Source organism: Variovorax palleresanus (assembly GCF_051144945.1).
Lineage (GTDB): Bacteria > Pseudomonadota > Gammaproteobacteria > Burkholderiales > Burkholderiaceae_C > Variovorax > Variovorax paradoxus_S.
In genome coordinates this window covers 1,557,405-1,666,069 of record NZ_JBJNVP010000002.1, presented here as the reverse complement: position 1 = coordinate 1,666,069, position 108,665 = coordinate 1,557,405, and the positions used below count along the sequence as shown (strand labels likewise).

General features: G+C 66.2%; 110 protein-coding genes and 1 tRNA gene (1 of these 111 only partly in view). 55 read left to right on the top strand and 56 right to left on the bottom strand.

Going from position 1 to position 108,665, the window contains the following annotated elements; genetic code table 11:
- Window positions 1-722: 722 nt before the first annotated feature.
- The 3 genes from ACJ7Z0_RS11610 to ACJ7Z0_RS11600 are packed head-to-tail and all read left to right on the top strand — an operon-like array spanning window position 723 to window position 6,793.
- Window positions 723-2,024, top strand: coding sequence for an HlyD family secretion protein (locus ACJ7Z0_RS11610; RefSeq protein WP_434789969.1), 1,302 nt, complete (start codon window positions 723-725; stop codon window positions 2,022-2,024).
- A gap of 39 nt (window positions 2,025-2,063) precedes the next feature.
- Window positions 2,064-3,395: a hypothetical protein gene (locus ACJ7Z0_RS11605; RefSeq protein WP_434789968.1), complete on the top strand. Its 1,332-nt coding sequence runs from the start codon at window positions 2,064-2,066 to the stop codon at window positions 3,393-3,395.
- The gene (locus ACJ7Z0_RS11600) at window positions 3,383-6,793 is read left to right on the top strand and encodes an efflux transporter outer membrane subunit (RefSeq protein WP_434789967.1); all 3,411 of its coding nucleotides are present in this window, start codon (window positions 3,383-3,385) and stop codon (window positions 6,791-6,793) included. The genes ACJ7Z0_RS11605 and ACJ7Z0_RS11600 overlap by 13 nt, the downstream gene beginning before the upstream one ends.
- Before the next feature lie 44 nt (window positions 6,794-6,837).
- Here ACJ7Z0_RS11600 and ACJ7Z0_RS11595 read toward each other — a convergent pair whose 3' ends face one another.
- Complete coding sequence (locus ACJ7Z0_RS11595) at window positions 6,838-7,116, bottom strand: HU family DNA-binding protein (RefSeq protein WP_369654826.1); 279 nt, start codon at window positions 7,114-7,116, stop codon at window positions 6,838-6,840.
- A gap of 314 nt (window positions 7,117-7,430) precedes the next feature.
- On the opposite strand from ACJ7Z0_RS11595, the gene ACJ7Z0_RS11590 reads away from it, so the two are divergent.
- Window positions 7,431-7,577, top strand: a complete 147-nt coding sequence (locus tag ACJ7Z0_RS11590) for a hypothetical protein (protein WP_175543374.1) — start codon at window positions 7,431-7,433, stop codon at window positions 7,575-7,577.
- Between the two features lie 47 nt (window positions 7,578-7,624).
- Window positions 7,625-7,882 (top strand): hypothetical protein, encoded by a 258-nt coding sequence (locus ACJ7Z0_RS11585; RefSeq protein WP_434789966.1) that lies wholly within the window; start codon window positions 7,625-7,627, stop codon window positions 7,880-7,882.
- Window positions 7,883-7,889: 7 nt separating this feature from the next.
- Here the strand turns inward: ACJ7Z0_RS11585 and ACJ7Z0_RS11580 are convergent, their stop codons facing one another.
- The 5 genes from ACJ7Z0_RS11580 to ACJ7Z0_RS11560 all read right to left on the bottom strand — a co-directional run bounded on the left by ACJ7Z0_RS11580 (window position 7,890) and on the right by ACJ7Z0_RS11560 (window position 12,862).
- Window positions 7,890-9,899 carry an AsmA family protein gene (locus ACJ7Z0_RS11580; RefSeq protein WP_434792653.1) on the bottom strand — a complete coding sequence of 670 codons (2,010 nt, stop codon included), beginning with the start codon at window positions 9,897-9,899 and terminating at the stop codon, window positions 7,890-7,892.
- Window positions 9,900-10,028: 129 nt separating this feature from the next.
- Window positions 10,029-10,475, bottom strand: coding sequence for a universal stress protein (locus tag ACJ7Z0_RS11575; RefSeq protein ID WP_431128069.1), 447 nt, complete (start codon window positions 10,473-10,475; stop codon window positions 10,029-10,031).
- A gap of 115 nt (window positions 10,476-10,590) precedes the next feature.
- Window positions 10,591-11,283: a response regulator gene (locus ACJ7Z0_RS11570; RefSeq protein ID WP_434789965.1), complete on the bottom strand. Its 693-nt coding sequence runs from the start codon at window positions 11,281-11,283 to the stop codon at window positions 10,591-10,593.
- Window positions 11,280-12,272, bottom strand: coding sequence for an ATP-binding protein (locus ACJ7Z0_RS11565; RefSeq protein ID WP_434792652.1), 993 nt, complete (start codon window positions 12,270-12,272; stop codon window positions 11,280-11,282). The genes ACJ7Z0_RS11570 and ACJ7Z0_RS11565 overlap by 4 nt, the downstream gene beginning before the upstream one ends.
- Complete coding sequence (locus ACJ7Z0_RS11560; RefSeq protein ID WP_434789964.1) at window positions 12,272-12,862, bottom strand: hypothetical protein; 591 nt, start codon at window positions 12,860-12,862, stop codon at window positions 12,272-12,274. Before ACJ7Z0_RS11560 ends, ACJ7Z0_RS11565 begins: the two co-directional genes overlap by 1 nt.
- Before the next feature lie 290 nt (window positions 12,863-13,152).
- On the opposite strand from ACJ7Z0_RS11560, the gene ACJ7Z0_RS11555 reads away from it, so the two are divergent.
- Window positions 13,153-13,290 carry a hypothetical protein gene (locus tag ACJ7Z0_RS11555; RefSeq protein WP_434789963.1) on the top strand — a complete coding sequence of 46 codons (138 nt, stop codon included), beginning with the start codon at window positions 13,153-13,155 and terminating at the stop codon, window positions 13,288-13,290.
- A gap of 106 nt (window positions 13,291-13,396) precedes the next feature.
- Window positions 13,397-13,627 carry a hypothetical protein gene (locus ACJ7Z0_RS11550; RefSeq protein ID WP_434789962.1) on the top strand — a complete coding sequence of 77 codons (231 nt, stop codon included), beginning with the start codon at window positions 13,397-13,399 and terminating at the stop codon, window positions 13,625-13,627.
- On the opposite strand, the gene ACJ7Z0_RS11545 is transcribed toward ACJ7Z0_RS11550, so the two are convergent.
- The 3 genes from ACJ7Z0_RS11545 to ACJ7Z0_RS11535 all read right to left on the bottom strand — a co-directional run bounded on the left by ACJ7Z0_RS11545 (window position 13,588) and on the right by ACJ7Z0_RS11535 (window position 17,437).
- Complete coding sequence (locus ACJ7Z0_RS11545; protein ID WP_434789961.1) at window positions 13,588-14,268, bottom strand: response regulator; 681 nt, start codon at window positions 14,266-14,268, stop codon at window positions 13,588-13,590. The genes ACJ7Z0_RS11550 and ACJ7Z0_RS11545 overlap by 40 nt on opposite strands.
- 17 nt (window positions 14,269-14,285) lie before the next feature.
- Window positions 14,286-16,688 carry an outer membrane protein assembly factor BamA gene (bamA, locus tag ACJ7Z0_RS11540; RefSeq protein WP_434789960.1) on the bottom strand — a complete coding sequence of 801 codons (2,403 nt, stop codon included), beginning with the start codon at window positions 16,686-16,688 and terminating at the stop codon, window positions 14,286-14,288.
- Window positions 16,689-16,765: 77 nt separating this feature from the next.
- Complete coding sequence (locus ACJ7Z0_RS11535; RefSeq protein ID WP_434789959.1) at window positions 16,766-17,437, bottom strand: nuclease-related domain-containing protein; 672 nt, start codon at window positions 17,435-17,437, stop codon at window positions 16,766-16,768.
- Window positions 17,438-17,638: 201 nt separating this feature from the next.
- On the opposite strand from ACJ7Z0_RS11535, the gene ACJ7Z0_RS11530 reads away from it, so the two are divergent.
- The 3 genes from ACJ7Z0_RS11530 (at window position 17,639) to ACJ7Z0_RS11520 (ending at window position 19,804) form a co-directional block, all read left to right on the top strand.
- Window positions 17,639-18,796, top strand: coding sequence for a porin (locus tag ACJ7Z0_RS11530; protein WP_434789958.1), 1,158 nt, complete (start codon window positions 17,639-17,641; stop codon window positions 18,794-18,796).
- A 79-nt stretch (window positions 18,797-18,875) separates the two neighbouring features.
- A complete protein-coding gene (locus ACJ7Z0_RS11525) occupies window positions 18,876-19,178 on the top strand; it encodes a hypothetical protein (RefSeq protein ID WP_431128092.1) in 303 nt (100 codons plus the stop codon).
- 14 nt (window positions 19,179-19,192) lie between these two features.
- Window positions 19,193-19,804: an ATP-binding protein gene (locus tag ACJ7Z0_RS11520; protein ID WP_434789957.1), complete on the top strand. Its 612-nt coding sequence runs from the start codon at window positions 19,193-19,195 to the stop codon at window positions 19,802-19,804.
- 25 nt (window positions 19,805-19,829) lie between these two features.
- Here the strand turns inward: ACJ7Z0_RS11520 and ureG are convergent, their stop codons facing one another.
- The 3 genes from ureG to ureE form a co-directional block, all read right to left on the bottom strand.
- Window positions 19,830-20,480: an urease accessory protein UreG gene (ureG, locus tag ACJ7Z0_RS11515; RefSeq protein WP_434789956.1), complete on the bottom strand. Its 651-nt coding sequence runs from the start codon at window positions 20,478-20,480 to the stop codon at window positions 19,830-19,832.
- 18 nt (window positions 20,481-20,498) lie between these two features.
- Complete coding sequence (locus ACJ7Z0_RS11510) at window positions 20,499-21,182, bottom strand: urease accessory protein UreF (RefSeq protein ID WP_434789955.1); 684 nt, start codon at window positions 21,180-21,182, stop codon at window positions 20,499-20,501.
- A 170-nt stretch (window positions 21,183-21,352) separates the two neighbouring features.
- Window positions 21,353-21,934, bottom strand: a complete 582-nt coding sequence (gene ureE / locus ACJ7Z0_RS11505; RefSeq protein WP_434789954.1) for an urease accessory protein UreE — start codon at window positions 21,932-21,934, stop codon at window positions 21,353-21,355.
- Window positions 21,935-21,998: 64 nt separating this feature from the next.
- Between ureE and ACJ7Z0_RS11500 the strand changes: the two genes are divergently transcribed.
- Together ACJ7Z0_RS11500 and ACJ7Z0_RS11495 are read left to right on the top strand one after the other, a co-directional pair.
- Complete coding sequence (locus tag ACJ7Z0_RS11500; RefSeq protein ID WP_434789953.1) at window positions 21,999-22,223, top strand: AbrB/MazE/SpoVT family DNA-binding domain-containing protein; 225 nt, start codon at window positions 21,999-22,001, stop codon at window positions 22,221-22,223.
- Window positions 22,220-22,612, top strand: coding sequence for a type II toxin-antitoxin system death-on-curing family toxin (locus ACJ7Z0_RS11495; protein ID WP_434789952.1), 393 nt, complete (start codon window positions 22,220-22,222; stop codon window positions 22,610-22,612). The genes ACJ7Z0_RS11500 and ACJ7Z0_RS11495 overlap by 4 nt, the downstream gene beginning before the upstream one ends.
- Before the next feature lie 8 nt (window positions 22,613-22,620).
- Here ACJ7Z0_RS11495 and ureC read toward each other — a convergent pair whose 3' ends face one another.
- The 4 genes from ureC to ACJ7Z0_RS11475 are packed head-to-tail and all read right to left on the bottom strand — an operon-like array spanning window position 22,621 to window position 25,597.
- On the bottom strand, window positions 22,621-24,339 hold the full coding sequence (gene ureC, locus ACJ7Z0_RS11490; RefSeq protein ID WP_434789951.1) for an urease subunit alpha: 1,719 nt from the start codon (window positions 24,337-24,339) through the stop codon (window positions 22,621-22,623).
- A gap of 3 nt (window positions 24,340-24,342) precedes the next feature.
- Complete coding sequence (locus tag ACJ7Z0_RS11485) at window positions 24,343-24,648, bottom strand: urease subunit beta (RefSeq protein WP_434789950.1); 306 nt, start codon at window positions 24,646-24,648, stop codon at window positions 24,343-24,345.
- Window positions 24,649-24,665: 17 nt separating this feature from the next.
- Window positions 24,666-25,265: a HupE/UreJ family protein gene (locus ACJ7Z0_RS11480; protein WP_434789949.1), complete on the bottom strand. Its 600-nt coding sequence runs from the start codon at window positions 25,263-25,265 to the stop codon at window positions 24,666-24,668.
- Window positions 25,266-25,294: 29 nt separating this feature from the next.
- Window positions 25,295-25,597, bottom strand: a complete 303-nt coding sequence (locus ACJ7Z0_RS11475) for an urease subunit gamma (RefSeq protein WP_015867014.1) — start codon at window positions 25,595-25,597, stop codon at window positions 25,295-25,297.
- 105 nt (window positions 25,598-25,702) lie between these two features.
- Between ACJ7Z0_RS11475 and ACJ7Z0_RS11470 the strand changes: the two genes are divergently transcribed.
- The 3 genes from ACJ7Z0_RS11470 to ACJ7Z0_RS11460 all read left to right on the top strand — a co-directional run bounded on the left by ACJ7Z0_RS11470 (window position 25,703) and on the right by ACJ7Z0_RS11460 (window position 31,139).
- Window positions 25,703-29,332 carry an ATP-binding protein gene (locus ACJ7Z0_RS11470; RefSeq protein ID WP_434789948.1) on the top strand — a complete coding sequence of 1,210 codons (3,630 nt, stop codon included), beginning with the start codon at window positions 25,703-25,705 and terminating at the stop codon, window positions 29,330-29,332.
- A gap of 12 nt (window positions 29,333-29,344) precedes the next feature.
- Window positions 29,345-30,382, top strand: a complete 1,038-nt coding sequence (locus ACJ7Z0_RS11465) for a response regulator transcription factor (protein WP_434789947.1) — start codon at window positions 29,345-29,347, stop codon at window positions 30,380-30,382.
- 73 nt (window positions 30,383-30,455) lie between these two features.
- The gene (locus tag ACJ7Z0_RS11460) at window positions 30,456-31,139 is read left to right on the top strand and encodes a PA4824 family protein (RefSeq protein WP_434789946.1); all 684 of its coding nucleotides are present in this window, start codon (window positions 30,456-30,458) and stop codon (window positions 31,137-31,139) included.
- Between the two features lie 12 nt (window positions 31,140-31,151).
- Here the strand turns inward: ACJ7Z0_RS11460 and ACJ7Z0_RS11455 are convergent, their stop codons facing one another.
- On the bottom strand, window positions 31,152-32,072 hold the full coding sequence (locus ACJ7Z0_RS11455; protein ID WP_434789945.1) for a LysR substrate-binding domain-containing protein: 921 nt from the start codon (window positions 32,070-32,072) through the stop codon (window positions 31,152-31,154).
- Window positions 32,073-32,151: 79 nt separating this feature from the next.
- On the opposite strand from ACJ7Z0_RS11455, the gene ACJ7Z0_RS11450 reads away from it, so the two are divergent.
- Together ACJ7Z0_RS11450 and ACJ7Z0_RS11445 are read left to right on the top strand one after the other, a co-directional pair.
- Window positions 32,152-33,384 carry a pyridoxal-phosphate dependent enzyme gene (locus ACJ7Z0_RS11450; protein ID WP_434792651.1) on the top strand — a complete coding sequence of 411 codons (1,233 nt, stop codon included), beginning with the start codon at window positions 32,152-32,154 and terminating at the stop codon, window positions 33,382-33,384.
- 31 nt (window positions 33,385-33,415) lie between these two features.
- Window positions 33,416-34,399 carry a Bug family tripartite tricarboxylate transporter substrate binding protein gene (locus tag ACJ7Z0_RS11445; protein WP_434789944.1) on the top strand — a complete coding sequence of 328 codons (984 nt, stop codon included), beginning with the start codon at window positions 33,416-33,418 and terminating at the stop codon, window positions 34,397-34,399.
- 49 nt (window positions 34,400-34,448) lie between these two features.
- On the opposite strand, the gene ACJ7Z0_RS11440 is transcribed toward ACJ7Z0_RS11445, so the two are convergent.
- The gene (locus ACJ7Z0_RS11440; protein ID WP_015867007.1) at window positions 34,449-34,757 is read right to left on the bottom strand and encodes a DciA family protein; all 309 of its coding nucleotides are present in this window, start codon (window positions 34,755-34,757) and stop codon (window positions 34,449-34,451) included.
- A 189-nt stretch (window positions 34,758-34,946) separates the two neighbouring features.
- Here ACJ7Z0_RS11440 and secA point away from each other — a divergent pair, with 189 nt between their 5' ends.
- The 5 genes from secA to ACJ7Z0_RS11415 all read left to right on the top strand — a co-directional run bounded on the left by secA (window position 34,947) and on the right by ACJ7Z0_RS11415 (window position 42,340).
- Window positions 34,947-37,739: a preprotein translocase subunit SecA gene (secA, locus tag ACJ7Z0_RS11435; protein ID WP_431128131.1), complete on the top strand. Its 2,793-nt coding sequence runs from the start codon at window positions 34,947-34,949 to the stop codon at window positions 37,737-37,739.
- 30 nt (window positions 37,740-37,769) lie between these two features.
- On the top strand, window positions 37,770-38,999 hold the full coding sequence (gene argJ, locus ACJ7Z0_RS11430) for a bifunctional glutamate N-acetyltransferase/amino-acid acetyltransferase ArgJ (RefSeq protein WP_434789943.1): 1,230 nt from the start codon (window positions 37,770-37,772) through the stop codon (window positions 38,997-38,999).
- Window positions 38,996-39,871, top strand: coding sequence for an ATP-binding protein (locus ACJ7Z0_RS11425; RefSeq protein WP_434789942.1), 876 nt, complete (start codon window positions 38,996-38,998; stop codon window positions 39,869-39,871). Before argJ ends, ACJ7Z0_RS11425 begins: the two co-directional genes overlap by 4 nt.
- Entirely contained in the window at window positions 39,868-40,329 is a 462-nt protein-coding gene (locus ACJ7Z0_RS11420) for a (deoxy)nucleoside triphosphate pyrophosphohydrolase (RefSeq protein WP_369654856.1), read from the top strand. The genes ACJ7Z0_RS11425 and ACJ7Z0_RS11420 overlap by 4 nt, the downstream gene beginning before the upstream one ends.
- A gap of 61 nt (window positions 40,330-40,390) precedes the next feature.
- Window positions 40,391-42,340: an acyltransferase family protein gene (locus ACJ7Z0_RS11415; RefSeq protein WP_434789941.1), complete on the top strand. Its 1,950-nt coding sequence runs from the start codon at window positions 40,391-40,393 to the stop codon at window positions 42,338-42,340.
- A 12-nt stretch (window positions 42,341-42,352) separates the two neighbouring features.
- Here ACJ7Z0_RS11415 and ACJ7Z0_RS11410 read toward each other — a convergent pair whose 3' ends face one another.
- From ACJ7Z0_RS11410 to ACJ7Z0_RS11365, 10 genes are all read right to left on the bottom strand, one after another.
- Window positions 42,353-42,565, bottom strand: a complete 213-nt coding sequence (locus tag ACJ7Z0_RS11410; RefSeq protein ID WP_434789940.1) for a DNA gyrase inhibitor YacG — start codon at window positions 42,563-42,565, stop codon at window positions 42,353-42,355.
- Between the two features lie 64 nt (window positions 42,566-42,629).
- Window positions 42,630-43,385 carry a cell division protein ZapD gene (gene zapD / locus ACJ7Z0_RS11405; RefSeq protein WP_434789939.1) on the bottom strand — a complete coding sequence of 252 codons (756 nt, stop codon included), beginning with the start codon at window positions 43,383-43,385 and terminating at the stop codon, window positions 42,630-42,632.
- A 36-nt stretch (window positions 43,386-43,421) separates the two neighbouring features.
- The gene (locus ACJ7Z0_RS11400) at window positions 43,422-44,438 is read right to left on the bottom strand and encodes an alginate O-acetyltransferase AlgX-related protein (RefSeq protein ID WP_434789938.1); all 1,017 of its coding nucleotides are present in this window, start codon (window positions 44,436-44,438) and stop codon (window positions 43,422-43,424) included.
- Window positions 44,439-44,444: 6 nt separating this feature from the next.
- The gene (locus tag ACJ7Z0_RS11395) at window positions 44,445-45,938 is read right to left on the bottom strand and encodes an MBOAT family O-acyltransferase (RefSeq protein ID WP_434789937.1); all 1,494 of its coding nucleotides are present in this window, start codon (window positions 45,936-45,938) and stop codon (window positions 44,445-44,447) included.
- A gap of 76 nt (window positions 45,939-46,014) precedes the next feature.
- Window positions 46,015-46,620, bottom strand: coding sequence for a dephospho-CoA kinase (coaE, locus tag ACJ7Z0_RS11390; RefSeq protein ID WP_434789936.1), 606 nt, complete (start codon window positions 46,618-46,620; stop codon window positions 46,015-46,017).
- Between the two features lie 10 nt (window positions 46,621-46,630).
- Window positions 46,631-47,596: a prepilin peptidase gene (locus tag ACJ7Z0_RS11385; RefSeq protein ID WP_434789935.1), complete on the bottom strand. Its 966-nt coding sequence runs from the start codon at window positions 47,594-47,596 to the stop codon at window positions 46,631-46,633.
- Window positions 47,596-48,825: a type II secretion system F family protein gene (locus ACJ7Z0_RS11380; protein ID WP_434789934.1), complete on the bottom strand. Its 1,230-nt coding sequence runs from the start codon at window positions 48,823-48,825 to the stop codon at window positions 47,596-47,598. The genes ACJ7Z0_RS11385 and ACJ7Z0_RS11380 overlap by 1 nt, the downstream gene beginning before the upstream one ends.
- Window positions 48,826-48,855: 30 nt before the next feature.
- Window positions 48,856-50,595 (bottom strand): type IV-A pilus assembly ATPase PilB, encoded by a 1,740-nt coding sequence (pilB, locus tag ACJ7Z0_RS11375; RefSeq protein ID WP_431128168.1) that lies wholly within the window; start codon window positions 50,593-50,595, stop codon window positions 48,856-48,858.
- Window positions 50,596-50,712: 117 nt separating this feature from the next.
- Window positions 50,713-50,789, bottom strand: a tRNA-Pro gene (locus ACJ7Z0_RS11370).
- A gap of 49 nt (window positions 50,790-50,838) precedes the next feature.
- A complete protein-coding gene (locus tag ACJ7Z0_RS11365; RefSeq protein ID WP_434789933.1) occupies window positions 50,839-51,831 on the bottom strand; it encodes a polyprenyl synthetase family protein in 993 nt (330 codons plus the stop codon).
- Between the two features lie 189 nt (window positions 51,832-52,020).
- Between ACJ7Z0_RS11365 and rplU the strand changes: the two genes are divergently transcribed.
- From rplU to proB, 4 genes are all read left to right on the top strand, one after another.
- Window positions 52,021-52,332, top strand: coding sequence for a 50S ribosomal protein L21 (rplU, locus tag ACJ7Z0_RS11360; protein WP_028259151.1), 312 nt, complete (start codon window positions 52,021-52,023; stop codon window positions 52,330-52,332).
- Between the two features lie 12 nt (window positions 52,333-52,344).
- A complete protein-coding gene (gene rpmA, locus ACJ7Z0_RS11355; protein ID WP_028259150.1) occupies window positions 52,345-52,605 on the top strand; it encodes a 50S ribosomal protein L27 in 261 nt (86 codons plus the stop codon).
- 70 nt (window positions 52,606-52,675) lie between these two features.
- Entirely contained in the window at window positions 52,676-53,752 is a 1,077-nt protein-coding gene (gene cgtA / locus ACJ7Z0_RS11350) for an Obg family GTPase CgtA (protein WP_434789932.1), read from the top strand.
- Window positions 53,753-53,838: 86 nt separating this feature from the next.
- Window positions 53,839-54,978, top strand: a complete 1,140-nt coding sequence (gene proB / locus ACJ7Z0_RS11345) for a glutamate 5-kinase (RefSeq protein WP_434789931.1) — start codon at window positions 53,839-53,841, stop codon at window positions 54,976-54,978.
- Window positions 54,979-55,012: 34 nt separating this feature from the next.
- On the opposite strand, the gene ACJ7Z0_RS11340 is transcribed toward proB, so the two are convergent.
- Together ACJ7Z0_RS11340 and ACJ7Z0_RS11335 are read right to left on the bottom strand one after the other, a co-directional pair.
- Window positions 55,013-55,606 (bottom strand): CNP1-like family protein, encoded by a 594-nt coding sequence (locus ACJ7Z0_RS11340; protein ID WP_434789930.1) that lies wholly within the window; start codon window positions 55,604-55,606, stop codon window positions 55,013-55,015.
- Entirely contained in the window at window positions 55,554-56,222 is a 669-nt protein-coding gene (locus ACJ7Z0_RS11335) for an RNA pyrophosphohydrolase (protein ID WP_369656335.1), read from the bottom strand. The genes ACJ7Z0_RS11340 and ACJ7Z0_RS11335 overlap by 53 nt, the downstream gene beginning before the upstream one ends.
- 137 nt (window positions 56,223-56,359) lie before the next feature.
- Here ACJ7Z0_RS11335 and ACJ7Z0_RS11330 point away from each other — a divergent pair, with 137 nt between their 5' ends.
- Window positions 56,360-58,105: a proline--tRNA ligase gene (locus tag ACJ7Z0_RS11330; protein WP_434789929.1), complete on the top strand. Its 1,746-nt coding sequence runs from the start codon at window positions 56,360-56,362 to the stop codon at window positions 58,103-58,105.
- Window positions 58,102-58,758 (top strand): lytic transglycosylase domain-containing protein, encoded by a 657-nt coding sequence (locus tag ACJ7Z0_RS11325; RefSeq protein ID WP_434789928.1) that lies wholly within the window; start codon window positions 58,102-58,104, stop codon window positions 58,756-58,758. The genes ACJ7Z0_RS11330 and ACJ7Z0_RS11325 overlap by 4 nt, the downstream gene beginning before the upstream one ends.
- A gap of 25 nt (window positions 58,759-58,783) precedes the next feature.
- Here ACJ7Z0_RS11325 and paeA read toward each other — a convergent pair whose 3' ends face one another.
- The 6 genes from paeA to hemA form a co-directional block, all read right to left on the bottom strand.
- Entirely contained in the window at window positions 58,784-60,067 is a 1,284-nt protein-coding gene (gene paeA / locus ACJ7Z0_RS11320; RefSeq protein WP_434789927.1) for a polyamine export protein PaeA, read from the bottom strand.
- Between the two features lie 42 nt (window positions 60,068-60,109).
- Entirely contained in the window at window positions 60,110-60,613 is a 504-nt protein-coding gene (locus ACJ7Z0_RS11315; protein ID WP_431128188.1) for a cupin domain-containing protein, read from the bottom strand.
- Between the two features lie 16 nt (window positions 60,614-60,629).
- Window positions 60,630-60,959 carry a Grx4 family monothiol glutaredoxin gene (gene grxD, locus ACJ7Z0_RS11310; RefSeq protein ID WP_028259141.1) on the bottom strand — a complete coding sequence of 110 codons (330 nt, stop codon included), beginning with the start codon at window positions 60,957-60,959 and terminating at the stop codon, window positions 60,630-60,632.
- Window positions 60,960-60,988: 29 nt separating this feature from the next.
- Window positions 60,989-61,843 carry a peptide chain release factor N(5)-glutamine methyltransferase gene (gene prmC, locus ACJ7Z0_RS11305; RefSeq protein WP_434789926.1) on the bottom strand — a complete coding sequence of 285 codons (855 nt, stop codon included), beginning with the start codon at window positions 61,841-61,843 and terminating at the stop codon, window positions 60,989-60,991.
- Complete coding sequence (prfA, locus tag ACJ7Z0_RS11300) at window positions 61,840-62,928, bottom strand: peptide chain release factor 1 (protein ID WP_434789925.1); 1,089 nt, start codon at window positions 62,926-62,928, stop codon at window positions 61,840-61,842. Before prfA ends, prmC begins: the two co-directional genes overlap by 4 nt.
- A gap of 96 nt (window positions 62,929-63,024) precedes the next feature.
- On the bottom strand, window positions 63,025-64,296 hold the full coding sequence (hemA, locus tag ACJ7Z0_RS11295) for a glutamyl-tRNA reductase (RefSeq protein WP_431128197.1): 1,272 nt from the start codon (window positions 64,294-64,296) through the stop codon (window positions 63,025-63,027).
- 79 nt (window positions 64,297-64,375) lie between these two features.
- On the opposite strand from hemA, the gene ACJ7Z0_RS11290 reads away from it, so the two are divergent.
- The gene (locus ACJ7Z0_RS11290) at window positions 64,376-64,651 is read left to right on the top strand and encodes a hypothetical protein (RefSeq protein ID WP_434789924.1); all 276 of its coding nucleotides are present in this window, start codon (window positions 64,376-64,378) and stop codon (window positions 64,649-64,651) included.
- An 82-nt stretch (window positions 64,652-64,733) separates the two neighbouring features.
- On the opposite strand, the gene ACJ7Z0_RS11285 is transcribed toward ACJ7Z0_RS11290, so the two are convergent.
- The 6 genes from ACJ7Z0_RS11285 to ugpB form a co-directional block, all read right to left on the bottom strand.
- The gene (locus ACJ7Z0_RS11285) at window positions 64,734-67,124 is read right to left on the bottom strand and encodes a DUF3772 domain-containing protein (RefSeq protein ID WP_434789923.1); all 2,391 of its coding nucleotides are present in this window, start codon (window positions 67,122-67,124) and stop codon (window positions 64,734-64,736) included.
- Window positions 67,125-67,206: 82 nt separating this feature from the next.
- Window positions 67,207-67,953, bottom strand: coding sequence for a glycerophosphodiester phosphodiesterase (gene ugpQ, locus ACJ7Z0_RS11280; protein WP_434789922.1), 747 nt, complete (start codon window positions 67,951-67,953; stop codon window positions 67,207-67,209).
- Window positions 67,954-67,956: 3 nt separating this feature from the next.
- Window positions 67,957-68,964: a sn-glycerol-3-phosphate ABC transporter ATP-binding protein UgpC gene (ugpC, locus tag ACJ7Z0_RS11275; protein ID WP_431128209.1), complete on the bottom strand. Its 1,008-nt coding sequence runs from the start codon at window positions 68,962-68,964 to the stop codon at window positions 67,957-67,959.
- Window positions 68,965-69,100: 136 nt separating this feature from the next.
- Entirely contained in the window at window positions 69,101-69,949 is an 849-nt protein-coding gene (ugpE, locus tag ACJ7Z0_RS11270) for a sn-glycerol-3-phosphate ABC transporter permease UgpE (protein ID WP_434789921.1), read from the bottom strand.
- A 45-nt stretch (window positions 69,950-69,994) separates the two neighbouring features.
- The gene (gene ugpA / locus ACJ7Z0_RS11265; protein ID WP_434789920.1) at window positions 69,995-70,876 is read right to left on the bottom strand and encodes a sn-glycerol-3-phosphate ABC transporter permease UgpA; all 882 of its coding nucleotides are present in this window, start codon (window positions 70,874-70,876) and stop codon (window positions 69,995-69,997) included.
- A 94-nt stretch (window positions 70,877-70,970) separates the two neighbouring features.
- Window positions 70,971-72,284 (bottom strand): sn-glycerol-3-phosphate ABC transporter substrate-binding protein UgpB, encoded by a 1,314-nt coding sequence (ugpB, locus tag ACJ7Z0_RS11260; RefSeq protein ID WP_434789919.1) that lies wholly within the window; start codon window positions 72,282-72,284, stop codon window positions 70,971-70,973.
- 225 nt (window positions 72,285-72,509) lie between these two features.
- On the opposite strand from ugpB, the gene serA reads away from it, so the two are divergent.
- From serA to ACJ7Z0_RS11170, 18 genes are all read left to right on the top strand, one after another.
- A complete protein-coding gene (gene serA / locus ACJ7Z0_RS11255) occupies window positions 72,510-73,742 on the top strand; it encodes a phosphoglycerate dehydrogenase (protein WP_434789918.1) in 1,233 nt (410 codons plus the stop codon).
- Window positions 73,743-73,944: 202 nt separating this feature from the next.
- On the top strand, window positions 73,945-77,823 hold the full coding sequence (locus ACJ7Z0_RS11250; RefSeq protein WP_434789917.1) for a DUF3683 domain-containing protein: 3,879 nt from the start codon (window positions 73,945-73,947) through the stop codon (window positions 77,821-77,823).
- A 2-nt stretch (window positions 77,824-77,825) separates the two neighbouring features.
- Window positions 77,826-78,284, top strand: a complete 459-nt coding sequence (locus tag ACJ7Z0_RS11245; protein WP_434789916.1) for an HIT family protein — start codon at window positions 77,826-77,828, stop codon at window positions 78,282-78,284.
- Window positions 78,284-78,697, top strand: a complete 414-nt coding sequence (locus ACJ7Z0_RS11240; protein ID WP_434789915.1) for a gamma-butyrobetaine hydroxylase family protein — start codon at window positions 78,284-78,286, stop codon at window positions 78,695-78,697. Before ACJ7Z0_RS11245 ends, ACJ7Z0_RS11240 begins: the two co-directional genes overlap by 1 nt.
- Before the next feature lie 154 nt (window positions 78,698-78,851).
- Window positions 78,852-79,583, top strand: coding sequence for a bifunctional demethylmenaquinone methyltransferase/2-methoxy-6-polyprenyl-1,4-benzoquinol methylase UbiE (ubiE, locus tag ACJ7Z0_RS11235; protein ID WP_431128230.1), 732 nt, complete (start codon window positions 78,852-78,854; stop codon window positions 79,581-79,583).
- Between the two features lie 34 nt (window positions 79,584-79,617).
- Entirely contained in the window at window positions 79,618-80,643 is a 1,026-nt protein-coding gene (locus ACJ7Z0_RS11230; protein WP_434789914.1) for a Tim44 domain-containing protein, read from the top strand.
- Between the two features lie 48 nt (window positions 80,644-80,691).
- Complete coding sequence (locus tag ACJ7Z0_RS11225) at window positions 80,692-81,264, top strand: ubiquinone biosynthesis accessory factor UbiJ (RefSeq protein WP_434789913.1); 573 nt, start codon at window positions 80,692-80,694, stop codon at window positions 81,262-81,264.
- Window positions 81,261-82,826 carry a ubiquinone biosynthesis regulatory protein kinase UbiB gene (ubiB, locus tag ACJ7Z0_RS11220; protein WP_431128239.1) on the top strand — a complete coding sequence of 522 codons (1,566 nt, stop codon included), beginning with the start codon at window positions 81,261-81,263 and terminating at the stop codon, window positions 82,824-82,826. Before ACJ7Z0_RS11225 ends, ubiB begins: the two co-directional genes overlap by 4 nt.
- A gap of 12 nt (window positions 82,827-82,838) precedes the next feature.
- A complete protein-coding gene (locus ACJ7Z0_RS11215) occupies window positions 82,839-84,287 on the top strand; it encodes a high affinity choline transporter 1 (protein ID WP_434789912.1) in 1,449 nt (482 codons plus the stop codon).
- A gap of 113 nt (window positions 84,288-84,400) precedes the next feature.
- A complete protein-coding gene (locus tag ACJ7Z0_RS11210; protein ID WP_434789911.1) occupies window positions 84,401-84,751 on the top strand; it encodes an FmdB family zinc ribbon protein in 351 nt (116 codons plus the stop codon).
- 11 nt (window positions 84,752-84,762) lie between these two features.
- On the top strand, window positions 84,763-85,383 hold the full coding sequence (locus ACJ7Z0_RS11205; RefSeq protein ID WP_431128248.1) for a DUF502 domain-containing protein: 621 nt from the start codon (window positions 84,763-84,765) through the stop codon (window positions 85,381-85,383).
- Between the two features lie 34 nt (window positions 85,384-85,417).
- Window positions 85,418-87,223 carry an aspartate--tRNA ligase gene (aspS, locus tag ACJ7Z0_RS11200; RefSeq protein WP_307641101.1) on the top strand — a complete coding sequence of 602 codons (1,806 nt, stop codon included), beginning with the start codon at window positions 85,418-85,420 and terminating at the stop codon, window positions 87,221-87,223.
- A gap of 7 nt (window positions 87,224-87,230) precedes the next feature.
- Window positions 87,231-87,704 carry a dihydroneopterin triphosphate diphosphatase gene (nudB, locus tag ACJ7Z0_RS11195; RefSeq protein ID WP_434789910.1) on the top strand — a complete coding sequence of 158 codons (474 nt, stop codon included), beginning with the start codon at window positions 87,231-87,233 and terminating at the stop codon, window positions 87,702-87,704.
- Complete coding sequence (locus ACJ7Z0_RS11190; protein ID WP_434789909.1) at window positions 87,701-88,453, top strand: endonuclease/exonuclease/phosphatase family protein; 753 nt, start codon at window positions 87,701-87,703, stop codon at window positions 88,451-88,453. The genes nudB and ACJ7Z0_RS11190 overlap by 4 nt, the downstream gene beginning before the upstream one ends.
- 83 nt (window positions 88,454-88,536) lie before the next feature.
- A complete protein-coding gene (gene folE / locus ACJ7Z0_RS11185) occupies window positions 88,537-89,268 on the top strand; it encodes a GTP cyclohydrolase I (RefSeq protein WP_431128254.1) in 732 nt (243 codons plus the stop codon).
- Between the two features lie 89 nt (window positions 89,269-89,357).
- On the top strand, window positions 89,358-89,780 hold the full coding sequence (locus tag ACJ7Z0_RS11180; RefSeq protein ID WP_431128257.1) for a BLUF domain-containing protein: 423 nt from the start codon (window positions 89,358-89,360) through the stop codon (window positions 89,778-89,780).
- A gap of 149 nt (window positions 89,781-89,929) precedes the next feature.
- The gene (locus ACJ7Z0_RS11175; RefSeq protein ID WP_434789908.1) at window positions 89,930-90,763 is read left to right on the top strand and encodes a DUF429 domain-containing protein; all 834 of its coding nucleotides are present in this window, start codon (window positions 89,930-89,932) and stop codon (window positions 90,761-90,763) included.
- Window positions 90,764-90,896: 133 nt separating this feature from the next.
- Window positions 90,897-91,415, top strand: a complete 519-nt coding sequence (locus ACJ7Z0_RS11170) for a BON domain-containing protein (RefSeq protein WP_434789907.1) — start codon at window positions 90,897-90,899, stop codon at window positions 91,413-91,415.
- An 81-nt stretch (window positions 91,416-91,496) separates the two neighbouring features.
- On the opposite strand, the gene ACJ7Z0_RS11165 is transcribed toward ACJ7Z0_RS11170, so the two are convergent.
- From ACJ7Z0_RS11165 to ACJ7Z0_RS11140, 6 genes are all read right to left on the bottom strand, one after another.
- Entirely contained in the window at window positions 91,497-92,057 is a 561-nt protein-coding gene (locus tag ACJ7Z0_RS11165; protein WP_434789906.1) for a ferritin-like domain-containing protein, read from the bottom strand.
- The gene (locus ACJ7Z0_RS11160; protein WP_434789905.1) at window positions 92,054-92,542 is read right to left on the bottom strand and encodes a hypothetical protein; all 489 of its coding nucleotides are present in this window, start codon (window positions 92,540-92,542) and stop codon (window positions 92,054-92,056) included. Before ACJ7Z0_RS11160 ends, ACJ7Z0_RS11165 begins: the two co-directional genes overlap by 4 nt.
- Window positions 92,529-92,912, bottom strand: a complete 384-nt coding sequence (locus tag ACJ7Z0_RS11155) for a hypothetical protein (protein WP_431128274.1) — start codon at window positions 92,910-92,912, stop codon at window positions 92,529-92,531. The genes ACJ7Z0_RS11160 and ACJ7Z0_RS11155 overlap by 14 nt, the downstream gene beginning before the upstream one ends.
- 41 nt (window positions 92,913-92,953) lie before the next feature.
- Window positions 92,954-93,331, bottom strand: coding sequence for a hypothetical protein (locus ACJ7Z0_RS11150; protein WP_369654905.1), 378 nt, complete (start codon window positions 93,329-93,331; stop codon window positions 92,954-92,956).
- A gap of 53 nt (window positions 93,332-93,384) precedes the next feature.
- Window positions 93,385-93,549, bottom strand: coding sequence for a DUF1328 domain-containing protein (locus ACJ7Z0_RS11145; protein WP_015866884.1), 165 nt, complete (start codon window positions 93,547-93,549; stop codon window positions 93,385-93,387).
- A 213-nt stretch (window positions 93,550-93,762) separates the two neighbouring features.
- Window positions 93,763-95,082 (bottom strand): sensor histidine kinase, encoded by a 1,320-nt coding sequence (locus ACJ7Z0_RS11140; RefSeq protein WP_434789904.1) that lies wholly within the window; start codon window positions 95,080-95,082, stop codon window positions 93,763-93,765.
- Between the two features lie 131 nt (window positions 95,083-95,213).
- Between ACJ7Z0_RS11140 and ACJ7Z0_RS11135 the strand changes: the two genes are divergently transcribed.
- Window positions 95,214-95,846, top strand: a complete 633-nt coding sequence (locus ACJ7Z0_RS11135; protein WP_007837167.1) for a response regulator — start codon at window positions 95,214-95,216, stop codon at window positions 95,844-95,846.
- Window positions 95,847-95,895: 49 nt separating this feature from the next.
- Here the strand turns inward: ACJ7Z0_RS11135 and ACJ7Z0_RS11130 are convergent, their stop codons facing one another.
- Window positions 95,896-96,309 carry a response regulator gene (locus tag ACJ7Z0_RS11130; RefSeq protein ID WP_434789903.1) on the bottom strand — a complete coding sequence of 138 codons (414 nt, stop codon included), beginning with the start codon at window positions 96,307-96,309 and terminating at the stop codon, window positions 95,896-95,898.
- Between the two features lie 234 nt (window positions 96,310-96,543).
- Between ACJ7Z0_RS11130 and ACJ7Z0_RS11125 the strand changes: the two genes are divergently transcribed.
- Window positions 96,544-98,574, top strand: a complete 2,031-nt coding sequence (locus tag ACJ7Z0_RS11125) for an AsmA family protein (protein WP_434789902.1) — start codon at window positions 96,544-96,546, stop codon at window positions 98,572-98,574.
- Window positions 98,575-98,619: 45 nt separating this feature from the next.
- Here ACJ7Z0_RS11125 and ACJ7Z0_RS11120 read toward each other — a convergent pair whose 3' ends face one another.
- From ACJ7Z0_RS11120 to gpmA, 3 genes are all read right to left on the bottom strand, one after another.
- Complete coding sequence (locus ACJ7Z0_RS11120) at window positions 98,620-99,384, bottom strand: HesA/MoeB/ThiF family protein (RefSeq protein ID WP_434789901.1); 765 nt, start codon at window positions 99,382-99,384, stop codon at window positions 98,620-98,622.
- Window positions 99,385-99,422: 38 nt separating this feature from the next.
- Window positions 99,423-100,865, bottom strand: coding sequence for a S41 family peptidase (locus tag ACJ7Z0_RS11115; RefSeq protein ID WP_055803425.1), 1,443 nt, complete (start codon window positions 100,863-100,865; stop codon window positions 99,423-99,425).
- Window positions 100,866-100,969: 104 nt separating this feature from the next.
- Window positions 100,970-101,713, bottom strand: coding sequence for a 2,3-diphosphoglycerate-dependent phosphoglycerate mutase (gene gpmA / locus ACJ7Z0_RS11110; protein WP_434789900.1), 744 nt, complete (start codon window positions 101,711-101,713; stop codon window positions 100,970-100,972).
- Window positions 101,714-101,818: 105 nt separating this feature from the next.
- Here gpmA and ACJ7Z0_RS11105 point away from each other — a divergent pair, with 105 nt between their 5' ends.
- The 6 genes from ACJ7Z0_RS11105 to nadA all read left to right on the top strand — a co-directional run bounded on the left by ACJ7Z0_RS11105 (window position 101,819) and on the right by nadA (window position 106,172).
- A complete protein-coding gene (locus tag ACJ7Z0_RS11105) occupies window positions 101,819-102,202 on the top strand; it encodes a rhodanese-like domain-containing protein (protein WP_434792650.1) in 384 nt (127 codons plus the stop codon).
- Between the two features lie 20 nt (window positions 102,203-102,222).
- Window positions 102,223-102,483: a glutaredoxin 3 gene (grxC, locus tag ACJ7Z0_RS11100; protein ID WP_431128293.1), complete on the top strand. Its 261-nt coding sequence runs from the start codon at window positions 102,223-102,225 to the stop codon at window positions 102,481-102,483.
- A gap of 128 nt (window positions 102,484-102,611) precedes the next feature.
- Entirely contained in the window at window positions 102,612-103,076 is a 465-nt protein-coding gene (gene secB / locus ACJ7Z0_RS11095; RefSeq protein WP_093014894.1) for a protein-export chaperone SecB, read from the top strand.
- 24 nt (window positions 103,077-103,100) lie between these two features.
- Window positions 103,101-104,144: an NAD(P)H-dependent glycerol-3-phosphate dehydrogenase gene (locus tag ACJ7Z0_RS11090; RefSeq protein ID WP_434789899.1), complete on the top strand. Its 1,044-nt coding sequence runs from the start codon at window positions 103,101-103,103 to the stop codon at window positions 104,142-104,144.
- Window positions 104,145-104,159: 15 nt separating this feature from the next.
- Window positions 104,160-105,041, top strand: coding sequence for a carboxylating nicotinate-nucleotide diphosphorylase (gene nadC / locus ACJ7Z0_RS11085; protein WP_434789898.1), 882 nt, complete (start codon window positions 104,160-104,162; stop codon window positions 105,039-105,041).
- A gap of 6 nt (window positions 105,042-105,047) precedes the next feature.
- On the top strand, window positions 105,048-106,172 hold the full coding sequence (gene nadA, locus ACJ7Z0_RS11080) for a quinolinate synthase NadA (RefSeq protein ID WP_434789897.1): 1,125 nt from the start codon (window positions 105,048-105,050) through the stop codon (window positions 106,170-106,172).
- A gap of 128 nt (window positions 106,173-106,300) precedes the next feature.
- Here the strand turns inward: nadA and ACJ7Z0_RS11075 are convergent, their stop codons facing one another.
- The 4 genes in view from ACJ7Z0_RS11075 to panB are tightly spaced (at most 19 nt apart) and all read right to left on the bottom strand, a layout consistent with a single transcriptional unit that may run on beyond the window.
- A complete protein-coding gene (locus tag ACJ7Z0_RS11075; RefSeq protein ID WP_093014906.1) occupies window positions 106,301-106,663 on the bottom strand; it encodes a 6-carboxytetrahydropterin synthase in 363 nt (120 codons plus the stop codon).
- Window positions 106,664-106,682: 19 nt separating this feature from the next.
- Window positions 106,683-107,321, bottom strand: coding sequence for a 7-carboxy-7-deazaguanine synthase (queE, locus tag ACJ7Z0_RS11070; RefSeq protein ID WP_434789896.1), 639 nt, complete (start codon window positions 107,319-107,321; stop codon window positions 106,683-106,685).
- Window positions 107,318-108,169, bottom strand: coding sequence for a pantoate--beta-alanine ligase (gene panC / locus ACJ7Z0_RS11065; protein ID WP_434789895.1), 852 nt, complete (start codon window positions 108,167-108,169; stop codon window positions 107,318-107,320). The genes queE and panC overlap by 4 nt, the downstream gene beginning before the upstream one ends.
- A 12-nt stretch (window positions 108,170-108,181) precedes the next feature.
- A protein-coding gene (gene panB / locus ACJ7Z0_RS11060; RefSeq protein ID WP_434789894.1) for a 3-methyl-2-oxobutanoate hydroxymethyltransferase crosses the window boundary here: on the bottom strand, window positions 108,182-108,665 show its 3' portion. The gene runs 407 nt beyond the window's last position; only the last 484 of its 891 coding nucleotides appear in the window; the start codon falls outside the window, past its right edge; it ends in the stop codon at window positions 108,182-108,184.

Sequence of the window (108,665 nt, the reverse complement as noted above, 5' to 3'; positions counted from 1 at the left end):
GCATTCTTTTTCGGCGATGACACGACTTGTGCTCCGATGGGCCCTCGGTAAGGTGGCCGAAGGGCGTTGTGGGGTGGCTTTCGCAAACTCCTTGGCAAGGCGCCAGAGACCGCGGATGAGCACTATGAATGCAACTGTGCAGGTGCTTGTATTGCGCTGTGTCGTGCGTACGGCGCTTGTAAACGGCCGCCTCGTGAAGTGCCTTGTGCGGGCGGAAGCGCGACCCCTTCGAGACCGTTGCGGAATGGCACGCTGGCCGCTTTTTTCTCGGCCTCGGCGTTGCCTAAATCCGTCAGAGTCGCACGGGTTGGTTACCGGATATGTTCGGCTAACCCAGGTCGCGGCTGCCGCATCCCGATGGCTCGATTTCCGCGCTCCGGCGCTTTTTGCGGACGCGGCTTGGAGCGCTTGCTGGGCAGTCCTGAAACCGGCCGCCTTTGCCTGCCGGACGAGGCCTTTCGTTGTCAACAGCGATAAATCCGACGCCACTGTAGGAAGTTAGCTCGACCGAATGGTCGGTCAGGATGTGAAGTCCGCACATCTTGTTGCTCACCGAAGCAGTGGTAAATCGGCTTTGGCCGTACCTTCGTATTGCACTGCAGCATGCGGACGCGGCGGCCCTCGAGGCGCCGGCGGCTCCGTTCGGGCTACAGGCGAGTTCCCTTTCATTCATGGATGTTGCGCCGATTTCCGGCGCACGCCTTCGCATCAAGAGGTGGGGTATGCGTGTGTCGAAACTGCCTTCATTTGTTTTTCCCCGCGGCGATCGCCGCACTGCCAGCGCGAGGGCCCGTCGGGTTCCGCGCAGCCCTCATCGAGGCCGGCAGGCGGGCGCCTTCGTTCCCAAGCTGGCGGCCTATGCGCTGCTGGCCTTCGTGCTGTGGCTGATGGTGGCCACACTGGTCCAGCCGCTGCTGTCTTCGCAGGCCACGCGGGCGGTGCTGCAGGCGCCTGTCGGCCTGATCACGTCGCCTATCAACGGCGTGGTGTCGCAGATGGTGGTGCATGCGCGTGACGTGGTGGAGCCCGGCACCGTGGTGGCCACGGTGCGCAACCCGACCGTGAGCCAGGAGATTCTCACGACGCTGCGTTCGCAGCATCTCGCGCTGCAGAGCCAGTTGGCGCAGCTGGGCAACCAGTTCAAGGCCGACAACCAGGAGATGAGGTCCGTCGGGCAGGAGGCCTCGGTTCACCGCGAGGCTTCCGTGGCCCAGGCCTGGGAGGCCTGGCAGATTGCGCGGCGCCAGCGCGACGTGGCGCACAGCATGGTCGAAGAGCAGGAGAACAAGGTCAAGACCAACCAGGCCTTGCTGGAGCAGGGCGCCATCAGCGAGCAGGTGATGAACGCGTCGATGGCGCAACTGAACACGGCGCGCGCCAATGCGTCGGTGGCGGAGCAAGCCTTTGCCGGGCAGGCCCAGACGGTGGCCAGCGCGGGGCAGGGTGCGTTCGTGGGCACGGGTGGCAACAGCCTCTTCCAGACGCTCGCAAGCCGGCGCGAGGTGCTGCGCAACAGCGTCGGCCGTGCCCAGCAGGACGGCGCCGCCATCCTCCAGCAGCTCAAGCAGGTGATCCAGCTCGAAGACGAGGAACGGCGCCGGGTCGAGAAGCTGTCCTCTTACGAAATCAAGGCCTCGCAGGCGGGGCAGGTTCACTCGGTGCTCGCACCCGAAGGCGCGTACGTCACGGCGGGTGCCTCGCTGGTGCGCGTGACCGACTGCAGCCGGCTCGGCGTGGTGGCGGTGTTTCCGGCGCGGGTGGCCAAGCGCCTCAGCATCGGCTCGACGCTGGACGTAACCCTGACCGAAAACGGCGCCGCGGTGCCGGCGCGCGTGGAGCAGTTGCTGCCGGTGGCGTCTGAAGAACTGCAGAGCACCTACAGCGTGCCGTTCCCCTTCGCCGAGCAGGGCTCCCTCTACGCGGTGGCGCGCATCGAGGCCAAGGACGTGTCGTCGGCCGCAACCGCCGCGGGCAACAACCTGTGCGCGCCCGGCAAGGTGGTATCGGCCAGCCTCAAGTCCTGAGCACGGGCACAGACGTACCGCCCGCTTCGAAAGCAAACCATGCAGCTCTTCCCGTTCTCCCGGACTCTGGCGCATTGCGCCGTGGCATCGGCGGCCTTGGCGCTGCCGATGTCCGCGGCGTTGGCCCAGCAGCCGCGGCAGCCCGGCGGCGCGGCGCAGCAAGCGCTTGCGCGGCAGAGCTGCGAGGGGCTGCGGCGCGCCGTGGCGGAAGATCAGAAGGGCGCTGCTTCCGGGCCGCTGTTCCTCGCCAGCTACCGGCTGGCCGACGCGAAGCAGGGCACGCCGCTGGAGCCTGCGTTGGTGGGCGCGGCCTTCACCTACGACAACGCACTGGCGGGCATCGCGCTGCTGGCCTGCGGCGACGCCGCATCGGCCAAGCGCATCGGCGACGCCGTGGTGCGTGCGATGGAGCGCGATCCCAACACGGCCGATGGGCGTGTGCGCAACGCCTATCGCGCGGGTCCCATGACGGAGGACAAAGCCGCGCTGCCGGGGCGCTGGGACACGGCCAAGAACCAGTGGATCGCCGATGCCTATCAGGTGAGCACAGCCACGGGCAACGTGGCTTGGGCGGCCTTGCTGCTGCTGAACCTGAACGAGGCCGAACCATCGCCCGCGTATCTGGCAAATGCACGCAAGCTGCTCGGCTGGATCGAGCAGCGCACGCGCGCCAAAAACGCGCCCGACGGCTACAACGGCGGCTGGTATGGCTGGGACAACGCGCAGCGCGCGCAGACCTGGAAATCGACCGAGCACAACATCGACATCGCCATGACGGCCGCGTGGGCGGCGCGTGCAGCAGGCGGGCAGGCCGACGCGGAGCGGCAGCAGGCGCGCACCGCGCTCGAGTTTGTGCGCCGCATGTGGAGCCCGTCGGAGCAGCGCTTCTACATCGGCACCAAGGAAGACGGCGCCACCATCTCCACCGAGGGCTCTGGCCTGGACGCGCAGCTGTGGCCAATACTGGCCGCGCCCGAGGGCTCATGCGCCTGGACGCGCGGGCTCGATTGGGTGGAGAAGAACCATCGCTCCGGCGAGGGCTACGGCTTCTCGCGCAACCCTGACGGCATCTGGACCGAGGGCACCGCACAGGCCGCCGCAACCCTGGTGGCGCTCAAGGGCTCGGCGCCCGAAGCGTTGTGGCAACTGCTGGCGTCGCAGCGCGCCGGCAACGGCCTGTACTACGCAACGCCCAGTGCGCGCATCTCCACCGGCCTGGCCATTGGCCCGGACTCGGCGGGTGCCGACTTTTTCTACTACCGCTGGCCCCACCTCGGCGCCACCGCCTGGATCGCGCTGGCCGCGACGGGCTTCAACCCCTTTACCGGCAAGACCATTGCCGCAGGAGCTGCTTCACCATGTCCCACCTGATTGCCACACCGGAGTTCCAGCTCAACGCACTCGTTGCGGGGCTCGCACTTCTCTTGATGACATGGGGGCGGGTCCAGCACGCCTCCCATCGCATGCTGTTTGGCGGACTCACGGCGCTGCTGTTGATGCGGTATGCGGTGTGGCGCGTGGTCGCCACCATGCCGCCGTCTGACCTGGGCTTCGAAACCCTGTTTGCGTGGGTGTTCCTCGCGTTCGAGCTCACGGCCATCGTCTACACGCTGATGTCCATCCACATGCTGGTGCGGCGGCGCGACAACCATGCGCTGGCCGACCGCGGCGAAGCCGAGCTGCGGCGCCTTGGTGCCAAGGTGCCGGCGGTGGACGTCTTCATCTGCACCTACAACGAAGAGCTGGCCGTGCTGGAAAAAACCATCATCGCCGCACAGGCCATCGACTATCCGCAGGTGAAGGTCTGGGTGCTCGACGACACCCGGCGCGACTGGCTGCGCGACTATTGCGAGCGCAAGGGCGTGCACTATGCGCGGCGGCCCGACAACAGCCACGCCAAGGCGGGCAATCTCAACAACGGGCTGCGCATTTCGGCGGGCGTGACCAACGCGCCGTACATCCTGGTGCTCGATGCCGACTTTGCGCCGCAGCGGCAGATCATCTATCGCATGCTGGGCCTGTTCGCGGACCGCAAGGTGGGGCTGGTGCAGACGCCGCAGTTCTATTACAACGCCGACCCCATCCAGCACAACCTGCGCGCCACCGACAGCTGGGTCGACGAGCAGCGCGTGTTCTTCGACGTGCTGCAGCCGGCCAAGGATGCCGTGGACTCGGCCTTCTGCGTGGGCACCTCGTTCATCGTGCGGCGCGACCTGATCACCGCCGCGGGCGGCTTTCCGGTGGGCAGCGTGTGCGAAGACATCCACACCACCTACCTGCTGCTGCGCCATGGCCACGTTACGCGCTGGCTGGGCGAACGGCTGTCGAACGGCTTGTCGGCCGAGAGCATCATCGACTACATCAACCAGCGCAGCCGCTGGTGTCTGGGCACGGTGCAGCTCGCGCTCCTGCCCCAGGGGCCGCTGCGCGGCAAGGGCTACAGCCTCTCGGCGCGGATGCACTTCTTGCACGGCCTGCTGCACTGGCTCGGCAAGCCCTTCATGGCGCTGATCATGCTGGCGCCTGCGCTGTACTGGTATGCGGGCGTCTCGGTCTTCCATGCCTCGCCGCAGGCCTTTGCCGCCTACGGTTTGCCGCCGCTCGTGATGTTCTGGGCCTACAGCTACTGGATCAGCGAGCGGCGCTGCCTGCCCGTCTTCAGCGAGGTGAGCCAGCTGGTGGCGGCCATGGCTGTTACCAGCACGCTTGCAAGCGCGATGCTGCGGCCCTTCGGCCGGCCTTTCAAGGTGACGAACAAGGGGCTCGACCGCTCGAAGACGGTCGTGCACTGGAAGCTGGTCGCCATGTTCGGCGGGCTGCTGGTGGCGCTGCAGCTCGGCGGCGCATCGGTGGCCTTGAGCGGAGAGGCGCTCACGCCCGGCGACGAGCTCAACCTCGTGTGGACCGGTATCGCACTGCTGCTGTGCCTGGCCGCGCTCATGGCCTGTGTCGACTTGCCGCGGCCGGAGCAGGAAGAGCGCTTCCCCTGGCGCGCGCGCACCCGGGTGCGTACCGCGGCGGGTGAGGGCGAGGCACGCTTCGTCAACATCGCGGCGGACGGGGCCCTGGTGGAAGCCAAGGCGCCGCTGAAACGCATGCGCGTGGGGCAACCTCTGGAGGTGTATGTCGATACCGTGGGCTGGCTACCGGCGCGCCTTGCGCGCAAAAGCTCCGCGGGCGCCGAGCTGCGCTTCGACGCCACCTCGGAGGCCCAGCGCGAACAATTGGTGAGCCACGTGTTCACCGTGCCGCCAAGCCACGTCGCAGTCCAGGTGCGGCCATGGCGAGCCGCTTCGGCATTGCTCGAGAGCGCGGGGTTCGGCGCGCCTGGAGCGGGCTTCATGCGCCTCTTTCTGCGGCTGTTCCTGCTGGTGATCGCAACCTGCGTGGTGCTGGTGGTGAGCGGATGCAATCTCACGCCGCCGATGAAGCAGCCCGACCTCGCCGTGCCTACGCAATGGCCGGCCGGCACCACGGCGCCAAGCGCCGAGCCGGTGGACTGGCGCAGTTTCGTGCAGGACGAGGAACTGCGCGGGCTGATTGACACCGCCCTCAAGCAGAACCGCGACCTGCGCGTCTACGCTGCGAAGGCACGCGAGGCTCGAGCCGTGTATGCCGGAACCCGCGCCTCGCTGTTCCCGCAGATCGGGCTGTCGGGCCATGCCCAGCGCGCGCAGACCACGCCGCAGGGGTCGCTCAGCCCGATTGGCAACGTACCGACCAACGGGGGCGTGTCCAACAGCTTCGATGTGCAGGCCGGCGTGACCTCGTACGAGCTCGACTTCTTCGGCCGCCAGCAGAGCACGGCGCAGCAAGGCGGCGCCTTGGCCGAAGCAGGCGACAAGGATTACGCGGCCGCACGCATGAACCTGGTGGGCGAGGTGTCGAACGCATATCTCACGCTGCGCGCCGACCGGGCGTTGCTCGCGCTGGCGAATACCAACGAAGGCGGGCTCTCCTCCAACGCCGACATGATCGGCCGCGCCAAGGCGGCCGGCGGCGCCGCGCAGCTCGACGTCTATCGCGCGCAGTCGCTGTTGCAGAACGCGCGGGTGCGGCAAGAGGAATACCGCATGCGCGTCGCGCAGGATCTTCAGTGGTTGAACGTGCTGGTCGGCCAGCCGGTGCCGCCCGAGACGGGCAGCGCGCGGCCCTGGCCAGAGCGCTCGACGGCCCCTGTGACGGCGGGCCTGCCGTCCAGCCTGCTGCAGCGCCGCCCCGACCTGCTGGCCGCCTATGCGCGGGTCGAAGCTGCCAATTCGGGCGTGGGTGCGGCCAAGGCTGCGATGCTGCCGACCATCTCGCTCACGGCCCTGGCGGGCGGCATCAGCGGGGATTTGTCTTCGCTGCTCAGCAGCGGCAACAGGAGCTGGGCCGGCGTGCTTGGTGTGTCGCTGCCCCTGTTCGACTGGGGGCGCCGCTCGGCCAACATCACCGCCAACGAAGAGCGGCTTGCGGCCGCCATGTCGTCGTATGAATACGCGGCGCAAGTGGCTTTCCGGGAGACCGCCAATGCGCTGATTGCCGACGACCACCTGCGACCTCAGCTGGAGGCGCAGCAGACGCGCGTGCAGTCGCTTGAAAAAGTGGCCAGCATTTCCCGGACGCGCTTTCGCGGCGGCCTGGAAGACTACTTCTCGAGCCAGGATGCACAGCGCGAACTCTATGCCGAGCAGCAGCAGTTGATCGAACTGCAGCTCAAGCAGGCCGTGAACCTGGTCAACCTGTACAAGGCGCTCGGAGGCGGGTGGAGCAGCGCGCAGGGCTGAGTGCGTGCGCGCCGCCGGTCGGTGCAAATGCGAAGGGGGGAGAATCAGCCCGCGTTGACGGCGTCCTTCAGCGCCTTGCCCGCCGAGAACTTGGGACTCTTGCTTGCCTTGATGGTGATCGGCTGGCCGGTCGACGGGTTGCGGCCGGTGCGTTCGGCACGGCTTGCAACGGTGAAGGTGCCAAAGCCGATCAGTTGGACGGACTCGCCACGCACCAGGGCACGCGACAGGTGTTCGAGCGCGGAATCGAAAGCGCGGCCGGCGTCGGCCTTGCTGAGGTTCGTGTCTTCCGCGATGGCGGCAATGAGTTCGGTTTTGTTCAAAGCAGGAGTTCCTTTTCAGTAGAACGGTTGTGGAGTCTATCGGTGACAGCACGCGAGTTTGACGGAATGCGCCGCTTGATTTTCGAACGGGCCCGCGACGGATGTCGATGGTCGTTCGTTGAATTGCGGTCGCATCTTTGCAAGTGCGTGAAGTACTGGGCAGAGTTGCATCTTAGATATCCGTGCCGGCGAAAACCAAACCCGAGCGTGAAACAGTTCCTGGAAAAATGTTATGGCGCCCTCTATCTTGGCGCTTATGCGGACGGCCCCAGGCTGCTCGCGCCGTCGATTCACAATTTCAACAAGGAGCCCCCATGAAAAAAACCGCTGCCACCCTGATGTTTGCCTTTGCCGTCTCTTTGCTCATGAGCGGCTGCGTGGTTCCCGTCTACGAGGGAGGGGGCGCGCAAAAAGGTGGAAACTTCTGCCCGCCCGGACAAGCCAAGAAAGGCAATTGCTGAACGCGAACAGGCCTCCGCCATAAGCCGCCTGTCATCCCACGCGATCGATGGACAACCCCGAACCCCCCGCCTTTCGAATCCGGAACTGGCGGGGGACATTGATGGCCGCCCTGGTCGGCCTTTTGATCGCACTCGCAATGGCCATGAAATGGCTCGTCGAATTTCAGGTCGAGGCGGCAGAGGAACGCCGCTCGCTCGAGGCGATTGCACGCGCGGCGCAGATGCGCTGCTTCGAGCTCGCATCGCATCGCGCCGCCGAGGCGTGCCGGGCAGCTGTCGCGGCCAAGCGGGGATCCGCGCCCTGAGCCATAGTCATTGCTGACGCTGCTTCACCGGCCGGACGGCAGGTGCCTGCGGCTTCTTGCTTGCGGCAGCCTCCAGCGGGGCACATCCCGCGAACTCCTGCGTACCCACGTTCAACAACGGCAGCAGCGCGGCAGCCGGTGCCACCGCACCCAGCGCCACCGCGGCACCCAGCTTGAGTGCGACCGCGCCCTTGTCGACGCCGACATCCGGGTTCTTGAGGGTGCCCTTGACGTACAGCGGCGAGCGCAGCGAAAGAACGCGCAGTGCCTTGTTTCGCGGCTGGATCTCCAGCGCCAGTTGCTCGTTCGAGAGGTTGATGAGCCCGGTCACATTGATGATCGATTCATCGGTGTCCAGAACGAAGGAGCGGGTCTGCATCACGCCTTGCGTCACCTTGAAGTCGCTGGCCAGGCAGTTGAGCTGAACCTGCCTGTCGCCGAAGAGCTGGGTCGCGACCACGTTGCCGATGTTCAAGCCCATGGCTTCGAGCAGAAACTTGCTCATGGTGCCCTTGCTCACCAGCGCTTTCACCTCGCCATTGGAAGTGCCCAGCAGGGCTGCAATGGAGTTGCCGGAGGCGGACAACGCGGCGTCGCCGCCGACTTCGCCCAGGCTGGCGCGCATCGTGTCCAGGGTTGGAAAGAGCTCCTTGATTTTCAGCCGGCGTGCCGAGAGCTGAAGGTTCGCCCGGATCGGGTTCTGCCGGCCGTCCAGCCTGGCCGTCGCGGCCAGCGTGCCGCCCGCGACGCCAAAGCTGAGCGGCGTGAGCGAGAGCACGCTGTCCTCCAGATGCAGATCGGCCACCAGGCTCTCGATGGGCAGGTCCTTCGCATGCAGGATCTTGCGGCCCGCAAACTTCACGTCCGCGTCGATGCTGCCCCAGCTTGCCGTGTCGAACTTTTCCACCGGCAGCACCTTGTCCGCCGGCTGGACGGCAGGCGCACCCCGCTTGGCCTTGCTGGCGTTGGAGTCCGCGCCGATCAACGGCGCCAGGTCTTGCAGGCGCAGCTGGTTGGATTGCACCTGACCGCGCAGCAGCGGCCGCGGCTGCTGCGAGATGTATTCCAGCGTGCCCGCAATGTCGCTCGCACCCACGCTGCCCTTGAAGCCTTCGTAGAGCCAGCGGCCGCCGGCCTTGTCGAGCTTGCCGACCAGATGGCCTTCGGTGCTGAAAGGCGGCGTGTTGGGCAGGGTGATGCCGGTGATGGGGTACAGGTGCGCCATGCTGGCACCCGAGAGCTTGAGCCGCAGGTCCAGCGCCGCCAGCGCGTCGGGTTTGGTCAGCGTGCCGACGACGTCGATGCGGGTGGCGCCGATCTGCACGCCGGCTTGCAGCGGGTAGGGCTTGTTGTCCTGCTGCAGCGAAAGCACTGCGCCGGCCTGGCCGCTTCCGCGCACCTGGGTTTGCCGGAAGGTGCCACCGAGCTTCCAGCCGATGCCGTAGCCCTCGGCGCTTTCTTTCGGCAGGCTGTCGATGTCGACCTTCAGGTCGAGCTTTGCCGTGGCATCCACGAGCTTGACCGTGCCATGGCTCAGCACCAGCCGCTGCAGCTCGAGCTTCCAGACCGATGGGGCCGTGGTGGTGCCGGATGCCAGCGTCCAGTTGTTCTTGCCGTCGGCGGTGCGTTCGAGCGAAAGCACGGGGCCGTCGAGTTCCAGCGTCGGAATCCGGATCGTGCGGTTCAGCAAATGCACCGGGTTGAGGGAGAAGGTCAGCTGCTTGATCTCGGCCAGGTGCGGGCCGGTCTTGCCCCATTCGGCATTGCCCAGCGTGATGTCTTGTGCCTTCAACCGGGGCCAGGGCACCCAGCGCCGCCAGCCGGTTTCGGCCTCGGGGCTGCCCCACTGCAGAACCAGGTCGCCCTGGATCGCGAACGGGCGGCCGGTCGCTTCGCTGACGCGTTGGCTGATCCAGGGCCTGGCGCGATTCCAGTCGAAGCTCAGGGCAACCGCGACGCAGATGGCCACCAGGACCGACAAGATCAGCAGGGTCCAGCCCGCGAGGCGGGGGAACATCGATTTCATTCAGACTCCCTTGGGACGGCCTTTGCGTGATGCAGCAATGCCGTGGACTTTACCTTCCACGGTTGTGCAGAGGCCGCAGATGGAGTCAAAGGGGCGCTTTTTCCCGCCTACACCGTGCGGTTATCGCAGCACGAGCACCGGAATGTGCGAGTGCGTCAGCACATGCAGCGTCTCACTGCCCATCAGCAGCCGCGCAAAACTGCGCCGGCCATGGGAGGCCATCACGATCAGGTCGCACTGCTGGTTCTTTGCGGTCGCGATGATGGCCTCGGCCACCTGGTTCGACTTCATGACGATGGCCTGCGTGCTGCGGACTCCCTTGGCGGTTGCGGCGCTCTGGACCGCATCGACGAGGCGCTGGCCGGTCTGGTTGGCCTGCTCTTGCGAGGCTTCGATTTCGCGCTGGTTCAGCATCATCGAGCCTTCGAAATAGCCGTAGGGCTGGACGTGCACGACGTTGACGCTCACCAGTTCGGCCCGGGTCAGCACGGCAAGGTCGATGGCGGTTGCAACCGCCTGCTCGGAGAGCGAAGAGCCATCGGTGGCGACGAGGATGCGCTTGTACATGGCCAACTCCTTGGCCCCCGGCACTGCGGGTGCCTTCGCACTTCAGTCTAGGCACGGAGCGTCTCACCTTCAAGCAAAGCAGCTTGGCTGCGGCCTCTAATCGCAGCAAGACCGCTCAGCCCTGCGCTGGCGCCTCCCACGCAAACCCCACGCCGTAGACCGAGCGGATCCAGTCGTGCGACGGCGTGACGGCACCGAGCTTGCGCCGCAGGTTCTTGACGTGGCTGTCGATGGCGCGTTCCGTCACGTCCATGGTGTCGTCGTAGGCCAGCTCCAGCAGGCGCGCGCGCGAGAAGATGCGGCCGGGGTGCCGCGACAGCACCTGGAGCAATCCGAACTCGCGGCGCGTGAGGTTGAGCGGCGTTCCCTCCAGCGAGGCGCGCCAGTGCACGTCGTCGAGCACGAGGCCTGGTGTGCCTTGCCGGGCCTGGCCGCGGTCATCGGGCGGCAGGGTGCGCCGCAGCACGGCGCGCACGCGCGCCACCAGTTCGCGCGGGGAGAAGGGCTTGCACACATAGTCGTCGGCGCCAAGCTCCAGCCCGAGCAGGCGGTCGACTTCCTCGATGCGCGCGGTGAGCATGATGATCGGATGGCTGGTGTGCTCGCGCGCGCGGCGCAGCACCTCGATGCCGTCGAGCCGGGGCAGCATGATGTCGAGCAGCGTGAGGTCGGGTGGCGAGGCGATGAGGTGCTCGAGCGCGCTCTGGCCGTCGGCGAAATGCTCGGTTTCGTAGCCGGCGTGGCGCAGGTAGTCCTGCACCACCGAGGCGATGTCGAGCTCGTCCTCGACGATGACGATGCGGGTCATGGCGAAGTGCTCCTTGCAAGCGGAAGCGTGAGGGTCACGCAGAGGCCACCCAGGTCGGACGCCTGGGCATCGATGGTGCCGCCGTGGGCCTCGATGGCCGCGCGGCAGATCGAAAGGCCGAGCCCGGAGCCGCCAAGCTCGCGGCTGCGCGACGATTCCCCGCGAAACAACCGGTCGAACAGGCGCGGCATTTCCGCCTCGGGAACGCCCGGCGCGCTGTCGTCGAAATGCAGCGTAAGGCGGTTGCCCGACCAGGCGCCATCGACCGTGACGCCGATGCGCATCCGGCCGCCGGCGTCGGTGTAGGCCAGCGTGTTTTCCAGCAGGTTCATGAACACCTGGTGCAGCCGGTGCGCGTCGCCGTCGATCATCGGCTGCGCCCACGCCGAGACCAGGTCGATCGCGCTGCGGTCCACCGCAATGCCGCGTGCGGCGAAGCGGTCGCGCGTGTGGTCGAGTGCTTCCTTCAGCAGCGAAAGTGGAAACACCGCCGTCGTGAGCAAGTCGCTTTGCGGCTCGCGCATGCTGCTGCGCAGGTCGTCCACCAGCTGGCCGAGCCGGATCACCTGCCGATGGAGCCGCAGCGCGGTGCGCTCGTCGAAGGTGCGCACGCCGTCCTGCAGGGCCTCGATTTCGGCGCGCATGGCAGCCAGCGGGGTGCGCAGCTCGTGCGCCGCGTCGGCCAGCCAGGCGCGGCGCGACGCTTCGACCGTGTCCAGGCGCTGCGCCATGTCGTTGAAGGTCTTGCCGAGCAGCGCGAGTTCGTCCGAACCCTGCACGGCCACGCGCGTGGACAGCCGCCCGCGCGCAACATCCTGCGCCGCCTGCGTGAGGTCGTCGATGGGCCGGAACCAGCGGCGTGCCAGCAGCCACGACAGCAACAAGGCAAACACCAGCCCGCACAGCCCGGTGAGGCCGATCACGCCCGACTGGCGCGCGAGAAAGGCGCGGTCGGCCTCGCTCTCCAGGCCCTGCACCGGCGCGAGCATCAGATAGCCGACGACCGACCTGCCGTGCCGCAGCGGCAGGCGCGCGGCATTCTCCTGGTCGACCTTCGCCCCGACCACGTGCGCACCCTGCGCGTCGACCACGGCCAGGCGCTGGTAGATCGAATCGGCGGCTTCGCGCGGATCGGGAAAAGACCATGGCGGCGGCAGCGGCACGAACCGCTTGGGCAGCAGGTCGAGTTGGGGCGATGGCGGAGGAGGGGGCGGGCGGGAGCCGTTCTCTGGGCTGCCCTCGGGGCCGTTGCCGCCCGGCCCGCGGTTTTCGTACCAGGGGGAAGCTTTCGTTCGTCGGGGCTGCTGGCACCATCGAGCACGGCCGCGAGCCGGCCCATCTGCAGGCGGTGCCAGGCATCGTCGTTGTCGCGCAGCTTCTTCCAGTCGCCGTTGGCGGCGTAGTGCTTCAGCAGCAGTTGGGAGAGCCAGTCCATGCGGCGGATCTCGATCTCTGCCACGTAGGAGCCGAGGCCTCGCTGCAGTGCAACGATGGAAAGGCCCGCGAAGCTGAGCAGCAGAACGATCAGCAGGGCGGCCAGCGCCAGGAAGATTTTCCTGGAAAGCGTCAGACGCGGCATGGGCTCGGGAGATGCATGGCCGCATTCTGCGGCATGCGTTCGGGGCTGAAGGGCGTCATGGGGAAACCGCCGATCTTGATTTTGAATTGCGGAGAAATATGGGAGAACGCTTCTCCCATATTTCTCCCGAATCGAATCGCACGATGCACGCCATGAATCCGCGCATGCATCGACGCCCGAACAAGACTTTCCAAGCCCTTGTGGCCTCCGTGCTCGCATGGGCCGGGCCGGCCCATTGCGCGCCATCGGCTTCCGCGTGGTCCTGGTCGGAAGTCTGGTCCGACCCGGGCATGGACACACTGCTGTTTGCGCTGACCGCCCTTTTCTGGCTGGTGACCCACGTGTGGGCGCTGGTGGTCGTCTGGGCCGAAGCGCGTGCCACCCGCTCGGCCGCGGCCGGCACCGCGGCAAAGAAGGAGACGCCATGACGCAGGTGAGAAAGCCGCGGTTCATCGGAGAGGGGGCCAATGTGCCCCGCCGCGCGTGAGCGCCGTGTGGCTCTCTCGCACCGAGGCGCTGCAGGACAACGGGCCCATGTTCATTCAGCGTGCCGCAGGCTTTCTGCTTTCGTGCGGCCTGATGGCCGGTGCTGTGCTGGCCGCGCGCGACGGCTGCCCGGAGGACGACAAAGGCAACGCGGGGAACTCTGCGCTGTCGACCCTTGCACCGATCATGGCCACCGGTGGCCGGGATTCCCGGCCGCCGAAGCCCGCATGCAAAGGGCCTCAGGCCGACCGTTCCTCGAAGACGAAGCCGACGCCGTAGATCGAGCGGATCCAGTCGTGCGAAGGTGACGCGGCGGCGAGCTTCTTGCGCAGGTTCTTGATGTGCCCGTCGACCGCGCGTTCGTTGACGTCGAGTGCGTCGGAGAATGCGGCTTCGAGCAGCGCCGAGCGCGGGAACACCCGGCCCGGCTCCCGGGAAAGCGTCTGCAACAGGCGCAGCTCGCGGCCTGTGAGCACAGCCGGCCGGCCCTCGATCTGTACGCGGCCCGGCGCGTCCCCGAACGCCACCGAAGGCGACGGCGTGGCCAGTCGCCGCCGCTGCGCATGTCGGCGCAGGACGGTGTTCACGCGCGCCACCACCTCCCGGGGCGAAAAAGGCTTGCACACGTAGTCGTCGGCACCGAGGTCGAGCCCGCGCAGCATGTCCGCTTCGCGGGTGCGCGCGGTCAGCACGATGATCGGATGGTCGCTGTGCGAGCGCACTTCCTCGAGCACCCGCAAGCCGTCGATGCGCGGCAGCGCCGTGTCGAGCAGCGTGAGCGCGGGCGGCGACGTGAGGATGCGGTCGAGTGCGGCAACACCGTCGTCGATGTGCTCGACATGATGGCCGGCGCGCTGCAGGCCTTCGAGCAGCAATGAGGCCATGTCGCGGCCTTTTTCAACCAGCAGGATGCGGCTCATGGATGGGTGCTCCCGCTTCAAAACGAGGTGCCGATCTGGAACTGGAAGCGCTGGGTCCGGTCCGCGGCAATGCCGTTGGCCTCGTCGAGCTTCTGGTAGACGATGGGCACCGCATAGGCCAGGCGCAACGGACCGAGCGGGGAGATCCAGCTGATGCCCACGCCAGCCGATGCGCGAAGGCGGTTCTGGGCTTTCCACTGTGCGTCGGTCATGCTCGCCGTGCGTTCCGCGAACACGTTGCCGGCATCCAGGAAGGTGTAGAGCCGCAGCGTCTTGTCGTTGCCCGCGCCCGGAAAAGGTGTGCTGAATTCCATGTTGAAGATCGCCTTGCGCGTGCCGCCGAGCGCACCGCCCGTCACCGCGTCCGTCGGCCCCAGCGAGTTCTGCTCGAAGCCGCGGATGGAGCCCAGCCCGCCCGCATAGAAGTTCTTGAAGATGGGGTAGGCGGTGCCGCCGAGCGCCCTTGCGTAGCCGAGCTGGCCGTTGATGGCCAGCGTGTATTGCTTGGAAAGCGGGAAGTACTGCTGGTACTGGTAGTTGGTCTTCAGGTAGCGCAGCTCGCTGCCCACGCCCACCTCGAGGTTGGCGGTTTGCAGGCGGCCGCTGGTGGGCACCAGCGCGCTGTCGCGGTCGTCGCGGCCCCAGCCGATGGTCGCGGGAATGCCCACCATGTTCTTCGATGCGCACACCACGCTTGGCGCGGTGCCCGTGCACTGGAAATAGTCGAGATAGGCCTGCGGCGTGCCGGTGTAGACGTAAGAGCCGTCGACCAGCGTGTAGGCGCCATTGGTGCCGGGCGTGAAGCTGTAGCGCTCCACGCCGATGCCCAGATACACCGTGTCCAGCTCGCCCAGCGGCAGCCCGAAGCGCACTGAACCGCCGTCGCTCGCGAGCTTGTAGTTGCCGTCCGCTTCGTAGTAGGGGCGGGTGGTGGTGTGGAACACGTTGAACGTGCGCGAGATGCCGCCCGGCGTGAAGTACGGGTCGGTGGCGGTGAGGGAAATGGTGCGGTTGTAGGAGCTCGTGTTGACCTGCAGCCCCAGGTAGTTGCCCGAGCCGAACACGTTCTCCTGCGTGATGCCGAAGCTCAGCGACACCTTGTCGGTCGATGAATAGCCCGCGCCCAGCTGCAGCGAGCCGGTCGGCTTTTCGGCCACGGTGACCGCGAGGTCGACCAGGTCGGGCGAGCCCGGCACCTCGGTGGTTTCGACGTTCACATCGGTAAAGAAGCCCAGCCGGTCCACGCGGTCGCGCGAGAGCTTGATCTTGTTGCCGTCGTACCAGGCGCCCTCGTACTGGCGGAACTCGCGGCGTATGACCTCGTCGCGCGTCCTCGCATTGCCGCCGATGTTCAGGCGCCGCACGTAGGCGCGCCGCGAGGGTTCGGCCCGCAGCACCATCACGACGCGGCGGTTGGTGCGGTCGATCTCCGGTTCCGCCTTCACGCGCGCGAACGCGTAGCCGAAGGTCCCGAAGTAATCGGTGAAGGCCTTGGTGGTGGCGCTCACGTCTTCGCCGTTGTAGGGCTGGCCCGGGCGAATCGTCACGAGCGACTTGAACTCGTCTTCCCGGCCCAGGTAGTTGCCGTCCAGCTTGACGCCGGCCACCGCGAACTTCTCGCCTTCGGTGATGTTGACCGTGAGCGTGATCGTCTCGCGGTCGGGCGATATGGCAACCTGCGTTGAGTCGATGCGGAACTCGAGATAGCCGCGCGTGATGTAGAAGGAGCGCAGCGTTTCCAGGTCGCCATTGAGCTTGCTGCGCGAATACTGGTTCGACTTGGTGTACCAGCTCAGCCAGCCGCCCTTGTCCTGGTCGAACAGGTCGAGCAGGGTGCCTTCGCTGAAGGCCTTGGCACCGACCACGCGCACGTCCGTGATGCGCGCCGACTCGCCCTCGGTCACGGTGAAGGTCAGGTTCACGCGGTTGCGCTCGAGCGGCGTCACGGTGGTGATGACCTGCGCGTTGTAGAGGCTGTGGCTGATGTACTGGCGCTTGAGCTCCTGCTCGGCACGATCGGCCAGCGCCTTGTCGTAGGGCCGGCCATCGGCTAGGCCGACTTCGCGCAGCGCTTTTTGCAGCACGGCCTTGTCGAACTCCTTGCTGCCGACAAAATCGACGTCCGCGATGGTGGGCCGCTCCTCGACCACCACCACCAGCACGTTGCCGTTGATGTCGATGTGCACGTCCTTGAAGAGGCCGAGCTCGAACAGCGATCGGATGGCCGCGCTGCCGCGTTCGTCGCTGTAGGTGTCTCCGGCCTTGATGCCGAGGGTCGAGAAGATCGTTCCCGGCTCGACGCGTTGCAGGCCTTCGAGCCGGATGTCCCTGACGGTGAACGGATCGGCGGCCCAGGCCGGGCCGCATGTAAGCGCGGTGAGCAATGCAGCGACGGCCGCTGCGGACTTGGATGGATTCATATCGCCGCATGGTTCCCGCCAAAGTCGGAGAAATCTGGGACTCCCTCCGACACGCAGGGGCGTGCCCGCGGCGCGTGCTATTGCAGTCCGATGCCACTCATGGCGTTGTTTGCGCCCGCGATGTTCCAGCGCACCGAGATCTGCTCGCTTCTCTCGCGGCAGTTCTGCACGTGGTCTTCGACCGAGAGGCCGCCCTGGATGTCGAGCAGCCGCTGCGCCGTGCGGTCGATGGCCTCGGCATCGAGCAGCGGATAGGTGCGCGCGGTGCGCCCGTTGTTGCGCACCAGGCGCGCGATGTAGGGCAGGTCCTGCTGCGTGATCACCGCGGCCGGCATCACGCCTTCGAGCTCGACGCCCTCGCAGGGCAGCAGCACGAAGTACTGCAGACGCAGGTCGTCGCTCAAGAGGCTTCGCAGCTGCGTGGTCTTGCGCCCGCCCTGCCATGCGGGGTCTTTGACTTCGCGGGCGCGGGTGCAGCCTTGCAGCCGCAGGAACCAGCGCGGCGGCGCCTGGTCCGATTTCTTGCGGTAGACGAAGGCGTTGCGCCAGGCCTTGATCTCGAACAGGTAGATGCCGGTTTCGCACACCAGCACCGCATCGATCTGTGCGGTGCGAACCGGGCTCCCCTCGGGCATGGGAATGATCAGGTTGCGAAGTATGCGCAGGTGGGAAAAGGCCGGGCTGAATGCGCTGGTGAGCTGCTGCACACCCAGCGAGGCTGCGATGGTGTTCTGCAATGCAATGGTCATGTCGGGCTCCTTCGGTTGCCGAGCATTGCGCGGCTTTTGGGAGATTTCTGGTATGAAGCCTTGTGCATTTGAAGGGCTTGGGCGTGCGCACAAACAACAGTCGGTGCAAAGCGCGCGGCATCGACCAGATTCCTCCAAATTTGAACAGGACCATCCGTCCAGCTGCTCGATGAAGAGCTGCTGAAAACCGGAGAAACCTGAATGAAGAAATCCCTCACGGCACTCGCCGCGCTGGCCGTTACCGGCCTGGCCTCTGCCCAATCGTCCGTTACGTTGTTCGGCGTCGTCGATGCCGGCGTGACCTACCAGTCGGCCACCTCGCGCGACGCGACCACGGGCTTGAGCTCAAAGCAGAGCAAGTGGAGCCTCGCCAACTCGGGCTACAACTCCAGCCGCCTCGGCTTCCGCGGCACCGAAGACCTCGGTGGCGGGCTCGCAGCGAGCTTCTGGCTCGAAGCACCGATCACCAACGACGACGGCGCCACCGGCGTTTCGACCTTCAACCGCCGTTCCACCGTGAGCCTCTCGGGCGGCTTCGGTGAAGTGCGGCTGGGCCGCGACTACACCGCCACGTTCTGGAACGACTCCGTCTTCGATCCGTTCGGCACCAACGGCTCAGGTACCAACGTGATCAGCACAGTGAGCGGCAGCACCGGCCTGAACAATGCCAATTACACGCGCGCCAGCAACATGGTCGGCTACTTCCTGCCACCGAACCTCGGCGGCTTCTACGGACAGGTGCAATACAGCTTCCACGAAAACACGGACACCGACTCCGGCACCACCACGACGTCGACCAACACCAACGCCGGTCGCTATGTGGGCGGACGTTTCGGCTATGCGAATGGTCCGTTGGACGTGGCCCTTGCGGTGGGCCAGAACATCGCCACCGACACCACGGCGCTGACCCGCAAGGTGCAGACCATCAACCTGGGTGCGTCGTACGACTTCGGTCCCGTCAAGCTGTTCGGCGAACTCTCGAATGTGAAGAACAAGTTCGAGCTCGCCGTCGGCGACAGCCACGACAGCTACAACGGCTACCTGATCGGCGCGAGCATGCCGGTGGGTGCGGGCCTCATCCGTGCGTCGTATTCCACGGTTCGCTACAACGAAGGCGCCGTCGGCATCACCGGCGAAGATCCGCGCGTTCAGAAGCTGGCGCTCGGCTATGTGCACAACCTCTCGAAGCGCACGGCCCTGTACGCCACGATTGCGCGCGTGAACAACCGCAACGACGCGGCCTACACCGGCAGCCTGAGTGCTGCCAGCACCACGGGCTACGGCAGCGCCGGCGTCAGCTACACGGGCTTGCCGCGTTCGTCCACCGGCTACGACTTCGGCATCCGTCACGCCTTCTGACGTCAAAGGCAGTGTGCGGCAGGGCAGCGCAGTGCGCAGCCCTGCCGCATGCGCTCGTGAACTTGTTCGTGAGTTTCAAATGATCAGATTCCATCACTTGTCGGGCGTGCTCGCCGCGGCCGTCCTTTCGGGCTGCATCATGCTTCCGCCGCCTCCGCCCTTCGGCCCGCCGCCGGGCAGGGGGCCGTACCCGGGCTTTCACGGCGCTGCGCCGATGCCGCCCGGCGGCTATGCGCCGCCACTCGCGTCCTGGAATGTTTGCGAGGGCCAGCCTGAAGGCGGGCGCCCCGTGCTGCCCGGCCGGCGCGCGGATGCGTTGTCGGGCAGCTGCGAGCGCGGCGCTGGCGGCGAACTGGAGTTCCGGCCTGGCCCGGGACATTGAAGACGGAGGATTCCATGTATTCCACCAACCTGGGCCTGGGCATCGCCCTGGCCGTCGGACTGGGGCTCGCCGCAGTGCTGGCCTTCATCGTGTCGCTGTTCATCTCCAACGTGAAGGCCGGCAGGCTGGCGCGTGAAATGGCAGAGGAAGCGAAGTGCGAAGCGCGCCAGAAGATGAGCCAGAGCAGCGTGCAGGATCTTCGGCCGCTCATTGCCTCGCTGCGCGAGCGCGCCTCCGATCGCCCCATCCGTTTCGACATCCGGGTTCCACACGAGGTGGTGCCCGTGTTCGGCATCGAGGCCGAGCTGGAGGAACTGCTCTCCAAGGTAGCCAGGTATGCGGCGAACGTGATGTCGCCCGGGGCTACGCTGCAGGTTTCGGCGCGCGTGGAAAGCGGCCAGGCCGTGGTCCATTGGCGAGACCTCGACGCAGCCGACGCGAGCCCGCCGCTCGCGAGGTTCCTCGAGGCAACGCAGGCGGCCGCGCATGCCGCGAGTGCGCGCGTGTGCGAGCGCATTGCGGGCCGCCATGGCGGGCGCATCTACGCGGCGCCGCATGCGGGCGGTGCACTGGGGCTGACGTTGCGCCTGCCGCTCCTGGGGCAGACCGCGGCGTCGACGCGCTGACCGGACCGCGCTCTGACGAAGCGGCTCAGGCCGCGGTGAGCATGCCGCGCTTTTCGATGAACGCCACCACCTCGGCCACGCCGGTGTGGGTCTTGAGGTTGGTCATTACGTAGGGGCGCTGGCGGCGCATGCGCTGCGTGTCCTGCTCCATCACGTCGAGGTTCGCGCCGACGTACGGGGCGAGGTCGGTCTTGTTGATGATGAACAGGTCGCTCTTGGTGATGCCGGGCCCGCCCTTGCGCGGAATCTTCTCGCCGGCGGCCACGTCGATCACGTAGATGGTCAGGTCCGACAGCTCGGGGCTGAAGGTGGCCGCGAGGTTGTCGCCGCCCGATTCGACGAACACCACGTCGGCATCGGGAAAGTCTTCGAGCATGCGGTCGATGGCCTCGAGGTTGATCGAGGCGTCTTCACGGATGGCGGTGTGCGGGCAGCCGCCGGTCTCCACGCCCATGATGCGTTCGGCGGGCAGGGCGCCGGCCACGGTGAGCAGGCGCTGGTCTTCCTTGGTGTAGATGTCGTTGGTGATGGCGATCAGGTCGTACTTGTCGCGCATCGCCTTGCAGAGCATCTCGAGCAGCGTGGTCTTGCCCGAGCCGACCGGTCCGCCGATGCCCACGCGCAGCGGCGGCAGTTTCTTGGTGCGATGGGGAATGTGGTGCAGGGCGGAGGTCATGGGCGTTGTCCGGTTCAGTCAGCTTCGAAAGAGGCGCGAGTATTGTGTTTCATGGCGGGCCGACAACACCGCCAGCAGGGGCGCAAAGGCCTGGCGCTCGTCGTCGCCGAGGCGCATCGCGTGGGCGACGGCGGCAGGGATTTCGTGCGCCAGCCGCGCCAGGATGCGCTGGCCCGCGCTCTGGCCCAGCGGTACGGCCTTGACCGCCGCGGCCACCATGTTCTCGGCCCAGCCGAAGGCGAAGGCCAGGCAGCCGTCGTGTGTCGTGGCGCCGGTGCGGCTCAGCGCGAAGGCGAAGGCAATGGGGTAGCTTGCGGGCAGGTCCACGAAGACCTCGGCCGTGTCCGCGTGGTGCAGCTTGAGCCACTCGACGAAGGAGCGGCCCATCTGCTCGGTCTGCAGGAAGAACTCGGCCGATTCGCGCGTGGCCAGGACCCATTCGTTGAGCGCGCGGATCCGTTCGGCGTCGCCCGCGCGCCAGGCCGGGATGGCTTGCGCGACCAGTGCGAGGTCGCCGCGTGCGAAGCTCAGGTACAGCTGGTCTGAGAGCCATTCGATGGCCTTGGCCTCCGAATCGATGCCGGCCCATTCCACTGCGGCTTCGACGCCTTCCGAATAGGAAAATCCGCCGACAGGCAGGGCCGGGGAGGCGAGCCAGATGAGCTGCAGGAGGCTGTGGGCGTTGTTGGACGCGTCGGACATGTCAGCTTTTGAAGTGCTCTTGTCCAGGGCGCGTGCACAGGCCACCGGGTACTCCCCTCCGCGAATGTCCCCCGCCTTCGGCTCCTCCTTTATTTCGCTGCGGGGAGCACCCGGCGCCCTGCGCACACCGGGCGCTGCGGTTGTTCCGCTCGATCAACCACCGCTCTGAATCACGCATGGTCATGATCGTCGTCCAGCAGCTCCGGTGCGAGTACCAGCGGCTTGGGGCCTTTTGCATGGGAGTGACCGTGGTCATGCGCATGGTCATGGCCATGGCCTCCGCTGTGCGAATGCTCCTGCGATCCATAAGCGCCGCCCTCGGGTTCGAAGGCTTCCTCGACCGCGACGACGATCAGGTGCATCGATCGCAGCATATCGGCCAGCACATGGTCGGGTTCGATCTTCAGGTGGTCGGGTTTGAGCTCGATGGGCACATGCCGGTTGCCCAGGTGATAGGCCGCGCGTGTCAGGTCGAACGGCGTGCCGTGGGCCGTGCAATGCGTGATGCGCAGCACCGGCTGCGGCGCCGCGATGACGCGAACCAGCGAGCCGTCTTCGGCCACCAGCACGTCGCCGCCGCGCACCGCAGTGCCGCGCGGCAGGAACACGCCGATCTGCCGACCCTGCGAATCGGTCGCGTCGAAACGGCTTTTCTGGCGCACGTCCCAGTCGAGTTCGATGGTGGCGGCGCGCTTCAGCAGCACGGGCGCAAGGCCGCGGCCTTGGGGCATGAGTTTGTTGGCGGTGAGCATGGCGAGCTTGATTTCGGCGGTAAGTTGCCGATAATATAACAATCGTTATAACTCTGGGATTCCAATGTCGGCACTCAAACTGACCCAGATCGGCAACTCTGTGGGAGTGATCCTGCCCAAGGAAGTCTTGGCACGTTTGAAGCTGGAAAAGGGCGACACCGTGTTCATGACGGAGGCGGCCAACGGTGTCACCCTGACGCCGTACGACCCTGCGGTGGATGAGCAGCTCAAGCTGGGCCGCGAGTTCATGCGCGAGTACCGCGACACCTTCCACCAGCTTGCCAAATGAGCGCTTGGCGTTGGATCGACCAGCGCACGCTCGTTCTGCTGCATGACGAGAGCCTGGCCGAACACGGCGGTGCATCGGGCTTGCGTGATGAAGGCTTGCTTCAGTCGGCATTGGCGCGGCCGCTCAAGCTCGTGGCCTATGGCGAGCCTGACCTCGCCGACCTCGCAGCGGCCTACGGCATAGGGCTTGCCCAGAATCATCCCTTCGTCGATGGCAACAAGCGCGTAGCCTTTCTCGCCGTGGGTTTGTTTCTTGCCTTGAACGGCCAGCGATTGGTCGTCACGCAAACTGAAGCAACCCTTGTGATGTTCGACGTCGCCGCCAGCGCCATCGATGAGAGCAGCTTTGCGGCCTGGATTCGCGAACACCTGCAGGCTCGTTCTGGCTGAACGCGCACCTAGAACAGGAAATACCGCTGCGTCAACGGCAGCTGCACCGCCGGATCGCAAGTCAGCAGATGCCCGTCGGCGCGCACCGCATAGGTCTGCGCATCGATCTCCATCTTCGGCGTGTAGCCGTTGTGGATCAGGTCCTTCTTGCGCACGTTGCGGATGTTCTTCACAGCGCTCAGGTGCTTCGCCAGGCCGTAGCGTTCCTTGATGCCCGCGGCCAGACCGGCCTGCGAGACGAAGGTGAGCGAACTCCTGGCCAGCGAGCCGCCGTAGCTGCCGAACATCGGCCGGTAGTGCACCGGCTGCGGCGTGGGAATCGACGCGTTGGGGTCGCCCATGGCGGCCATGGCGATGGTGCCGCCCTTGATGAGGGTGAAGGGCTTCACGCCGAAGAAGGCGGGTTTCCAGATCACGATGTCGGCCCACTTGCCGACCTCCAGCGAGCCGACCTCGTGCGCGATGCCGTGCGCAATGGCGGGGTTGATCGTGTATTTGGCGACGTAGCGCTTGGCGCGAAAGTTGTCGTTGCGCTCGGTGTCCTCGGGCAGCTTGCCGCGCTGCAGCTTCATCTTGTGCGCGGTCTGCCAGCAGCGCAGGACCACTTCGCCCACGCGGCCCATGGCCTGGCTGTCGGAGCTGAACATGCTGATCGCGCCAAGGTCATGCAGCACGTCTTCGGCGGCGATGGTTTCCTTGCGGATGCGCGACTCGGCAAAGGCCAGGTCCTCGGCAATGCCGGCGTCCAGGTGGTGGCACACCATGAGCATGTCGACGTGTTCGTCGAGCGTGTTCACGGTGTAGGGCATGGTCGGGTTGGTGGAAGAGGGGAGGAAGTTCTCCTCGCCCACCACGCGCAGGATGTCGGGCGCATGCCCGCCGCCCGCGCCTTCGGTGTGAAAGGCACAGATCGAGCGGCCGCCCACGGCCGCGATGGTGTTCTCGACAAAGCCCGATTCGTTGAGCGTGTCGCTGTGGATCGCGACCTGCGTGTCGGTGGCGTCGGCCACGTCCAGGCAGTTGCTGATGGCCGAAGGCGTGGTGCCCCAGTCTTCATGCAGCTTCAGGCCCATGACGCCGGCTTCGATCTGCTCGTGCAGGGCATCGGGCAGGCTGGCGTTGCCCTTGCCCAGGAAGCCCAGGTTCATGGGGAACGCGTCGGCGGCCTGCAGCATGCGTTCGATGTGCCACGGGCCGGGCGTGGCGGTGGTCGCGAAGGTGCCTGTGGCCGGGCCGGTGCCGCCGCCGAGCATGGTGGTCACGCCCGAAGCGAGCGCTTCCTCGATCTGCTGCGGGCAGATGAAGTGGATGTGGCTGTCGATGCCGCCAGCGGTGACGATGTTGCCTTCGCAGCTGATGATCTCGGTGCCCGGGCCGATGACGATGTCCACGCCCGGCTGCACGTCGGGGTTGCCGGCCTTGCCGATGGCGGCAATGCGGCCGTCCTTCAGGCCGATGTCGGCCTTCACGATGCCCCAGTGGTCGAGGATCAGCGCGTTGGTCAGCACGGTGTCGACGGCGCCTTGGGCTCTGGTGCGCTGCGACTGCGCCATGCCGTCGCGAATCGTCTTGCCGCCGCCGAACTTCACCTCTTCGCCGTAGCCGCCGGCGCGCAGCGTGTAGTCGGCCTCGACCTCGATCAGCAGGTCGGTGTCGGCAAGGCGGACCCGGTCGCCCACCGTGGGGCCGAAGATTTCTGCATAGGCGCGTCGCCCGATGGTGGCCATTTTTTAGAGCTTCCCTTGGATCAGGCCGCGAAAGCCATAGACGATGCGATCGCCCGAAAAGTCGACCAGTTCGACGGTGCGCTGCTGGCCCGGTTCGAAGCGCACGGCGGCGCCCGAAGCGATGTTGAGCCGCATGCCGCGCGCGGCTTCGCGGTCGAAGCCGAGCGCGCCGTTGGTTTCGGCAAAGTGATAGTGCGAGCCGACCTGGATCGGCCGGTCGGCGGTGTTCTGCACCACCAGCGTGAGGGTGCGGCGGCCAGGGTTGAGCATGTGCTCGCCCTCATCGGTGAAAAGTTCGCCGGGTGTCATGGTGGCGGTGCCTTTGTTCAGACGGCCTGCGAGAGCAGCGTGGCGCCCAGCGCCACCACGGCGGCGCCCGCCATGCGCGGCAGCCAGGCATTGGCGTGGCGCAGCGCCCAGCCGAACGCGATGCCCGCGAGGTGCAGCAGCACGGTGGCGCCGACCATGCCGGCCAGCGTCAACGCCGCGCCTTGCTCGCCCGCGAGTTCGTGGCCGTGCGCCACGCCATGAAAGATGGCGAACACGCCAACCACCGCCGCGGCCACCGCGGCCGGCAGGCGGATGCGCGTGGCGACCAGCAGGCCCAGCACGAGCAGCGAGGCCGCGATCATCGGTTCGACGGCTGGCAGCTGCACGCCCGCCAGTCCCATCAGCGCGCCCACGAGCAGCATGCCCGCGAAAGCCAGTGGCGCCCACAGCAGATCGGGCCAGGCGCGGCGCGCGGCCAGCGCACTCCAGAGCCCGACCGCGACCATGGCCGCGAGGTGATCGGCACCCGTGAGCGGGTGCAAAAAGCCGGTGACGAAGCCGTGGTGCACGCCGCCGTCGACGCCGGTGTGGGCGCTGGCCGCAAACGGCAGCAGCAGGGCGACGAGGGCAAGGGTCTTGGAAGCGTTGTGGCGCATGGCAGGTCTTTCTTGTTCTGGAGCGGGAGTCAGACGATGGGCTGGTGAACGGTGACCAGCTTGGTTCCGTCCGGGAAGGTGGCTTCCACCTGGATGTCCGGGATCATCTCGGCGATGCCGTCCATCACGTCGGCGCGGGTGAGCACCGTGCGGCCTTCGCTCATGAGCGCCGCAACGCTCTTGCCGTCGCGGGCACCTTCCATCACGGCGGCGGAGATCAGGGCGACGGCTTCGGGGTAGTTGAGCTTCAGCCCCCGTGCCTTGCGGCGTTCGGCCAGCAATGCTGCGGTGAAGATCAGCAGCTTGTCTTTTTCGCGCGGGGTCAGTTCCATGGGAGCGGCATCGGAGGGCGTGGAGGTCGGGCCATTATTGGGCAGGCTTCAGCTTTGCAACAGTCGTGCCGGTGTTCGCCAAACGACGTATGGATGGCACGAAAGATGCACCGAAACGGTGTGAACCCCGCCGAGACTTCCACCAGCCCCGATGACGCGCCCCAGCGCATCGTCAAGGTGCGGCGCGACTACAACAGCTGGGTGGCGAGCGAAACGCTCGAGGACTACGCGCTGCGCTACACCCCGCAGCGCTTTCGCAAGTGGTCCGAATGGCGCGTGGCCAACACGGCCTTCGGGGCGGCGTCGTTCCTGGTGCTGGAGGCTGTGGGCGCAACGCTGCTGGTGCAATACGGCTTCGCCAATGCGTTCTGGGCCATCGTGGTCACGGGGCTCATCATCTTCCTGGCGGGCGTGCCGATCAGCGTGTATGCCGCGCGCTACGGCGTCGACATGGACCTGCTCACGCGCGGCGCGGGCTTCGGCTACATCGGCTCCACGCTCACCTCGCTCATCTACGCGTCGTTCACTTTCATCTTCTTTGCGCTCGAGGCCGCGGTGATGGCGTATGCGCTTGAGCTGGCGCTCGGCGTGCCGCCGGTCTGGGGCTACCTGGTGTGCGCGCTGGTGGTGATTCCGCTGGTCACCCACGGGGTGTCGGCCATCAGCCGGCTGCAGCTGTGGACGCAGCCGCTCTGGCTGGTGATGCTGGTGGTGCCTTTTGTCTTCGTGCTGGTGCGCGATCCTGGTGCGTTCGCTGGCATCGTGCACTACAACGGGTCGAAAGCGAGCACCAAGGGCTTCGATCTGCACCTGTTTGGCGCCGCGCTGACGGTCGGTATCGCATTGATCACCCAGATGGGGGAACAGGCGGACTACCTGCGCTTCATGCCCGCGCGCACGGCGGGGAGCGCCCGGCGCTGGTGGGCTGGCGTGCTGGCCGGCGGGCCGGGCTGGGTGGTGCTGGGCGTGGTCAAGATGCTGGGCGGCGCGCTGCTGGCCTACCTGGCCATCACGCACATGGTGCCGGTCGAGCGCGCGGTCGATCCGAACCAGATGTACCTCGCGGCCTATGAGTACGTGTTCCCGAACTACGGCTGGGCCGTGGCCGCGACCGCGCTGTTCGTGGTGATCTCGCAGCTCAAGATCAACGTGACCAACGCCTATGCGGGCTCGCTGGCCTGGAGCAATTTTTTCTCGCGCGTGGCGCACAGCCATCCGGGGCGCGTGGTGTGGGTGGTGTTCAACGCGCTCATCGCCTTCATGCTGATGGAGATGAACGTGTTCGAGGCGCTGGGCGACGTGCTCGGCCTTTTTGCCAACATTGCCATCGCCTGGATGATGGCGGTGGTGGCCGACCTCGTCATCAACAAGCCGCTGGGCCTGTCGCCACCCGGCATCGAGTTCAAGCGGGCGCATCTGTGGGACATCAATCCGGTGGGCGTCGGTGCGATGGCGCTGGCCTCGCTGCTGTCCATCACCGCCCACCTCGGCGTCTTCGGCCCGCTGGCGCAGGCGTTCTCGGCGCTCATCGCGCTCGGCACGGCACTGGTGGTGTCGCCTCTCCTGGCCTGGGCCACCGGCGGCAAGTACTACCTGGCGCGCGGCTCGGTCGCGCATGGCGCGGTCGCCTTTGCGCCGGCCACGGGCCCGCGTGCGGTTCGCTGGGCGCGGGTCGAGCACGACCTGCACGAGGACGGAGCGGAAGGCAGCTACCAGCGCCTCAAGGTGCAGCACTGCGTGATCTGCGAGCGCGAGTACGAAGGGCCCGACATGGCCCATTGCCCGGCCTACCAGGGCGCGATCTGCTCGCTGTGCTGCACGCTCGATGCGCGCTGCGGCGACCTGTGCAAGCCGCATGCGAGCCTCTCCGCGCAATGGTCTTCGGCGCTGCGCTGGCTGCTGCCGCGCTTCAGTTGGCGCTATCTCGACACCGGGCTCGGGCACTTCCTGTTGCTGATGCTGATCATCGTGCCGGTGCTGGCGGTGGTGTTTGGCGTGCTCTATCAGCAGGAGCTGCGCGCATTGGGCGAGAGCGCGCTGCAGATCGCATCGCAATCGGAACTGGCCGAGGCGCTGGCCAGCGTGCAGCAGTCGTCGTTGCGCTCCGGTTTTCTCAAGGCCTACATGGCGTTGCTGGTGATTGCGGGCGTCGTGGCCTGGTGGCTGGTGCTGGCGCACCAGAGCCGGAGGGTCGCGCAGGAGGAATCGAACCGGCAGACCCACTTGCTGATGCGCGAGATCGAGTTGCACCGCGCGACCGACCGTGCGCTTCAGTCCGCCAAGCAGACCGCGGATGAAGCGCGCGAGGTCGCAGAGCAGGCCAAGCTCGCAGCCGACGAGGCCCGGCGCGCCGCCGACCAGGCCAACCAGGCCAAGAGCCGGTACATCAGCGCCATCAGCCACGAGCTGCGCACGCCGCTCAACAGCATCCTGGGCTATGCGCAGTTGATGGGCGAAGACCAGTCCGTGCCGCCGCACCGCCAGCAAGCCGTGGCGGTGATCAAGCGCGGCGGCGAGCACCTGCTGTCGCTCATCGAGGGCACGTTGGCCATTGCCCACATCGAGGCTGGCAAGCTCACGCTGCATGCGAGGCCGATGCGCTTTGCCGACACCCTGCGGGAGCTGGCCGACATGTTCGAGCTGCAGGCGGCCGAGAAGGGGCTGCGCTTTCGCTTCGAGACCACGGGCACCCTGCCCGAGTTGGTGCGTGCCGACGAGAAGCGGGTGTGCCAGATCCTCATCAACCTGCTGGGCAACGCCATCAAGTTCACGGCCGCGGGCGAGGTGACGCTGCGGCTTTCGTATGCGCGGGAATTCGCTTCGGTGGAGATCGAGGACACCGGGCCCGGCATGACGGCCGAAGACATCGAACGCATCTTCGAGCCCTTTGCGCGCGGCGATGCGGCTGCGGCCTCCACGCCCGGCGCGGGGCTCGGCCTCACCATCGCCAAGATGCTGACCGACCTGATGGGCGGCGAGATGAAGGTGCGCAGCACGCCCGGGGAAGGCTCGCTGTTCTGCGTGCGGCTTTTTTTGCCGCGCGTGCACGACACGGCGAGCGCCTCGGGCCGGCCGGCTCCGGTGCAGCGCGCGCGGCGCGGCTACGAAGGACCTCGCCGGCGGCTGCTGGTGGTCGACAACGAGGAGGCCGACCGCGACCTGCTCGGCCATGTGCTGGCGCCGCTCGGCTTCGAGTTGCGCACCGCCGCCAGCGGCCACGACGCGCTCGACCTCATCGCGGCCGGCTACCGGCCCGATGCGATGTTCGTCGACCTTGCCATGCCGGGCATCGACGGCTGGGAGACGATTCGCCGTGCGCGCAAGCTCGGCCTGGCCGAGGCCTCCGTGGCCATCGTCTCGGCCAATGCCTTCGACAAGGGCCTGGACAACGACGCAGGCATTGCGCCGGAAGATTTTTTCGTCAAGCCGGTGCGCCATACGGAACTGCTCGACTGGCTCGAACGCCGCCTCGGCCTGCGATGGACCGACACGGCCGCCAAGCCGACCCCCGCCACCGCGCCGCGCGCGATGCAGGCGCCTTCGATGGCGAGGCTGCGCGCCCTCGACGAAGCGGTGAGCCTGGGCTATTTTCGCGGCATCATGAACCAGCTCGACGAAATCGACGCCGAACAGCCCGAATGCCTGGCCTGGACCGAGGCGCAGCGCGTGCTCGCGCGCCAGTTCCAGTTCGAGGCCATGGGCCGGGCGCTTGCCGCCGCGGTGAGCGCGGCCTGAAGATCAAGTCTCATGGAAACCACACCGCTTGCGAAAACGCTGCGCGAACAGGGCGCCAACAGCGACCTGGTGCTGATCGTCGACGACGTGCCCGACAACCTCGCGGTGCTGCATGACGCGCTCGACGAATCGGGCTATACCGTGCTCATTGCCACCAACGGCGAGCAGGCGCTGCAGCGTGCCGCGCAGGCGCGCCCCGACATCGTGCTGCTCGACGCCATGATGCCGGGCATCGACGGCTTCGAGGTGGCGCGCCGGCTCAAGGCCAATGCCGCGACGGCGCACATTCCCATCGTGTTCATGACCGGGCTCACCGAAACCGAGCACCTCGTGGCCGCGCTCGAGGCCGGCGGTGTCGACTACGTCACCAAGCCGATCAAGCCCAAGGAAGTGCTGGCCCGCATGAACGTGCACCTGCAGGGCGCCCGCCGCGCCCGGCAGGATGCGCGGCAGGCCGGCCAGGCGCGCAATGCGCTCGACGCCTTTGGCTACGCCAGCATTACCGTGCGCCTGCCCGAGGGCAAGCTGATCTGGCAGACGGCGCTCGCGCGCGACCTGCTGCAGCGCTATTGCGACACCCGCGCGCCCGAAACGCCGCCCGTGGTGCTCGAGTGGCTTCGGCGCCACGCGCCCGATGCCAGGCAGCAGGGCATCGAGCCGCCGGCACTTTCCATCGTGCAGGGCGCCGCCGGGACGAGCGTGGGTGGCACGCCGAGCGCGAGCAGCCTCAGCCTGCGCCTGCATCGGCAGACCGGCCAGGACGACGACGGCGACGAGTGGATGATCGTCATGCGCGAGGTTTCGGATACCGCGGTGATCGAGGCCATGAGCCTGAGCCTGAAGCTCACGGCGCGCGAGGCCGAGGTGCTCTACTGGGTGGTGAAGGGCAAGACCAACAAGGACATCGGCGAAATTCTCGGCAGCAGCCCCGCCACGGCCAAGAAGCACCTGGAGCGGGTGTACGTGAAGCTCGGCGTCGAGACCCGCACGGCCGCCGCCGGGGTGGCCATCAAGCGCATTCGCGAGCTGCAGCCGCAGTTCGAGATCTGAAGGGGTGTCTTCATCCCTAGAATCTCCCGGTCCTCGGGGGATGCAGGCGATGAAAGACAACAAACGCACAAAAATGATTCGACGGCCGCGAGCCGCCTGGCTGCTCGCGGCTGCCTGCAGCCTTTCGAGCACGGGGGCGCAGGCCGCGGGGCATTTCGATGTCGACGATGCCGGCACGCTCGATCCGGGCCAATGCCAGTACGAAGCCTGGTGGGGCCGCACCGGTCCGGAGCCGGTAAACGGGCTGCACATCGGCCCGTCCTGCCGCGTGGGGCCTGTCGAACTGGGGCTGAACCTCGACCGGTTTTCAGCCGCGGGCATGCACTCGGTCGTCGCAGGCCCGCAGGTCAAATGGAATTTCTTCGGCGCGGCGGCCGACGCGCCGTTGAGCGCGGCACTTTCTCTCGGTGCCGCGTTCGACCTGACGCGCGGTGGCCGTGCGGGTGGGCAGTTCGTGCTGCCGCTCACGTGGCGCCCGACGAGCAGCCTGCAGATTCACGCCAACCTCGGCGCCGATTGGGCCACCGGCACCGGGGCTCGCACGCCGCGCGGCGGGCTGGCCGCGGAGTGGGCGCTCGACGACAAGGTCTCGCTCATTGCGGAGCGCAGCCGCGCTGCGGGCGTCTGGACCTCGCGCATCGGCGGGCGCTTCAGCCTCACGCCGCTGATCAGCGTGGATATCAGCGCTTCGAGGACCGGACCGCAGGGCGTGCGCGGCTTTGTCGTGGGGCTGAACCACGAGTTCGCCTGGAAGTAGGCCCGTGCGGAATCAGCGCAGGTAACGCTGGATGCGCTTCTCGTCTTCCGCCAGTTGCTGGCGCATGAGCGAAAGAAAGTCGCGGGCGGTGGTGGACAGCACCTTGCCCGCGGGCAGGGCCAGCACGCAGCTAAAAAACACGTCGACCGAGAGCCGGCGCACCACGAGGCCACGTTCCGCGTAGTCGAGCGCGGTGATCGGGTTGACCAGTCCCACGCCCAGGCCGCGCACGGCCATCTCGCACACGCTGGCCGCGTAGGGCGTCTGCACCATCACCCGAAGCGCCGCGCCGCGTTCGGCCAGTGCGGTTTCGAGCCCGCGGTGCGAAGGGTCCTCGGGGTTCAGGGCCAGGAAAGGCGCTTCTGCGAGCTGCTCCGGCTCGATGCACTTGAAGCGCGCCAGCGCATGGCCTTGCGGCATCACGACCACGCCGGGAAACCGCGCGAAGGTCGAGTGCTCGATGCCTTCGAGCGGCAGTTCGTCGGCCATCAGGCCGAAGTCGGAGACGCCCTTTGCCACGCGGTCGCGCACGTCCTTGGAGCTGAGCACCTGCAGCGACACCTGCGGCCAGGGACTATCGCCCCGGTGTGCCTTCAGGCGTTCCAGCGCACGTGGCATGAAGCCGAGGCCGAAGGCCGGATAGCAACTGAGTTCGAGCTGGTTGGTGCCGAAGTCGCGCAGGCTGCGCATGCGGTGCTCGATGGCCTCCATGCCGATGAAGACGCGCTCCACCTCGGTCCACAGCGCGCGCGCCTCGGGCGTGGGCACCAGCCGCCCACCGGTGCGCTGGAACAGGAGCATGCCGGCTTGCGCCTCGAGCCGCTTGAGCGACTGGCTGATGGCGGGTTGCGTCACATGCAGCAGTGCCGCGGCCTTGCGGGTGGAGCCGGCGCGCATCAGGGCCCGGAACGTCTCTATTTCGGTGAAGCGCATCGATAAGTTTTTTTATCGCTTGAGTATTTCAGGCTAGATGATTTTATTTCCAGATGCCTAAGATTTGGGCACGACTTCCCTGCCAAGACCCCCTGTGAACACACCTCCGTCCGTTCTGGACTTCAAGTCCGCCGCACTTCCCGACCCATCGGCAAACCCATCGGGCGGCGCGCTGGCCCGAACGCTGCCGCCGGTGAGAAACCCTCGCCTGCAAGGCTTTCAGTGCCTGCGATGCGATGCCCCCTATCCGCTCACATTGGCGAACGATGGCTGCCCGGCCTGCCGGAACACCGGCATTCATGCCGGATTGCGCGCCAGCTACCTGCCCGACAGCGGCAGCCCCGTGTCCATGCCCTACATGCCGGGCTTCACGCTGGGCGAGGGCGGGACGCCGCTCGCGGACATGCCGGAGCTGGCGCGGCAGTTCGACGTGGCACGCCTCGCGATCAAGGACGAATCGCGCAACCCCACGGGCTCTCACAAGGACCGCATGACCGCCGTGGGCGTGGCGCAGGCGCTGGACTTCGGTGCCCACACGCTGGTGCTGGCCTCTTCGGGCAATGCCGCGATCTCGGCGGCGCACTACGCGTGGGCCGCAGGCCTGGTCTGCGAAGTGGCAACCTACGAAGGCTTGCCCGCCGCCTATGCACGGCAGCTCGACGCCCTGGGTGCCCGGCGCCACAGCTTTGCGGACAACGCCGGCCGCTGGGATTTCGTGCGTGAGCGCTCACAACAACCGGGCTATTTCGCACTGACCAACTACCGCCTGCCGGCATTGGGAAGCGCGCCGCTGGCGATCGAGGGCTACAAGCCCATTGCCCTGGAATGCCTGACCGACGGCGGCCTGCCCGATCATGTCGTGATCCCCACGGCGCGCGGCGATCTGGCCTGGGGCATCTACGCGGGCTTTCGCGACCTGCTGGCCGCCGGACGCATTTCGCGCCTGCCGCGGCTCTGGCTGGTGGAGCCTTTTGCGCGCCTCTCGCGCGTGCTTGCCGGCGGCGCCATCAACGGCATGTATCCCGGCGACACGGCGCAGTTTTCCACCGCCGGGGCCACCGTGACTTTCCTGCAGTGGCAGGCCGCCGTCGCCTCCGGCGGTGGCGCGGTGGTGGTGAGCGACGACCAGGCCCGCGCGGCCCGGCGAAAGCTCACGGCGGCCGGCGTGAGCGCCGAACTGTGCGCGGCGGCCGGATTGGACGCCCTGCGCCAGCTGCGCGAAAGCCATGCCATTGCCGACGACGCCCACGTGGTGCTGATGCTCACCGCCAACGCCTCGCGCGACCCGACCTGGCCCGACCAGGCCGCCTGAACGTCCGAGCCACACAAAAGGAATCGAAACCATGCAAGCAATGCAACGCCGCGCCTTCCTGGCTGCCGGTTCGGCCGCCCTGTTCACCGCCGCGGCGCCGCGCGCCTGGGCGGCTTTTCCCGACAAGCCCATCAAGCTGATCGTGCCGTGGGCGGCTGGCGGGAGCACCGACGCCATTGCGCGCGCCATGGCGCAGCGCATGAGCCAGACGATCGGCAGCTCGGTGATCGTCGACAACCGCCCCGGCGCCGCCGGCCAGATCGGCACCGAGGCGGCGGCCAAGGCCGCGCCCGACGGCTACACGCTTTCCATCGTCGAGTTGCCGCACGCCATTGCGCCCGCGGTGACGACGCGGTTGCCCTACGACCTGCTGCGCGACTTCACGCCGGTGACGATGATCGGCACGTCGCCGCTCGTTTTCTTTGCGGGCATGGACGACGACAGCCGGGATTTCAAGACCTTCATCAAGACGGCGGCCGCCCGGCCGATGCCGCCGGCCATCGCGCACAGCGGCGCCGGCACGGTGAGCCATCTGGCGGCCGAACTGCTGGCGAGCCGCACGAAGATCAAGTTCAACATGGTTCCCTATCGCGGCTCGGCGCCGGCGCTCACCGACGTGGCGGCGGGCACGGTGGCCGGGCACTTCGCGACGCTGGCCAGCGGTTCCAGCCTCCTGGGCGGCAACAGGATCCGCCCGCTGCTGGTGACGAGCGCGCAGCGCGTGAGCATTCCGGGCCTCAAGGACGTGCCCGGCTTGGCGGAGAGCGGGCTCAAGGGCCTCGAGATCGACCAGTGGTGGGCCATGGTGGCGCCCGCCACCACGCCGCTGGAGGTGATCGAGCGGCTGCGGCGCGAGGCGATCGCGGCACTGGACCATCCGTCGGTGAAGGAGCGCATGGCGGTGCTGGGCGTGCAGCTGAAGGGTTCCACCACGGGCGAGCTGCGGGCTTTCATGCGCGCGGAAGCCGAGCGCTGGCAGAAGGTGGCGCACGACATCGGGCTTCAGCCGCAATAAGCCAGGTCCCGATGGGCCGGGCGGTTTGCGCGGCCGGCCGTTTTTTTGTTCAGCGCCCGGACTGCACCTTGATCCGGATCGTGTTCACGTCCCAGCCCTTGCTGCGCAGCCGGGTGACCAGCATCGGCGACAGCTGGCGCAGCTTGGCGGCCGCGGCGCTGCCATTGACCAGCAGGCACCACACGTCGCCTTCCGCCGGGCCGGCCTGCACGGCGGGCCGCATGGCCGGCGGTATCAATCCTTCGACCGCCCGCAGCCGCTCGCTGGCGTCGCGCGCGCGCGCAATCAGGCTCGCCAGGGTGGGCGAGCCTTCAGCGGCCTGCTGCAGCGTGAAGGGAGGGACGGAGCGGCGATTCATGGGTAATCCGGAGGATGGAACAAGACAGCTAAAATGCCCGGTTTGCCGACGCTTGCGCCGGCAGATCGGTCTGGAGCCGCTTGCTTTCGAGGCTTGCATTCGAAGAAGGCGCGCCCAACTGCTTTCACCATATCTTAGGGAATCCGGTCGCAGTGCCTGTGTGTCAGGTGCCCGTCCATCTCCACGCCAATGGCAACCAACTTCCTGACCCAGATTTTCGGCAGTCGCAACGACCGGCTCCTCAAGCAGTATCGCAAGACGGTGGAGCGCATCAATGCGCTCGAACCCGAGTTCGAGAAGCTCAGCGACGACGGACTGCGCGCCAAGACGCAGGAGTTCAAGGACCGCATCGCCAAGGGCGAAACCCTCGATGCCCTGCTGCCGGAAGCATTCGCCACCGTGCGCGAAGGCTCCAAGCGCATCATGAAGATGCGCCATTTCGACGTGCAGCTGCTCGGCGGCATGGCGCTCCACAACGGAAAGATCGCCGAAATGCGCACCGGCGAAGGCAAGACGCTGACCGCCACGCTGCCGGTGTATTTGAACGCGCTGACCGGCAACGGCGTGCACGTGGTCACCGTGAACGACTACCTCGCCAATCGCGACGCCCAGTGGATGGGCCGCCTGTACAACTTCCTGGGCCTGTCGGTGGGCATCAACCTGCCGCAGATGCCGCGCGAGGAAAAGCAGCAGGCCTACGGCAGCGATATCACGTATGGCACCAACAACGAATACGGCTTCGACTACCTGCGCGACAACATGGTGTACGAGCCCGGCGACCGGGTTCAGCGCGGCCTGAACTACGCCATCGTCGACGAGGTGGACTCCATCCTGATCGACGAGGCCCGCACGCCGCTGATCATCAGCGGCCAGGCCGAAGACCATACCGACTTGTACCTGGCCATCAATAAAGTGGTGCCCCTGCTGACCAAGCAAGAGGGCGAGGCCGATCCGCGCACGGGCGAGGGCGTCACGGTGCCGGGCGACTTCACGGTCGACGAAAAGACGCACCAGGTGTTCCTGACCGAAGACGGCCACGAGAAGGCCGAGCAGCTGCTGAGCGAATTCAAGCTGCTGCCCGAAGGCGCCTCGCTCTACGACCCGGCCAACATCACGCTGATGCACCACCTGAACGCGGCGCTGCGTGCACGGCACCTGTACCACCGCGACCAGCATTACGTGGTGCAGCAGGGCGAGGTCGTCATCGTCGACGAATTCACCGGCCGCCTGATGACGGGCCGCCGTTGGAGCGATGGCCTGCACCAGGCCGTGGAAGCCAAGGAAGGCGTGCAGATCCAGGCCGAGAACCAGACCCTCGCCTCCATCACCTTCCAGAACTATTTCCGCCTGTACAACAAGCTGGCCGGCATGACCGGCACGGCCGACACCGAAGCCTACGAGTTCCAGGAAATCTACGGCCTCGAGACCGTCATCATTCCGCCGAACCGCATCAGCAAGCGCGACGACCAGCTCGACCGCGTCTACAAGACCACGCGCGAAAAGTACGAGGCTGCGATCCAGGACATCCGCGAGTGCTACGAGCGCGGGCAACCGGTGCTGGTGGGCACCTCGTCGATCGAGAACTCCGAGATCATTGACGGCCTGCTCACCAAGGCGGATCTGCCGCACCAGGTGCTCAACGCCAAGCAGCATGCGCGCGAAGCCGACATCGTGGCGCAGGCCGGCCGCGCGAAGATGATCACCATCGCGACCAACATGGCCGGCCGCGGTACCGACATCGTGCTGGGCGGCAACATCGAGAAGATGATCGAGGCGATCGAGAACGACGAAGGCCGCGACGAAGCCGCCAAAGAGGCCGACGTCGCACACATTCGCGCCGAGTGGACCAAGGACCACGAATTCGTGAAGTCGCTGGGCGGCCTGCGCATCATTGCGACCGAGCGCCACGAATCGCGCCGCATCGACAACCAGCTGCGCGGCCGTTCGGGCCGCCAGGGCGACCCGGGCTCTTCGCGCTTCTACCTGAGCCTGGACGATCCGCTGATGCGCATTTTCGCGGGCGACCGCGTGAAGGCGATCATGGACCGCCTCAAGATGCCCGACGGCGAAGCCATCGAGGCCGGCATCGTCACGCGCAGCATCGAGAGCGCGCAGCGCAAGGTCGAGGCACGCAACTTCGACATCCGCAAGCAGCTGCTCGAATACGACGACGTGTCGAACGACCAGCGCAAGGTGATCTACCAGCAGCGCAACGACATCCTCGACGCGGCCGACCTGACGGCGCAGATCGCGGCGCTGCGCGAAGGCTGTTTCACCGACCTCGTGCGGCAGTACGTGCCGGCCGAATCGGTCGAGGAACAATGGGACCTCGACGCCCTCGAGAAGGCGCTGTCCAACGAGTGGGGCATCGACATGCCCCTCAAGAAGGAAATCGAGGCGGCCGAGGCCGTGTCCGACGAGGACATCGTCGAGAAGGTGGTGAATGCCGCCAACGACAGCTTCGGTGCCAAGGTCGCACTCATCGGCCAGGAAAACTTCACCCAGTTCGAGCGCATGGTGCTGCTGCAGGGCATCGACACGCACTGGCGCGAGCACCTGGCCTCGCTGGACTACCTGCGCCAGGGCATTCATTTGCGCGGCTATGCGCAAAAGCAGCCCAAGCAGGAATACAAGCGCGAAGCCTTCGAACTCTTCGGCCAGCTGCTCGACTCGGTCAAGAACGAAGTCACGCGCCAGCTCATGACGGTGCGCGTGCAGTCGGGCGAGCAGCTCGAAGAGGCGGCGGAAGCGATGGAGAGCCGCGGCGAGAACGTCTCGAACATCACCTACAGCGCGCCGACCGAAACCGGCGAGGTCGAGGTGCGCCAGGATGAAGAAAACCAGCGCCGCATCGCGGCCGCGGGCCTGGGGCTCGGCAGCCTGGGCGCCGAAGCCGCGGCGTTTGCACGCGTCGGCCGCAACGACCCATGCCCGTGCGGCAGCGGCAAGAAATTCAAGCACTGCCACGGCAAACTCAGCTGACCCAGAAACTCCCGAAGAGAAATAACCGCCATGCCCGTGAACCTGTCCGCTCCTGATCCTGCCGCCTTGTTCGCGGTGCCCGGCGTCCGCATCGGCGTGGCCGAAGCGGGTGTGCGCAAGGCCAATCGCAAGGACCTGACCGTCGTGCTGATCGATGAAGGCGCGGCGGTCGGCGGCGTGTTCACCCAGAACCGTTTCTGCGCCGCGCCGGTGCAGGTCTGCCGCGACCACCTGGCAGCCCACTACGGCATTCGCGCGATGGTCATCAACACCGGCAACGCCAATGCCGGCACGGGCGAAGACGGCCTGATGCGCACGCGCTCCACCTGCATCGCGCTGGCGCGTCATCTGGAGATCGCGCCGGAGCAGATTCTGCCGTTCTCGACCGGCGTGATCATGGAGCCGCTGCCCGTGGACCGCATCGAAGCCGGCCTGCCCGCCGCGCTGGCCGACGCTTCGGAGAACCACTGGGCACGTGCCGCCGAAGGCATCATGACCACCGACACGATTCCCAAGGCTTTCAGCCAGCAGGTTCAAATCGGCGGCGCCACCGTCACCGTCACCGGCATCAGCAAGGGCGCCGGCATGATCCGCCCGAACATGGCGACCATGCTGGGCTTCATGGCGACTGACGCCAAGATCGATCCTTCGCTGATCCAGCCGCTGGCCAGGTTGTTGGCCGATGCTTCATTCAACCGCGTGACGATCGACGGCGACACTTCGACCAACGACTCCTTCGTGGTCATCGCCACGCAAAAGGCTGCGCACGCCACCATCACCTCGCTGGAGTCGGCCGACGGCCAGGCACTGGTGGCCGCCATGCAGAACGTGGCTCGCCAGCTGGCGCAAGCCATCGTGCGCGACGGCGAAGGCGCCACCAAGTTCATCACCATCCAGGTCGAAGGCGGCCGTGATGCAGGCGAATGCAAGCAGGTGGCTTATGCCGTCGCGCATTCGCCGCTGGTAAAGACCGCGTTCTTCGCCAGCGACCCGAACCTCGGCCGCATCCTGGCGGCCGTGGGCTATGCGGGCATTGCCGATCTCGACCAGACCGGCATCGACCTGTTCCTGGACGACGTGCACGTGGCCGTCAAGGGCGGGCGCAACCCGTCGTACCGCGAGGAAGACGGCCAGCGCGTGATGAAGCAGAGCGAGATCACGGTGCGCATCCGGTTGGGCCGCGGCAACGCGAGCGAAACGGTGTGGACCTGCGACCTGAGCCACGACTACGTCACGATCAATGCTGATTACAGGTCATGAATGAGCAATTCCAGAAGCTGCTGGAGCGCGCCGAACAGCTGATCGGCCGCATCGAGTCGATCCTGCCGCAGCCGCTGGCGGCACCGGCCGACTGGAACGCGTCGATCGCGTGGCGCTATCGTCGCCGGAGCTCGGGCCATGGCGTGCTCGAGCCGGTGAAACACGTGGCCTCGATGGCGCTCGATTCGCTGAAGGAAATCGACGTCCAGAAAGAAAAGATCGAGCGCAACACGCGCCAGTTCGTCGAGGGCAAGCCGGCCAACAACGTGCTGCTGACGGGGGCGCGCGGCACGGGCAAGTCGTCGCTCATCCGCGCCTGCCTGCAGGCCTATGCGCCGCAGGGGCTGCGGCTGATCGAAGTCGACAAGGCCGAACTGACCGACCTGCCCGACATCGTCGAGGTGGTGTCGCAGCGGCCCGAAAAATTCATCGTGTTCAGCGACGACCTGAGCTTCGACGAGGGCGAGCCGGGCTACAAGGCGCTGAAGTCGATCCTGGACGGTTCGATTGCGGCGGCCACGCCCAACGTGCTGATCTACGCGACCAGCAACCGGCGCCACCTGCTGCCGGAATACATGAAGGACAACCTCAGCTACACCCACACCGAGGACGGCGAAGTGCATCCCGGCGAAGTGATCGAGGAGAAGATCTCGCTGTCGGAGCGCTTCGGCCTGTGGGTGAGCTTCTATCCCTTCAGCCAGAACGAATACCTGGCGATCGTCGCGCAGTGGCTGTCGTCGTTCGGCGTCGACAAGGCCGCCATCGAGGCCGCGCGTCCCGAGGCGCTGGTATGGGCGCTGGAGCGCGGTTCGCGCAGCGGCCGCGTGGCCTATCAGTTCGCGCGCGACTATGCCGGGCGGGCTTCCGCATGAGCGCACAGCCGCAGTCCCAAGGCCGCAAGCACACCGAGGTGGCTGTCGGCGTGCTGATCCGCCCGGCCGACGACGCGCTGCTGCTGTCGACCCGGCCCGAGGGCAAGGCCTACGCCGGCTTCTGGGAGTTTCCGGGCGGCAAGATCGAGGCCGGCGAAACCGTGGAGCAGGCACTGCGCCGCGAGCTGCACGAAGAACTGGGCATCACCATCGCGGGCGCCGAGGTCTGGAAAGTGACCGAACACGACTACCCGCATGCGCTGGTGCGATTGCACTGGTGCAAGGTCACGGCCTGGAGCGGCGAGTTCGAAATGCGCGAAGGGCAGGCCATGCGCTGGCAGCAGCTGCCGCTCGACGTGGCCCCGGTGCTGCCGGGCGCCTTGCCGGTGCTCGAATGGCTGACCCAGGAACGCGGGCTGCCCGCGTCGGCGGCGCTGGCGGTTTCGACCCTGGCCTGATGGACTGGGCCGCGAGGTCGGGCAAGCGCGGCCTGCGGGCGCCGCGGGCCTGAGACAAGACATGCTGCATCCCAAGTACCGCGCCGACATCGATGGCCTGCGTGCCGTGGCGGTGGCGTCGGTGCTGGCCTTCCATGCGTTTCCCGACGCATTGCCGGGCGGCTTCATCGGGGTCGACATCTTCTTCGTGATCTCGGGCTTCCTGATCACGACGATCATCATGCAGAGCCATGCGGCGGGCGATTTCAGCTACCGCGATTTCTATGCACGGCGCATCCGGCGGATCTTTCCGGCACTGACGCTGGTGCTGCTGGCCACACTCGCCTTCGGCTGGTATGCGCTGCTGCCCAGGGAGTTCACCGAACTCGGCAAGCAGGCGGCGGGCGGCGCGGCCTTCATTGCCAACTTCATCTTCTGGGGCGAGGCCGGCTATTTCGATACGGCCGCGGAGACCAAGCCGCTGCTGCACCTGTGGTCGCTGGGCATCGAGGAGCAGTTCTACATTTTCTGGCCCATGCTGCTGGCGCTGGCCTGGCGCCGGCGCTGGCCGATTCTCCGGTTGCTCTGGGTGCTGGCGGTGGTTTCGTTTCTGGTCAACGTGCTGACGATCCATCCTTTTCGCACGGCGGCCTTCTACTCACCCGCTTCGCGCTTCTGGGAACTGATGGTGGGCGGCATCCTGGCCTGTATGCGCCTGCAGCCCGCCAAGGAGCCGGTGCCGGCCTGGCGCAGCCACGTGCAGTCGTGCATGGGCGTGGGGCTGATCGTGCTGGGGCTCGTGATGACCCGCAGCGACAAGGCGTTTCCGGGGTGGTGGGCATTGCTGCCCACGCTGGGCGCGGCGAGCTGTATCGCGGCCGGGCCTGCGGGGGTGCTGAACAGGTATGTGCTCGCCAGCCGTCCGATGGTGTGGATCGGTCTCATCAGCTATCCGCTCTATCTGTGGCATTGGCCCTTGCTGGTCTACGCACGCATCGTGAACGAAGGCGAGCCGGCGCCCATCGTGCGTGCGGCGATGGTGCTGGCGAGCGTGGCGCTGGCCTGGCTTACCTATCGCTTCGTCGAGCGCTTCACCAGGGCACGGGTGCACGTCGGCATGCTGCGCACGCTCGTGGGCGGCAGCATGGCGATCGCGGTCACCGGGCTGCTGGCGCTGGGCGGCATGCCGCCACGCAACGGCAGCGACCTGCTGCGCAAGGTGACCGACGCCACCGTGGACGACAACTACTACGCCGGCTTCGAGCAGCAGAAGATCGGCGCCTTTCCGGTCAAGCGCGTGGGCGACGGGTCTCGGAAGGTCTTGCTGATCGGCGACAGCCACATCCTGCAATACGCGCCCCGTGCAATGGAGCTCGCACGCCGCGCCCCCGAGCGCATGGCGACGACCTTCTTCTCGACCTACGGCGCCTGCCCGCCGGTGCCCGGCATGGTTGCTGCGGAGGGCAATCCGGGCTGCGAGCAGGCGCGCCGCGAAATGCTCGCGCTGGCCGTCGATCCGCGGTTCGACACCGTGGTGGTCGGCGCTTGCTGGAACTGCTATTTCACGGGCAACTTTCCGTTGCCGTTCTACTTTCACGAGGGTGCGTCGGCCTACCTCGTGAACAATGGCGGCGCCGGCCTCGGGCGCTCGCTGGCGTCGCTCGAAAAGCTCCTGGTGCAGCTGGTGCAGCACAAGAAAAAAGTCTACCTGTTGCTGGACAACGCCAGCGGCCCCGAGTTCGAGCCGCGGCGCCTCATCGAAGGCAGCCGCATGGGCAAGATGGTGGCGCTGACCAGCACGCCTGCCGCACCCCTGCCGCCGGAACAGGCGAGGCTCAATGAGCAGTTGCGCGCGCTCGCGCTCTCCAGCGGCGCAGAGCCGATCGACGTGATGGCAAGGCTCTGTGCAGAGGGGCAGTGCCTCCGGGCGACACCCGACGATGCACCGGCCTACAAGGACCGGGAGCACCTGCGTCCGGCGTACGTCCGCGAGCACGCGGACTATCTGGACCGCGTCTTTCTCGCGCCGTAGCGCAAGGTGCGCTTATTGGACTTTCTTCGGGTCGCCGAAGGGCTCGTCGTCGGCCGGCGCTTCTGTCGGCATCCGGAACTCCTCGCTGGCCCAGCCCCCGAAATCGATGCCCTTGCAGCGCGCACTGCAGAACGGGCGATAGGGGTTGCGCTCGGCGTAGACACTGTCGCCGCCACACGAGGGGCAGCGGACGATCCGCTCGCCGATCTTGTTCACGTCGCTCATTGATAAGTAACCTCCGTGCTCCGCACTGCGGTGCGAGCCCCCTTCGGAACGGCCAGGCCGGAGCTCATGCGCAAAGGGTGAGTTCGAATGCCGTGTCGTCCGTGCTTGAATGCAGCCGGTCGTCGGCTTCGTGCCGCATCAGCCGCACTGAAACCATGAGCCGGTTGCCGCTGATCTCGGGAATGAGTCCGAGCGCGGGATCGATGCGTAGCCGCAGCAGCTGGAAGCTGCGGCCTTGCGGCAGGTTTTGCTGGAACTGGCCGCCCGTGGCAATGACCTTGTACGGTACATCGGCATCGCGCAGCAGCTTGAGCAGCAGGTAGATGGATTCGGCCAGCGGGGACAGCGTGGCGGACCAGCGTTCGAGATCGGCCCGGCGGCTTGCCGCGCTGCGGTGCTGCCAGGCGTAGTAGGCGGGCAGATCGAATTCGCAGGTGCCGCCCGGAATGCCCGCGCGGCTGCGAATGCTCATGAGCCACTCGTTTTCGGTCAGGGCCTGGCCAGCCTTGCCGGCAACGCCGTTGAGCGTTGCGAAGTTGCGCTCGAGCTGGCCCACCACCTGGTCGAGCACGGCTTCGGCGATGGCCGGATTGCCGCGGTAGCCGTTGAAGACGTTCTTGTGCTTGTCGAGATCGCGCATCACGTCGGCCTTGAGGTCGGCGCGCGCGGCAACGTCCATGATCTCGAAGATCGTGACCAGCGCGTAGTGATGCGAGAGCGCGGATTCCGAGGGCACCAGTTCCCCGAGCCGGCGGAAGAGGTGCTCCAGCCGCAGGTAGGTGCGGATGCGCTCGTTGAAAGGGTACTCGTAGAGGATCACGCGTTTTTGTCGGTTTCCTGTCGCGCCATCATAGCTTCAGGGCGATTTCGATGGGGGCGTGGGCAGCACTTCGCGCACGGCGGTGAGCATGCGTTCTCCCAGCGCGAGCTGGCCGTGCATGGACATGTGGGTGTCGTTCGAGAAATAGAAGTCGCGAATCTGCGTGTGCTTCTCGCGCGTGAACGCGTAGAGATCGGGCCCGAGGCCGGACGCGCGGAACCCGGCTTCGAAATCCTTGGAGTAATCGGGCTTCAGGTACACGGTGGTCTTGTTGGGAATCACCATCCACATGATAGGAAGCTTGCCGTGCGCCTTTGTGAAATTCTTCATCCACTCGAGGTGCGCGGGAGTCAGCGGGCCATTGTCGTCATCTTCGGCGAAAAAAGGCATCTTGTCGCAGGAGCGATGGGAGAAGAGCTTGCAACCATCGGGCACCGGCCGCACCCAGGTGTTCCAGTCGAAGTGAATGTCTGTTGCAGACTTTTTCGCTTTCCAGGTGTTGTAGTAGGTCGTGATCCCCGTCATGAACTGCACGTTCCAGTTGGGTGCGGGGCTCGGCACGGTTTCGTCCGGCGTGATCAGCGGGTGGTCCATGGCGTCGAAGGGCCGGATCATCTTCTGGCACTTCATGCTGTCCTTGGTGCGGTCGCCCAGCAGGCGTTCCACGCTCTCGATGATGATCAGCTTGCCCTTGAAGCCGGTGCGTGCGATCCACTGGTCGAAGTCGCCGCAGAGCGCATTTTCATACTGGCCCCAGTAGGTGGTCGAGACGCGGTAGCCGGCCTTGGCAAGCACGGACTGCCAGCGGAAGGTCATCGAGAAGCTGTCGCCGATGACCAGGACGTCGGCCTGGTCGACGGGCGTGCCCTTCAGCAAGGCAGGGTCGACCTGGGGTGGCGGAGCGGTCCAGCCGAACTCGCGTTCTGACAGGCGGCCGATCCGCGTGAGGTCGCCGTAAGGCACGGGGCTGGTGAGCGAAACGATCCACAGCACCATCAGGGCGATGTAGCCGATGAGGAAGAATCGCAGCCAGACTTTGGCGGGCGTCGTCATGTCGAATCAGAATTGGAAATAGAGGAACGGGCTGTAGTTGCCCAGCTTCGAGACGCACCAGGCGAAGAGCGCGAAAGTGCCGATCGCGAGCACGGCCGAGGAGAACCACGCCATGACGGGCTGGCCCGCAACCGCCTTCGGATGGGGAATCCAGCGCTCGAGCGAGATCGTCGGAGGCAACGCAAGGCAAATGATGATGCCGACCAGCATGGTCTGGAAGAACTCGGGTTTGCGGAACGGCACGGGGCCGAGTTCGCTGAACGCCGAGGCCGGGGCGCCATGCAACCCGAGCATGCCCTTGTAGATGGCCATGGCCGTATGCACGCCGTCGGCGCGGAAGACGATCCAGGCCAGCACCACGCAGAGGAAGGTCAGCAGCCAGCCCAGCACGTGGGCCACGCGGCCCGGCTTGGCGTTGCGCCGCACTTTGGCATTCCACAGGTGGTTGATCATCAGGAACACGCCGTGCAGCGCACCCCAGATCACGAAGGTCCATGCGGCGCCGTGCCAGAGCCCGCCGAGCAGCATCGTGAGGAACAGGTTCAGGTAGCGCCGCGCCGGGCCCTTGCGGTTGCCGCCCAGCGGCACATAGAGATAGTCGCGCAGGAAGTTCGACAGCGAGATGTGCCAGCGCCGCCAGAATTCGATGATGTTGGTCGACTTGTAGGGCGAGCGGAAATTGAGCGGCAGCTGCACGCCCATGCATAGCGAGAGGCCGACGGCCATGTCCGAATAGCCCGAGAAGTCGAAATAGATCTGCAGCGTATAGGCCAGCGCGCCGAACCATGAGGTGTAGAGCGTGGGCTCGATGCCCTTGTGCACGCCGTTGAACATCATGTCGGCGTATTGGCCCATCGGGTCGGCAATGAGCAGCTTCTTCGCGAGGCCGAAGGTGAAGATCGCCACGCCGAGCGCCACCTTGTTCGGGTCGAGCCGGTAGGTGGCCGGATTCGCGAACTGCGGCATCATCTGCGCGTGATGCAGTACCGGACCTGCGATCAGGTGCGGAAAGTAGGTGACGAACAGCACGTAGTGAATGAAGCTGCGCTCATGCACCTTGCCTTGCCAGCAGTCGACCAGGAAGGCGATCTGGGTGAAGGTGTAGAACGAGATGCCGATCGGCAGCACGATGTGCAGCATCGGAATCTGCGACAGGCCGGCCGCGGCGAGTCCGTCGTTCACGTTCGATACGAAGAAGTTGGCGTACTTGAAGACCGCAAGCACACCCAGGTTGACCACCAGTGCGATCACCAGCAGCGACTTTCGCTTGCGGTCGTTCCGGTCCGGCGCGGGCGAGAGGCGCAGCCCGAACCAGTAGTTGATGCAGATGGACGCCACCAGGAGCGGAAGCGCCTTGACGCTCCACCAGCCATAGAAGAACAGCGAGGCCAGGGCGAGAAAGCCCGCCGCGGACCGGGCGTTGCGCTTGCCGATCAGGAAGAAGCCGATCAGGACCAGCGGAAAAAAGACAAAAATAAAGGGATACGAATTGAAAAGCATCGCGGGAGGGAGGGCACTCCGGCGAGCGCCTTTTTGTCTTGATCGTTATGCGGCCGCTGCGGCGGCAAGTCTCGGATTATCGCGTGCCGGGCGGAGCCCACCGCTTCCAGAGACTCCGCACCTCGCCGCCGAGTTCCTCCAGCGAGAGCGTCTCGTTGAAAATGACCGCATCGGCAGCAGCCCGGCGCAACTTGCGCGCAGCTTGCTGGGCGATCACCGCGCGCACGGCTTCGTCTGTCCAGCCGGAGCGCGCCACGACGCGCCGCAACTGCGTTTCCTCGCTGGCATCGACCACCAGCACCCGATCCACGAGAGCCCGCCAGCGACCCGATTCGACCAGCAGCGGGACGTCGAAGACCACCACGGCATCCGGACCCGCTGCGGACGCAAGGCGCTCCGTTTCGGCACCGATCAGCGGGTGCAGGATCGATTCAAGGCGCTTTCTCGCGCTGTGGTCGGTGAACACGAGTTGCCGCATGCCTGCGCGATCCAGGCCGCCGTCCGGCGCAATGGCCGCCCGGCCGAAGGCAGCCTCGATGGCAGGCATTGCAAGGCCTCCGGGCTGTGCGATGCGGCGCGCGATCGCGTCGGTGTCGACCAGTACAGCACCCTCCGCAACCAACAGTGCGGCAACGGTGCTCTTGCCGCTCCCGATGCCCCCCGTCAAGCCGATGCGCCGCATCACTGGCTCTTCAGCGGGCGAATGCGCCGAGCGGGAAAGCGAAGGGAATCCATTGCCGGACGAGTTCGGGGCCCGCCACGAGGCAGACGAGGCCTGCACCGGCAAGGAAGGGGCCGAAGGCCATGGGAATGTCCTTGTGCGCCAGCTTGCCGACGAATCGCAGCGTGAGGCCGATCACGGCGCCCACCAGCGATGAGACGAGGATGATGGCAATGAGGTAGTCGGCCCCGAGCCATGCGCCGAGCGCAGCCAGCAGTTTGAAGTCGCCATACCCCATGCCTTCCTTGCCCGTGACCAGGCGATAGCCATGGTACACAAGCCAGAGGCTCAGGTAGCCGAACACGGCGCCCCAGACCGCCGAGCTCAGCGCAACGCCGGTCCAGCCCATGGCCGCGCCGATGAGCCCCAGCCAGAGCAGCGGATAGTTGAGCGCGTCGGGCAGGAACTGGGTGTCGAAATCGATCAGGAACTGGCAGATCAATAGCGCCGCGAAGGCGGCCCAGAGCGCGCCGGTGGGCGTGAGGCCGAAGCGGTAGGCGCAAAGGGCGAAGAGCGCCCCGGTGATCAGTTCGACCAGCGGATAGCGCGGGCTGATGTGGGTCTTGCAGGCGGCGCAACGGCCCCGCAGCACCAGGTAGCTCAGCACCGGAATGTTCTCGTACCAGCGGATCTTGTGCCCGCAGGCTCCGCAGCGCGAGGCCGGACGGGCCAGGTCGAAGGGCGGCAGGCCCTCGATCGCCAGCGCAGCCTTGTCGGCCGCGGCTTCGAGGCCCGGCGGGGGCGCGGTCTTCGGCCCGAAGACCAGCGACCAGAGCGATGGAACATCCTTCGACGACATCAGGTTGGCCACGGCATCGGCCAGCCAGCCGCGGTACATCATCACCGGCGTGCGGTAGATCACCACGTTGAGGAAACTGCCGACCAGCAACCCGAGGACGCCGGCAAAAGCGGCGTCGAACTCCTGCGAAACCAGCATCAGACGACTTGGCCCAGCTTGAAGATGGGCAGGTACATCGACACCACGATGCCGCCGATGATCGTGCCAAGGAACACGATGATGATGGGCTCCATCAGGCTGGAGAGGCCCGCGACCATGTCGTCCACTTCGGATTCGTAGAAGTCCGCGGCCTTGCCGAGCATGTGGTCGATGGAACCGGATTCCTCTCCGATGGCCGTCATCTGGATCACCATCGACGGGAACAGGTTGACGTTGGTCATGGCCGTGGTGAGGCTGGTGCCGGTCGAGACCTCTTGCTGGATCTTGGCCGTGGCATCGCCATACACCGTGTTGCCCGACGCACCGCCCACCGAGTCGAGCGCTTCGACCAGCGGAACGCCGGCGGCGAACATGGTGGCGAGGGTGCGGGTCCATCGGGCCACGCACGACTTTTCGATCAGCGTGCCGAAGATCGGCACGCGCAGCAACGCGCGGTCCATGACCCGCTGAACGCGTTCGTTGCGTTTCCAGGCCTGCAGGAAGAAGTAGATGCCCCCCCCGATCCCGCCGAAGATCAGCCACCAGTAGGAGACGAAGAACTCGCTTATCCCGATCACGATCAGGGTTGGGGCGGGCAAATCTGCGCCGAAAGAGGAGAACACCTCCTTGAAGGCCGGGATCACGAAGATCATGATGATGGCAATCACCACGAACGCGACCACGACCACGGAAATCGGATACATCAGCGCCGACTTGATCTTGGACTTGATCGCCTCGGTCTTCTCCATGTAGGTGGCCAGGCGGTCCAGCAGGTCTTCCAGGATACCGGCCGCTTCGCCGGCTTCCACCAGGTTGCAGTAGAGGTTGTCGAAATACTTCGGAAACTTGCGGAAGGCGGCCGAAAGCGAGGTCCCGGTCTCCACGTCGCTGCGGATGTCGTTCAGCAGCTTGGCAACGCTTGCGTTGGCATTGCCTCGGCCGACGATGTCGAACGACTGCAAAAGCGGCACGCCGGCCTTCATCATCGTTGCCAGCTGGCGCGTGAAGATCGCGATGTCCTTGGGCTTGATCGCCTTGCCCGAGCGCATGCGGCGCTTCTTGATCTTGGATGCGAGAACCCCTTGGCGCCGCAAAGCGGCCTGAACCTGGTTCTCGCCGGCGGCCCGAAGCTCGCCGCGCACCAGCTTGCCGTTGCGGTCCTTGCCCTCCCACTCGTAGACGGATTCCTTGAGCGTGCTTGAGGTGCGGGTGGATGCCACTGTTGCCATTCGATCTCCGATTTGCAGTGTGTTCGTTCGTTATTCGTTGGTGACCGCCACCACTTCTTCGAGTGAGGTGAGCCCTTGCATGACTTTTCTGAGGCCGGACTGCCGCAACGAGCGAACGCCCTCGGCCTCGGACTGGCGCGCAATGTCCAGCGCGCTGCCGTCGCGCAGGATGATGGCCTGGATCGTTTCGGAGATCGGCATCACCTGGTAGATACCGACCCGGCCCTTGTAGCCGCCATTGCACACGGAGCAGCCGACCGGACGATAGGGCTTCCAGGAGCCATCGAGTTCAGCTTCCTTGAAGCCCGCGTCGAGCAGGGCCTGGCGCGGCACGTCGGCCGGCGCGCGGCACAAATGGCACAGGCGGCGGGCCAGCCGCTGCGCAGTGATCAGGATGACGCTGGAGGCGATGTTGAACGGCGCAATGCCCATGTTCCGCATGCGCGTGAGCGTGGTCGGCGCGTCATTGGTGTGCAGCGTCGAAAGCACCAGGTGGCCCGTTTGCGCGGCCTTGATCGAGATGTCGGCGGTTTCTAAGTCCCGGATTTCGCCGACCATGATGATGTCGGGATCCTGCCGGAGGAAAGCGCGCAGCGCGGCGGCGAACGTGAGTCCGGCGCGCTCGTTCACGTTGACCTGGTTCACGCCGGGCAGGTTGATTTCGGACGGGTCTTCGGCCGTGGCGATATTGACGCCGGGCTGGTTCAGCAGGTTCAGGCAGGTGTAAAGCGACACCGTCTTGCCGGAACCCGTGGGGCCCGTCACCAGCACCATGCCGTAGGGACGGCCGATCGCGTTCAGCAACCGTTCCTTTTCATCGGCGTCATAGCCGAGCGCATCGATGCCCAGGCGGGCGCTGCTCGGGTCGAGAATACGGATCACGATCTTTTCGCCGAACAGCGTGGGCAGCGTGCTCACGCGAAAGTCGATCACGCGGTCCGGGCCGATCTTGAGCTTCATGCGGCCGTCCTGCGGCACGCGCTTCTCGGAGATGTCGAGCCGCGAAATGACCTTGATCCGCGAAGCCAGCTTGTCCTTGATCAGCGTGGGCGGGCTCGCGATCTCGCGCAGTTCGCCGTCGATGCGAAAGCGCACGCGGTAGTTGTGCTCGTAGGGCTCGAAGTGAATGTCCGAGGCACGCATGCTGACGCCGTCGAGCAGCATCTTGTGCAGGAACCGGACGACCGGGGCATCCTCGACTTCGGCGACGGCCGCCTGTTCGTTGGCATCGCCCGATGTATCGGCCGTGACATCGTCGAACTCGAAATCCCCTCCGCCGACGATGTTGTTGAGGGTTTCCGACGCGCTGACAGCGGCGGCCTCGATCATGCGCGACAGCTTGTCGTATTCCGCGATGACCCAGTCCACGCCCATCTGGGACGCAAACTTGATCTTTTCCACCGCCTGCTGATCCGAGGGGTCCGCTGTTGCAACAATGAGACGGTTGTTGCGCTTGCTCAGCACCACGATGCGGTAGGCGAGGCACAGCTTCGGGTCGAGCAGGTCCTTGGGCAGGCGCTGGTGGTCGATGGCGTCCAGGTCGAGCAGCGGTGCGCCGAAAGCTGAAGATAGCGTGTGGGCGAGGTCGGCGGCCGATACGGCGCCGCTGCCGGTCAGCTCGGCAATGAAGCTGGTGCGACTGCTCAGCGACTTCTGGTAGATGTCTTCCGCAGTCTTCGCAGGAAGCTTCCCGGCTGAAACCAGGGCGCGCGCAAGGCCCGGGAGGGCGATTTGCGTGTTTTCTTTAACAGGAAGTTCGGCGGCAGCCATTCAGCGAAATTGCAAAAGATGTGAAAAAGTGCTTCACGATCATCGCTGAACGCCCTCGCCATGTAAATCGCTACGCAGCAACAGGCATGGGCATTTATTGGTGCCAGCCGAAAAGACTGGTCGGGGTGAGAGGATTCGAACCTCCGGCCTCTACGTCCCGAACGTAGCGCTCTACCAGGCTAAGCTACACCCCGATTGGTTGCAGAAAAAGAGAAGTCGTCCTTGCCAACTCTTGTGAGGTGTTCAGGCACGTCGCTCAAGCAACTGAGCCGCCAATTGTAGCAAACCGTCGGCGTGCAAATTGGACGGAAAGTCCCGCAACGCATGAATCGCGCGTTTTGCCTCGTCGGCCGCGGCGGCGCGCGAGGCTTCCAGCGCGCCCGTGCTGTGGACGATTTCGACGATCTTGCCAAGCTGGGCCGTGTCGCCGGCCTCGATGGCCGCGCGCACCAGCGCGCCCTGGGCGGGGCTGCCGCGCCGCATGGCGAAGATCAGCGGCAGCGTGGTCTTGCCTTCGCGCAGGTCGTCGCCCACGTTCTTTCCAGTTTCGTGGGCGTCTCCGGCGTAGTCGAGCACGTCGTCGATGACCTGGAACGCCGTGCCAAGGGCTTGGCCATAGGTGGCGCAAGCTTCCTCGACCTCGGGCGCGGCGCCCGCCAGCACGGCGGCGAGCCGTGTGCTGGCTTCGAAAAGCTTGGCAGTCTTGGAGCGGATCACGCGCAGGTACGCCGCTTCGTCCAGCGACGCGTCGTGCATGTTCATCAGCTGGAGCACCTCGCCTTCTGCGATCACGTTGGTCGCCTCGGCCAGAATTTGCATGATGCGCATGTTGTTTGCATCCAACATCATCTGGAAGGCGCGTGAATACAGGAAGTCGCCGACCAGCACGCTGGCGGGGTTGCCGAACGATTCGTTGGCCGTCGGGCGTCCGCGGCGCAGGGTCGACTCGTCGACCACGTCGTCATGCAGCAGGGTGGCCGTGTGGATGAACTCCACCACCGCTGCCAGGTTGAAGCGCTGCTCGCCCGTGTATCCGAGGGCGCCCGACATGAGGAGCAGCAGCGCCGGCCGCAGGCGTTTGCCGCCGGCGGAGATGATGTACTTGGAAACCTGGCTGACCAGGGGCACGCCCGTATCGAGGCGCCGCGAGATCACACGGTCGACTTCGACCATGTCGCCGGCGATCAAATCCAGCACGGTGGCGGTGGGGGAGGTATCGGCGGCGTGAACTGGCAAAGCGTTTGCGCGCGGCGCGTCTGAGTACGAAGGTGGCAGCGGCACAAGACCGGAAGGCGCAGATTATAGGGAGGAGCGCGTGCTGTTCCGGCGCGCTTCGCGCTTAAACCATGTTAGCGCGCGCAAACCGTGCTAGAATCTTGGGCTCTGCGGAATTCGCCGCGGAGCTCATATTCCCAAGAGGTTCACATGTACGCGGTCATAAAAACCGGCGGCAAGCAGTATCGCGTTGCTTCCGGCGAAAAAATTAAAGTAGAACAGATTGCTGCGGATGTAGGCCAGGAAATCGTGATCGATCAGGTTCTCGCAGTCGGCAACGGCAGCGAAATCAAGGTCGGTACGCCCCTGGTGTCCGGCGCAACGGTGACAGTCACGGTACTGTCGCACGGCAAGCACGACAAGGTTCGCATCTTCAAGATGCGCCGTCGCAAGCACTATCAAAAACGTCAAGGCCATCGCCAGCAGTTCACCGAACTGCAAATCGGCGCGATCGCCGGCTAAGGAGCAGATTCCATGGCACAGAAAAAAGGCGGCGGCTCAACGCGAAACGGGCGCGATTCCAAGCCCAAGATGCTCGGCGTGAAGGCGTTCGGCGGCGAACTGATCAGCGCAGGCTCGATCATCGTGCGCCAGCGCGGCACCCAGTTCCACCCCGGCGTGAATGTCGGCGTGGGCAAGGACCACACGCTGTTTGCGCTGGTCGACGGCCACGTGTCGTTCGGCGTCAAGGGCGCACTGAACAAGCACATGGTCAACGTGACCCCCGCGGCATAAGCCCAGGTCCCTTCGATCAGCTCGAAGCCCCGCTTTGCCGGGGCTTCTTCATTTGTACACTGGATACCCCATGAAGTTCGTCGACGAAGCCTTCATCGACATCGCCGCAGGCGATGGCGGCAACGGCTGCGTGTCGTTCCGTCATGAAAAATACAAGGAATTCGGCGGCCCCAACGGCGGCGACGGTGGCCGCGGCGGCCACGTCTACGCGGTGGCCGATTCCAATCTCAACACCCTGGTCGACTTCCGCTACTCGCGCCGACACGAGGCCAAGCGCGGCGAGCACGGCATGGGCTCCGACATGTTCGGCGCCGCGGGCGACGACATCGTGTTGAAGATGCCGGTCGGCACCATCATTTCCGACGCCGAGACGGGCGAGGTGCTGTACGAGCTGTTGACGGAAGGCGAGGTCGTCACCATCGCCAAGGGCGGCGACGGCGGCTTCGGCAACATGCGCTTCAAGAGCGCCATCAACCGTGCCCCGCGTCAGAAAACACCGGGCTGGCCCGGTGAGAAGAAGAGTCTCAAGCTCGAACTGAAGGTGCTCGCCGACGTCGGCCTGCTCGGCATGCCGAATGCGGGCAAGTCGACCCTGATCAGCGCCATTTCGAATGCGCGCCCGCGCATCGCCGACTATCCCTTCACCACGCTGCATCCGAATCTCGGCGTCGTGCGCGTCGGCCCCGAGCAGAGCTTCGTGGTGGCGGACCTTCCCGGCCTGATCGAAGGCGCGTCGGAAGGCGCGGGCCTCGGCCACCTGTTTCTGCGCCACCTCCAGCGCACCCGCCTGCTGTTGCACGTGATCGACATGGCCCCCTTCGACGACGCGGTCGATCCGGTGGCACAGGCAAAGGCCATCGTCGGCGAGCTGAAAAAGTACGACACCGCGCTCTATGAGAAGCCGCGCTGGCTCGTGCTCAACAAGCTCGACATGGTGCCCGGCGACGAACGCGCGGCGCGCGTGAAAGACTTCGTCAAGCGCATGCGCTTCAAGGGGCCTGTGTTCGAGATCTCCGCGCTCACGCGGGAAGGCTGCGAGCACCTTGTGCAGGCGGTCTACCAGCACATCAAGGCGCAGCAGGTGGCGGAGCAGGTGCCGGTCGAGGTCGATCCGCGCTTTGCCGAGCTGCCGCCCGATCCGGCCTGAGCGCCGCTGAGCATCGGCAGCCGATGCTGCTTCATAGATAGACAGCCGAACACGCAGTATTCACGACACGACCGCCAAAGCCTCCAATGACCTCGAACTCCGGATCCACTGCCTTGCGGGATGCCCGCCGAATCGTCGTCAAGGTGGGCTCCAGCCTCGTGACCAACGAAGGGCGCGGCCTCGACGAGGGCGCCATCGGCGAGTGGTGCCGGCAGCTTGCGGTGCTGGTGCAGGGCGGGCGCGAGGTCGTGATGGTGTCGAGCGGTGCCATTGCCGAAGGCATGAAGCGGCTCGGCTGGCGCACCCGGCCGCACGAGGTCCACGAGCTCCAGGCGGCCGCAGCCGTCGGGCAGATGGGCCTGGCCCAGATGTACGAGACCAAGCTGCGTGAGAACGAAATCGGCAGCGCCCAGGTGCTGCTGACCCATGCCGACCTGGCCGACCGCGAGCGCTATCTCAATGCGCGCTCGACGCTCGTCACGCTGCTCGGGCTGCGCGTGGTGCCGGTCATCAACGAGAACGACACCGTCGTCAACGACGAGATCAAGTTCGGCGACAACGACACGCTGGGCGCGCTCGTGGCCAATCTGGTCGAAGCCGATGCGCTGATCATCCTCACGGACCAGAAGGGCCTCTACACGGCCGACCCGCGCAAGGACCCTGACGCAAAGTTCGTCCATGAGGCGGCCGCCGGCGACCCCGCCCTCGAAGCCATGGCGGGCGGCGCGGGCTCCAGCCTCGGCCGCGGCGGCATGATCACCAAGATCCTCGCGGCCAAGCGCGCGGCCGGGTCGGGTGCTTCCACGGTCATTGCCTGGGGGCGCGAACCCGATGCCCTGCTGCGCCTGACGCGTGGCGAATCCATCGGCACCTTGCTGGTGGCGCAGACGGCCAAGCACCAGGCGCGCAAGCGCTGGATGGCTGACCACCTGCAGTTGCGCGGCGCGGTCACGGTCGATGCCGGGGCCGCAGCCAAGGTGCGCGCCGAGGGCAAGAGCCTGTTGCCGATCGGCATGACCAGCGTGTCGGGCGAGTTCTCGCGCGGCGACGTGATCGCGGTACGCGATGTCGACGGTGTCGAACTGGCCCGCGGCCTGGCCAACTACTCGAGCGTCGAAGCGCGGCTGCTGTGCCGCAAGCCTTCGAGCGAGTTCGAGCGATTGCTGGGTTACGTGGCGGAGCCGGAAATGGTCCACCGCGACAACATGGTGCTGATGCCCGGCTGACGTAAAAAACGGGGCGCGAGGCCCCGTTACGGGTTCACTGCACTTCGCGAACCGGATTGCGCAGGTTCTGGACCATGTCCCCGACCGAGTTGCGCGGCGCGTTGCCGCGGCACAGCGCCTGGGTCGACAGCGCCTTGGCGTAGCGCGAGTTCAGGTCGTTGATGCGCTTCCACTCCGGCGTCTTCGTTTCCTGCCAGGCGCCGTTGTTGTAGCGGGCGTAGCTCTTCATTTCCCCGGTCGAGCAGCGCACGCCTTCATAGAACGCATTGACGCCGCCGCCATTGCGGTTCTGCGCCACCACCACGTAGCGCACGATGCCGTCGCGCGTGATGGCGATCGTGTTCGGGTCGATGCCGAACTTCAGGCTCATGTACGGAGGCATTTCGATTGGCAGCAGCCGGCTTTCGCTGAAGGCCGGCGGCGGCGGTGCCGCGGTTTCTACCCATTCGGCGTCCGCCTCGGAGCGCTTGGGCGGCGGCGGCATGCCCGACTGCGCCCAGTCGGGGTTGTCGGTGTCGTATTTGCCCGATGCGCAGCCGGCAAGGATGCCGAAGCAGGCGAGAAGCAGAATGCGCTCAACGTTGCGACGGAAGGAAGGGCGTTTTGTTCGGGGGAGGAGAAGGTTCATCGCTCGCGGAATGGATGTCGGGATGCGGGTCGAAACTGCCGCCGGGCGGCAGATCCAGGCCCGCGGGTGCGCCGCCGTCTGGCATGTGGCGCTCGAATTCACGGGCGCGTACGTTGCTGCGAAGGAAGCGGTTGCGGAAATCCTGCCGTGGCAGGTAGCGAGCAAGCTCGGTCAGCGCCATCTCGTAGACGCCGCGCTTGAACTCGACGACCACGTCGAGCGGCACCCAGTAGTCGTGCCAGCGCCATGCGTCGAATTCAGGATGGTCGGTGGCACGCAGGTTCAGATCCCAGTCGTGGCCGATGAGTTGCAGCAAATACCAGATTTGTTTCTGGCCCTTGTAGTGGCCCCGTGCGTCACGGCGGATGAACCGATCCGGCACCTCGTAGCGCAACCAGTCGCGGGTACGGGCCACGATGCGCACGTGCTCCGGATGGAGCCCCACTTCCTCGTGCAGTTCCCGGAACATGGCTTGCTCCGGACTTTCGCCGCGGTCTATGCCGCCTTGCGGAAACTGCCAGGAATGCGTGCGTATGCGTTTGCCCCAGAAAACCTGGTTTCTCTGGTTGAGCAGGATGATGCCGACGTTGGGCCTGAAGCCGTCCCGGTCGAGCATAATCAAACCCCAATTTTTGAACTGAGTCGATTATGCATGCCGGGTTGCCCTCGGCAAGCGACCGATGCCAGGCTCTCAGGGTCTCCCCGGAGAGTTGTCCCCCACATCCCATACCGATTCCATCACGCGCGATCCCGATGAAAGCTTCCCGATTTTTTGTCTCCACCCTCAAGGAAGCGCCCGCTGACGCCGAGGTCGCGAGCCATCGGCTCATGATGCGGGCCGGCATGATCAAGAAGCTCGGCACGGGCATCTACACCTACATGCCCATGGGGCTGCGCGTGATCCGCAAGGTCGAGGCGATCGTGCGCGAAGAGATGAACCGCGCCGGCGCCGTCGAACTCACGATGCCCGTGGTGCAGCCGGCCGAGTTCTGGCAGGAGACCGGCCGCTTCGACAAGATGGGCCCCGAGCTGCTGCGCATCAAGGACCGGCATGACCGCGACTTCGTGATCCAGCCCACCAGCGAAGAGGTGGTGACCGACATCGCGCGCCAGGAAATCCGCAGCTACAAGCAGCTGCCGAAAAACTTCTACCAGATCCAGACCAAGTTCCGCGACGAGCGCCGTCCGCGCTTCGGCCTGATGCGCGGGCGCGAGTTCATCATGAAGGACGCCTACAGCTTCGACCGCGACCTGGGCGCCGCCAAGGCCAGCTACCAGGTCATGGCCGATGCCTACCGCCGCATCTTCGACCGCTTCGGGCTGCGCTACCGCGCGGTGGCGGCCGACAGCGGCGCCATCGGCGGCGACCTGAGCGAAGAGTTCCAGGTGATCGCCGCCACCGGCGAAGACGCCATCGTCTATTGCCCGGGCAGCGACTACGCGGCCAACATGGAAAAGGCCGAGGCACTGGCCCCGGCCGGCCCGCGCCCCGCGGCAGCCAAGGAGCTCCACAAGACGCCGACCCCCGGCAAGAGCACCTGCGCCGACGTGGCCGAGCTGCTCGGCGTGCCGCTCTCGACCACCGTCAAGTCGCTGGTGCTCGCGACCGACATCCTCGATGCGGCCGGCAACCTCAAGGGTTCGCAGGTCTGGCTGCTGCTCCTGCGCGGCGACCACGACATGAACGAGATCAAGGTCGGCAAGGTGCCCGGCCTGGACAAGGGCTTCCGCTTCGCGACCCTGGCCGAGATCGAAGACCACTTCGGCTGTAAGCCAGGCTACCTCGGCCCGCTCAACCTCAAGAAGCCGGTCAAGCTCGTGGTCGACCGCGAGGCCGCCGTTCTGGGCGACTGGATCACCGGCGCCAACGAGATCGACTTCCACATGACCGGCGTCAACTGGGGCCGCGATCTGCCCGAGCCTGACCTGGTGGCCGATCTCCGCAACGTGGTGGACGGCGACGCCTCGCCCGACGGCAAGGGCGTGCTCGCGATCGAGCGCGGCATCGAGGTGGGCCACGTGTTCGTGCTCGGCACCAAGTACAGCAAGGACATGAACGCCACCTTCCTCGACGAAGCGGGCAAGCCGCAGTTCCTCGAGATGGGCTGCTACGGCATCGGCATCACGCGCCTGCCCGCCGCCGCCATCGAGCAGAACCACGACGAGCGCGGCATCATCTGGCCCGACGCGCTGGCACCCTTTACCGTGGTGGTCTGCCCCATCGGCATGGACCGCAGCCCAGAGGTCAAGGTGGCCGCCGAGGCGCTCTACGAGCAACTGCTCGCGGCCGGCGTCGACGTGCTGCTCGATGACCGCGGCGAGCGACCCGGCGCGATGTTCGCCGATTGGGAATTGATCGGCGTACCGCACCGCGTGGTCATCTCCGACCGCGGCCTGAAGGAAGGCCAGCTCGAATACCAGCATCGCCGCGACACTGCCGCCACCAAGGTGCCGGCGGTGGGCGTCGCCGAATTCATCATCGGCAAGCTCGCGAAATGAGCTTGGAGGGCAGTCTCTCGCGACGCCGGTGCCTGGGCGGCGCCGTGACCGCGGGCGCTCTGACCGTGCTGTCGCTGCCGCAGGCCGCCCGCGCTGGCGCGCAGATCGAAGAGCCGCTGATCGATTCGGTGCGCACTGCACTGAGTTCGGCCGTGCACAACAAGGCGCCGCCGGTGCCCGAGTTCTCGGACACCGAGGCCCGCCTGACCTACCTGCGCTGGCTGGGCGAGATGAGCGAGCGCCTCAAGAAAAAAATCGCGGACTGGCCGACGCGCAAGGAATTCCTGCAGACCGTCTGGTACGAAAGCAAGCGCTCGGGGCTCGACGTGAGCCTGGTGCTCGGGCTGGTCCAGGTCGAGAGCAATTTCCGCAAGTTCGCTGTCTCCAGCGCCGGCGCGCGCGGCTACATGCAGGTCATGCCGTTCTGGACCCGCGTGATCGGCGACAGCGATCCCGCCAAGCTGTTCCACATGCAGACCAACCTGCGCTTCGGCTGCGTCATCCTGCGCCACTACCTCGACCGCGAGAACGGCGACCTCTACATGACCCTCGGCCGCTACAACGGCAGCCGCGGAAAGGCGCCGTACCCCAGCGCGGTGTTCGCGAACCAGCGCCTCTGGACCTTCGTGGACAGGGACCGTTCGGCAGCCTGACCTCTGCGCGCAGACTGGGGGCCAGCTAAGTTTTTGTCACCATGACCTGGTCGATCCGGTAGCTGTCGACGTCCATCACCTCGAAGGTATAGCCGCCCCAGCTCACGCTGTCGGTGCGCTTGGGCACCCGGCGCAGCATCACCATCAAAAAGCCCGCCAGCGTTTCGTAGTCGTCCGGATGCGGGAGCTCGTCGATGTGCAGCGCACGCTGGACGTCCTGGATCGGCGTCACGCCATCGATCAGCCATGAGTTCTCGTCGCGCTTCACGATCTGTTCCTCGTCGGGCAGCGACACCAGGTCGCCCATCACCGTGCTCATCACGTCGTTGAGCGTGATCACGCCCACTACAAGGCTGTATTCGTTGACGATGATCGCGAAGTCTTCATGCGCCTGCTGGAACTGCTCGAGCACTTCCGTGAGCGAGAGCCGGTCGGGGACGACCAGCGCCTTGTTCAGCGTCAGGCCCTGGTCGAAGGCCAGCGGCTGGCCGCTCAGCACGCGCTGGAACATCTCCTTCGCGTCGACATAGCCGAGCACGTGGTCGATGTCGCCGTCGCACACCGGGTAGGCTGAAAAAGGCTCGGCCACGATGCGCGCCCGCAGCACCGACTCCGGGTCGTCGTGCAGGAACCAGGCGATGTTGTCGCGCACCGTCATCACGCTGCTGACCAGCCGCGTGTCGAGCTCGAACACATTGGCGATCACCTGCTGCTCGCGCACGGCCAGCACGCCCGCGCGCGCGCCGGCTTCGGTCATGGCCAGGATGTCGGCCGAGGTGATCTTGTCGTCGCGCACCAGCGGCATGCCGAGCAGCTTGAAGAGCATGTCGGTCGAGCGCGTGAAGAACCACACCAGCGGCTTGAAGGTGGTGATCAGCACCAGCATCGGGCCGACCATGCGCACGGCAATGCGCTCCGGATCGCTCATGCCGAGCCGCTTGGGGAACAGGTCGGCAAACACCAGGAAAACCGCAATCACGATGACGAACGAGCACAGGAACGCCACGTTCGCCGAGGCCTCGACGCTCATCCAGTTCTCGAAGAAACGCGCGAAGTACGGGCTGAGCGAGCCCTCACCCACCACGCCGCCGAGAATCGCCACCGCGTTGAGGCCGATCTGCACCACGGTGAAGTAGTGCCCGGGCTGCTCCTGCACGCGCAGCACCTTTTCCGCCCGTGCATCGCCATCGTCGGCCATCTGGCGCAGGCGCAGGCGCCGCGAGGCGGCAAGGGTGATCTCGGCAAGGGAGAAGAACGCGCTCATCGCGATCAGCAAGACGATGATGAGCAGGCTTTGGGTAAGAGTCATGGCGGCACGGCGAAGAGTGCCATGGTGCCATGACTGGCGAGGCTAGACCCCGCCGTGCGGATGCGTCGGGTCGACCCAGAGTACCGATTCAGGTTTTTCGACGGGCTCGATGTCGAGATTGACGGCCACGGCCTCGCCGTCGCTTCTGCACAGCACGCATTCGAGCGACTCGGTCGCGCTGGCGTTGATTTCCTGGTGCGGCACGAAGGGCGGCACGTAGATGAAATCGCCAGGACCGGCTTCGGCCGTGAACTCGAGCTGCTCGCCCCATCGCATGCGAGCCCGGCCACGCACCACGTAGATCACCGATTCGAGGTGCCCATGGTGATGGGCGCCGGTCTTGGCATCGGCATGGATGGTGACGGTGCCGGCCCAGAGCTTCTGTGCACCCACGCGGGCGAAGTTGATCGCCGCCGCCCGGTTCATGCCGGGCGTCTGCGCGGTGTTGGCGTCGAGCTGGTTGGCCGGGATCACGCGCACGCCGTCGTGCTTCCAGGCCGGCGCGGACTCTCCGCCGTGCGCGTGGCCGTCGTGGTCGTGGCTCATGGCGGGAGCGGAAAAATCAGGCGGGGTTGCTGCCGCCCAGGACCTGCTGCAGCTCGCCCGACTCGTACATCTCCATCATGATGTCCGAGCCGCCGATGAATTCGCCCTTCACGTAGAGCTGGGGAATCGTGGGCCAGTTACTGTATTCCTTGATGCCCTGGCGGATGCCGTCGTCTTCGAGCACGTTGACGGTCTTGAGCGCCTTGGTGTCGACGCCGACCGCCTTGAGGATCTGGATCGCGCGGCCGGAAAACCCGCACATCGGAAAACTCGCATTCCCTTTCATGAAGAGCACGAGGTCGTTGGATTTGACGAGATCGTCGATGCGTTGCTGGGCGTCGGACATGGGGACTCCTGAAAAATGGGCTGAGGGGATTATTTCACCGTGCGCCAGACTCCGCCGGAGCAGCGCTGGATGCCGGCAAGGTCTTCGCGGCTTTGGACTTCGGCAAAACCGTGCGTTTGGAGCAGTTGGCGCACGGCCGCGGCCTGGTCGTGGCCGTGTTCGAGCAGCAGCCAGCCGCCTTCCGCGAGGTGCAGCGGAGCGTCCCGCACGATCTGGCGGATGTCGTCGAGCCCATCGGGCCCGGCAACCAGCGCGGCCGCGGGTTCGTGCCGCAGCGCGGGCAGGTGCGGGTCGTCGGCGGCGATGTACGGCGGGTTGCTGGCTATGACCGTGTAGCCGCTGGCCGCGCCATCGAGCCAGTGCGCCTGGCTGAAGCGCACCGGCAGGGCCAGGCGCTGGGCATTTGCCTTTGCAACGGCCAAGGCATCGGCGCTGGCATCGACCGCATCGACCTGCGCATCAGGCCGCGCATGCTGCAGTGCCAGCGCGATGGCGCCACTGCCGGTGCCCAGGTCGAGCACCCGCGGCGCCGTGCGGCCTTCGAGGCACTGCAGGGCCCAGTCGACCAGCGTTTCGGTGTCCGGACGCGGCACCAGCACCCGCGGGTCCACGCGCAGGTCGAGGCCGTGAAACTCCTTTTCGCCGAGCAGGTAGGCAACCGGTTCGCCGGCCAGGCGGCGCGACAGCTGCGCTGAAAGCGCCGCCCATGCCGCGCCGGAAATGGCATCGGTGTCGTGCGCCAGCAGCCACGCGCGGTCATGCGGGGCGCGGCCCAGCGCATGCAGCAGCAGCAACTGCGCATCGAGCCGGTCGATGCCCAGCGCCACGGACGCGGCCAGCGCCTGCGCCACGGTGGCGGGTGTGGAGGCCGTCGTCATCGTCATGCCGGCAGGCTCGACTCCAGCTCGGCCAGCTGCTCGGCCTCGCGCGCGGCGCGCAGCGCGTCCAGCACGTCGCCCAGGTCGCCTTCCATGATGGCCAGCAGCTTGTAGAGCGTGAGGTTGATGCGGTGGTCGGTGAGCCGGCCCTGTGGAAAGTTGTAGGTGCGGATACGGTCCGAACGGTCGCCGCTGCCGATCAGCCCCTTGCGCATGGCGGCGTCCTTGGCGGCGCGCTCGCTGCGCTCCTTTTCCTGGATGCGCGCCGAGAGCACCTGCAGCGCCTTGGCCTTGTTGCGGTGCTGGCTGCGGTCGTCCTGGCATTCGGCCACGATGCCGGTGGGAATGTGCGTGATGCGCACGGCCGAATCGGTCTTGTTGATGTGCTGGCCACCCGCGCCGCTGGCGCGGTAGGTGTCGATGCGCAGGTCGGCCGGGTTGATCTGCACCGCCACGGTCTCGTCGGGCTCGGCCAGCACGGCCACCGTGCAGGCGCTGGTGTGGATGCGGCCCTGGGTTTCGGTGGTCGGCACGCGCTGCACGCGGTGGCCGCCCGACTCGAAGCGCAGGTGACCGAACACGTCGGTGCCGACGATGCGGATCACCACTTCCTTGTAGCCGCCGAGCTCGCTCTCGCTTTCGCTCACCACTTCGCAGCGCCAGCCGGCTCGCTCGCAGTAGCGCGTGTACATGCGCAGCAGGTCGCCCGCGAACAGCGCGGACTCGTCGCCGCCGGTGCCGGCGCGGATTTCAAGGAACGCATTGCGCGCGTCATCCGGATCCTTTGGCAACAGCAGGCGCTGCAGCTCTTCTTCGAGCTGCACCAGCTCGGCTTCGGCACCGGCGATTTCTTCCTGAGCCATCTCGGCCATGTCGGGATCGTCGAGCATCTCTTTCGCGCCGGCGATGTCGGCCTCGCGCTGCCGGTAGCGTTCGTAGCGGCCGGCGATCTGCGTCACCTCGGCATGCTCGCGCGAGATGGTGCGGTACTGCGCCATGTCGCTCATGATGTCTTCGCGCGAAAGCAGGAAGTCGAGTTCGCCGAGGCGCTGCACGTAGCGCTCGAGTTGGTGGCGCAGAAAAGTTTTCACGTCGAAAGGGGCCGAAAAGAAGAGGGGGCGCGGCTCGCGGCGGCAAGGCGCGGGGAGGCCGCGGCAACCAGGCCGGGCCGGCGGCGGCAAGCGTCGCTAACGCTCTTTGCGCAGAAAGAGGCGCGAAATGGCGTGCGCCGTCTGCTCGCGCGAAGCCGCATCGCCCGCATGCAGTTCGGCCAGCGCGCCATGCAGCATTTTTTGCGTGAGCCCGCGCGACATGGCTTCGAGCACTGCATCGACCGATTCGCCCTTGGCCAGCAGCTTGCGCGCACGTGCGATCTCGGCCGCGCGCCATTCGTCGGTCTGGGCGTTGAGCTGCTGGATCAGCGGCACCGTGCCGCGCTGGCCCAGCCAGTGCATGAAGCTCTGCACACCGGCGTCGATGATGACCTCAGCCTGCGCGACCGCGGCCTGTCGGTTGGCCTGGCCCTGCTGCACCACTTGCGCCAGGTCGTCGACGGTGTACAGATAGATGTCCTCGAGCGCCTTCACTTCGGGCTCGATGTCGCGCGGCACGGCCAGGTCGACCATGAACATCGGGCGGTGCTTGCGCGCCTTGAGTGCGCGTTCGACGGCGCCCAGGCCGATGATCGGCAGCGTGCTGGCGGTACAGCTCACCACGATGTCGAACTCGGCCAGCCGGTTCGGCAGGTCGGCCAGCCGCATCGCCTCGCCACCGAAGCGCGATGCCAGCTTTTCGCCGCGTTCGAGCGTGCGGTTGGCAATGGCGATCGACTTCGGGTCCCTGGCCGCGAAATGCGTGGCGGCCAGATCGATCATTTCGCCCGCGCCGACGAACAGCACGCGCGTCTCGTGCAAGTCTTCGAAGAGCTGGCCGGCCAGCCGGACGGCCGCAGCCGCCATGCTGATGGAATGGGCGCCGATCTCGGTCGCGGTGCGGACTTCTTTCGCGACCGCGAACGAGCGCTGGAACAGCTGGTTGAGCGTGCTGCCGAGCGCGCCGGCGGTTTCGGCCGCGCGCACGGCGTCTTTCATCTGGCCGAGGATCTGGGCCTCGCCGAGCACCATCGAATCGAGCCCGCTGGCCACGCGGAAGACGTGGCGCGCAGCCTGGTCATCTTGCAGGGTGTAGGCATGCGAGCGCAGCAGGGCGGGCGCCACGCCGCCGCTCTCGGCCAGCCAGCCCACCGTGTGGTCGAGCGCCGCATGCTCGGCGGCGCAATAAATTTCGGTGCGGTTGCAGGTCGAGATGATCGCGGCTTCGACCTGGGGGTGGCGGCCGGCGGCAAACGAGCTGCGCAGGCTGTGCAGCGTGGGAGCCAGCTGGTCTAGCGCGAACGCGAAGCGGCCGCGCAGGTCGAGCGGCGCGGTCGTGTGGTTCAACCCGAGGGCCCAGACTGACATATCCGCTGATTATAAAATCAGCAGGAGCTATGCGGCTGCCGAGGGGTTTGGCCGCCTCTCGCCTCTCTTATCCCCCTCCATGTCCCTGCTGGATCTCCTCAATCATCTGCTCAACTTCCTGGCACCCGCCCTGGCGGTCGGATTCGTGTGCGCGCTGGCGGGCGGGGTTTTGGGGCGAAAGTCCGGCGCGCCCGCCTGGTGGGTTCAAGCCGCGGTCAATTGCGGCGCCGGCGCGGCGGCGCTCCTGGGCGGGCTGATCTTTTCGGGACGCGATGGCACGATGGGCGCCTACGCCGCGCTCGTGCTTGCGTGCGGGACCAGCCAATGGCTGGTGTCGCGCGGCTGGCAAAGGTAGGGGCTGGAAAGCGCCCGATCCCGAGGGGCGTTTCTGGATGTTGCTTCAGTCAACGAAAGATTCGGGGTGATCGGCCCAGCACCTAGGCGGCCACCGGTCCTGTCTCGCCACCAGCCACTGGCGGCGGCACCGCCGCATACGGCACCAGCTCGATCCGCTCCACCCGCATGCGCTCAAGAATGGTGAACAGCAGGTCGCTGCGCACCCCGCCCGCCAGCCGCGGGCTCGGTACATACGCAATGGCCTGGAAAATGAGCAGGCCGCCCTCGACGCCCTCGAGCGTGAGCGAAGGCGCGGGCGTCTCGAGCACCCCTTCGTGCGCGCGGCATGCTTCCAGGATGAGCTCGCGCACCCGCTGCGCGTCGGTGGTCATCGGCATCGGCAGGCGGATGAGCACCCGGCCTTCGGCGTTGGCCAGCGTCATGTTGCGCACGGTCTTGGTAATGAACTCGGAGTTGGGCACGATCAACGTTGAGCGGTCGCCGAGCTGGATTTCGGTGGCACGCACGTTGATGCGCCGCACGTCGCCCTCGGTGGTGCCCAGCACCACCCAGTCGCCCACCTTCACCGGCTGCTCGGCCAAGAGGATGAGGCCCGAGATGAAGTTCTGCACGATGGCCTGCAGGCCGAAGCCGATACCCACCGACAGCGCGCTGGCCACCCACGCGATGCGCTCGATGCCGATGCCCAGCGCCGACAGCGCGAACGCGACCACCAGGATGCCGCCCACGTAGCCGAGCAGCGTGGTGATCGAGCTTTGCATGCCGGGTTCGAACTGCGTGCTGGGCAGGTAGCTGCGCGCGAGCCAGCGCTTGAAGACCCTGAGCACGATGAAGCCGATCACCGCTACGGCGATGGCGCTCAGGATGGCGCCCGGCACCAGTTGGAATTCGCCCACCTTCACGCCGGTGCCGAACTTGCCGCTGCGCTGGAACACTTCGCTGGGCCCGGTGCCAAGGGGCGCCGCGAGCGCGATCAGCATGTAGAAGAAAAGCCCCACGCGGCTCAGGCCCGAGAGCACGGTGGCCGCCTGGTCGAGCGTCTGCGGCGCGAGTCCGAAGCTTTTCTGCAGGCGCTGGCCGAAGGTGCTGCGCGACGACACGCCGGCCATGAAGACGTCGTCGGCAAACTTGAACAGCACGTAGAAGGCGGCCGCGACGATGCCGCTCCAGGTGAGCTGCGAGGCCAGGAAGCTCGCGAGCGCCACGTAGCCCAGGGCCACCAGCACCCAGATCGACAGCATCAGGACGCCGATGCAGGCCACCAGCAGGCCCACCCACATCGGCCGCTCCGGCAGGTCGGCGTCGGGCGTATCGGCGCGCAGCGGCCGCAGCCGCCGGAGCACCGCGCCGACCAGCGCGGTGAGCATCAGCGCGGTGAGCACGTGCGTGGCAACCACGGTCGCAAAGCTGGCTTCGACCAACGCATTGATCTCGACCGGCGCCCATGCCAGTGCAGCCACCATCGCCACCAGCCACGGCAGCGGCGCGAGGCGTGTCGCCATGGCGTCGGGAATCGGCGGCAGCCGCCACGAGGGCCGGCGGGTGGCCAGCAGGCCGCGGCCCAAACCGATGACGAAGGCCATGAACACCAGCGCCTGGGCCATCGAACGCATCGCCTTGCGCGCCTGCGACTCCCAGGTGGCGTATTCCTCGAGCACGCGCACGAACCCGTGGGCGGCCGCAGCGACCAGCAGCACATGGCTCGCCACGATGGCAATCACCAGCAGCGAACGCCGAAGCCGGCCCGCCGGCAGCACCCGGGCGGCGATGCGCGTCAGCAGATGCTCGGCCACCCAGTTGCCGAGCACCGCGAGCAAGAGCGCCAGGATCAGCGCGCCAACCAGGGCGATCCGCGTCTCCTCCTGCATCGCTTGCGCGAGCCCGTCGCGCAGGCCAGCCACCATCGCCTTCAGGCGCGTCAGGTCGTTCGGCCACGCCGCCTCCAGGTCGCGCCAGAACTCGCCGGTCAGCGGCGAAGCGGCGCGCTCGGTGATCTGCGCCTCGAAGAGCTCGCGGCGCTGGGTCACCAGTTCGGCGGCGCGCTGCCGCACGTCGATGGAGAGCAGGCGCGCCAGCCGGATGTCGGCATCCAGCGCGTTGCGTTCTTTTGTCAGCCGGCTGCGCTGGCGCGTGATGTCCGGGTCTTCGGTGGCGCCGGCGGCCGGCGGATTTCCGAGCTCCCCGAGGCGGGCGTTCAGGTCGGCCAGTTCGCTGGCGCGCGCGGCGACGAACTTGTCGGCCTGCGTGCCGATGTCGCTGATCTGCGCCAGGAGCTTGCGCATGTCCTCGTTGGAATCGGCGGAGGCGGTGATCTTGGTGAGCTGCTCGCGCAGTTCGGCCACCGTGGGTTCGGGCACGGGAGCCGTGGCGGTGCTGCTGCTGCCGATGTTGCTGTCGGGCTGCGCCATCGCAGTGCCGCACGACAGCAAGGCGGCCAGGCAAAGGGCCATCAGGCGGGGGATCAAACTCATGGCTGCCATCATAGAAGGCGCCATTTCCGGCCCGCGGCGCGGCTCGTTGCAACGTGTGACGAGCCGCTGCGGCCGGCAGCGGTCAAGCGGCGGGACTGAAGAGGTCGACGCGGTCGGTGATGATGCCGTCGGTACCGAGTTCGATCAGCCGCTCGGCGGCCCATTCATCGTTGACGGTGTAGCTCAGCGCGCGCAGGCCTGCGTCGTGCACTTGCGCCACCGTGGCGGCGTCCCAGAGTGCGTGGTTGCAGACGATGGCGGCGCAGTCGAGGTCGGTTGCAAGGGCAAGCCAGCCCTCCCGGAGCGTGTCGAGCAGGAGCCCGCGCGGCAGCTCGGGCTGGACCGCCTTCGCTCCCGCCAGCGATTCGGCCTGGAAGGAAGTGAGCAGCGGAGGAATGGCTGCGCCCTGCCAAAGCTGGGCCGCGAGCCGTGCCACCGCTTCGCCCGTTTCGCGCTCGGTACCCGGCGTGGGCTTGATCTCGATGTTGAGCAGATGGCCGTTGGCAAGGCAGAAGCGCGCCAGGTTCTCGAGCGTGGCGAGCGGCTCGCCCGCGAAGGCGCGCGAATGCCATCCACCGGCGTCGAGCTGCGCGAGCGCGCTCCAGGGTTGCGCGCCGCCCGTGCCATGGCCGTTGGTGGTGCGGTCGAGCGTGGCATCGTGCATGAGAAAAGGCACGCCGTCGGCGCTGAGCTTGGCATCGCACTCGAACATGCGGTAGCCGTGCGAGGCACCGAGCCGGAAAGCGGCCAGCGTGTTCTCGGGCGCCAGCTTGCCGGCGCCGCGGTGCGCGATCCAGCGAGGGTAGGGCCAGGGCTGCAGCGCTGGCATCGTTCAGTCTGCCCGTTTGCCGGAACCGGCGTCGAACCAGTGCAGCTTGTCCTGGCGCGCCGCAATTTTTACCGTGTCCCCCGCGACTGGCGGGTGGTCGCTTTCGTCGGTGCGCATGATGATCTGCTCTTCGCCGATGCGCCCATACACCAGCCGCTCGGCGCCCAGCAGCTCGACCGACTCGACCTGCACGGACCAGCCGCTTTCGTCGAGCTTCATGTGCTCGGGGCGAATGCCGAGGATCTGGCCGGGCCGCACGCCAGGCGCATGGCGCAGCAGGTTCATCGGCGGCGAGCCGATGAAGCTGGCTACGAAGGTGGTGGCGGGCCGGTTGTAGACCTCTTCGGGCGTTGCGAACTGGTCCATCACGCCGCCGTTCATGACGATGATGCGCTGCGCCAGCGTCATGGCCTCGACCTGGTCGTGCGTGACGAACAGCGAGGTGATGCCGAGCTCGCGGTGCAGCTTCTGGATCTCCAGGCGGGTCTGCGCTCGCAGCTTGGCGTCCAGGTTGGACAGCGGTTCGTCGAACAGGAACACCTGCGGCTGCCGAACGATGGCGCGGCCCATGGCCACGCGCTGGCGCTGGCCGCCCGAAAGCTCGCGCGGCTTGCGCTCGAGCAGGTGGCCCAGTTCGAGGATCTTGGCCGCCTTGTCGACGCGAGTCTTGATCTCGTCGGTGGGCAGTTTGGCGATCTTCAGGCCATAGGCCATGTTCTTGAACACGCTCATGTGCGGATAGAGCGCGTAGTTCTGGAACACCATGGCGATGTCGCGCTCGGAAGGTTCGAGCAGGTTCACCACGCGCCCGCCAATGGCGATGTCACCGGCCGAAATGTCTTCCAGGCCGGCCACCATGCGCAGCAGCGTGGACTTGCCGCAGCCCGAGGGCCCGACGATGACGACGAATTCGCCCTTGTTCACCTCGGCCGAGACGCCGTGGATGACCTGGTTGGCCTTGGCACCCTTGCCGTAGCGCTTGATGACGTTGCGAAAGGAAATGGCTGACATGTTGTCGGTTTTAAATATCAGGTTGTGGCTGGCGCCCCAAGCCGGGAAACACCGCGGAACCGGCTCTGCCGGGCCGCCGGTGTTGCCCCCTCGAGGGGGAGGCGGCTACACGAAGTGAGCCGCTTCGGGGGTGGGCTCATTTCTCCGTGTCGACCAGGCCCTTGACGAACCAGCGCTGCATCAGCACCACAACGATGGCCGGCGGTATCAGCGCCAGCATGGCGGTGGCCATCACGAGGTTCCAGTCGACCGCGGCGTCGCCCGAGGCGATCATGCGCTTGATGCCGATGACCACCGGGTACATGTCCTCGCTGGTGGTGGCCAGGAGCGGCCAGAGGTACTGGTTCCAGCCGTAGATGAACTGGATCACGAAGAGCGCAGCGATCGAAGTCTGCGACAGCGGTATCAGGATGTCCTTGAAGAAGCGCATCGGCCCCGCGCCGTCTATTCGCGCGGCCTCGACCAGCTCGTCGGGCACCGAGAGAAAGAACTGCCGGAACAGGAAGGTCGCCGTGGCCGACGCGATCAGCGGGATGGTCAGGCCCGCGTAGGTGTTGAGCATGTTCAGGTCGGCCAGCACCTTGTAGGTGGGCAGGATGCGCACCTCCACCGGCAGCATCAGCGTCACGAAGATCATCCAGAACACGATCTTCTTGAACGGAAAGCGGAAATACACGATGGCAAAGGCCGAGAGCAGCGAGATCGCGATCTTGCCGATGCTGATGACCAGCGCGGTGACCAGGCTGATCCACATCATGCGGCCCACCACCACGCGCGCGCCCTGCGTCTCGGTGCCAAGGAGGGCCGCGGTGTAGTTCTCGACCATGTGCGCACCGGGCACAAGCGGCATGGGCACACGCAGGATCTCGTCGCGTGTGTGGGTCGAGGCGACGAAGGCCAGGTAGATGGGAAAGGCCACGATGGCGATGCCCAGGAGCAGCACCACGTGCGACAGGACGGTGAGGCCGGGCCGGCGTTCAATCATGGCGGTTGCTCCGGAGAAAGAATGCAGAAGGGAAAGGATGCGCCATCAGTACTGGACCTTCTTTTCGACGTAGCGGAACTGGATCACCGTGAGTACGACGACGATCACCATCAGCACCACCGACTGCGCGGCCGAGCCGCCCAGGTCGAGAGCCCGGAAGCCGTCGTGCCAGACCTTGTAGACCAGGATCGCGGTGTCTCGGCCCGGCCCGCCTTCGGTCGTGGCATGCACGATCGCGAAGGTGTCGAAGAAGGCGTACACCACGTTGATCACCAGCAGGAAAAAGGTGGTGGGCGACAGCAGCGGGAACTGGATGGTCAGAAAGCGACGCAGCGGACCGGCGCCGTCGATGGCGGCGGCCTCGATCAGTGCCTTGGGAATGGACTGCAGCCCGGCCAGGAAGAACAGGAAGTTGTAGGAGATCTGCTTCCAGATCGCGGCCACGACGATCAGCGACAGCGCCTGATTGGAATTGAGCAGGTGGTTCCAGTCCATGCCCATCTGGCGCAAGCCGTAGCTCACCACGCCGATGCTGGGCGAGAACATGAACACCCACAGCACGCCTGCGATTGCCGGCGCCACCGCGTACGGAATGATCAGGAAGGTCTTGTAGAACAACGAACCGCGCAGGATGCGGTCGGCGAAGATCGCCAGGAGGAGCGATATCGAGATGCCGATGCCGGCCACCAGCACGGAGAACAGTGCGGTGACCTGGAACGACTCGATGTAGGCCGGGTCATCGAACAGGTTCTTGAAGTTCTCCAGGCCCACGAAGACGGTGGAGGTGCCGAAGGCGTCCTCGGTCTGCATCGACTGCCAGATCGCCTGGCTGGCGGGCCAGAAGAAGAACACCAGGATCACCGCCATCTGCGGCGCGATCAGCAGCCATGGCAGCCATGCCGATCGGAATAGAACGCGTTTTTCCATAGCCCCTCGAATCCCTCAAAAAACGAAACGCCCGCCCACGGCTTTTGCAGTGGCGGGCGGGCGAGTCTACTTCGGCGCAGAGCCGACCGGAGCTTCAGCCTTTGTTTGCTTTCTCGAAGCGCTCCAGCTGCTCGTTACCGCGCTTGACGGCGGCATCGAGGGCTTCCTTGGCGGTGCGCTTGCCGTTCCAGATCTGCTCGGTTTCCTCGTCGATGATGGTTCGGATCTGCACGAAGCTGCCCAGGCGCACGCCGCGCGACTTGTCGGTGGTCTTGCGGATCATCTGCGTCACGGCCACGTCGGTGCCTGGGTTGTCCTTGTAGAAGCCCGAAGCATCGGTCAGCTTGTAGGCCGCCGTGGTGATGGGCAGGTAGCCCGTGCGCTTGTGGCTGTCGGACTGCACCTTGGTGTCGGACAAGAAGGTGAAGAAGCTGGCCACGCCCTTGTAGTGGTCGGCCGGCTTGCCGGACATGACCCAGAGGCTGGCGCCGCCGATCACGGTGTTCTGCGGGGCGCCCTTCACGTCGGGGTAGTAGGGCAGGGTGGAGATGCCGTACTTGAACTTGGCGTCCTTGGCCACGCGCGCGTACAGGCCCGAGGAGCCGGTCATCATCGCGCATTCGCCCGAGGGGAAGGCGGCGTCGGCCGTGTTGTTGCGGCCCTTGTAGACGAAGGTGCCGTCCTTCGACATCTTGGCCAGGTTCTCGAAGTGCTTCACCTGCAGCGGCGAGTTGAAGGCCAAGCGCGCCGAGGTGCCGCCAAAGCCGTTGTTCTGCGTCGCATAGAGCGTGTTGTGCCAGGCCGAGAAGCTCTCGAGCTGGGTCCAGCTCATCCAGCTGGTGGTGAAGGGGCATTTGTGGCCGCTGGCCTTGAGCTTGTCGGCCGCGGCGATCACTTCGGGCCAGGTGGTGGGCGCCTTCTCGGGGTCCAGGCCGGCCGCCTTGAAGGCGTCCTTGTTGTAATAGAAGATGGTCGTCGAGCTGTTGAACGGGAAGCTCAGCATCTGGCCATTGGGCGCGGTGTAGTAGCCCGACACGGCGGGCACGTACACGCTGGGGTCGAACTTGGCGCCGCCCGAATTCATCACCTCGCCCACAGGCTTGATCGCGCCCTTGGAGGCCATCATGGTGGCGGTGCCGACCTCGAACACCTGCAGGATGTCCGGGGCATTGCCGGCACGGTAGGCCGCGATGGCGGCGGTCATCGATTCGTCGTACTGGCCCTTGTAGGTCGCCACGACCTTGAAGTCCTTCTGGCTGGCGTTGTACTGCTTGGCGAGGTCGTTGACCCATTCGCCGAGCGGGCCGCTCATGGAATGCCACCACTGGATTTCGGTCTGGGCGTGGGCCACATTGAACAGCGTGGTGGCGGCCAGCGCCGATGCCAGCGCGAGCGTCTTGAATCGCATGAAGACTCCTGATGGGAAATGAAAGCGCGGATGCTAGGCCATGTGGATGACACATCCGCGTCACATTGGCGCACGGACCTCTGTCATCTTCCAATCGGGAAAACCCCTTTGGCGCAAGGCTTCCGGCAGGGCGCGGGTCTTCATGTTGCGCCGCAGCATGCTAGCATCGCATTCGCCTTTTTCGGCCTAGCCTGTTGCCGCGGCCGGGGCTTCCGCGAGTACGTCATGAGCAGCAAAACCTCCCTCGAAAAAAGCCGGATCAAGTTCCTTTTGCTGGAGGGCATCCACCCTTCGGCCGTGGAGGTGCTGCGCGCCGCGGGCTACACCAACATCGAGTCGCTGCCGGGTGCGCTGCCCGATGCGGAGCTCAAGGCCAAGATCGCCGACGTCCACTTCCTGGGCATCCGTTCGCGCACGCAATTGACGGCCGAGGTCTTTGCGGCCGCCCAGAAGCTGGTGGCGGCAGGGTGCTTCTGCATCGGCACCAACCAGGTCGATTTGGAGGCCGCGCGCGAGCACGGGGTGGCGGTGTTCAACGCGCCTTATTCCAACACCCGCTCGGTGGCCGAGCTGGTGCTGGCCGAAGCCATCCTGCTGCTGCGCGGCGTGCCTGAAAAGAGCGCGGTGGCGCACCGCGGCGGCTGGCTCAAGTCGGCCGAGAACGCATTCGAGATCCGCGGCAAGACGCTGGGCATCGTGGGCTACGGCTCCATCGGCGCCCAGTTGTCGGTGCTGGCCGAGGCCCTGGGCATGAACGTGGCCTTCTATGACGTGGTGACCAAGCTGCCACTGGGCAATGCGCGCCAGGTGCGCGAACTGCACCAGCTGCTGGCCCAGAGCGACATCGTGACCCTGCACGTGCCCGAGACGCAGGCCACGCAATGGATGATCGGCGCGGCGGAAATCGCCGCCATGAAGCCGGGTTCGATCCTGATCAACGCCTCGCGCGGCACGGTCGTCGAGATCGAGCCACTGGCCCAGGCGCTGAAGCAGAACAAGCTGCTGGGCGCCGCGATCGACGTCTTCCCGGTCGAGCCGCGAACCAACAAGGACGAGTTCCAGTCGCCGTTGCGCGGGCTCGACAATGTCATCCTCACGCCTCACATCGGTGGCTCGACGATGGAGGCGCAGGCCAACATCGGCCTCGAGGTGGCGGAAAAGCTGGTGAAGTACAGCGACAACGGCACCTCGACCTCCTCGGTCAACTTTCCCGAGGTGGCGCTGCCGGCCCACCCTGGCAAGCACCGGCTGCTGCACATCCACCGCAACGTGCCGGGCGTGTTGTCGGAGATCAACAGGATCTTCTCGGACAACAACATCAACATCTCCTCGCAGTTCCTGCAGACCAACGAGAAGATCGGCTACGTGGTGACGGACATCGACGCGGCCTATTCCGACCTGGCCCTGGAGAAACTGGCCAAGGTGAACGGAACCATCCGCAGCCGCGTGCTGTTCTGAGGCCTAGTTCCGGTCTTGCTCCCTCTCCCTCTGGGAGAGGGTTGGGGTGAGGGCAGACGGCCTCAACCCCCGCGCCATACCGCGTGCCCGACGCCTCCCAACAGGGGTACAGCGGCAGCCCAAGGCAAGACCCCGGTCCCTGCCCTAAAATCCCACCCCCGGCTAGATGGGCGCGCAGCGCCTGGCCGAGGTGCCACCCCCGATGAATGCTCCGACCGCGTTGACCACGCTGTTGTCGCAGGCCGCAGAGCCTGTACGACTGCGCGAGATCCCCTATAACTACACCAGCTTTTCCGATCGCGAGATCGTGATCCGCCTGTTGGGCGAGCGCGGCTGGGAACTGCTCCAGACCCTGCGCGCCGAGCGCCGCACCGGCCGGTCGGCCCGCATGCTCTACGAGGTGCTCGGCGACATCTGGGTGGTCCAGCGCAACCCTTACCTCGTCGACGACCTGCTCGACAACCCACGCCGCCGCGGGCAGTTGGTCGACGCCCTGAAGCACCGGCTGGGCGAAGTGCAGAAGCGCCGCACCCCCGACAGCGACCTGCCGCGCGACCAGCTCGTGGGCGAACTCACGGGGCTCGTCGGCCAGGCCGTTGCCGCCTTCGATACTGCTTTTCGCGACGTGGCGGCTCTACGCCGCAAGGCCACGCGCGTGCTGGGTCGCCTCACGGCCAAGGACAACATCAAGTTCGACGGCCTCTCGCGCGTGTCCCACGTGACCGACGCCACCGACTGGCGCGTGGAATATCCCTTCGTGGTGCTGTGCCCCGACACCGAGGCCGAGATGGCCCTGCTGGTCAAGGGCTGCATCGAACTGGGGCTCACCATCATTCCGCGCGGCGGCGGCACCGGCTACACCGGCGGCGCCATTCCGCTCACGTGGAAGAGCGTGGTCATCAACACCGAGAAGCTCGAGGCCATGACCGAGGTCGAGATGGTCTCGCTTCCAGGCCTTGATGCACCCGTGGCCACCGTCTGGACCGAGGCGGGCGTAGTCACGCAGCGCGTGGCCGACGCCGCCGAGCGCGCGGGCTATGTGTTCGCGGTCGACCCGACCTCCGCCGAGGCCTCATGCGTCGGCGGCAACGTGGCGATGAACGCGGGCGGCAAGAAGGCCGTGCTCTGGGGCACGGCGCTCGACAACCTGGCTTCGTGGCGCATGGTGACGCCGCAGGCCGAATGGCTCGAAGTCACGCGCATCGGCCACAACCTCGGCAAGATCCACGACGCCGAAAGCGCCGTGTTCGATCTGCAGTATTACGCCGCCGACGGCAAGACCAAACTGCGCACAGAGCGCCTCGAGATCCCCGGCCGCACCTTCCGCAAGGAAGGCCTCGGCAAGGACGTGACCGACAAGTTCCTCTCCGGCCTGCCGGGCATCCAGAAAGAGGGCTGCGACGGCCTCATCACCAGCTGCCGCTGGGTGGTGCACCGCATGCCGGCGCACACGCGCACCGTCTGCCTGGAGTTCTTCGGCAACGCCAAGGATGCGGTGCCGAGCATCGTCGAGATCAAGGACTTCATGTTCGCCGAGCAGAAGCGCTCCGGCGTGCTGCTGGCGGGCCTGGAGCATCTGGACGACCGCTACCTCAAGGCCGTGGGCTACGCCACCAAGTCGAAGAAGCACGGCGGCCTGCCGAAGATGGTGCTGTTCGGCGACATCGCGGGCGACGATGCCGATGCCGTGGCGCGCGTCACGTCGGAAGTGGTGCGCATCGCCAATTCGCGCAGCGGCGAAGGCTTCATTGCCATCAGCCCCGAGGCGCGCAAGAAATTCTGGCTCGACCGCAAGCGCACGGCGGCCATCAGCAAGCACACCAACGCCTTCAAGATCAACGAAGACGTGGTCATTCCGCTGCCGCGCATGGCTGAGTACAGCGACGGCATCGAGCGCATCAACATCGAGCTCTCGCTGCAAAACAAGCTGGAACTCACCGACGCCCTCGAGGCCTTTCTGCTGCGCGGCAACCTGCCGCTCGGCAAGACCGACGATGCGCACGAAATTCCCGCGGCCGAGCTGCTCGAAGACCGCGTGGCGCAGGCCGTGGCGCTGGTGCAGAGCGTGCGTGCGCTCTGGGCCGAATGGCTGCGCGACGTCGACACGCTGTTTCCGCAGCTGCAGGACCACACCTTGCGCGCCAGCTGGAAGACCCAGCTGCGCCAGCCGCTGCAGGAGATCTTCAGCGGGGCCGAGTTCGCGCCGATCCTGGCCGAGTGCACCGCCATTCACAAGCAGGTGCTCAAGGGCCGCGTGTGGGTGGCGCTGCACATGCATGCCGGCGACGGCAACGTGCACACCAACATTCCCGTCAACAGCGACAACTACGACATGCTGCAGACCGCGCATGCCGCGGTGGTGCGCATCATGGCGCTGGCGCGCAGCCTTGACGGCGTGATTTCGGGCGAGCACGGCATCGGCATTACCAAGCTCGAGTTCCTGAGCGACGAAGAGCTGAAGCCCTTCATGGACTACAAGCAGCGCGTCGACCCCGAAGGCCGCTTCAACAAGGGCAAGCTGGTGCGCCCGCCCGCCGGCGAAAACGTCGAGCTGCATGCCGACCTGACCAACGCCTACACGCCGAGCTTCGGCCTCATGGGGCACGAGTCGCTGATCATGCAGCAGAGCGACATCGGCGCCATTGCCGACAGCGTGAAGGACTGCCTGCGCTGCGGCAAGTGCAAGCCAGTGTGCGCCACCCACGTGCCGCGCGCCAACCTGCTGTACAGCCCGCGCAACAAGATCCTGGCAACCTCGCTGCTGGTCGAGGCCTTCCTGTATGAAGAGCAGACCCGGCGCGGCATCAGCATCAAGCACTGGGAAGAGTTCGAGGACGTGGCCGACCACTGCACCGTGTGCCACAAGTGCCTCACGCCGTGCCCGGTGAAGATCGACTTCGGCGACGTGTCGATGAACATGCGCAACCTGCTGCGCAAGATGGGGCAGAAGAGCTTCCGCCCCGGCAATGCGGCCGCCATGTTCTTTCTCAACGCGACCAACCCGCAGACCATCAAGGCAGTGCGCGCGGGCATGGTGGGCATCGGCTTCAAGGCACAGCGCCTGGCCAACGACCTGCTGCGCGGCCTGGCCAAGAAGCAGACCGCTGCGCCGCCGGCCACGCTCGGCCCGGCCCCGATCAAGGAGCAGGTGATCCACTTCATCAACAAGAAGATGCCGGGCAACCTGCCGAAGCAGACGGCGCGCGCGCTGCTCGACATCGAGGATGCCGACTACGTGCCGATCATCCGCGACCCGAAGGCCACCACGTCGGAGACCGAAGCGGTGTTCTACTTTCCGGGCTGCGGCTCGGAGCGGCTGTTCTCGCAGGTGGGCCTCGCCACGCAGGCCATGCTCTGGCATGCCGGCGTGCAGACGGTGCTGCCGCCCGGATACCTGTGCTGCGGCTACCCGCAGCGCGGCAGCGGCCAGTTCGACAAGGCCGAGAAGATGATCACCGACAACCGCGTGCTCTTCCACCGCGTGGCCAACACGCTGAACTACCTGGACATCAAAACGGTGGTGGTGAGCTGCGGCACCTGCTACGACCAGCTGCAGGGCTACCAGTTCGACAAGATCTTTCCCGGCTGCCGCATCATCGACATCCACGAGTACCTGCTCGAAAAGGGCATCACGCTGGCCGATGCGGGCGGTGGCGGCTACCTGTACCACGACCCCTGCCACAGTCCGATGAAGCTGCAGGATCCGATGAAGACCGTGAAGGCGCTGGTCGGCGACAACGTGCTCAAGAACGACCGCTGCTGCGGCGAGTCGGGCACGCTGGGCGTGTCGCGGCCCGACATCTCGACGCAGATCCGGTTCCGCAAGGAAGAAGAGCTCAAGAAGGGCGAGGCCGCGTTGCGCGCGAACGGCCAGGTCGGCGAAAAGGACAACGTGAAGATCCTGACCAGCTGCCCGAGCTGCCTGCAAGGCCTCTCGCGCTACGGCAATGACCTGAACAACGGCCTGCTCGAAGCCGACTACATCGTGGTCGAGATGGCCAACAAGATTCTCGGCAAGGACTGGATGCCCGAATACGTGGCCGCTGCCAACCAGGGCGGGATCGAGCGGGTGCTGGTATGACCATGGCCTCCACGATCGGCGGCGGCCCGGTTCCCGGCTGTCCGTTCTGCGAAGGCCCCGGGGGTCGCATCGTGTTCGAAGGCGCGAAGCTTCGCGTCATCCATGCCGAAGAGGCGGGCTTTCCGGCCTTCTACCGCGTGATCTGGCGCGAGCATGCGGCGGAGTTTTCGGATCTCGATGCCGCCGACCGCGCGCTGTGCATGGAGGCCGTGACGGTGGTCGAGCAGTGCCTGCGCGAGCATCTGTCGCCGGCCAAGATCAACCTCGCGGCGCTCGGCAACATGGTGCCGCACCTGCATTGGCACGTGATTGCGCGTTTTGCCGACGACACCCATTTTCCCGGTTCGGTCTGGGCTCCGGTGCAGCGCGAGGCGAATGCTTCCCAACTGGCTGCCGTGGCCGCGCGCCTGCCCGAATTGGAGCGTGCGATGATGGCCCGACTGGGCACAAGGAGCTTCTGATGGCAGGTTTGCAAGCCGGCGCACCGACGCCGCAATCGATTACCGTGCACGGCCAGTCGCGCGTGCTCGAGGTCGGGTTTTCCGACGGTGCCACCTTCCGCATTCCGTTCGAGCTCATGCGCATCTACTCGCCGTCCGCGGAAGTGCAGGGGCATGGTCCGGGGCAGGAAATCTTGCAGACCGGCAAGCGCGACGTCGAACTGGTCGACCTGAAGCCGGTGGGCAACTATGCCGTGCAGCCCGTCTTCAGCGATGGTCACGACACCGGCATCTTCTCGTGGGACCTGCTGTATGAACTCGGCGCCAAAGAGGCCGAGCTCTGGGCCGAGTACGAACGCCGGCTCGCCGCGGCGGGCGTCGACCGCGATGCGCCGATGCTCGACAAGGGCGGTGCCGCCTGCGGCAGCCACTGACCCGGCGCGAACGCGTCCGCTCCTGAAGCATTGCCTCGCAACAGACGCGGCGCGTCCTTCGGCGCCCCGCTATTTGAAGAAAAAGCAACAAAAGCCCGCCGTCTTCGGAGGGTCGCGTTCTTGAGGTGTGAGCTTCCGCCCTAATATCAGTCCCATGAGCACCACCCACTTCGGCTTCGAAAAGGTCGACGAAAGCGAGAAAGCGCAGCGCGTCCGCGGCGTCTTCGATTCCGTGGCGACGCGTTACGACCTCATGAACGACCTGATGTCGATGGGGCTGCACCGCGCCTGGAAGGCCTACACCGTGATGGTGGCCAACGTGGGCGAAGGTTCGCGCGTGCTCGACATTGCGGGAGGCACCGGCGACCTCGCGCTGGCCTTCTCCAAGAAGGTCGGCGCCAGCGGCCAGGTGGTGCACACCGACATCAACGAAGCCATGCTGCGCACCGGCCGCGACCGCCTGCTCGACGCCGGCGTGGCGCTGCCCACGCTGGTGTGCGACGCAGAAAAGCTGCCGTTCCCGAGCGACCATTTCGACGTGGTGACCGTGGCGTTCGGCCTTCGCAACATGACGCACAAGGACCTTGCCTTGAAGGAAATGAACCGCGTGCTCAAGCCGCGCGGCAAGCTCCTGGTGCTCGAGTTCTCGAAGGTTGCCAAGCCGCTTGCCAAGGCCTACGACTGGTATTCGTTCAGCGTTCTTCCGCGCCTGGGCAAGCTGGTGGCGGGCGACGATGCGAGCTATCGCTACCTGGCCGAATCCATCCGGATGCACCCCGCGCAGGATGAACTCAAGACCCTCATGAAAGAGGGCGGTTTCGGGCATGTGGACTATCACAACATGACGGGTGGCGTGGTCGCCCTTCATGTTGGAATCAAGTGTTGATGACGCGAATTCTTCGCTCAAAAGAGGAGACGACATGAAAAGTTTGAGTTCTTTGTTCCTGGCCTGCGTGCTGGCCCTGGTCAGCGTGCAAGCCGATGCAGCACGCATCGGCGGCGGCAAGTCGGTCGGCCGCCAGTCGTCCAACGTGACGCAGCGCGAATCCGCATCGCCCACCGCGCCAGCGCAGCAAAGCGCGACCAACGCCGCGCCGAAGCCCGCCACGCCGGCGCCCGCCGCCGCGGCGCCGAAGCGTCCATGGGGCGCCATGCTCGGTGGCCTCGCCGCCGGCCTGGGCCTGGCCTGGCTCGCGAATTCGCTGGGCCTTGGCGCCGGCTTTGCCAACATCCTGTTGATCGGGCTGCTCGTGATGGCTGCGCTGTTCGTCTGGCGCATGTTCAAGGCGCGTTCGGCAGCCTCGTCGGGTGCCAACCGCCCGGGCGGCTTCGCCTTCGAAGGCGCGGGCAACCCGGCGAATGCCGGCTCCCCGGCGCAGTACAGCCCGAACAATGTCGGCAATGACGCGTCGGCCCGGCCCTGGGAGCGCAACACGAGCGCCTTCGACGCCACGCCCGCACACACCGACGAGCGGCATGGCAGCAGCCTTTCCGCGGCAGGCGCGGCGGCCGGCGGCAGCATGATCGGCTCGGCGCTGTCGGGTTCGCAGGCGTGGGGCATTCCGGTCGGCTTCGACGTGGACGGCTTTCTTGCAGCCGCCAAGCGCAACTTCGTGACCCTGCAGGACGCATGGGACCGCGCCGACGTCACGACCCTGCGCTCGATGATGACCGACGGCATGGTCGACGAGATCCGCACCCAGCTGGCCGATCGCGCCAGCCACACCGGCGGCGCCTCGAACAAGACCGAAGTCGTGATGCTCGACGCCAAGCTGCTTGGCATCGAGGAACTGGCTGACGTCTACATGGCCAGCGTGGAGTTCTCCGGCATGATCCGCGAAGATGCTTCCGCCGGCCCGGGCCCGTTCCGCGAAGTCTGGAACATGACCAAGCCCACCAGCGGCACCAGCGGCTGGCTGGTGGCGGGCGTGCAAGCGTTGCAGTAAGCGCATTCCGGCGGCCGGGAGGCCGTCCGCAGAACCGATAATGGGGACATGGCTACACCATCGTCCCCATTTTCTTTTCTCGACGATCTGTTCAATCGCATCGGCGAGCGTCTGCAGCCGCCCGCCTGGGCGGTGCACGAGATCCAGCATCGCGCGGTGCTGTTTCTGAACCATGTGCTGCAGCAGGAGCCCGAGGCCCAGCAGCGGCTGCTCCGCCAGCAGGGGCGGGTGGTGCGCTTCCAGTGGCGCTTCGTGACAATGGAGCTGGTGGCCACGCCCGCCGGCCTTCTCGACCTGGCGCCCGCCGGATCGGTGCCCGAGCTCACGCTCACCGTCACCGACGAATCCCCCTTCGAGCTGGCCCGTGCCACGCTGCGCGGCGGCAAGCCTTCTGTGCAGATCATCGGCGACGTGCAGCTCGCGGCCGAGGTCAACTGGCTGGTCGACCACGTGCGCTGGGATGTCGAGGACGACCTCGCCCGCCTGGTCGGCGACGTGCCGGCACACACCATTGCCAATGGCGCGCGCCGTGTCGTGGGCGCACTGCGCCAGTTCGTCGGCGATCGCAAGCCCCAGCGGGCCGGCGGTTCGTCGGCCGGCTCGGCGAGCACGCCCGAATGAGGCGCTTCTACCGCGGGCTTTTCATCGTCTGGGTCGCGCTGCGCTACGGCCTGGACGAGCTCGTGCTCACGAGCTTCCAGAAACCCTGGCTGCGCGTGGTGGCGCGCGTCGTCTCCATCGGCCGCAATCTCGATGCGCCCCGCGGCCAGCGGCTGCGCGAGGCGCTCGAACGGCTGGGCCCGATCTTCGTCAAGTTCGGCCAGGTGCTGTCGACCCGGCGCGACCTGCTGCCGCCCGACATCGCCGACGAGCTCGCCTTCCTGCAGGACCGCGTGCCGCCGTTCCCCTCGTCGGTGGCCATTGCGACCATCGAGCGCGCCTTCCGCCGTCCCGTGGGCGACGTGTTCGTGCAGTTCGACGAGACGCCGATCGCCAGCGCGTCGATCGCGCAGGTCCACTTCGCGACCATCCGCACCAACGAGGGCGAGGTGCGCGAGGTCGCGGTCAAGGTGCTGCGCCCCAACATGCGCGGCGTGATCGAGAAAGACCTGGCGCTCATGGCCATGATGGCCGGCTGGGTCGAGAAGCTCTCGCCCGACGGCAAGCGCCTGAAGCCGCGCGAGGTGGTTGGCGAGTTCGACAAATACCTGCACGACGAGCTCGACCTGGTGCGCGAAGCGGCCAATGCCGCCCAGCTGCGCCGCAACATGGCCTCGCTCGACCTGGTGCTGATTCCCGAGATGTTCTGGGACTTCTGCCACCCCGAGGTGATCGTGATGGAGCGCATGAACGGCGTGCCCATTGCCCAGCTCGACCGCCTGCGCGCGGCCGGCGTCGACATTCCCAAGCTGGCGCGCGACGGCGTCACCATCTTCTTCACGCAGGTGTTTCGCGACGGCTTCTTTCACGCCGACATGCACCCGGGCAACATCCAGGTGAGCCTCGTGCCCGAGACCTTCGGGCGCTACATTTCGCTCGACTTCGGGATCATCGGCACGCTGACCGAGTCGGACAAGGAATACCTGGCGCAGAACTTCGTGGCCTTTTTCCGGCGCGACTACAAGCGCGTGGCCGAGCTTCACCTCGAAAGCGGCTGGGTGCCCGAAGGCACCCGCATCGACGAACTGGAGGCGGCGATCCGCACCGTCTGCGAGCCGTATTTCGACCGGCCGCTGCGGGAAATCTCGCTCGGCATGGTGCTCATGCGCCTGTTCCAGACCTCGCGCCGCTTCCACGTCGAGATCCAGCCGCAGCTGGTGCTGCTGCAGAAAACCCTGCTCAACATCGAGGGTTTGGGCCGCCAGCTCGACCCCGAGCTCGACCTCTGGCATACCGCCAAGCCATTCCTCGAGAAGTGGATGGTCGACCAGATCGGGCCCCGGAAGCTGTTCGAGCAGCTCAAGGCCGAGGCGCCGCGCTATGCAAAATTGCTGCCGCAATTGCCGCGCCTGCTGCACGATTTCCTTGAAAATCGGCCCGCCGACCACCGCCGCGAGCTGCTGGAACTGCTGGCCGCGCAGAAGCGCACCAACCGGCTGCTGCAGGCCATTCTCTATGGTGGCATGGGATTTGTATTGGGGTTGCTCGCCATGCAGGTGCTGGTACGCGTGAAGTTGTTCTAGAGGAGAGTCCCCGTGCTGTTGACGCTGGTTGTCGTTTATCTGCTGGTCACCATCGCGATCGGCCTTTACGCCGCCAGGCGCGTGAAGAACACCACCGACTTCGCCATTGCGGGGCGGCATCTGCCGCTCTACATGATCGTGACGACCACCTTCGCGACCTGGTTCGGGTCCGAAACGGTGCTCGGCATCCCGGCCAAGTTCATCGAGGGCGGCCTGAACGGAGTGGTCGAAGACCCCTTCGGTGCGGGCACCTGCCTGATCCTGGTCGGGCTGTTCTTTGCGGGCAAGCTCTACCGCATGACGCTTCTCACCATCAGCGACTACTACCGCGAGCGCTATGGCCGCGGCGTCGAGGTGGCCTGCTCGCTCATCATCATGCTGAGCTACCTGGGCTGGGTGTCGGCGCAGGTCACGGCGCTGGGGCTGGTGTTCAACGTGCTCTCGGCCGGCGCCATCAGCATTCCGGCGGGCATGGTGATCGGGGTGGTCTCGATCCTGGCTTACACGCTGTTCGGCGGCATGTGGTCGGTGGCGGTGACCGACTTCATCCAGATGATCATCCTCGTCGCGGGGCTTGCCGTCATTGCCGTGTTCGCCGGCAACATGGCCGGCGGTGCCGACAAGGTGGTGGCCTTCGCGGTCAGCAAGGACCTCTTCAAGTTCTGGCCCGAGCCCAACTGGCACGACATGGTGTTCTTCTTTGCCGCGGCCATCACGATGATGCTGGGCTCCATTCCGCAGCAGGACGTGTTCCAGCGCGTGATGTCGGCCAACAGCACCAAGGCCGCCAAGCGCGGCCCTGTCATCGGCGGCGTGGCGTACATCCTGTTCGCGTTCGTGCCCATGTTCCTGGTGGCGAGCGCGCTCCTGATCATGCCGGAGCAGACCGCCGAGCTGCTGAAGGAAGATCCGCAGAAGGTGCTGCCCACGCTGGTGCTCGAGAAGATGCCCTTCGTGATGCAGGTGCTGTTCTTCGGCGCGCTGCTGTCGGCCATCAAGTCGACCGCTTCGGCCACCCTGCTGGCGCCGAGCGTCACGTTCACCGAGAACATCTGGCGCCAGTTCCGGCCCGCGGGAACCGACCGCCAGAACCTCATGACCATGCGCATCACGGTGCTGGTCTTCAGCGCGGCCGTGCTGGCCTACGCCATCCGCATGCAGGGCACGCCCATCTACGAGTTGGTGTCGGGCGCCTACCAGGTGCCGCTGGTCGGCGCCTTCGTGCCGCTGGTGTTCGGGTTGTACTGGCGCCGCGCCACCACGCAGGGCGCCGTCGCCTCGATTCTGTTCGGCATCGGTGTCTGGCTGCTGTTCCTGGCGCTGCCCTGGGGCACGGCATTTCCGGCCCAGCTGGCCGGGGTGCTTGCCTCGTTCACCGGCATGGTGGCCGGATCGCTGGCGCCGCAGTGGGTGGCCAATACCCGCACGCCGCACCGGCTGCTGGCCACGGAACCGGCCTGAAGACGCGCCTGTTGGCGGGGCGGCCCTTATAATCGAGGGCTTTGCGAGCGGGCTTTGCCAGGCCTAAGTCAGGCCTTTGCGCCGAGTTCGCGCCGCTTTTCCACTCAATTCCAATGCCCATCTACGCCTACAAGTGCAGCGCCTGCGGCTTTGCCAAGGACGCCCTGCAAAAAATGTCCGATGCGCCGCTCACGGTGTGCCCGACGTGCGGCGCGAGTGCGTTCGAGAAGCAAGTCACCGCCGCCGGGTTCCAGCTCAAGGGTTCCGGCTGGTATGTAACCGATTTCCGCGATGGCGGCGGCAAGAAGGCCGAGCCCGCAACGGCCCCGGCAGCGGCCAATGGCGATTCCGCCGCCGCGCCGGCCGCGGCCGCCAAGACCGCGGAAGCTTCGAGCCCTGCGCCCGCCCCCGCGCCTATTCCTGCTCCGGCGCCAGCCCCTGCAGCCGCCGCCAAGGGCGCCTGAGAACACACACCATGCTCGCCCTGCGCAAATGGCTGTTTTCCGGCTTGCTGGTGATCGTTCCGCTGTTCATCACCCTGGCGGTGCTGAAGTGGATCATCGACACGCTGGACCAGACGCTCTGGGTGCTGCCGTCGGTCTGGCAGAAATGGCTGTACGACAACAACGTACGCGGGCTCGGCGTGCTGCTTACGCTGGCCATCCTGCTGGGCGTGGGCGCCATTGCGAGCAATTTCGTGGGCAAGCGCCTGCTCGGCTGGGGCGACGCCGTGGTGCGGCGCATCCCGGTCGTCCGCTCCATCTATTCGAGCGTCAAGCAGGTCTCCGACACGCTGTTTTCCGAGAATGGCAATGCCTTCCGGACCGCCGTGCTGGTGCAGTGGCCGCGCGAAGGAGTCTGGACCATCGCCTTCGTGACCGGCACGCCGGGTAGCGACGTGGTCGAGCACCTGGGCGGCGGCGACTACCTCAGCGTCTACGTACCGACCACGCCCAATCCCACGGGCGGCTATTTCGTGATGCTCAAGCGCAGCGACTGCATCGAACTCAAGATGAGCGTGGACGAAGCGCTCAAGTACATCGTCTCGATGGGGGTGGTCGTTCCCGGCGGCCCCTCGTCCATCGCGATCAAGTAGAAAACGCGCCTTCGCGGCGCTGGAATTTCAAGATATGGCCATGCGTACTCACTATTGCGGTCTTGTGACCGAAGCCCTGATGGGCCAAACCGTCACCCTGTGCGGCTGGGTCAACCGCCGCCGAGACCATGGCGGCGTGATCTTCGTCGACGTGCGCGACCGCGAAGGCTACGTGCAGGTGGTGTGCGACCCCGACCGCGCCAGCACCTTCGCCGTCGCCGAAAACCTGCGCAACGAGTTCTGCGTGCAGATCACCGGCCTGGTGCGCTCGCGCCCCGAAGGCACCACCAACGACCAGCTCAAGAGCGGCAAGATCGAAGTGCTGTGCCACGAGCTCAAGGTGCTGAACCCGTCGGTCACGCCGCCGTTCCTGCTGGACGACGACAACCTGTCGGAAACCACCCGTCTCACGCACCGCGTGCTCGACCTGCGCCGCCCGGCCATGCAGCGCAACATGATGCTGCGCTACAAGGTGACGATGGAAACGCGCAAGTTCCTCGACGCCAACGGCTTCATCGACATCGAGACCCCGATGCTCGGCAAGTCCACGCCCGAAGGCGCGCGCGACTACCTCGTGCCCAGCCGCGTGCACGACGGCAGCTTCTTCGCGCTGCCGCAGTCGCCCCAGCTCTTCAAGCAGCTCCTGATGGTGGCCGGCTACGACCGCTACTACCAGATCGTGAAGTGCTTCCGCGACGAGGACCTGCGCGCCGACCGCCAGCCTGAGTTCACGCAGATCGACATCGAGACCTCGTTCCTCGCCGAAGAAGAAATCCGCGAGATGTTCGAGGGCATGATCCGCACCGTGTTCCGCAATGCCGCAGGCATCGACCTGCCGGTGTTCCCGACCATGAGCTATGCCGACGCGATGTTCAAGTACGGCTCCGACAAGCCCGACCTGCGCGTGAAGCTCGAATTCACCGAACTCACCGAACTCATGAAGCGCGTCGAGTTCAAGGTGTTCTCGAATGCCGCCACCATGAAGGGCGGCCGTGTGGTCGCGCTGCGCGTGCCGGGCGGCGGTGCCGAAGGCGGCCTCTCGCGCGGCGAGATCGACGCCTACCAGGAGTTCGTCAAGATCTACGGCGCCAAGGGCCTGGCCTACATCAAGGTCAACGACGCGCAGGCCGGCCGCGAAGGCCTGCAGAGCCCCATCGTCAAGAACCTCGACGACGCGGCGCTGGCCGAAATCATTGCCCGCACGGGTGCCCGCAACGGCGACATCCTGTTCTTTGGCGCCGACAAGGAAAAGGTCGTCAACGACGCCATCGGCGCGCTGCGCGTGAAGATCGGCCACAGCGCCTTCGGCAAGAAGAGCGGCCTGTTCGACGACCGCTGGGCGCCGCTGTGGGTGGTCGACTTCCCGATGTTCGAGTTCGACGAGGAAGGCCAGCGCTGGTCGGCCGTGCACCACCCGTTCACCGCACCGAAGGACGGCCATGAAGACCTCATGGACACCGCGCCCGAGAAGTGCATTGCCAAGGCCTACGACATGGTGCTCAACGGCATCGAGATGGGCGGCGGCTCGGTGCGTATCCACCGCGAGGAAGTGCAGAGCAAGGTGTTCCGCGCGCTCAAGATCAATGCCGAGGACGCGCAGCTCAAGTTCGGCTTCCTGCTCGACGCGCTGCAGTACGGTGCGCCGCCGCACGGCGGCATCGCCATCGGCCTGGATCGCCTGGTCATGCTCATGACCGGCGCCGAGTCGATCCGCGACGTGATTGCCTTCCCCAAGACCCAGCGCGCGCAAGACCTGCTCACGCAGGCGCCGAGCCCGGTCGACGAGAAGCAGCTGCGCGAGCTCCACATCCGGCTGCGCAACGTCCAGCAGCCCGCCTGATGCGACCATGACGACCATCGCCCGGCCCTGGAAGATTCCGGAGTCGGTGCTGGTCGTCATTCATACGCCTGCGCTCGATGTGCTGCTGATCCAGCGCGCCGACGCCCATGAGTTCTGGCAGTCGGTCACCGGCAGCAAGGACGTGCTCGACGAGCCGCTCGCGCTCACCGCGGCGCGCGAGGTGGCCGAAGAAACCGGTATCCAGTGCGGGGAGGGCAGCCCGCTGGCGGCGCAACTGGTCGACTGGCAGCTGCGCAACGTCTACGAAATCTACCCGGGCTGGCGTGCGCGCTACGAACCCGGCATCACGCACAACACCGAGCATCTCTTCGGGCTCTGCGTGCCCGAGCGCGTGGTGCCCACGCTCCACCCCCGCGAGCACACGGCCTGGAAATGGCTGCCTTATCGCGAGGCCGCCGATGCGTGCTTTTCCCCATCGAATGCCGAAGCCATTCTGTTGCTGCCAGAATTTGCACGATGAACCTGCCGGCACATGCACTTCGGGTCGCGACCTACAACATCCACAAGGGTGTGCAGGGCATCGGACCTGCCCGGCGCCTCGAGATCCATAACCTGGGGCACGCCATCGAGCAGCTCGACGCCGACATCGTCTGCCTGCAAGAGGTGCGCAAGATGAACCGGCAGGCGCAGGCGCGTTTTGCGCGCTGGCCCGAGATGCCGCAAGCCGATTTTCTGGCGCCCGAGGGCTACACCGCCGTCTACGAAACCAATGCCGTCACGCGCCACGGGGAGCACGGCAATGCGTTGCTCACGCGCTGGCCAGTGATCCGTACCGGCCACCAGGACATTTCGGACCATCGCTTCGAGCAGCGCGGGCTGCTGCACGTCGTCATCGAGGTGGAGGCCCGTCCGGTGCATGCCATCGTGGTGCACCTGGGGCTCATCAAGGGCAGCCGTGTGCGGCAGGTGGCCCGGCTGCGCGAGTTCATCGAACGCGAAGTGCCGGCTGGCGAGGCGGTGGTGGTCGCGGGCGACTTCAACGACTGGGGCGCGCGCATGCGCCACGCCATGAACGCCATGGGCCTGCGCGACACCAGCGACCTGCGCGGTCCGCCGACGCTTACCTATCCTTCGCGCCTGCCCGTGGCGCAGCTTGATTTCATCTACGCGCGGCAACTCGAGCCGGCCGCCTGCTCGGTGCCGCGGGGGCCAATTTGGGCGCGCATGTCCGACCACCTGCCGCTGGTGGCCGATTTCACGCTGCCTTGAGGCCCGAGCCGGCGCGCTTCGCACCCTGCGCGCTGCTTCTCCCGCCCCGGCAGCCAAAATGCGTTCGCTGATACCATGCGCGGATGCTGAGGAAAACCGACGTGGAACCGCGCCCTGGTGGCAACAATGACGACGAGGGCACACCCGTCTCGGTGAAGATCCGCGAGCGCCTGACGGCCGCGCGCAAGCGCTTCAACGCCAACGACAACATCGCCGAGTTCATCGCGCCGGGCGAGCTCGAGTCTTTGCTCGACGAGGTCGAGGTCAAGATGAAGGGCGTGCTCGAAAGCCTGGTGATCGATCTCGAGAACGACCACAACACCGGCAACACCGCGCGCCGGGTGGCCAAGATGTACCTCAACGAAGTGTTCAAGGGCCGCTACGTGGCGCCGCCTTCGCTCACGGAGTTTCCGAATGCCGAGCACCTGAACGAGTTGATGATCGTCGGCCCGATCACCGTGCGCAGCGCCTGCTCGCACCACTTCTGCCCGATCATCGGCAAGCTGTGGATCGGCATCATGCCGAACGAGCACACCAACGTGATCGGCCTGTCCAAGTACGCCCGCCTTGCCGAATGGGTCATGGGCCGTCCGCAGATCCAGGAAGAAGCCGTGGTGCAGCTGGCCGACCTGATCCAGGAAAAGACCCAGCCCGACGGCTTGGCGCTGGTGATGGAAGCCGAGCATTTCTGCATGGCCTGGCGCGGCGTGAAGGAAATGGACAGCAAGATGATCAACTCCGTGATGCGCGGCGTGTTCCTGAAAGACCCGAGCCTGCGCCGCGAATTCCTTTCCCTCCTGCCGAGAAGGAGCTAAATGAACCCCCACGCTCATCACTTCGTGTATTCGCTGCCCCCCGAGGGGGCGCAGGCCTCCCTTGGGGTGGCCCGGCGGGAGGCCTGATCATGCTCGTGAGACTTCTCTACGCCAGCCGCGCCGTCGACACCAGCCCCGAGGCCATCGAGGCCATCCTCGCGCAATCGCGCTCGCACAACACGGCCTGCGGCATCACCGGCATTCTTTGCTACGGCGCCGGCACCTTCCTGCAGGCCATCGAAGGCGGGCGCACCGCCATCAGCGAGCTGTACGGCCACATCCAGCGCGATGCGCGCCACAAGGACGTGGTCCTGCTGCACTACGAAGAAATTTCCGAGCGCCGCTTCGGCGGCTGGACCATGGGGCAGGTCAACCTCTCCAAGCTCAATGCCTCGACGCTGCTCAAGTATTCGGAAAAGCCCGAGCTCAATCCGTACGCGGTGTCGGGCAAGGTGTCGCTGGCGCTGCTCGAAGAACTGATGGCCACCGCCGCCATCGTCGGCCGCCACTAGGTCACGTGGCCCCCACGCACGGCGCTTCGCGTCCTCGCTGCCCCCGAGGGTGTCGCTTGCTCGCGCGAAGCGCGTAGTTCGGGGGTGTCGCTCTCCGCATTCATCGCCGCCGGCATGGTGGCGCTTGCGCTGGGGTGAGAGCTGGCGCGATGCTGCTCACCGGTTGCGATTTCTCATGCGCACCCACGCCGCGCAAACCGATCGTCGTGGCCATGGGCGGCATGGGCAGCACGGGCGATGCGGGCACCCTGGCGCTGACAGGCCTGCAGCGCTTCACGACTCTCGATGCCTGGGCCCGGTGGCTTTGCACCGAGCCGGAATGGATCGGCGGCTTCGATTTTCCGTTCGGCCTTCCGCGTGAGCTGGTCGAGCATCTGCGCTGGCCGCAGGAGTGGGATGCGCTCATCGCCCACTACGTCAGCCTGAGTCGCGCCGACATCCGAGCCACCTTTGCCGCCTTCTGCGCGGGCCGGCCGGTCGGCGGCAAGTTCGCGCACCGGGCGACCGATGCGCCCGCCGGTTCGAGCACGTCGATGAAATGGGTCAACCCGCCGGTCGCCTTCATGCTCCATGCAGGTGTGCCGCCGCTGCTGGCCGCGGGCGCGAGCCTGCCTGGCCTGCACGCCGGCAGCCACGGCGGCCGCGTGGCGCTGGAGGCCTATCCGGGGCTGCTCGCCCGCGAGCTGATCGGGCGCCGCAGCTACAAGAGCGACGAGCTGGCCAGGCAGACGCCCGAGCGGCTGGCGGCGCGAGGCGACCTGCTCGCCGCGCTCGAGGCAGGCGCCTCGCGGCTCGGCCTGCGGCTGGAGCTCAACCGCGTGCAGCGCAGCGAGTTGCTGGACGACGCCCGCGGCGACCACATCGATGCGGTGCTTTGCCTGGTACAGGCGGCCTGGAGCGCACAGCGCGCTTCCACACCCGGGCCGGGCTATGGCCTGCCGGAGCGGTTCGATCCGCTCGAAGGCTGGATCGTCACGGCTTGACCTTTCCTGTCCTACAGGATTTCGGGCCGCCGGCCACCCCCTGGCCGGCCTGCATGAAAGCTAGAGTGGGGACGGCCACTGCCGTGGCCGTGCCTTTTTTCCCCGCTCCCTGCGAGCGACTGGAGGATTTCAAATGAACAAGACTCGACAAACCACCGCCACGCCCCACTCGCGCACATGGCTCTACGTACTGCTGGTCGGCGCCGCGCTGACGCTCGCCGCATGCGACAAGTCGGACAACCGCACGGCCGGCGAGAAGCTCGACAGTGCCATCTCGAAGACCGAGAAGGCTGCCGACACCGCTGCTGCCAAGACCCGAGAGGCCGTCAAGGATGCCAAGGCCAAGATCGACGCCTCCAACACCACCGCCGAGGTGAAGGAAGGGATGGCCAACCTGAAGGACGCCGCCAAGAGCGCTGGCGCCGCCATGTCCGCGTCGGTGGACGATGCCGCGATCACCTCGTCGGTTTCCGCCGGCCTCGCGAAGGATCCGGACTTGAGCGCACTCAAGATCGACGTCGACACCAAGGGAGGCGTCGTGAGCCTCAAGGGCCCCGCCCCCAATGCCGCTGCCAAGGCGCGTGCCGAGGAGATCGCCAAGGGCGTGCAGGGCGTGACCTCGGTGAACAACCAGCTCGAGGTGAAGGGCTGAGCGTTTCCTTCGCTCCCTTGCCAAGCAAAAAGCCCGGTTCGCCCGGGCTTTTCTCAAGGTGACGGGACTGCTTGGACTGCGTCAGTGGCCGAGCCAGTCTTTCAGTTCGTCGGCATGCTCTTCCTCGTCGGAAAGAATGTCTTCCAGCATGCGCCGGGTCGTCGGGTCCTTGTCGCCGATGAGATTGATCATCTGGCGGTAGGTTTCTACCGCAATGCGCTCGGCCACGAGGTTGGCGCGCACCATGGCTTGCAGGTCGGTGGATTCGTCGTAGCTGGCGTGGCTGCGATCGAGCAGGTGCGTGGGCGCAAAGTCGGGCTCCCCGCCCAATTGCACGATGCGCTCCGCGATGCGGTCGGCGTGGCCCGACTCCGCGTTGGCGTGCACCAGGAATTCTTCGGCGATCTTCGGCGACGACACGCCGTTGGCGGTGAAGTAGTGGCGCTTGTAGCGCAGCACGCAGACCAGTTCGGTGGCGAGCGCGTCGTTCAGCAGCTTCACGACGTCGTCCCGCCAGGGGCCGTAGCTCGGCGTGACGGCGCCTTCGTCGAGGCTCTTGGCTGCCTCGCCGATGGCTATCTCGTCGAGCACCAGGCGCTTGTGTCCTGCCGGGTTCGTGGCCGTGGAAACATGGGCATTCATGAAGGGTCCTTTCGTGGGCTTGTGTTTTTCTGCATCAACGTGTTGACGACGTCAGCCACGTCGGATGTCTTGAGCACAGCCGCCAGCACCGCCGTGAAGGAGAGCAGGCGCCACGGCTTGAGCAGCACCATCGCCGCGCCGGTGGCCGCAGCGATCGCCATGAGCTTGGCCGGTTCCTTGCGGGCATAGTGCTCGAGCACGGGCCGCGCAAGCTGGCCCATTGCATGGGCCGGATGGCGGCGCCACCAGCGTTCGGTCATGCTGCGCGCCATCGAGATCCATCTTCGGTGGCCGCGGAACGGATGGCCGGGGTCCCCGGCGTCGTCGACGCTGGGCATTCCCGCCGGCTCTTGCGGCGCCGCACCGCGCCTGCCGCGGGGACGGTCGTCCGGCTCGTCGTCGCCGTTCAACTCTCTGACGAGGGCCCGGCGCGAAATGGCAAGCCGCTGTTTCGGCGTGAGAGAAGTGCGCTCAGCGTCGTTCATGGCGGGCTCCTGCTTCGTGCAATGCCGTCAGGTCCGCATGAACCTGCTCGCGCAGGTCGTCGAATCCGTAGGCCGGAAACGGACGCGCGGCCAGCCAGGCACAGATGCCGGCAATCACCAGCGCGACGCCGGGAACGGCCACCAGCACCCAGTGGAAGCTGCCATGCAGCACGCCCATCAGCACCGCAACGCCGATGAGCCCGAGCGCCAGCATGGCACTGGCCGCCGCCAGCACGCCAGCCACGATGCGCGCGACGATGCCGCGCCCGGCCTCGGAGGCCTCCTGCCTCACCAGGGCCGCGTAGTTCGCCGCGTGTTCGGCAATGAGTTCCGGATGCCCGAGCACCGTGGAAAAGATCGGATGAAGCATGGTGCGCGGGATCGGTGGAACGTCGTATCAGCAGCAGCGGATCAGTAGTCGTCCCGACGGTTGCGGCTGGCCAGCACGATGAGCGCGGTGATTGCGGCGCCGGCTGCGGCGGCAATCAGCACCGAGCGCACGGGCTGGTCGGAGATATAGCGGCCGGTGACGTCGGCTGCCTGTTCGAGCCGGCGCTGGGCACGGGCACTCGTGGTCGAGGCCGCATCGAGGCCGCGCTGCACTGCCTGCTGCACGCGCGCTGCCAGTTGCTCGACCGCGGGTTCCGCATCGCGGCGCAGTTCGCGCACCTTCTCGCCGGCCGCATTCACTGCGTTCTGTGCATAGGCGCGGGTCGTGTCGACGGCGTCGCTGGCAGTCTGGCGCGCCTCGTCGGCAATTTGCGAGGGAGTCTTGGTCGTCGTGTTCATGAGAATTTCCTTTCCGGGAGATGAATTGCGGGAGCCTGCTGATCGTAACGACGCTACTTGCGCCTGAGCAAGCCGGCCAGAAAACTAGCGATGGCAAGCACGGCGAAGATCACGAAAAGGATCTTTGCGATCCCTACCGCGCTGGCTGCAATGCCGCCAAAACCGAACACGGCGGCAATCAGGGCGATGACCAGAAACACCACTGCGTAGTACAACATGTGGACTCCTTCGAGGCTTCGCTCGTAGTTTTTAGGAAGGCCCGTTCAAAAAGAAGAAGAGGATGAACGGCTCGGAAGCAACCTTAAGTGGCCCCCCCGCGGGGGCCTGTCAGCAACCGGGCGCGGGGTGCGTAGGAGATGGCCGAGTTCCTCGGAAACCGCCGGCGCGGCGAGTCGCGCAAGTGAGCCGGCGGCGCAGCCCGCGGTGCTGCGTCAGAGCACCTTGACGGTGGGCAGCATGGCGCTCAGGCGGGTGCCGCGCCCCGGCGTCGACGAGATCGTGAGCCTGCCCCGGGCGGCCTCGACCCGGTGGCGCATGCCCGCGAGGCCGTGGGTCGACGGGTGGACGCGCAGGGGATCGAAGCCCTTGCCGTTGTCGGCGACTTCCACGATCACGTGGTTCTCGTAGTTCTTCAGGACGATCGTGGCCTCGCTGGCTTCCGCGTACTTGCCGATGTTGGTGAGGCTCTCCTGCACCATGCGGTAGATCGTGAGCTGGCGCGATTCGTCCATGGTCACGGGTTCGAGCGCCATCTGCACCTGGATGCCGGAGCGCTCCGCGAATTCGCGCCCGAGGATCTCGAGCGACGCGACCAGTCCGAGGTTCGAAAGCGACGAAGGCCGCAGGTCTTCGATGATGCGGCGCTTGAGCGCGATGCCGCTGTTGAGCAGCTCGGTCAGATGCTGCAGCCGCTGGGTGGCGTCGGGCGCTTCGAGCAACCTCGACTTGAGACGGGCAACGTCCAGCTTGGCGGCGGTGAGCAGCGAGCCGAGCTCGTCGTGCAGCTCGCGCGCGAGATAGCCGCGCTCCGTTTCGCGCACGTCCTGCAGGTGGGTGGCCAACTCGGCCAGCGACGCGGTGCGTTCGCGCACCTCGTCTTCGAGCGCGTTGCGTTCCCGCTGCAGCGTTTCCTGCTGGCGTTCCCCGATGGAGCGCAGCGCGTGCGTCTGCCGCAGGTACAGGAAAAACGCAAAAAAGGCCGCGAGCGCCACGATGGCGGTGCCGATGCGCGCCAGCTGCAGCGATTTCTTCACCTGCGCCTGGCTTTCGTTCAGGGTCCTGTTGCTGTTTGCGACCAGGTCGAGGGCGCTCTTGCGGATGGCGTCCATTTCCTCGCGCCCGACGTCGGTCGTGATGACGAACTTCCAGGCGTCGTCTTTGCCGTCCTGCCGCAGCCGCACGCTCATGTCCATTTCGGCGATCTTTCGCAGCACGTGCTTGGAAAGCTCCGCCAACTGCGTACGCTCGGCCGGCCGTTCGGCGTAAAGTTGGCGTAGCGTGGCCAGATGCCCGTCGACCTGTTTGACCGCCGCGTCGTAGGGCTGGCGGTAGCTGGTTTCGCCGGTCAGGAGATAGCCTCGCTGGCCGGTCTCGGCATCGAGCATGTTCTGCAGGATAAGGTTGAGCGTGGCGCGCACCTTTTGCGCCTCGCCGATGTCCGCCAGGGCACGGCTCGACTGGCGGTAACCGGCCTCGTTGATGCCAACGAGTGCCAGCGCAGCCAGCGCCGCGAGCAGGAGGCTCACGGCCATTTTTGGAGGGGCTAACCAGTGCATGAAACTTTCGAAGGTGCTTTCAACACAAGTTCGTGAATAATCGATAACTAGCAGGGGACCGGCATGTTGCAGCTTCCACAGATGCGACACAACGAAGAAAGTAACAGATGATCAAAATTGGAATTGTGGACGACCACGCCATCGTGAGATCTGGCCTGAGGCAGTTCTTCTCCGAGCACGTCGACTTGCGCGTGGCCGGCGAAGCCGCCAGCGGCCGCGAAGCGATCGAACTCGTGCGCACCACCGAACTCGACGTGCTGGTGATGGACCTTTCCATGCCCGGGCAGAGCGGCATCGACGCCCTTGCCATGATCCGCGCCAAGGCGCCGGACGTGGGCATCCTGATCCTGAGCGGCTACCCCGAAGAGCACTACGCGATGAATCTCATCCGGCAGGGCGCGAGTGGGTACCTCAACAAGGAGTGCGACCCGATCGAGATCGTCAATGCGATTCGCACCATCTCGCTCGGCCGCCGCTACATCACGCCGGCGGTGGCGGAGTTGCTCGCACGCCAGCTCGACCGCAAGGACGATGCTGCGCCGCACGAACAACTTTCGGAGCGGGAGTTCCAAGTGTTCCTGAAGCTTGCCAAGGGCGAGACCGCGGGCGACATTGCCAAGACGCTCTCGCTGTCGGTCAAGACCGTCAGCACCTACCGGACGCGCCTGATGGAGAAGATGAACCTGTCTTCCAACAGCGACCTCACGTACTACGCGCTGAAGAACAAGCTGATCGATTGAGGGCGAAAGCCCCGCGTCGAAGAAGAAGCGGCCCATTGCGGCCGCTTTTTTATTTTCCTCGGTCAGTGTCCGCGGCGGGGCGGTGAGCCGCTGCCTCGAGGATGCAGAAGTCGACCAGCGCGTCGATCTCGTTCGACTTGTCGAATACCGCATCGACACCGAATTCGGCGCAGCGCCGCCGGATGTCGGGCGTTGCATAGTTGCTGAGCACCACCACCTTCTGGTTGGCCCGTCGCGTGGTGCAGGCCTGGAGCACGCCCAGTCCGCTGCCCTGCTTGAGAAAAAGATCGACCACCGCCAAATCCCACTCTTCGCTATGGTCGTGCAGCCACTGCCTCGCATGTGCTTCGGTTTCGGCAAAGCCGACAACCGTCGTGCAGGTAAGTTCTTCCAGAGTGCCAATGAGGTTTTCACGGATCGTGGGGTTGTCTTCGACGATATAGGTCTGCAATCTGGTATCCATGCCGAACCGCGCTTCCTCTGACGTTGGCAGGTGTCTCCGAACTCCTGCCGGCGAGTGTGTCTGCGCATTGAGATTGATGCCCCGCCGGCAAGCATCATGCAGGGTTCGGGGGGAGCGTGTTGTAGGCGGGTTCTGACGAAGCCGCTTTATCTCGTCATTCCGTAGGCAATGCCTCACGGTTTTTGCGGTCCACTGCCGACCCGTGAAACGCCAAGGCAGGTTTATTCAGACGGCATGGCAACGAATGTCGTCCTTCGCAACCAGCTTCGCAACGGACCGCTCTGGCTCAAGGTGCTGGGGGCTTTCCTGCTGCTGCTCGCCCTGCTGGCGGTGGTGCTGGCGTTCTTTCCGTGGGACACGCTGCGCGAACCCCTGAACCGCTATGTCAGCGAAAAGACCGGGCGCAAGTTCGAGATCACGCGCCGGCTCGACGTCGGGCTCGGGCTGCGCGGAGCCACCATCAAGGCCGACGGCATCGAGTTCGCCAATCCCCCTTGGGCGCGCGACCCCTACCTGGTCAAGGCCGAGCGCGGCGAATTCGACATCCGGCTCTGGCCCCTCATCAGGCAGAAGGTCGTGATTCCCCGGCTGGCGCTCGTCTCGCCCACCCTCGGTCTTCAGATGGAAGCCGACGGGCGGCGTACCTGGGCGCTCGGCAAGGACACCTCCGATCCCGGCACCGTTCCCGTCATCGGCCTGATGCAGGTCGACAGCGGTGCGGTCGATTTCCTGGCCAAGCACCTGGGAGTCGACCTGCACGCCGACGTGAATTACGACACCAGCCTTGGCACGCTTCCGCTCAGCTACCGCATCAAGGGCCGCTACAAGGGCCAGCCGCTGACCGCCGAAGGGCGCACGGGCAACGTGCTGCAGCTCAAGGCGGCCGGCGGGCAGCCGTTTCCGCTGGAGGTCGATGCCGCTGCCGGCCAGACGCGGCTCAAGGCCTCGGGCACGGTGACCGACTTTGCCGACCTCGACGGCATTGACGCGAAGTTCGACCTCAAGGGCCAGACCCTTGGCGCCTTGTTCCCCCTGCTGGGCATTGCGCTGCCTGAAACGTCTCCCTATGCGCTGAGCGGCGATCTGCGCAAGCGCGGCAAGCAATGGGAGGTGGCTGGACTCAAGGGCAGGCTCGGCCTGTCCGACATTGCCGGCGACATGCGCTTCGACCAATCGGGCAAGGTGCCGCACCTCGCGGGCGAACTGCGCTCCCGGGTGATGGACATGGATGACCTGGGCCCGCTGATCGGCCTGCCGCCCACCGAACGGTCGGCCAAGGCGGTCGAAGGCGTGGCACCGCCCCCCACCATCAAGCAGGTCAAGCGCGGCCGGGACGCCAAGGTGCTGCCGAGCGCCACCCTCGACTTCGACCGGCTGCGCGCGATGAACGCCGACGTCAAGTACGTGGCCGACCGGATCAAGAACGTGCGCGACATGCCGCTGGACCGCGGCAGCGTGCAGATCAAGCTGAACAACAGCGTGCTTGTGCTGGAGCCGCTCGACTTGGGCGTGGGCGGCGGCAAGCTGGCTGGCGCCATCCGCATCGACGCCACCCAGAACCCGGCGGACATCCGCGCCTCGCTCGACCTGCGCAATGTGCAGCTCAACCGCCTGATCCCCAAGATCGAGACCATGCGAAGCAGCTTCAGCAGGCTGGATGGCCGGATCAATCTGTCGGGCCGGGGAACCTCGGTGGCAAGCTGGCTCGGCGGCGCCTCGGGCGACGTCGCGGCACTGACCGGCCGAGGGCGGTTCAGCAACCTGTTGCTCGAGTTCATGGGGCTGGACGGCGCCGAGATCATCAAGTTTCTGCTGCGCGGCGACCAGAACGTCGAACTGCGCTGCGCCGCCATGGCCTTCGACGTCAACAAGGGCGTCATGACCAGCCGCAGCATGGTGCTGGACACCGAAGACACCGTTTTCTATGGCAGCGGCCAGGCCAACCTGGCGACCGAAAAGCTCGACTTCGTGGTGCGCCCAGAGCCCAAGGACAAGAGCTTCCTGTCGCTGCGCTCGCCGCTGGTCATCGGCGGCACCTTCGGGGCGCCGACCGGCGGGGTGCAGGCGGCGTCTCTGGCGGAGCGCGGCATCGCCGCCCTGGTGCTGGGCGCGCTCAATCCGCTGCTGGCCCTGGCCGCCACCGTCGAGACCGGGCCGGGCGAGGATGCCGATTGCAAGGGTGTGCTGGCGCAAGCCAACAAACCTTCAACCGGTGCGGCTGCCGCCGGTGCAGCCAAGGCGAAGGGCGCGAAGCAGCAGCGCTGAGGCCTTCTGCGCCTGCTGCGCCGCCTTTTGGCGCCGCGCTACCCGTCAGGTTCCTGTTGCTGGGCGTTGCGCGCACACGCTGCAATGCGGATCGCGCGCAATCTTCAGCATGTCGAACGCCGTGCGGCGCCCGTCGAACATCAGGAGCTTGCCCGCCAGCGACGGACCGATCCCCGCCAGCAGCTTGAGCGCTTCGCTGGCCTGCAGCGTGCCGATGGTGCCGACCACCGGGCCGAACACGCCAAGCACCGCGCAAAGCGTCTCCTCGAAGGCCGCGTCGGGCGGAAAGATGCACGCATAACAGGGGGAGGCGGGGTCGCGCGTGTCGTACACGCTCAGCTGGCCGTCGAAGCGGATGGCCGCACCGGCCACCAGCGGCTTGCCGTGCGCCACGCAGGCGCGGTTGACGGCGTGCCGGGTGGCAAAGTTGTCGCAGCAGTCGACCACCACGTCAGCCGCCGCGACCAGCCGCAAGAGCAGCGCCTCGTCCGCGCGCAGGGCGTGCGTCTCGATGGCGATGTCGGGATTGATGCCGCGCATGGCCTCTGCGGCCGATTCGACCTTGAGGCGGCCCACGCGTGCGTTTGTGTGGGCGACCTGGCGCTGCAGGTTGGTGAGGTCGACTTCGTCGTCGTCCACCAGCACGATGTGCCCGACGCCGGCGGCCGCGAGGTACAGCGCCACGGGCGAACCCAGCCCGCCCGCGCCGATGACCAGCGCGCGCCCGGCACTGACGCGCTCCTGGCCGTCGATGCCGAACTCCTCGAGCAGGATGTGCCGCGAATAGCGCAGCAGGTCGTGATCGTCCATGCGCGCCTCGGCCCGCCCTGCCTTGGCAGGTGCGTGCTTCAGTTTTCCTTCTTCTCTTCCTTGTTGTCGACGATGACCTGCGTCTTGCTCACGAGCACCGGCTGGCCCTTGAGGCGGTTGAGCGCCTGCACCAGCGGAAAGTCCTTGTCGGTGCCGAACTCGGGCACCTTGCGGTCCTGCGGCGGCTTCTTGGCTTCTTCCTCGAGGCGCTTGCGGGCTTCGTCGCGGGCCTTTTCGCGTTCCGGGTCCTTGGTCTCGGGGCCCTGGCCGCTGGCCAAGTGCTTCTCGAGGTCGGCCTCGCGCATGCGAAGGGCTGCGAAGGGGCTGCCCTCGGCGCTTTCGTCGACCAGCACGTTGGGCACGATGCCCTTGGCCTGGATCGAGGTGCCGCTCGGCGTGTAGTAGCGCGCCGTGGTGATCTTGAGGCCGGTATCCGGTCCGAGCGGGCGCACCGTCTGCACCGAGCCCTTGCCGAAGGTCTGGCTGCCCATGACGGTGGCGCGCTTGTGGTCCTGCAGCGCACCGGCGACGATTTCGCTCGCGGACGCCGAGCCTTCGTTCACCAGCACCACCAGCGGCACGGTCTTGAGGGCGGCGGGCAGGTTGCGCAGCGGGTCGCTGCCGGAGCGGCGCTGGTAGAACTCGGGCGCCGCCTTGTAGACCGACTTGCTCTCGGCCAACTGGCCGTCGGTGGACACCACCGTGACGTTTTCGGGCAGGAAGGCCGCCGAGATCGCCACCGCCGCGTCGAGCAGGCCGCCCGGGTCGTTGCGCAGGTCGAGCACCATGCCCTTGAGGTTGGGCTCTTCCTTGTAGATGTCTTCGACCTTCTTCACGAAGTCATCGACCGTGCGCTCCTGGAACTGCGACAGGCGGATCCAGCCGTAGCCCGGCTCCATGACCTTGCCGCGCACCGATTGGGTCCGGATTTCTTCCCGCGTGATCGTGACCGGGAAGGTGCGGCTCTCGTCCTTGCGGAAGATGGTCAGCAGCACCTTGGTGTTGGCCTCGCCGCGCATGCGCTTGACGGCTTCGTTGAGCGACAGGCCGCGCACGGCGGTGTCGTCGATCTTGGTGATCAGGTCGTTCGGCTTCAGGCCGGCGCGGAAGGCCGGTGAGCCCTCGATAGGCGACACCACCTTGATGAGGCCGTCTTCCTGCGAGATCTCGATGCCCACGCCGACGAATCGGCCGGTCGTGCCTTCCCTGAATTCCTTGAAGGACTTCTTGTCGAAGTACTGGGAATGCGGGTCGAGCCCCGCCACCATGCCGGAAATGGCGTCGGAAATGAGCTTTTTCTCATCGACCGGCTCGACATAGTCGCTCTTGACCATGCCGAAAACGGCAGCGAGCTGCTGCAATTCCTCGAGCGGGAGCGGCGCAAGCGAGCCGCGCGCGACCGTCTGCAACGAGACGGTGGTAAGGACGCCGGCAACGGCGCCAGCGGCGACCCAGCCGGTAATCTTCAATTTCTGGCCCATCATGAGTGATTGTCCTTGTCGGCTGTCGAGCCAATATACACAGCTTGGAAGCAAATTGCCTGCCGGGGTTCCACGGGGGACCGCCGACAAGGGTTTTCTTTTCTTCAGCCTTTGCCCTGTGACGCCACCGCCGCGGCGGCCTTTTCGGCGGCCGCGGCATCGCCCAGGTAGTAGTGCCGCAGCGGCTTGAGCTCGTCGTCGAGCTCGTAGACCAGCGGAATGCCGTTCGGAATGTTCAGTCCGACGATGGCGTCGTCCGAAATGCCGTCCAGGTACTTGACCAGCGCCCGGATCGAATTGCCGTGCGCCGCCACCACCAGGCGGCGCCCGGCGCGGATGGCCGGCGCCATCGATTCGTTCCAGAACGGCAGCACACGCGCCACCGTGTCCTTCAGGCACTCGGTCAGCGGAATCTGCTCGGGCGACAGCTTGGCGTAGCGGATGTCGCTGCGTTCGCTGCGCGGGTCGTCGGCTTCCAGCGGCGGAGGAGGGGTGTTGTAGCTGCGGCGCCAGACCAGCACCTGCTCGTCGCCGTATCTCTTGGCCGTTTCGGCCTTGTTCAGCCCCTGCAGGCCGCCGTAGTGGCGCTCGTTCAGGCGCCAGGAATGGACCACCGGCAGCCAGGTGCGGTCGAGCTCGTCCAGCGTATGCCAGAGCGTGCGGGTGGCGCGCTTGAGCACGCTGGTGTAGGCCACGTCGAAGTCGTAGCCCTCGGCCCTGAGCAGCCGGCCGGCCTGCTTGGCCTGCTCGATGCCGGTTTCGGTCAGGTCGACATCCGTCCATCCGGTGAAGCGGTTTTCGAGATTCCAGGTCGATTCGCCATGGCGGATCAGTACCAGTTTGTGCATGTGGGAAGCCTTTGGCAGCGCTTGGGAAAACCAGCATTCTAAAATCCCGGGTTTGCCATCCAAGGAACCCCCGTGAAATTGATCGAATTCGTCACCGCCAACTGGATGCTGATCCTGATCGCGCTCAGCTCGGGTGGCATGCTGGCCTGGCCGCTGGTTCGCGGCGCCAGCGGCGGCACGCTCACGGCCCAGGGAGCGGTGCATCTCATCAACCGCGAACGCGCGGTGCTGGTCGACGTGCGCGAACCCGAAGAGTTCGCCACCGGCCACATGATCGGCGCCAAGAACGTGCCCCTGAACCAGCTCGAGGAAAAGCTGACCGGCGCGGTCAAGAACAAGAATGTGCCGCTGCTTCTGGTGTGCGCCACCGGGGCCCGCGCCCATCGCGCCGTGGCCATGGCCAAGAAACTCGGCTACGAGCAGGCCCAGGCGGTCGCTGGCGGCCTCAAGGCCTGGAAAGAGGCCAACCTGCCGGTTGAAAAAGCCTAAGTCTTCCCCAGCTAGAGCGTATGCAAGCCGTCAAGATGTACACCACCGCCGTCTGCCCCTACTGCATTCGTGCCAAGCAGATCCTCAAGTCCAAGGGTGTCGAGCAGATCGAAGAAATCCGCATCGACAGCGATCCGGTTGCCCGCAACACCATGATGGAGGTCACCCGCCGCCGTACGGTGCCGCAGATCTTCATCGGCGACACCCACGTGGGTGGCTGCGACGACCTGATGGCGCTCGACAGCCGCGGCGGCCTGGTTCCGCTCCTGCAGGGCGCCTGATACACAAAGCAGCCGGACGTCGCGGAAGCGGTCCGGGCGTCGGGCGATAATCTTCAGTCCATTCATCTGCAGCCCGCTGCGGGAACCTCTCCCCGGCGGGCATTGTTTTGATCCTCGAAAGTTCAGCCATGGCCGACCAGCAAGCCCAAGATCCCGTTTTCCAGATCCAGCGCGTCTACCTCAAGGACCTGTCGCTCGAACAGCCGAATTCGCCCGCCATCCTGCTCGAGCAGGAGCAGCCCACCGTCGACATCCAGCTTGGCGTGGACGCCCAGCCGGTGGCTGAAGGCATCTTCGAAATCACCGTGTCGGCCACCGTGCAGACCAAGATCCAGGACAAGACCGTGTTCCTGGTCGAAGCCAAGCAAGCCGGCATCTTCGAGATCCGCAACCTGCCCGAAGACCAGATGGGTCCGATCCTCGGCATCGCCTGCCCGCAGATCGTCTATCCGTACCTGCGCGGCAACGTGGCCGACGTGATCCAGCGCGGCGGCTTCCCGCCCGTGCACCTGGCGGAAATCAACTTCCAGGCGATGTACGAGCAGCAGCAGGCTCAGGCCGCCGGCCAGCCCTCGCCGACCCTCGCGCAGTAAACCTGGCACGACGCCGCAACGCCGATGAAGATCTGCGTTCATGGCGCCGGTGCCTGGGGCACGGCGCTGGCTGTCAACGCGGCGGGCCGCCACGAGGTCACGCTCTGGGCGCGCGATGCGGCCCAGGCCGCCGCGATCTCGGCCGCGCACGAAAACATCCGCTACCTGCCTGGCCTGGCTTTGCCGCCCTCGCTCACGGTGCGGGCCGGCGATCTCCGCCAAGCCCGGGTGGGCGCCGAACTCGTCATAGTCGCCACGCCCATGGCCGCCCTGCGCCAGCAGCTCAAGGATTTGCGCGGCACGACCGTGCCGGTGGCGTGGCTGTGCAAGGGCGTCGAGCCTGCGCTTGACCAATCTCCCGCCTCCTTTGGCTTGCTGGCCCACGAGATATGGGCGCAGGTTGCTCCTGAATTGCTAGCGGGCGTGCTCAGCGGGCCGAGCTTTGCACAAGAAGTCGCTGAAGGCCGGCCCACCGCGCTGGTGGCCGCGAGCCCGCATGCGGCGGTGCGCGACGCGCTGGTCGATGCCTTCCATGGGCCGGCCTTGCGCGTCTATGCCAACGACGACATCGTGGGTGTCGAAGTCGGCGGCGCGGTCAAGAACGTGCTGGCCATTGCCACCGGCCTTTGCGACGGACTGGCGCTGGGGCTCAATGCGCGCGCCGCGCTCATCACGCGCGGCCTGGCGGAAATGACGCGCTTCGGGGTGGCGCTCGGTGCGCGCGCCGAGACTTTCATGGGCCTTTCCGGCCTGGGCGACCTGGTGCTGACCTCGACCGGCGACCTGTCGCGCAATCGCAAGGTCGGCCTGCTGCTGGCGCAGGGGCGCACCCTGGCAGAGGCCGTGGCTTCGCTGGGGCACGTGGCCGAAGGCGTCTATTGCGCACGCACCGTGGTGCAGCGCGCGCGGGGCCTGGGCGTCGAAATGCCCATCGCCGAAGGCGTGGTCGCGCTGCTCGACGGCAAGCTGAGCCCGAAGGAGGCCGTTGCCTCGCTGACCGGCCGCGATCCGGTGCCCGAGTCGGTGCTCGCGCCCGCGGACCCGCGCGGTTCACCCCAACAAGACTGAAGAGACAAGAGAGCCATGAGCCTTCGCTTTGATTTTTCGGCGCCGGCCGTGGCCGAGCTGGCCCACGCCGACGCCGCCCGCGCACTGCAGGAAGACGTGGCCGACGGCGACCTGACCGCTTCGCTGGTCGATCCCGGCCGCCGCGCCGTTGCCCGCGTGCTGGCGCGCGAGGCAGCCGTGGTCTGCGGTGCGCCCTGGGTCGAAGCCACCGTGCGGCAGCTCGATCCAGAGGCCCGCATCCGCTGGCTGTACGGCGAGGGCGAGCGCTGCGCGGCCGATCAGGTCGTGCTCGAAATCGAGGGCAGCGCCCGCGCGCTGCTGACGGCTGAGCGCACCGCGCTCAATTTTCTTCAGCTGCTGAGCGCGGTGTCCACCAAGACCGCCCTGTACGCCGATGCGGTTCGCGGCACGCGCGCCCGCATCGTCGACACCCGCAAGACCCTGCCGGGCCTGCGCCTGGCGCAGAAATACGCGGTGCGCACCGGCGGCGGCCTGAACCATCGCATCGGCCTTTACGACGCGGTGCTCATCAAGGAAAACCACATCGCTGCTGCCGGCGGCGTGGCCGCGGCGCTGCGTGCCGTGGCACCCGCGGCAGAGCGCGCAGCCTTCGTCGAGGTCGAGGTCGAAACGCTGGGGCAGCTGCGCGAAGCGCTGGAAGCCGGCGCGCGCATGGTGCTGCTCGACAACATGGACCTGCCGACCCTGCGCGAGGCGGTTCGCATCAACGACGAGGCCGGCGCCGACCGCAAGGCCGTGCTCGAAATATCCGGCGGCGTGACGCTGGAGGGCCTGCGCGCCCTGGCCGAAACCGGTGTCGACCGCATCTCGGTCGGTGCGTTGACCAAGGACGTCAAGGCCATCGATTATTCGATGCGCTTCCAACCCGAGCACTGAACCGCCATGGCGACCGCTTCCGTCATCGACGTCGACTACGAACAGCCCGCGGCGCAGGGCGCCGGCGCCGCCTGCGACACCCGCCACGCCTGGGCGCGCGTGCCGCCCGAGCCCTCGCCCGGCGAGCGCATCGCACTCAAGGAGCGCATTCGCCGCCTGCTGCGCGAACGCAATGCGGTGATGGTGTCGCACTTCTACGTGCACGCCGACCTGCAGGACCTGGCCGAGGAAACCGGCGGCATCGTGAGCGATTCGCTCGAGATGGCGCGCTTCGGCCGCGACCATGCCGCCACCACGCTGGTGGTGTCGGGCGTGCGCTTCATGGGCGAGACCGCCAAGATCCTCTCGCCCGAGAAGCGCGTGCTGATGCCCGACCTGGACGCCCATTGCTCGCTCGACCTGGGCTGCCCGGTCGACGAATTCAGCGCCTTCTGCGACCAGCACCCCGACCGTACCGTGGTCGTCTATGCCAACACCAGCGCGGCCGTGAAGGCGCGCGCCGACTGGCTCGTCACGTCGAGCTGCGCGCTCGACGTGGTGAGCGCGCTGCACGCACAGGGCCGCAAGATCCTCTGGGGCCCCGACCGCCACCTGGGCGACTACATCCAGCGGCAGACCGGCGCCGACATGGTGAGCTGGAACGGCGCCTGCATCGTGCACGACGAGTTCAAGGCGCTCGAGCTCGAGCTGCTCATGAAAGACCATCCGGCCGCCAAGGTGCTGGTGCATCCGGAGTCGCCGGCCGACGTGATTGCGCTGGCCGATGCGGTCGGCTCGACCTCCGCGATCCTGAATGCGGCACGGCGCCTGGACGCGAAGGAATTCATCGTCGCCACAGATACCGGCATGCTGCACAAGCTGCGCACGCTGAACCCCGGAAAGACTTTCATCGAAGCGCCGACGGCCGGCAATGGGGGCACATGCAAGAGCTGCGCGCATTGCCCCTGGATGGCGATGAACGGGCTGGTGGAACTCGCGAACGCGCTGGAAACCGGTGCGGGCGAGATTCACGTCGATCCGGCGCTGGGGCTGCGGGCGCGGGTGCCGATTGACCGGATGCTGGCGTTTACGGCCGGGCTGAAGAATGGTCAGCCGGCTGGCAGCCTGATCGCAGGCATCGGCGCCGCCTGAATTCGCGTTGTCCCTCTCCCTCTGGGAGAGGGCTAGGGTGAGGGCAGCGGGCCTCGCAACATCGCGCTAACTTTGCTGCCGCAGCCCTCACCCCAACCCTCTCCCCAAGGGGAGAGGGAGTAAAACCCTTAGAACTCCAGCGTGCAGCTGTCGCCCAGTGCCTCTCGCCACACCCGTACCCGCGCGAGCGACGCGTGGAATTCCGGCAGCGCATCGGCAATGAAAAGGCAGAGGTTCTCCAGCGTCGGCGGATGCAGCCCCGCCACGTCGTCCAGCAGGTGGTGGTCCAGCAGTTCGCGCACCTCGTCCAGACGGCGGCGCAGCAGCCCCAGGTCGATCACCATGCCCGTCACGGGATCGCGCTGGCCCGAAAGCCAGACTTCGGCGTGGTAGGTGTGGCCGTGGATACGGCGGCTGCCTTCGACCTCGATGTCGCGCTTCAGCGTGTGCGCGGCGTCGAAGAAAAAGCGTTGGCTGATAGTGAATCGCATCTGAAAAGTCTCTCCGCGCTTAGCGGATGCCAGTGATCTTGTGGGTCTGGACGCTCAGGCGCCAAACCGGCTGCTTCATGCATTCGGCAATGCAAAGTTCGGTGTTCGCGACCCGGTCGGGCCCGTCCATCGGCTGCAGGAAGCGGTGGGTGAACTCGCCTGTGCGCGCCATCGTGTCGAGGTCGAATTCGGTCTGCGGCCACACCAGTTTCAGTTCCTGACCGCGCTGCTGCACCCAGGGCGCGCCGGCCTTGGGGCTGATGCAGAGCCAGTCGATGCCTTCGGGCGCCACGACGGTGCCGTTGCTTTCGACCGCGATGCGAAAGCGCCGCGCATGCAGCGCGTCGACCAGCGCCGCATCCACCTGCAGCAACGGCTCGCCGCCGGTCAGCACCACCAGCCGGTGCTCGGCATCGTTCGCCGGCCACTGCGCGGCGATGGTGTCGGCGAGCTGGCCGGCATCCCTGAACTTGCCGCCGAGCGTGCCGTCGGTGCCGACGAAGTCGGTGTCGCAGAAACGGCAGACGGCCGCAGCGCGGTCTTCCTCGCGGCCGGTCCAGAGGTTGCAGCCGGCAAAGCGGCAGAACACGGCCGGCATGCCCGCCTGGCCGCCTTCGCCCTGCAGGGTGTAGAAGATTTCCTTGACGCTGTAGGTCATGAGCTGGAGATGTCGATTTCGAGGTTGTCGATCAGCCGCGTGCCGCCCAGCCGAGCCGCGGCCAGCGCCACGAGCGGCTCGCCGGCCAGATCGGCGGAGGTGGGCGCCTGCAGATCGGAACGGCGCCGCAGCACAAGATAGTCCGGCTGCCAGCCGCGCTGTGCCAGCGCCTGCATTGCCCGTGCTTCGATCGCGGCCAAATCGCGTTCGCCGGCTTGCACGGCTTCGGCCATGGCCTTCAGCGCCTTCGAGAGCTGCACGGCCTCCGCGCGCTCCTCCTTGCTCAGGTAGCCGTTGCGCGACGACAGCGCCAGCCCATCGTCGGCGCGGAAAGTCTCGCTGCCCACGATCTCGATGGGCAGCGCGAACTGCCGCACCATGTGGCGGATCGTCATCAGCTGCTGGTAGTCCTTCTTGCCGAACACGGCCACGCGCGGCTGCACGCAGCTGAAGAGCTTCATCACCACCGTGCACACGCCGATGAAGAAGCCGGGGCGGAAGTGGCCTTCGAGAATGTCGGCCAGCGCAGGGTCCGGATGCACCTTGCAGGTCTGTGGCTCGGGGTAGAGCGCCTTTTCATCGGGCGCGAACAGCACGTCGCAGCCGGCCGTGCGCAGCTTCTCGCAGTCGCTGTCCCAGGTGCGCGGGTAGGTGTCGAAATCCTCGTGCGGTAGAAACTGCAGGCGATTGACGAAGATGCTCGCCACCGTCACGTCGCCCAGCGGCTTGGCCTGCCTGATCAGCGCGAGGTGACCGTCGTGCAGGTTGCCCATGGTGGGAACGAAGGCGGGACGCTTGAACGCGGCCAGATGGTCGCGAAGCTCGGCCACGGTGTGTGCGATGTACATGGTCTCGGTTCCTTACCAGGCGTGGCGTTGGTCGTCGGGGAAGCTGCCGTCCTTGACGGCCTGCACATAGGCCTTGAGGGCGGGCAGCACGCCCGACGCGTCGGCCATGAAGTTGCGCACGAACTTCGGCATCTTGCCGAGGTTGATGCCCAGCATGTCGTGCAATACCAGCACCTGGCCGGCGGTGGCCTTGCCCGCGCCGATACCGATGGTGGCGCAGTGCTTCAGCTCGGCGGTGAGTTCGGCGGCCAGCGCGGCCGGCACCATCTCGAGCACCAGCATCGCGGCGCCCGCGTCCTGCAGCGCGTGGGCCTGCTGCTTCAGGAGCACGCCAGCATCGCCCTTGCCCTGCACGCGGTAGCCGCCGAGCGCATGCACGGTCTGCGGCGTCAGGCCCAGATGCGCGCACACCGGAATGCCGCGCTCGACCAGGAAGCGCACTGTCTCGGTGGTCCAGCCGCCGCCTTCGAGCTTGACCATGTGCGCGCCGGCCTGC

Bases quoted from the DNA above. Each gene is read 5' to 3' on its own strand.
- ugpQ (WP_434789922.1), bottom strand. From the start codon at position 67,953: ATGCCAGCGCTGCAGCCCTGGCCCTACCCTCGCTGGATCGCGCACCGC.
- ACJ7Z0_RS11335 (WP_369656335.1), bottom strand. From the start codon at position 56,222: ATGCTCGACCGGGACGGCTTCAGGCCCAACGTCGGCATCATCCTGCTC.
- ACJ7Z0_RS11610 (WP_434789969.1), top strand. From the start codon at position 723: ATGCGTGTGTCGAAACTGCCTTCATTTGTTTTTCCCCGCGGCGATCGC.
- panC (WP_434789895.1), bottom strand. From the start codon at position 108,169: ATGTACATCGCACACACCGTGGCCGAGCTTCGCGACCATCTGGCCGCG.
- ACJ7Z0_RS11550 (WP_434789962.1), top strand. From the start codon at position 13,397: ATGTTCATTCAGCGTGCCGCAGGCTTTCTGCTTTCGTGCGGCCTGATG.
- bamA (WP_434789960.1), bottom strand. From the start codon at position 16,688: ATGAATCCATCCAAGTCCGCAGCGGCCGTCGCTGCATTGCTCACCGCG.
- ACJ7Z0_RS11245 (WP_434789916.1), top strand. From the start codon at position 77,826: ATGGCCTCCACGATCGGCGGCGGCCCGGTTCCCGGCTGTCCGTTCTGC.
- ACJ7Z0_RS11180 (WP_431128257.1), top strand. From the start codon at position 89,358: ATGCTCGTGAGACTTCTCTACGCCAGCCGCGCCGTCGACACCAGCCCC.
- ubiB (WP_431128239.1), top strand. From the start codon at position 81,261: ATGAGGCGCTTCTACCGCGGGCTTTTCATCGTCTGGGTCGCGCTGCGC.
- ACJ7Z0_RS11510 (WP_434789955.1), bottom strand. From the start codon at position 21,182: ATGTCCGACGCGTCCAACAACGCCCACAGCCTCCTGCAGCTCATCTGG.
- ACJ7Z0_RS11385 (WP_434789935.1), bottom strand. From the start codon at position 47,596: ATGCTGGTTTCGCAGGAGTTCGACGCCGCTTTTGCCGGCGTCCTCGGG.
- grxC (WP_431128293.1), top strand. From the start codon at position 102,223: ATGCAAGCCGTCAAGATGTACACCACCGCCGTCTGCCCCTACTGCATT.
- ACJ7Z0_RS11090 (WP_434789899.1), top strand. From the start codon at position 103,101: ATGAAGATCTGCGTTCATGGCGCCGGTGCCTGGGGCACGGCGCTGGCT.
- ACJ7Z0_RS11120 (WP_434789901.1), bottom strand. From the start codon at position 99,384: ATGGACGATCACGACCTGCTGCGCTATTCGCGGCACATCCTGCTCGAG.
- ACJ7Z0_RS11165 (WP_434789906.1), bottom strand. From the start codon at position 92,057: ATGAATGCCCATGTTTCCACGGCCACGAACCCGGCAGGACACAAGCGC.
- ACJ7Z0_RS11160 (WP_434789905.1), bottom strand. From the start codon at position 92,542: ATGAACGACGCTGAGCGCACTTCTCTCACGCCGAAACAGCGGCTTGCC.
- gpmA (WP_434789900.1), bottom strand. From the start codon at position 101,713: ATGCACAAACTGGTACTGATCCGCCATGGCGAATCGACCTGGAATCTC.
- ACJ7Z0_RS11115 (WP_055803425.1), bottom strand. From the start codon at position 100,865: ATGGGCCAGAAATTGAAGATTACCGGCTGGGTCGCCGCTGGCGCCGTT.
- ACJ7Z0_RS11175 (WP_434789908.1), top strand. From the start codon at position 89,930: ATGCTGCTCACCGGTTGCGATTTCTCATGCGCACCCACGCCGCGCAAA.
- serA (WP_434789918.1), top strand. From the start codon at position 72,510: ATGAGCAGCAAAACCTCCCTCGAAAAAAGCCGGATCAAGTTCCTTTTG.
- ACJ7Z0_RS11380 (WP_434789934.1), bottom strand. From the start codon at position 48,825: ATGGCAACAGTGGCATCCACCCGCACCTCAAGCACGCTCAAGGAATCC.
- ACJ7Z0_RS11205 (WP_431128248.1), top strand. From the start codon at position 84,763: ATGCTCGCCCTGCGCAAATGGCTGTTTTCCGGCTTGCTGGTGATCGTT.
- ugpE (WP_434789921.1), bottom strand. From the start codon at position 69,949: ATGATTGAACGCCGGCCCGGCCTCACCGTCCTGTCGCACGTGGTGCTG.
- ACJ7Z0_RS11555 (WP_434789963.1), top strand. From the start codon at position 13,153: ATGGACACACTGCTGTTTGCGCTGACCGCCCTTTTCTGGCTGGTGACC.
- ACJ7Z0_RS11485 (WP_434789950.1), bottom strand. From the start codon at position 24,648: ATGACACCCGGCGAACTTTTCACCGATGAGGGCGAGCACATGCTCAAC.
- ACJ7Z0_RS11130 (WP_434789903.1), bottom strand. From the start codon at position 96,309: ATGGATACCAGATTGCAGACCTATATCGTCGAAGACAACCCCACGATC.
- nudB (WP_434789910.1), top strand. From the start codon at position 87,231: ATGACGACCATCGCCCGGCCCTGGAAGATTCCGGAGTCGGTGCTGGTC.
- coaE (WP_434789936.1), bottom strand. From the start codon at position 46,620: ATGCGGCGCATCGGCTTGACGGGGGGCATCGGGAGCGGCAAGAGCACC.
- ACJ7Z0_RS11240 (WP_434789915.1), top strand. From the start codon at position 78,284: ATGGCAGGTTTGCAAGCCGGCGCACCGACGCCGCAATCGATTACCGTG.
- ACJ7Z0_RS11575 (WP_431128069.1), bottom strand. From the start codon at position 10,475: ATGTACAAGCGCATCCTCGTCGCCACCGATGGCTCTTCGCTCTCCGAG.
- ACJ7Z0_RS11455 (WP_434789945.1), bottom strand. From the start codon at position 32,072: ATGCGCTTCACCGAAATAGAGACGTTCCGGGCCCTGATGCGCGCCGGC.
- ACJ7Z0_RS11530 (WP_434789958.1), top strand. From the start codon at position 17,639: ATGAAGAAATCCCTCACGGCACTCGCCGCGCTGGCCGTTACCGGCCTG.
- ACJ7Z0_RS11400 (WP_434789938.1), bottom strand. From the start codon at position 44,438: ATGACGACGCCCGCCAAAGTCTGGCTGCGATTCTTCCTCATCGGCTAC.
- ACJ7Z0_RS11445 (WP_434789944.1), top strand. From the start codon at position 33,416: ATGCAAGCAATGCAACGCCGCGCCTTCCTGGCTGCCGGTTCGGCCGCC.
- ACJ7Z0_RS11440 (WP_015867007.1), bottom strand. From the start codon at position 34,757: ATGAATCGCCGCTCCGTCCCTCCCTTCACGCTGCAGCAGGCCGCTGAA.
- ACJ7Z0_RS11340 (WP_434789930.1), bottom strand. From the start codon at position 55,606: ATGAACCTTCTCCTCCCCCGAACAAAACGCCCTTCCTTCCGTCGCAAC.
- ureC (WP_434789951.1), bottom strand. From the start codon at position 24,339: ATGGCCACCATCGGGCGACGCGCCTATGCAGAAATCTTCGGCCCCACG.
- ACJ7Z0_RS11495 (WP_434789952.1), top strand. From the start codon at position 22,220: ATGAGCGCTTGGCGTTGGATCGACCAGCGCACGCTCGTTCTGCTGCAT.
- ACJ7Z0_RS11520 (WP_434789957.1), top strand. From the start codon at position 19,193: ATGTATTCCACCAACCTGGGCCTGGGCATCGCCCTGGCCGTCGGACTG.
- ACJ7Z0_RS11420 (WP_369654856.1), top strand. From the start codon at position 39,868: ATGAGCGCACAGCCGCAGTCCCAAGGCCGCAAGCACACCGAGGTGGCT.
- ACJ7Z0_RS11105 (WP_434792650.1), top strand. From the start codon at position 101,819: ATGCTGATCCTGATCGCGCTCAGCTCGGGTGGCATGCTGGCCTGGCCG.
- ACJ7Z0_RS11525 (WP_431128092.1), top strand. From the start codon at position 18,876: ATGATCAGATTCCATCACTTGTCGGGCGTGCTCGCCGCGGCCGTCCTT.
- ACJ7Z0_RS11410 (WP_434789940.1), bottom strand. From the start codon at position 42,565: ATGAGCGACGTGAACAAGATCGGCGAGCGGATCGTCCGCTGCCCCTCG.
- nadA (WP_434789897.1), top strand. From the start codon at position 105,048: ATGGCGACCGCTTCCGTCATCGACGTCGACTACGAACAGCCCGCGGCG.
- ACJ7Z0_RS11225 (WP_434789913.1), top strand. From the start codon at position 80,692: ATGGCTACACCATCGTCCCCATTTTCTTTTCTCGACGATCTGTTCAAT.
- ugpC (WP_431128209.1), bottom strand. From the start codon at position 68,964: ATGTCAGCCATTTCCTTTCGCAACGTCATCAAGCGCTACGGCAAGGGT.
- ACJ7Z0_RS11330 (WP_434789929.1), top strand. From the start codon at position 56,360: ATGAAAGCTTCCCGATTTTTTGTCTCCACCCTCAAGGAAGCGCCCGCT.
- ACJ7Z0_RS11230 (WP_434789914.1), top strand. From the start codon at position 79,618: ATGAAAAGTTTGAGTTCTTTGTTCCTGGCCTGCGTGCTGGCCCTGGTC.
- ugpA (WP_434789920.1), bottom strand. From the start codon at position 70,876: ATGGAAAAACGCGTTCTATTCCGATCGGCATGGCTGCCATGGCTGCTG.
- ACJ7Z0_RS11425 (WP_434789942.1), top strand. From the start codon at position 38,996: ATGAATGAGCAATTCCAGAAGCTGCTGGAGCGCGCCGAACAGCTGATC.
- ubiE (WP_431128230.1), top strand. From the start codon at position 78,852: ATGAGCACCACCCACTTCGGCTTCGAAAAGGTCGACGAAAGCGAGAAA.
- ugpB (WP_434789919.1), bottom strand. From the start codon at position 72,284: ATGCGATTCAAGACGCTCGCGCTGGCATCGGCGCTGGCCGCCACCACG.
- ACJ7Z0_RS11570 (WP_434789965.1), bottom strand. From the start codon at position 11,283: ATGACCCGCATCGTCATCGTCGAGGACGAGCTCGACATCGCCTCGGTG.
- ACJ7Z0_RS11460 (WP_434789946.1), top strand. From the start codon at position 30,456: ATGATTCGACGGCCGCGAGCCGCCTGGCTGCTCGCGGCTGCCTGCAGC.
- ACJ7Z0_RS11145 (WP_015866884.1), bottom strand. From the start codon at position 93,549: ATGTTGTACTACGCAGTGGTGTTTCTGGTCATCGCCCTGATTGCCGCC.
- ACJ7Z0_RS11190 (WP_434789909.1), top strand. From the start codon at position 87,701: ATGAACCTGCCGGCACATGCACTTCGGGTCGCGACCTACAACATCCAC.
- pilB (WP_431128168.1), bottom strand. From the start codon at position 50,595: ATGGCTGCCGCCGAACTTCCTGTTAAAGAAAACACGCAAATCGCCCTC.
- ACJ7Z0_RS11580 (WP_434792653.1), bottom strand. From the start codon at position 9,899: ATGTTCCCCCGCCTCGCGGGCTGGACCCTGCTGATCTTGTCGGTCCTG.
- ACJ7Z0_RS11135 (WP_007837167.1), top strand. From the start codon at position 95,214: ATGATCAAAATTGGAATTGTGGACGACCACGCCATCGTGAGATCTGGC.
- ACJ7Z0_RS11475 (WP_015867014.1), bottom strand. From the start codon at position 25,597: ATGGAACTGACCCCGCGCGAAAAAGACAAGCTGCTGATCTTCACCGCA.
- rplU (WP_028259151.1), top strand. From the start codon at position 52,021: ATGTACGCGGTCATAAAAACCGGCGGCAAGCAGTATCGCGTTGCTTCC.
- ACJ7Z0_RS11480 (WP_434789949.1), bottom strand. From the start codon at position 25,265: ATGCGCCACAACGCTTCCAAGACCCTTGCCCTCGTCGCCCTGCTGCTG.
- ureG (WP_434789956.1), bottom strand. From the start codon at position 20,480: ATGACCTCCGCCCTGCACCACATTCCCCATCGCACCAAGAAACTGCCG.
- hemA (WP_431128197.1), bottom strand. From the start codon at position 64,296: ATGTCAGTCTGGGCCCTCGGGTTGAACCACACGACCGCGCCGCTCGAC.
- ACJ7Z0_RS11325 (WP_434789928.1), top strand. From the start codon at position 58,102: ATGAGCTTGGAGGGCAGTCTCTCGCGACGCCGGTGCCTGGGCGGCGCC.
- prmC (WP_434789926.1), bottom strand. From the start codon at position 61,843: ATGACGATGACGACGGCCTCCACACCCGCCACCGTGGCGCAGGCGCTG.
- ACJ7Z0_RS11250 (WP_434789917.1), top strand. From the start codon at position 73,945: ATGAATGCTCCGACCGCGTTGACCACGCTGTTGTCGCAGGCCGCAGAG.
- rpmA (WP_028259150.1), top strand. From the start codon at position 52,345: ATGGCACAGAAAAAAGGCGGCGGCTCAACGCGAAACGGGCGCGATTCC.
- ACJ7Z0_RS11465 (WP_434789947.1), top strand. From the start codon at position 29,345: ATGGAAACCACACCGCTTGCGAAAACGCTGCGCGAACAGGGCGCCAAC.
- ACJ7Z0_RS11315 (WP_431128188.1), bottom strand. From the start codon at position 60,613: ATGAGCCACGACCACGACGGCCACGCGCACGGCGGAGAGTCCGCGCCG.
- secB (WP_093014894.1), top strand. From the start codon at position 102,612: ATGGCCGACCAGCAAGCCCAAGATCCCGTTTTCCAGATCCAGCGCGTC.
- ACJ7Z0_RS11140 (WP_434789904.1), bottom strand. From the start codon at position 95,082: ATGGCCGTGAGCCTCCTGCTCGCGGCGCTGGCTGCGCTGGCACTCGTT.
- ACJ7Z0_RS11600 (WP_434789967.1), top strand. From the start codon at position 3,383: ATGTCCCACCTGATTGCCACACCGGAGTTCCAGCTCAACGCACTCGTT.
- nadC (WP_434789898.1), top strand. From the start codon at position 104,160: ATGAGCCTTCGCTTTGATTTTTCGGCGCCGGCCGTGGCCGAGCTGGCC.
- ACJ7Z0_RS11585 (WP_434789966.1), top strand. From the start codon at position 7,625: ATGGACAACCCCGAACCCCCCGCCTTTCGAATCCGGAACTGGCGGGGG.
- ACJ7Z0_RS11150 (WP_369654905.1), bottom strand. From the start codon at position 93,331: ATGAACACGACGACCAAGACTCCCTCGCAAATTGCCGACGAGGCGCGC.
- queE (WP_434789896.1), bottom strand. From the start codon at position 107,321: ATGACCTACAGCGTCAAGGAAATCTTCTACACCCTGCAGGGCGAAGGC.
- ACJ7Z0_RS11075 (WP_093014906.1), bottom strand. From the start codon at position 106,663: ATGCGATTCACTATCAGCCAACGCTTTTTCTTCGACGCCGCGCACACG.
- ACJ7Z0_RS11590 (WP_175543374.1), top strand. From the start codon at position 7,431: ATGAAAAAAACCGCTGCCACCCTGATGTTTGCCTTTGCCGTCTCTTTG.
- secA (WP_431128131.1), top strand. From the start codon at position 34,947: ATGGCAACCAACTTCCTGACCCAGATTTTCGGCAGTCGCAACGACCGG.
- ACJ7Z0_RS11210 (WP_434789911.1), top strand. From the start codon at position 84,401: ATGCCCATCTACGCCTACAAGTGCAGCGCCTGCGGCTTTGCCAAGGAC.
- ACJ7Z0_RS11565 (WP_434792652.1), bottom strand. From the start codon at position 12,272: ATGCTCGCGCCGGTGCAGGGCCTGGAGAGCGAGGCCGACCGCGCCTTT.
- grxD (WP_028259141.1), bottom strand. From the start codon at position 60,959: ATGTCCGACGCCCAGCAACGCATCGACGATCTCGTCAAATCCAACGAC.
- ACJ7Z0_RS11470 (WP_434789948.1), top strand. From the start codon at position 25,703: ATGCACCGAAACGGTGTGAACCCCGCCGAGACTTCCACCAGCCCCGAT.
- proB (WP_434789931.1), top strand. From the start codon at position 53,839: ATGACCTCGAACTCCGGATCCACTGCCTTGCGGGATGCCCGCCGAATC.
- ACJ7Z0_RS11535 (WP_434789959.1), bottom strand. From the start codon at position 17,437: ATGACCATTGCATTGCAGAACACCATCGCAGCCTCGCTGGGTGTGCAG.
- folE (WP_431128254.1), top strand. From the start codon at position 88,537: ATGCTGAGGAAAACCGACGTGGAACCGCGCCCTGGTGGCAACAATGAC.
- cgtA (WP_434789932.1), top strand. From the start codon at position 52,676: ATGAAGTTCGTCGACGAAGCCTTCATCGACATCGCCGCAGGCGATGGC.
- ACJ7Z0_RS11290 (WP_434789924.1), top strand. From the start codon at position 64,376: ATGTCCCTGCTGGATCTCCTCAATCATCTGCTCAACTTCCTGGCACCC.
- paeA (WP_434789927.1), bottom strand. From the start codon at position 60,067: ATGACTCTTACCCAAAGCCTGCTCATCATCGTCTTGCTGATCGCGATG.
- aspS (WP_307641101.1), top strand. From the start codon at position 85,418: ATGGCCATGCGTACTCACTATTGCGGTCTTGTGACCGAAGCCCTGATG.
- ACJ7Z0_RS11395 (WP_434789937.1), bottom strand. From the start codon at position 45,938: ATGCTTTTCAATTCGTATCCCTTTATTTTTGTCTTTTTTCCGCTGGTC.
- ACJ7Z0_RS11125 (WP_434789902.1), top strand. From the start codon at position 96,544: ATGGCAACGAATGTCGTCCTTCGCAACCAGCTTCGCAACGGACCGCTC.
- ACJ7Z0_RS11545 (WP_434789961.1), bottom strand. From the start codon at position 14,268: ATGAGCCGCATCCTGCTGGTTGAAAAAGGCCGCGACATGGCCTCATTG.
- ACJ7Z0_RS11170 (WP_434789907.1), top strand. From the start codon at position 90,897: ATGAACAAGACTCGACAAACCACCGCCACGCCCCACTCGCGCACATGG.
- ureE (WP_434789954.1), bottom strand. From the start codon at position 21,934: ATGCTCACCGCCAACAAACTCATGCCCCAAGGCCGCGGCCTTGCGCCC.
- ACJ7Z0_RS11560 (WP_434789964.1), bottom strand. From the start codon at position 12,862: ATGCCGCGTCTGACGCTTTCCAGGAAAATCTTCCTGGCGCTGGCCGCC.
- ACJ7Z0_RS11605 (WP_434789968.1), top strand. From the start codon at position 2,064: ATGCAGCTCTTCCCGTTCTCCCGGACTCTGGCGCATTGCGCCGTGGCA.
- ACJ7Z0_RS11500 (WP_434789953.1), top strand. From the start codon at position 21,999: ATGTCGGCACTCAAACTGACCCAGATCGGCAACTCTGTGGGAGTGATC.
- ACJ7Z0_RS11285 (WP_434789923.1), bottom strand. From the start codon at position 67,124: ATGAGTTTGATCCCCCGCCTGATGGCCCTTTGCCTGGCCGCCTTGCTG.
- ACJ7Z0_RS11415 (WP_434789941.1), top strand. From the start codon at position 40,391: ATGCTGCATCCCAAGTACCGCGCCGACATCGATGGCCTGCGTGCCGTG.
- ACJ7Z0_RS11155 (WP_431128274.1), bottom strand. From the start codon at position 92,912: ATGCTTCATCCGATCTTTTCCACGGTGCTCGGGCATCCGGAACTCATT.
- argJ (WP_434789943.1), top strand. From the start codon at position 37,770: ATGCCCGTGAACCTGTCCGCTCCTGATCCTGCCGCCTTGTTCGCGGTG.